Origin of the sequence: Prevotella sp. HCN-7019, assembly GCF_037890215.1 — a bacterium.
Taxonomy (GTDB): Bacteria; Bacteroidota; Bacteroidia; order Bacteroidales; family Bacteroidaceae; genus Prevotella.
On sequence record NZ_JBBKBO010000008.1, the window covers coordinates 1 to 115,343 of the forward strand.

At 35.8% G+C, this 115,343-nt stretch carries 85 protein-coding genes and 1 pseudogene (1 of these 86 running past the window's edge); 57 read left to right on the top strand and 29 right to left on the bottom strand.

What is annotated here, in order from left to right; translation table 11 throughout:
- Positions 1-108 precede the first annotated feature (108 nt).
- Positions 109-2,271, bottom strand: coding sequence for an elongation factor G (locus WKT13_RS10335; RefSeq protein WP_298620880.1), 2,163 nt, complete (start codon positions 2,269-2,271; stop codon positions 109-111).
- A 202-nt stretch (positions 2,272-2,473) separates the two neighbouring features.
- Here WKT13_RS10335 and hemW point away from each other — a divergent pair, with 202 nt between their 5' ends.
- The 4 genes from hemW (at position 2,474) to WKT13_RS10355 (ending at position 6,540) form a co-directional block, all read left to right on the top strand.
- Complete coding sequence (gene hemW / locus WKT13_RS10340) at positions 2,474-3,610, top strand: radical SAM family heme chaperone HemW (protein WP_340323811.1); 1,137 nt, start codon at positions 2,474-2,476, stop codon at positions 3,608-3,610.
- A gap of 6 nt (positions 3,611-3,616) precedes the next feature.
- A complete protein-coding gene (locus WKT13_RS10345; protein WP_340323812.1) occupies positions 3,617-3,970 on the top strand; it encodes a hypothetical protein in 354 nt (117 codons plus the stop codon).
- 166 nt (positions 3,971-4,136) lie between these two features.
- Complete coding sequence (gene yihA, locus WKT13_RS10350; RefSeq protein WP_340323813.1) at positions 4,137-4,754, top strand: ribosome biogenesis GTP-binding protein YihA/YsxC; 618 nt, start codon at positions 4,137-4,139, stop codon at positions 4,752-4,754.
- 13 nt (positions 4,755-4,767) lie between these two features.
- Positions 4,768-6,540: an ABC-F family ATP-binding cassette domain-containing protein gene (locus WKT13_RS10355; RefSeq protein WP_340323814.1), complete on the top strand. Its 1,773-nt coding sequence runs from the start codon at positions 4,768-4,770 to the stop codon at positions 6,538-6,540.
- Between the two features lie 1,408 nt (positions 6,541-7,948).
- Here the strand turns inward: WKT13_RS10355 and WKT13_RS10360 are convergent.
- Genes WKT13_RS10360 through panB form a run of 3 tightly spaced genes read right to left on the bottom strand, consistent with a single transcriptional unit; the run spans position 7,949 to position 10,289 of the window.
- Positions 7,949-8,278, bottom strand: coding sequence for a cupin domain-containing protein (locus tag WKT13_RS10360; protein ID WP_298620890.1), 330 nt, complete (start codon positions 8,276-8,278; stop codon positions 7,949-7,951).
- A 59-nt stretch (positions 8,279-8,337) separates the two neighbouring features.
- Positions 8,338-9,459, bottom strand: a complete 1,122-nt coding sequence (locus tag WKT13_RS10365; RefSeq protein ID WP_340323815.1) for an MFS transporter — start codon at positions 9,457-9,459, stop codon at positions 8,338-8,340.
- Positions 9,460-9,467: 8 nt separating this feature from the next.
- The gene (gene panB, locus WKT13_RS10370) at positions 9,468-10,289 is read right to left on the bottom strand and encodes a 3-methyl-2-oxobutanoate hydroxymethyltransferase (protein WP_340323816.1); all 822 of its coding nucleotides are present in this window, start codon (positions 10,287-10,289) and stop codon (positions 9,468-9,470) included.
- A gap of 288 nt (positions 10,290-10,577) precedes the next feature.
- On the opposite strand from panB, the gene WKT13_RS10375 reads away from it, so the two are divergent.
- From WKT13_RS10375 to WKT13_RS10400, 6 genes are read left to right on the top strand one after another with little or no spacing between them, the layout of a single operon-like run.
- Positions 10,578-11,378: an RsiV family protein gene (locus tag WKT13_RS10375; protein ID WP_340323817.1), complete on the top strand. Its 801-nt coding sequence runs from the start codon at positions 10,578-10,580 to the stop codon at positions 11,376-11,378.
- Between the two features lie 12 nt (positions 11,379-11,390).
- On the top strand, positions 11,391-12,011 hold the full coding sequence (gene rsmG / locus WKT13_RS10380; protein ID WP_340323818.1) for a 16S rRNA (guanine(527)-N(7))-methyltransferase RsmG: 621 nt from the start codon (positions 11,391-11,393) through the stop codon (positions 12,009-12,011).
- Positions 12,008-12,652 (top strand): MBL fold metallo-hydrolase, encoded by a 645-nt coding sequence (locus WKT13_RS10385; protein ID WP_340323819.1) that lies wholly within the window; start codon positions 12,008-12,010, stop codon positions 12,650-12,652. Before rsmG ends, WKT13_RS10385 begins: the two co-directional genes overlap by 4 nt.
- A gap of 3 nt (positions 12,653-12,655) precedes the next feature.
- Positions 12,656-13,219 (top strand): crossover junction endodeoxyribonuclease RuvC, encoded by a 564-nt coding sequence (gene ruvC / locus WKT13_RS10390; protein ID WP_298617950.1) that lies wholly within the window; start codon positions 12,656-12,658, stop codon positions 13,217-13,219.
- Positions 13,204-14,697: an ATP-binding cassette domain-containing protein gene (locus tag WKT13_RS10395; RefSeq protein ID WP_298617947.1), complete on the top strand. Its 1,494-nt coding sequence runs from the start codon at positions 13,204-13,206 to the stop codon at positions 14,695-14,697. Before ruvC ends, WKT13_RS10395 begins: the two co-directional genes overlap by 16 nt.
- A 36-nt stretch (positions 14,698-14,733) precedes the next feature.
- Positions 14,734-15,201 (top strand): hypothetical protein, encoded by a 468-nt coding sequence (locus WKT13_RS10400; RefSeq protein ID WP_298617945.1) that lies wholly within the window; start codon positions 14,734-14,736, stop codon positions 15,199-15,201.
- Here WKT13_RS10400 and WKT13_RS10405 read toward each other — a convergent pair.
- The 6 genes from WKT13_RS10405 to WKT13_RS10430 all read right to left on the bottom strand — a co-directional run bounded on the left by WKT13_RS10405 (position 15,191) and on the right by WKT13_RS10430 (position 23,576).
- Positions 15,191-16,318, bottom strand: a complete 1,128-nt coding sequence (locus WKT13_RS10405; RefSeq protein ID WP_340323820.1) for a DUF6057 family protein — start codon at positions 16,316-16,318, stop codon at positions 15,191-15,193. The two genes, WKT13_RS10400 and WKT13_RS10405, sit on opposite strands and share 11 nt — an antisense overlap.
- 6 nt (positions 16,319-16,324) lie before the next feature.
- A complete protein-coding gene (locus WKT13_RS10410; RefSeq protein ID WP_340323821.1) occupies positions 16,325-18,373 on the bottom strand; it encodes an alpha amylase C-terminal domain-containing protein in 2,049 nt (682 codons plus the stop codon).
- Positions 18,374-18,397: 24 nt separating this feature from the next.
- A complete protein-coding gene (locus WKT13_RS10415; protein WP_340323822.1) occupies positions 18,398-19,510 on the bottom strand; it encodes a phosphatidylinositol-4-phosphate 5-kinase in 1,113 nt (370 codons plus the stop codon).
- Between the two features lie 901 nt (positions 19,511-20,411).
- Entirely contained in the window at positions 20,412-21,767 is a 1,356-nt protein-coding gene (gene tilS / locus WKT13_RS10420; RefSeq protein ID WP_340323823.1) for a tRNA lysidine(34) synthetase TilS, read from the bottom strand.
- Positions 21,757-22,941: a class I SAM-dependent rRNA methyltransferase gene (locus WKT13_RS10425; RefSeq protein ID WP_340323824.1), complete on the bottom strand. Its 1,185-nt coding sequence runs from the start codon at positions 22,939-22,941 to the stop codon at positions 21,757-21,759. The genes tilS and WKT13_RS10425 overlap by 11 nt, the downstream gene beginning before the upstream one ends.
- 11 nt (positions 22,942-22,952) lie before the next feature.
- Positions 22,953-23,576, bottom strand: a complete 624-nt coding sequence (locus WKT13_RS10430; RefSeq protein ID WP_298617930.1) for a 3'-5' exonuclease — start codon at positions 23,574-23,576, stop codon at positions 22,953-22,955.
- Between the two features lie 104 nt (positions 23,577-23,680).
- On the opposite strand from WKT13_RS10430, the gene WKT13_RS10435 reads away from it, so the two are divergent.
- The 9 genes from WKT13_RS10435 to WKT13_RS10475 all read left to right on the top strand — a co-directional run bounded on the left by WKT13_RS10435 (position 23,681) and on the right by WKT13_RS10475 (position 40,672).
- Positions 23,681-26,167, top strand: coding sequence for an FtsK/SpoIIIE family DNA translocase (locus WKT13_RS10435; protein ID WP_340323825.1), 2,487 nt, complete (start codon positions 23,681-23,683; stop codon positions 26,165-26,167).
- 5 nt (positions 26,168-26,172) lie between these two features.
- On the top strand, positions 26,173-26,778 hold the full coding sequence (locus WKT13_RS10440) for a LolA-like putative outer membrane lipoprotein chaperone (RefSeq protein WP_340323826.1): 606 nt from the start codon (positions 26,173-26,175) through the stop codon (positions 26,776-26,778).
- Positions 26,779-26,788: 10 nt separating this feature from the next.
- Complete coding sequence (locus WKT13_RS10445; protein ID WP_340323827.1) at positions 26,789-28,303, top strand: DUF5687 family protein; 1,515 nt, start codon at positions 26,789-26,791, stop codon at positions 28,301-28,303.
- A 5-nt stretch (positions 28,304-28,308) separates the two neighbouring features.
- Complete coding sequence (locus WKT13_RS10450) at positions 28,309-31,554, top strand: UvrD-helicase domain-containing protein (RefSeq protein WP_340323828.1); 3,246 nt, start codon at positions 28,309-28,311, stop codon at positions 31,552-31,554.
- Entirely contained in the window at positions 31,551-34,436 is a 2,886-nt protein-coding gene (locus WKT13_RS10455; RefSeq protein WP_340323829.1) for a PD-(D/E)XK nuclease family protein, read from the top strand. Before WKT13_RS10450 ends, WKT13_RS10455 begins: the two co-directional genes overlap by 4 nt.
- Positions 34,437-34,461: 25 nt before the next feature.
- A complete protein-coding gene (locus WKT13_RS10460; RefSeq protein WP_340323830.1) occupies positions 34,462-35,127 on the top strand; it encodes an MgtC/SapB family protein in 666 nt (221 codons plus the stop codon).
- Between the two features lie 886 nt (positions 35,128-36,013).
- Complete coding sequence (locus WKT13_RS10465) at positions 36,014-36,901, top strand: ATPase (protein ID WP_340323831.1); 888 nt, start codon at positions 36,014-36,016, stop codon at positions 36,899-36,901.
- A 232-nt stretch (positions 36,902-37,133) separates the two neighbouring features.
- Positions 37,134-39,854, top strand: coding sequence for a pyruvate, phosphate dikinase (gene ppdK / locus WKT13_RS10470; protein ID WP_340323832.1), 2,721 nt, complete (start codon positions 37,134-37,136; stop codon positions 39,852-39,854).
- A gap of 191 nt (positions 39,855-40,045) precedes the next feature.
- Positions 40,046-40,672: a DUF3256 family protein gene (locus tag WKT13_RS10475; protein WP_340323833.1), complete on the top strand. Its 627-nt coding sequence runs from the start codon at positions 40,046-40,048 to the stop codon at positions 40,670-40,672.
- Positions 40,673-40,855: 183 nt separating this feature from the next.
- On the opposite strand, the gene WKT13_RS10480 is transcribed toward WKT13_RS10475, so the two are convergent.
- Complete coding sequence (locus WKT13_RS10480; protein ID WP_340323834.1) at positions 40,856-41,746, bottom strand: RluA family pseudouridine synthase; 891 nt, start codon at positions 41,744-41,746, stop codon at positions 40,856-40,858.
- Positions 41,747-41,955: 209 nt separating this feature from the next.
- Here WKT13_RS10480 and WKT13_RS10485 point away from each other — a divergent pair, with 209 nt between their 5' ends.
- From WKT13_RS10485 to WKT13_RS10535, 11 genes are all read left to right on the top strand, one after another.
- Complete coding sequence (locus WKT13_RS10485; RefSeq protein ID WP_340323835.1) at positions 41,956-43,572, top strand: ABC-F family ATP-binding cassette domain-containing protein; 1,617 nt, start codon at positions 41,956-41,958, stop codon at positions 43,570-43,572.
- A gap of 54 nt (positions 43,573-43,626) precedes the next feature.
- Positions 43,627-44,214 carry a nucleotide exchange factor GrpE gene (locus WKT13_RS10490; RefSeq protein WP_340323836.1) on the top strand — a complete coding sequence of 196 codons (588 nt, stop codon included), beginning with the start codon at positions 43,627-43,629 and terminating at the stop codon, positions 44,212-44,214.
- 2 nt (positions 44,215-44,216) lie between these two features.
- Positions 44,217-45,362, top strand: coding sequence for a molecular chaperone DnaJ (dnaJ, locus tag WKT13_RS10495; RefSeq protein WP_340323837.1), 1,146 nt, complete (start codon positions 44,217-44,219; stop codon positions 45,360-45,362).
- A 41-nt stretch (positions 45,363-45,403) separates the two neighbouring features.
- Entirely contained in the window at positions 45,404-46,702 is a 1,299-nt protein-coding gene (locus WKT13_RS10500; RefSeq protein ID WP_340323838.1) for a bifunctional folylpolyglutamate synthase/dihydrofolate synthase, read from the top strand.
- 131 nt (positions 46,703-46,833) lie between these two features.
- Positions 46,834-47,925, top strand: a complete 1,092-nt coding sequence (locus WKT13_RS10505) for an aldose epimerase family protein (protein WP_298617894.1) — start codon at positions 46,834-46,836, stop codon at positions 47,923-47,925.
- Positions 47,926-47,972: 47 nt separating this feature from the next.
- Positions 47,973-49,307, top strand: a complete 1,335-nt coding sequence (locus WKT13_RS10510) for an MFS transporter (protein ID WP_340323839.1) — start codon at positions 47,973-47,975, stop codon at positions 49,305-49,307.
- A gap of 98 nt (positions 49,308-49,405) precedes the next feature.
- A complete protein-coding gene (gene galK / locus WKT13_RS10515) occupies positions 49,406-50,566 on the top strand; it encodes a galactokinase (RefSeq protein WP_298617888.1) in 1,161 nt (386 codons plus the stop codon).
- A gap of 45 nt (positions 50,567-50,611) precedes the next feature.
- Entirely contained in the window at positions 50,612-51,772 is a 1,161-nt protein-coding gene (locus WKT13_RS10520; RefSeq protein ID WP_298617885.1) for an aldose epimerase family protein, read from the top strand.
- A gap of 1,048 nt (positions 51,773-52,820) precedes the next feature.
- Positions 52,821-54,842 carry a transketolase family protein gene (locus WKT13_RS10525; RefSeq protein WP_340323840.1) on the top strand — a complete coding sequence of 674 codons (2,022 nt, stop codon included), beginning with the start codon at positions 52,821-52,823 and terminating at the stop codon, positions 54,840-54,842.
- Positions 54,843-54,854: 12 nt separating this feature from the next.
- Positions 54,855-55,295 carry an RpiB/LacA/LacB family sugar-phosphate isomerase gene (locus tag WKT13_RS10530; protein WP_298617879.1) on the top strand — a complete coding sequence of 147 codons (441 nt, stop codon included), beginning with the start codon at positions 54,855-54,857 and terminating at the stop codon, positions 55,293-55,295.
- A 184-nt stretch (positions 55,296-55,479) separates the two neighbouring features.
- Complete coding sequence (locus WKT13_RS10535; protein WP_340323891.1) at positions 55,480-58,101, top strand: transglutaminase-like domain-containing protein; 2,622 nt, start codon at positions 55,480-55,482, stop codon at positions 58,099-58,101.
- Positions 58,102-58,307: 206 nt separating this feature from the next.
- Here WKT13_RS10535 and WKT13_RS10540 read toward each other — a convergent pair whose 3' ends face one another.
- Positions 58,308-58,802, bottom strand: coding sequence for a 3'-5' exonuclease (locus WKT13_RS10540; protein ID WP_340323841.1), 495 nt, complete (start codon positions 58,800-58,802; stop codon positions 58,308-58,310).
- Positions 58,803-59,060: 258 nt separating this feature from the next.
- Between WKT13_RS10540 and WKT13_RS10550 the strand changes: the two are divergent.
- Positions 59,061-59,966: pseudogene (locus tag WKT13_RS10550) on the top strand (IS982 family transposase).
- 108 nt (positions 59,967-60,074) lie between these two features.
- Here WKT13_RS10550 and WKT13_RS10555 read toward each other — a convergent pair.
- Genes WKT13_RS10555 through WKT13_RS10565 form a run of 3 tightly spaced genes read right to left on the bottom strand, consistent with a single transcriptional unit; the run spans position 60,075 to position 64,811 of the window.
- Positions 60,075-60,686: an ABC transporter substrate-binding protein gene (locus WKT13_RS10555; RefSeq protein WP_340323843.1), complete on the bottom strand. Its 612-nt coding sequence runs from the start codon at positions 60,684-60,686 to the stop codon at positions 60,075-60,077.
- A gap of 19 nt (positions 60,687-60,705) precedes the next feature.
- Positions 60,706-61,431 carry a DUF5932 domain-containing protein gene (locus WKT13_RS10560; RefSeq protein WP_340323845.1) on the bottom strand — a complete coding sequence of 242 codons (726 nt, stop codon included), beginning with the start codon at positions 61,429-61,431 and terminating at the stop codon, positions 60,706-60,708.
- Positions 61,410-64,811 (bottom strand): sensor histidine kinase, encoded by a 3,402-nt coding sequence (locus tag WKT13_RS10565; RefSeq protein WP_340323846.1) that lies wholly within the window; start codon positions 64,809-64,811, stop codon positions 61,410-61,412. The genes WKT13_RS10560 and WKT13_RS10565 overlap by 22 nt, the downstream gene beginning before the upstream one ends.
- A gap of 279 nt (positions 64,812-65,090) precedes the next feature.
- On the opposite strand from WKT13_RS10565, the gene WKT13_RS10570 reads away from it, so the two are divergent.
- From WKT13_RS10570 to rlmH, 14 genes are all read left to right on the top strand, one after another.
- Entirely contained in the window at positions 65,091-66,155 is a 1,065-nt protein-coding gene (locus tag WKT13_RS10570; RefSeq protein WP_298617970.1) for a LacI family DNA-binding transcriptional regulator, read from the top strand.
- 5 nt (positions 66,156-66,160) lie between these two features.
- Complete coding sequence (locus tag WKT13_RS10575; RefSeq protein WP_340323847.1) at positions 66,161-67,447, top strand: Na+/H+ antiporter NhaC family protein; 1,287 nt, start codon at positions 66,161-66,163, stop codon at positions 67,445-67,447.
- A gap of 2 nt (positions 67,448-67,449) precedes the next feature.
- Positions 67,450-68,268: a hypothetical protein gene (locus tag WKT13_RS10580; RefSeq protein ID WP_298617863.1), complete on the top strand. Its 819-nt coding sequence runs from the start codon at positions 67,450-67,452 to the stop codon at positions 68,266-68,268.
- A 70-nt stretch (positions 68,269-68,338) separates the two neighbouring features.
- A complete protein-coding gene (locus tag WKT13_RS10585; RefSeq protein ID WP_340323848.1) occupies positions 68,339-69,052 on the top strand; it encodes a glycoside hydrolase family 25 protein in 714 nt (237 codons plus the stop codon).
- A 12-nt stretch (positions 69,053-69,064) separates the two neighbouring features.
- Positions 69,065-70,162, top strand: a complete 1,098-nt coding sequence (locus WKT13_RS10590; RefSeq protein ID WP_340323849.1) for a zinc ribbon domain-containing protein — start codon at positions 69,065-69,067, stop codon at positions 70,160-70,162.
- 163 nt (positions 70,163-70,325) lie between these two features.
- On the top strand, positions 70,326-72,266 hold the full coding sequence (locus WKT13_RS10595; protein WP_340323850.1) for an ABC-F family ATP-binding cassette domain-containing protein: 1,941 nt from the start codon (positions 70,326-70,328) through the stop codon (positions 72,264-72,266).
- 79 nt (positions 72,267-72,345) lie between these two features.
- Positions 72,346-74,385, top strand: coding sequence for a M13 family metallopeptidase (locus WKT13_RS10600; protein ID WP_340323851.1), 2,040 nt, complete (start codon positions 72,346-72,348; stop codon positions 74,383-74,385).
- A gap of 320 nt (positions 74,386-74,705) precedes the next feature.
- A complete protein-coding gene (gene rplU / locus WKT13_RS10605; RefSeq protein ID WP_021993310.1) occupies positions 74,706-75,023 on the top strand; it encodes a 50S ribosomal protein L21 in 318 nt (105 codons plus the stop codon).
- 19 nt (positions 75,024-75,042) lie between these two features.
- Positions 75,043-75,306 carry a 50S ribosomal protein L27 gene (gene rpmA, locus WKT13_RS10610; protein WP_298617848.1) on the top strand — a complete coding sequence of 88 codons (264 nt, stop codon included), beginning with the start codon at positions 75,043-75,045 and terminating at the stop codon, positions 75,304-75,306.
- A 1,238-nt stretch (positions 75,307-76,544) separates the two neighbouring features.
- Positions 76,545-77,834 carry a serine--tRNA ligase gene (gene serS, locus WKT13_RS10615; RefSeq protein WP_340323852.1) on the top strand — a complete coding sequence of 430 codons (1,290 nt, stop codon included), beginning with the start codon at positions 76,545-76,547 and terminating at the stop codon, positions 77,832-77,834.
- 137 nt (positions 77,835-77,971) lie between these two features.
- The gene (locus WKT13_RS10620) at positions 77,972-80,323 is read left to right on the top strand and encodes a bifunctional dihydroorotate dehydrogenase B NAD binding subunit/NADPH-dependent glutamate synthase (protein WP_340323853.1); all 2,352 of its coding nucleotides are present in this window, start codon (positions 77,972-77,974) and stop codon (positions 80,321-80,323) included.
- Positions 80,324-80,419: 96 nt separating this feature from the next.
- A complete protein-coding gene (locus WKT13_RS10625) occupies positions 80,420-82,432 on the top strand; it encodes a ComEA family DNA-binding protein (RefSeq protein ID WP_340323854.1) in 2,013 nt (670 codons plus the stop codon).
- A gap of 136 nt (positions 82,433-82,568) precedes the next feature.
- A complete protein-coding gene (locus WKT13_RS10630) occupies positions 82,569-82,874 on the top strand; it encodes a DUF4491 family protein (RefSeq protein WP_340323855.1) in 306 nt (101 codons plus the stop codon).
- Positions 82,864-83,334, top strand: a complete 471-nt coding sequence (rlmH, locus tag WKT13_RS10635; RefSeq protein ID WP_340323856.1) for a 23S rRNA (pseudouridine(1915)-N(3))-methyltransferase RlmH — start codon at positions 82,864-82,866, stop codon at positions 83,332-83,334. Before WKT13_RS10630 ends, rlmH begins: the two co-directional genes overlap by 11 nt.
- A 72-nt stretch (positions 83,335-83,406) precedes the next feature.
- Here the strand turns inward: rlmH and nqrF are convergent, their stop codons facing one another.
- The 6 genes from nqrF to WKT13_RS10665 are packed head-to-tail and all read right to left on the bottom strand — an operon-like array spanning position 83,407 to position 89,251.
- Positions 83,407-84,675 carry an NADH:ubiquinone reductase (Na(+)-transporting) subunit F gene (gene nqrF / locus WKT13_RS10640; protein WP_340323857.1) on the bottom strand — a complete coding sequence of 423 codons (1,269 nt, stop codon included), beginning with the start codon at positions 84,673-84,675 and terminating at the stop codon, positions 83,407-83,409.
- Positions 84,676-84,686: 11 nt separating this feature from the next.
- Positions 84,687-85,313, bottom strand: a complete 627-nt coding sequence (gene nqrE, locus WKT13_RS10645) for an NADH:ubiquinone reductase (Na(+)-transporting) subunit E (protein ID WP_298617832.1) — start codon at positions 85,311-85,313, stop codon at positions 84,687-84,689.
- Positions 85,314-85,360: 47 nt separating this feature from the next.
- The gene (locus tag WKT13_RS10650) at positions 85,361-85,999 is read right to left on the bottom strand and encodes an NADH:ubiquinone reductase (Na(+)-transporting) subunit D (RefSeq protein ID WP_340323858.1); all 639 of its coding nucleotides are present in this window, start codon (positions 85,997-85,999) and stop codon (positions 85,361-85,363) included.
- 9 nt (positions 86,000-86,008) lie between these two features.
- Positions 86,009-86,686, bottom strand: a complete 678-nt coding sequence (locus tag WKT13_RS10655; RefSeq protein ID WP_340323859.1) for a Na(+)-translocating NADH-quinone reductase subunit C — start codon at positions 86,684-86,686, stop codon at positions 86,009-86,011.
- Positions 86,687-86,701: 15 nt separating this feature from the next.
- On the bottom strand, positions 86,702-87,880 hold the full coding sequence (locus WKT13_RS10660) for an NADH:ubiquinone reductase (Na(+)-transporting) subunit B (RefSeq protein WP_298617825.1): 1,179 nt from the start codon (positions 87,878-87,880) through the stop codon (positions 86,702-86,704).
- A gap of 18 nt (positions 87,881-87,898) precedes the next feature.
- Positions 87,899-89,251, bottom strand: coding sequence for a Na(+)-translocating NADH-quinone reductase subunit A (locus WKT13_RS10665; protein ID WP_340323893.1), 1,353 nt, complete (start codon positions 89,249-89,251; stop codon positions 87,899-87,901).
- Positions 89,252-89,448: 197 nt separating this feature from the next.
- Between WKT13_RS10665 and WKT13_RS10670 the strand changes: the two genes are divergently transcribed.
- On the top strand, positions 89,449-93,822 hold the full coding sequence (locus WKT13_RS10670) for a translocation/assembly module TamB domain-containing protein (protein WP_340323860.1): 4,374 nt from the start codon (positions 89,449-89,451) through the stop codon (positions 93,820-93,822).
- A gap of 42 nt (positions 93,823-93,864) precedes the next feature.
- Positions 93,865-94,605, top strand: coding sequence for an SDR family NAD(P)-dependent oxidoreductase (locus WKT13_RS10675; RefSeq protein WP_340323861.1), 741 nt, complete (start codon positions 93,865-93,867; stop codon positions 94,603-94,605).
- A 74-nt stretch (positions 94,606-94,679) separates the two neighbouring features.
- On the opposite strand, the gene WKT13_RS10680 is transcribed toward WKT13_RS10675, so the two are convergent.
- From WKT13_RS10680 to WKT13_RS10710, 7 genes are all read right to left on the bottom strand, one after another.
- The gene (locus tag WKT13_RS10680; RefSeq protein ID WP_340323862.1) at positions 94,680-95,357 is read right to left on the bottom strand and encodes a tetratricopeptide repeat protein; all 678 of its coding nucleotides are present in this window, start codon (positions 95,355-95,357) and stop codon (positions 94,680-94,682) included.
- Between the two features lie 31 nt (positions 95,358-95,388).
- Positions 95,389-96,450, bottom strand: a complete 1,062-nt coding sequence (gene leuB / locus WKT13_RS10685) for a 3-isopropylmalate dehydrogenase (protein WP_340323863.1) — start codon at positions 96,448-96,450, stop codon at positions 95,389-95,391.
- Between the two features lie 17 nt (positions 96,451-96,467).
- Complete coding sequence (locus WKT13_RS10690) at positions 96,468-98,036, bottom strand: alpha-isopropylmalate synthase regulatory domain-containing protein (RefSeq protein WP_340323864.1); 1,569 nt, start codon at positions 98,034-98,036, stop codon at positions 96,468-96,470.
- Positions 98,018-98,605, bottom strand: a complete 588-nt coding sequence (leuD, locus tag WKT13_RS10695; RefSeq protein WP_298617815.1) for a 3-isopropylmalate dehydratase small subunit — start codon at positions 98,603-98,605, stop codon at positions 98,018-98,020. Before leuD ends, WKT13_RS10690 begins: the two co-directional genes overlap by 19 nt.
- Before the next feature lie 16 nt (positions 98,606-98,621).
- Complete coding sequence (gene leuC / locus WKT13_RS10700; RefSeq protein ID WP_340323865.1) at positions 98,622-100,016, bottom strand: 3-isopropylmalate dehydratase large subunit; 1,395 nt, start codon at positions 100,014-100,016, stop codon at positions 98,622-98,624.
- 3 nt (positions 100,017-100,019) lie between these two features.
- The gene (locus tag WKT13_RS10705; protein WP_340323866.1) at positions 100,020-101,516 is read right to left on the bottom strand and encodes a 2-isopropylmalate synthase; all 1,497 of its coding nucleotides are present in this window, start codon (positions 101,514-101,516) and stop codon (positions 100,020-100,022) included.
- Positions 101,517-101,955: 439 nt separating this feature from the next.
- Entirely contained in the window at positions 101,956-102,957 is a 1,002-nt protein-coding gene (locus tag WKT13_RS10710; protein ID WP_340323867.1) for an esterase-like activity of phytase family protein, read from the bottom strand.
- A 197-nt stretch (positions 102,958-103,154) separates the two neighbouring features.
- Here WKT13_RS10710 and feoB point away from each other — a divergent pair, with 197 nt between their 5' ends.
- Together feoB and WKT13_RS10720 are read left to right on the top strand one after the other, a co-directional pair.
- Entirely contained in the window at positions 103,155-105,701 is a 2,547-nt protein-coding gene (gene feoB / locus WKT13_RS10715) for a ferrous iron transport protein B (RefSeq protein WP_298617804.1), read from the top strand.
- Between the two features lie 278 nt (positions 105,702-105,979).
- Positions 105,980-106,345: a hypothetical protein gene (locus tag WKT13_RS10720; protein ID WP_298617802.1), complete on the top strand. Its 366-nt coding sequence runs from the start codon at positions 105,980-105,982 to the stop codon at positions 106,343-106,345.
- A 974-nt stretch (positions 106,346-107,319) separates the two neighbouring features.
- Here the strand turns inward: WKT13_RS10720 and WKT13_RS10725 are convergent.
- On the bottom strand, positions 107,320-108,123 hold the full coding sequence (locus WKT13_RS10725) for a DUF5715 family protein (protein WP_298617800.1): 804 nt from the start codon (positions 108,121-108,123) through the stop codon (positions 107,320-107,322).
- Between the two features lie 306 nt (positions 108,124-108,429).
- On the opposite strand from WKT13_RS10725, the gene WKT13_RS10730 reads away from it, so the two are divergent.
- The 8 genes from WKT13_RS10730 to lpxD form a co-directional block, all read left to right on the top strand.
- The gene (locus WKT13_RS10730) at positions 108,430-109,395 is read left to right on the top strand and encodes a PhoH family protein (protein WP_298617798.1); all 966 of its coding nucleotides are present in this window, start codon (positions 108,430-108,432) and stop codon (positions 109,393-109,395) included.
- 13 nt (positions 109,396-109,408) lie between these two features.
- Positions 109,409-110,359, top strand: coding sequence for a phosphoribosylaminoimidazolesuccinocarboxamide synthase (locus WKT13_RS10735; protein WP_298617795.1), 951 nt, complete (start codon positions 109,409-109,411; stop codon positions 110,357-110,359).
- A 42-nt stretch (positions 110,360-110,401) separates the two neighbouring features.
- Positions 110,402-111,139: a bifunctional demethylmenaquinone methyltransferase/2-methoxy-6-polyprenyl-1,4-benzoquinol methylase UbiE gene (gene ubiE, locus WKT13_RS10740; RefSeq protein WP_340323868.1), complete on the top strand. Its 738-nt coding sequence runs from the start codon at positions 110,402-110,404 to the stop codon at positions 111,137-111,139.
- A 13-nt stretch (positions 111,140-111,152) separates the two neighbouring features.
- On the top strand, positions 111,153-111,899 hold the full coding sequence (locus tag WKT13_RS10745; RefSeq protein WP_340323869.1) for a shikimate dehydrogenase family protein: 747 nt from the start codon (positions 111,153-111,155) through the stop codon (positions 111,897-111,899).
- 14 nt (positions 111,900-111,913) lie between these two features.
- A complete protein-coding gene (locus WKT13_RS10750; protein WP_340323870.1) occupies positions 111,914-113,083 on the top strand; it encodes an AIR synthase related protein in 1,170 nt (389 codons plus the stop codon).
- Positions 113,084-113,094: 11 nt separating this feature from the next.
- On the top strand, positions 113,095-114,207 hold the full coding sequence (gene prfA, locus WKT13_RS10755) for a peptide chain release factor 1 (protein WP_340323871.1): 1,113 nt from the start codon (positions 113,095-113,097) through the stop codon (positions 114,205-114,207).
- 7 nt (positions 114,208-114,214) lie between these two features.
- Positions 114,215-115,045 (top strand): orotidine-5'-phosphate decarboxylase, encoded by an 831-nt coding sequence (gene pyrF / locus WKT13_RS10760; protein ID WP_340323872.1) that lies wholly within the window; start codon positions 114,215-114,217, stop codon positions 115,043-115,045.
- Positions 115,046-115,140: 95 nt separating this feature from the next.
- A protein-coding gene (gene lpxD, locus WKT13_RS10765) for a UDP-3-O-(3-hydroxymyristoyl)glucosamine N-acyltransferase (protein WP_340323873.1) crosses the window boundary here: on the top strand, positions 115,141-115,343 show its 5' portion. Its footprint extends 829 nt past the window's final position; 203 of the gene's 1,032 nt are visible here — the first part of the coding sequence; the start codon lies at positions 115,141-115,143; its stop codon lies beyond the right edge, outside the window.

Here is a 115,343-nt window from a genome sequence, read left to right on the forward strand (position 1 = left end):
AATAATAAATCCAAGAATACTATTAAATGTATTCTTGGATTTATTTTAGTTTTTGTGGATAATTACAATGAATTAAGTCATGTGTTATTTGAAGATAGCGTACACATATTATTCATTTTCTGCATCCAATTCTTTTTCATGTTCTGCAATCAAAGTCTGCTGCATCTCATTTGGAACAAGCTCATAACTAGCAAACTTTGTATTGAAAGATGCACGGCCACCGGTTATACTGCTTAGTGATATTGAATAGCTGCTGAGTTCTTTCAATGGAATTTTAGCTTGAAGTTTCTGATAACCAGCTTCACTATCCATGCCCATTATAAGAGCTCTGCGACTCTGCAAATCACTCATAACATCACCCATGTAATCAGATGGCACATATACTTCCAAGTCATAAATCGGCTCCAAAATCTTAGGACCGGCATCCTTAAACGCAAGTGAGAATGCATTACGCGCAGCCAGCATGAATGATAACTCGTTTGAATCAACAGGGTGCATCTTTCCGTCATATACTATAACTCTTACGTCGCGTGCATAACTTCCTGTAAGCGGTCCATGTTCCATCCTTTCCATTATGCCCTTAAGAATCGCTGGCATGAAGCGTGAGTCTATTGCTCCTCCAACAACAGAATTGATGAAAACAAGTTTTCCGCCCCATTCAAGATCAATTTCCTCACGGCCTTTTATATTTATTTTAAGTTCCTGGCCATTTATCTTATATGAAACAGGATCTGGCATTCCTTCTGCGTATGGTTCAACGATTAAGTGTACTTCACCAAATTGTCCAGCTCCTCCTGATTGTTTTTTATGTCTATAATCGGCACGGGCTGTTTTCGTTATGGTTTCTCTATAAGGAATTTTGGGCTCTTCAAATTTTACTGAAATTTTTTCATTATTCTCCAAACGCCATTTCAGTGTGCGTAAATGGAATTCTCCTTGCCCATGGACAATTGTTTGTCTTAGTTCCTTGCTTTGTTCTATCACCCATGTTGGATCTTCTTGACGCATTCTTAACATTGCCGCCATCAGTTTCTCGGTATCTGCCGAATTAACAGCTTTTATTGCACGTGAATACTTGGAATTTGGATAACTGATAAAGTCAAATTTCCATTCGCAATCTTTTCCATTAAGAGTGTTTCCTGTTTTCACGTCTTTTAATTTCACAGTACAGCCTATATCACCGGCATTAAGTTGTTCTACAGGAATTCGGTTTGCGCCAGCACATGCGTAAATCTGTCCAATTCTTTCTTTTGAGCCGCGATCTGAATTAGTAAGATCATCTCCTGGTTTAACACAACCGCTCATCACCTTAAAATAGCTCACATCACCTATATGTGGTTCAACACCAGTTTTAAAGAAATATATTGATTCTGGACCATTAGTATCAGGAGTGATTTCTTCACCGCGGGTGTTATGGAGTTTGGGCATTTCACTAACAAAAGGAACTACATTTCCAAGGAATTCCATCAAACGTCTTACTCCCATGTCTTTGCCTGCGCATACGCAGAAAACGGGGAATATAGAACGGGTTACGAGGCCTTTACGTATGCCTTCTCTCATTTCATCCTCTGTCAATGTTTCTTCTTCAAAGAATTTCTCCATAAGACTCTCGTCATTTTCAGCAGCGGCTTCAACGAGAATTTTATGTAGTTCCATCGCCTTTTCTTTTTCTTCTTCTGGAATATCTTCGATGATAGGCATTCCTCCGTCAGGATTCCATGAATATTTTTTCATTAACAATACGTCAATAAGTGCATTGAACTCATTTCCTGTACTTATAGGATATTGTATCTGTACACACTTAGAACCGTATATACTTTTCATGTTCGACATAATATTGTCAAAATCACATTTGTCGGAATCAAGCTGGTTGATTAGGAAGATAACCGGTTTTTTCAGTTTTTCTGTATATCTGAAGTTATTTTGTGTTCCAACTTCCGGTCCATATTGACCGTTTATGAGAATCACGGCCTGATCAGTAACGTTAAGTGCTGTAATTGCGCCTCCAATAAAATCATCAGATCCAGGGCAATCAATTATATTAAGTTTTTTGTTATTCCATTCTACATGAAAAACGGTCGGGAAAACCGAATAACCGTATTCTTGTTCAACAGGGAAATAATCACTTACTGTATTTTTTGCTTCAATAGTACCGCGGCGTTTGATAATTCCGCTTCCATAAAGCATAGACTCGGCAAGAGTTGTCTTGCCGGAACCCGCACTGCCAAGTAATGCAATGTTTTTGATTTCGTTAGTTTGATATACTCTCATATCAAAAGATTTAAAGTGTTAATATTTTTGTCTAAGGTAATAAAGGATAAAACCTTTACGGCCGACTAAGTTAAATAAATTTGTAACAACTACAAAAGAAAATCCTTGAAAAATATCAGCGTTTTAAAACATATTAGTATTTTTGCATTGAATTTATGTTTGAATTGAACATATTCATTCTGATAAACTTAATAAGTTTAAGATGGCCGGACTGTATATACATATCCCTTTCTGCGCGAAGCGTTGTTCATATTGTGGCTTTTATAGTACGACGAGATTAAATATGCAGAACGAATATGTAGATAGTATTTGCCAAGAAATATTTCTGCGTAAGAATTACTTGTCATCCCTCGGGTCTGTAAATGGTGCAGACAACATCGTTCGTACTATATATATAGGTGGTGGCACACCATCGCAATTATCAAGTTTAAACTTTGAAAGAATATTCGATGCCATACACGAAAATTTTGAGTGTTCAGAAGATGAGGTTACTGTAGAAGTGAACCCCGACGATGTAACTAATGAACTCGCTGCCTTATTTTCCATGTTGCATGTAAATCGGGTCAGTATGGGAGCTCAGACATTTGATGACAATCTGTTAAGATTTTTAAATCGACGGCATAAATCATGTCAGGTAGATAATGCTGTAGATATACTGCGTAAACATGGAATATTGAATATTAGTATTGATCTTATGTTTGGATTTCCGAATCAAACTATGGATACATGGATCAAAGATATCACGCATGCAATAAAGCTAGGTGTGCAACACATTTCTGCATACAGTCTTATGTATGAGGAAGGTACTTTACTTTATAAAATGCTGCAGGAGAATAAAATAAGGGAAATTGATGAAAACTTAAGTTTAAGCATGTATAATAAACTTATGGATATGATGTCTAATGCTGGATACGAACATTACGAAATAAGCAATTTTGCCAAAAAGGGATATCGTGCACTGCATAATAGTTCTTATTGGCATGATGTTCCTTACATCGGAATAGGGGCTGCTGCACATTCATACAACAAACAAACAAGGCAATGGAATGTTTCTGATATTGATAAATATATTGAATCTATAAGACAAGACACAGTACCTTTTACATTTGAAGACATTGATGAAGATACACATTATAATGACATTGTCACAACCGTTTTGCGTACGGCTGAAGGCATAGATTTGACATTGTTAGACAGTAAATATGCCAAATATATTGTGCAACAATCAGCAAAACATATAGAAGAAAAGAATGTTGAAATAATAAATAATCACTTAAAGCTTACGCGTGAAGGAATATATATAAGCGATTTGATAATGAGTGACTTAATGATAGTTTGATGATATATGGAAAGTCTGGAATTTGAGAAATATTGGGAAGAGAATCGTGAAAAAATCCTGAATTCCAACAGTGAATACATTAAAGCAAGAGATAGCTACAAGTCTATGTCTGGAGCAGATTATTTGCTTTATGCCATTCCGGTTGTTGCTGGTATAGTTTTTATGGACTATTGTAAATTTATTGAGCAGGAACTTCTGAAATGGTTTGCTGGAGCAGTTGTCGTTATTATTTGTTTTGTATTATGCGTATGGATAAAGGTACTTAGTTCCGGTAGTAATACTCCATTGGAAATTGAGAAGAAAATAAAGTTGCAATTAAGAGATAAATTATTAAAAGAAAGAAATAGTAAAGATTTATAAAATAATTGGCTATCTTTGCTATGCGTTTTAGACTACAGCCACAGCTTTTGTAAATAAATCTCTATTCAACAAAATGTATATAAATGCAGAAGCTTGTTCATATGCTAATATCGTATAACGCATATTTTCTTATTTGCAGTTACAACAATAATATTGACAAAAATAAATGGAAATAAAAAGTTCTGAATTTGTAATCTCTGCGCCGAGTGTAAATCAATGTCCCAAAGACGTAAAAGCCGAGTATGCCTTTATTGGCAGATCAAATGTCGGTAAGTCAAGTCTGATAAATATGTTATGTAATCATAAAGGGCTTGCAAAGACATCCTCTACACCGGGAAAGACATTATTAATAAATCATTTCATAATAAACAAAGAATGGTATCTTGTGGATCTGCCAGGGTATGGATTTGCCAAACGTTCTAAGACCGTACAACAGAAACTTCAGAACATGATATCTTCGTACATTCTACAACGTGAACAGCTTGTCAATACTTTTGTACTTGTAGACATTCGTCATGCACCAATGGCAATTGATGTGGATTTTATAAACTGGCTGGGGCAAAGTAGTGTGCCTTTTGCTGTTGTTTTTACAAAAGCCGATAAACTGACACCATCAAAAGCCAAACAAAGTGCCGAGGCTTGGATGAACAAGCTCAAAGATAGTTGGGAAGAACTTCCACCCTATTTCATTACAAGTTCAGAAAAAAGAATTGGACGTGATGAAATACTTAATTATATTGAAGGTATAAACAAGTCTCTAACGGAAGATTCTTCCAAAGTATAATTTAAAGTGTAAAATGGTTCCATATATAGATGTGCAAAATCTTTCCAAATCATTTGGTGCACATGTTCTTTTTGAGAATATTTCATTTTCTATTTCAGAAGGGCAGCACGTTGGATTGATAGCGAAAAATGGTACTGGTAAAAGTACTTTGTTATCGATACTTTCAGGAAAAGAAGGTTATGATTCTGGAAATATCATATTCAAACGTGATCTTAAGGTAGGAATACTGGAACAGAATCCGTTTTTTGATCCTAAAGAATCTGTACTCGATGCTTGTTTTAATCATCACGGTGAAGCAGAGAAGGTGTTGCGTGCCAAACAGATACTTACTCAGCTGAAAATAAAAGATCTCAATCAGCCGATGGGTGAACTAAGCGGTGGCCAGCAAAAACGTATTACATTGGCTAATGTTCTGATTACTGAGCCTGACTTACTTATACTTGACGAGCCGACCAACCATCTTGATCTTGAAATGATTGTGTGGCTTGAAGGTTATCTTTCACGAGGCAATAAGACTTTGTTTATGGTTACTCATGACCGTTACTTTCTTGACAAGGTCTGTAATATAATATTAGAATTAGATAACAAAACCATTTATACCTATCGTGGTAATTACGAATATTATATAGAAAAACGTCAAGAGCGTATCGATACTGCCATGGCTGAAATAGCAAGGGCGAACAATCTTTATCGGCGTGAACTTGAATGGATGCGCCGGATGCCACAAGCACGAGGTCATAAGGCGCGTTTCAGGGAAGATGCCTTCTATGAACTTGAGGCAAAAGCAAAGCAACGTATTGAGGAAAGACAGATGCGTCTGAAGTCGCGAAATGTTTATATCGGTTCCAAAATATTTGAATGCCAATATGTGTCAAAAGCTTGGTCAGACGAAAAAGTTATACTTAAGGACTTTTACTATAACTTCAGTCGTTTTGAAAAGATGGGTATCATTGGTAACAATGGTAGTGGAAAATCGACATTTATAAAACTGCTTTTAGGTATAATACAACCTGACAGTGGAAAGTTTGATATTGGTGACACTGTACGATTCGGATATTTCTCGCAGGATGGACTTAAATTCAATGAGGATCAGAGGGTAATTGACGTCATCTCAGAAATAGCCGATTATATCGACTATGGAGGAGGCAAACATATAACAGCATCACAGTTGTTGCAACATTTTCTTTTTACTCCCGAGCAACAATATGACTACGTGTACAAATTGAGTGGCGGGGAACGCCGCAAACTCTATTTGTGTACTGTACTAATGCACAATCCCAATTTTCTGGTACTTGATGAACCTACAAATGATTTGGATATTCCAACACTGCAAGTACTTGAGGAATATTTGCAAGACTTCCCAGGATGTGTCATTATAGTTAGTCATGACAGATACTTCATGGATAAGATAGTAGATCATCTTCTTGTTTTTCAGGGCAATGGAGTGATAAAAGATTTCCCTGGAAATTATACGCAATATCGTGAATGGAACTCTCTGAGACCTAAAGAAGAGAAGTCTAAGAGTCAATCCTCAGAGAAAAAGGAAAGAAGAGTTCCGAATAATACGGGACTCAGAAAAAAAACTTACAAAGAAAAATGTGAGTTTGAACAATTGGAGAAAGATATTGCTGCATTAGAGGATGAGCAGAAAAACATAGAAGAAGCGCTGTGCAGTGGAAATCTTTCTATAGATGAACTTACAGAAAAGAGTAAGCGTCTTCCGGTGTTAAAAGACGAACTTGACGAAAAAAGTATGAGATGGTTAGAGTTGTCGGAACTTGCCTGATACAATAAATATAAAAATTTCATCGGCATAATAGTGCCGATGAAAAACATATATAATGTATCTGCCTATAAGGCTTATATATTCGTTAATTATCAGTTTTAGATGCAGCACTATTATATATAATATTTAATCAAAATATCACTTTAATGTTTTTTGTTTAAGATGATGTAAATCAGATGATTCGTTGTGTAACAAGTCTTTCTTATATACGATGAAATGGGCTATAAATGAGGTTGCCTGGTCTGTTTCATGGTACCGTAAAGTTTTATAAACAGCATGAAATGGAGGTTCTTGATATACGCAATGAGGAGCTGTAGAAATTAAGTGAGGATAGGTTTTATATATGAAGTTCCATGGAATGAAGAAAACGTCCGGACAAAGTGAACTGTATGAACAGCAGCTGCACATCCTACGCGTGATAATAAATCCACGTTGCATCAACCGATAAATCCAAAGCGCAAGAATGATGCATGTTTTTGGAGTGTTATCTTGGCAGTCATGTCAGTGTTTCTCAAGAAAACTTAACCGCCTTACTTACAGATTTTCTTGACTTTATTTTGACAAAATAAAATTGCAAAATAGATGTAAGGAAATGTTTAATACACCATTAGAAAAGCCTGTTCTGTCTTTATAGCTTTATCGTATATATCCTGTTGTGCAATCCCCGATAATCCACATCACATTCCGTTTCTACCCGTTTTAGGGTCTGATTACGCCCGTATCATGGTGTGATATTGTACGTTTTAGCCTCTGAAACGGGCCATATCACTTGCCCAAACGGTGTATTTCGTGTAATTGGAAAATCACCTCTAAATATAAGTTGTTGATATACAACTTCTTGTGTGATGTCATTATTTCTCGCGCATTTGCATCTGAAGGAAAGTCTGATTGCAAATTCTCGCTTAATTTTTGGGGTATAACAGAAAACTCAGATGGAAAAATCGCATTACACTGAAAATTTGTAACTGCCCGATATCTTCGCTTATACTGAAAACAACTACGGTGATACGCGATTTATATCACTTTTTTTGAAACTACTCCAACGGAATTTCTACAGAGCCAAGTAAAGTTAGATGAACTGGTATGATATGTATAATCTGTAGATCAAAACTTCGTCTTTTATAGCTTGTGTGTTTCTAAAATAAGAAAAGTTATTAAGTTGATATGGACGTAATTTTAGCTTAACATTTGTAAAAGAATTGTTTGCGATGAAATCATATAATTTTTGTTGTTGTATGCGGACTCTAATGGATTATTTTCCGATGGAATCGCATATTTTTATTCAACCAAACCTCTTCTTTGAACATGTACTATTATGTAAATATGGACTGGATGGAGAATAATAGCCGGTTGCATGGTAAATATAAATATTTTATGCAACCGGGGATATATTATAATTAATGAATTTCTAGAATTGTGGAACGATAGCTAGATATTCTATATCAAAGTTATTTGTGTTCTCAAGGCAATGAGTATGTCCTTTAGGACAATAGTGTACTTTTCCTTCGTTTACAATCTCTATATTACCATCATAAGTAGCTTTGGCTGTACCTTTAATCATATAAATAATTTCGCAACTATCATTGTGGCAATGCATACCTATGGAAGCACCAGCTTTAAGTGTGTGATGCATGATTTTGCAATTGCTGTCAGTATGGCTTTGCATTACCAGTTCCCCTTTGCCCCCTTTGAATCCATCAAGGAGATTCTTCTCAATTTCATTAAAATCTATAATCATATCTAATGTTGTTTGGTAATTATTTATCAGTTGTTTTTATTGCTTCGTGTTGTGGTATATTAGAGCGATTGTAGAAGATCATGCATCTGAGTTATATATGGATTGTCGAAAAACATATAACTTATACATATTCCACCAGCCAGCCCACCCTCGCAGGCAAGGAAATATGAACTTATAGCTGTACTACGTTCACAATGTATACTGGCATTTATATATTTGTGTAACATGTAAGAACCAATGTATCCGGTTGAACATCCCAAAAACAGAGGTACCATATATTCCGCGTATGGATTGCTTTTATATAAAGCTATGGATAAAAAGGTAACAACCATGAAAATTAATCCAATAATGACGGAAATCTTCTTTGTACTTCTTACAAAATAATGGCCGGTGATCATCGCTACGACGAAGCCGCCTAGCAACATACCGTAGAACATTACGGAACGTTCAAGGCTTATTATCAATCCGATGATAATATATATCACGGCAAGTGCAAGAAAATATTTTATTCCGTGTGAATAAAAGAATCTATCTGTGGAGATAATATTTACATTATCATCAGGTGTCTTGAACGGAAATCGAACCATACATACCAATATAATTGCAAATATTATGCACGAGTTTGCAATTATGTCAGTATCAACACTATTGGTCATGGTCATGGCAACAACTGCTATGGCCGGTCCTGCAGATAAAGAAAAACGCGAGATCCAAGACGCTGCGACGTTTGCATCTGTACGATTATAAGATTCACATTTGTCTATCATAAGCACACCTGTAAGTGTTCTTTTTGACAAACTGTAAAAACATCCAAACAGAAAGCACGATATGTAAAGTAATATATTAAATGTAGAGTCGGTTGTACGGCTTTCATAATCAAGCATGGATATGAAGAGCAGAACAAGTAACATTCCGACGGTAGAGAGTATATAGACTTTGTTTCGTCTGTAATGTTGTATCAGCCAGTTGGTGAAAGGTCCTATTGCAAATAGACCAATTCCAAATAGGCCGACAGCGATACCTAATTCCTTGTGTATGAGCCATGTTGTGTCTATATATCTTTGCAGAAACAGAGGAATCTGCATATATACGGACGTTGTAATCATTAGTTCGGCAATAATTAGGGCAATAAAATCCCTATGCCACAAGTTCTTATGCAAAGGTGTGTTCTGCGAGTCCATTTTTTGAATCAGTAGCTCTCGGATTCATTAGGGAAAGATGATGATTTCACGTCACCGACATAATTACCAATAGCATCTGTCATTATACTGTGTAAATCGGCATACTGACGGAGAAATTTTGGTTTGAAACCTTTATTCATGCCGAGCATGTCCGCATAAACAAGTACCTGGCCGTCTGTACCATTGCCTGCACCAATACCTATTGTCGCACAATTTACCTTTTGGGTTATTTTTGCAGCAAGTTCAGCAGGTACTTTTTCAAGAACAATTGCAAAACATCCGGCTTTATCGAGTGCTTCAGCATCAGCAATAAGCTTTTCTGCTTCCGCCTGTTCTTTAGCCCGAAGTCCATAACCACCGAACTTATGTACACTTTGTGGTGTGAGACCAAGATGTCCACATACGGGAATTCCGGCATCAATAATAGCTTTTACAGTTTCGATGATTTCAATACCTCCTTCAAGTTTTACTGCGTCTACCCCACTTTCTTTCATTATTTTTATGGCATTGCGTACACCATCTTCTCTTGAAATTTGATAACTACCGAAAGGCATGTCGCAGAGGATTAGTGCACGTTGTGCAGCACGGACAACCGCACGTGCATGATAAATCATCTGGTCTACTGTGATTGGTATTGTATTTTCATTTCCTGCCATAACGTTCGATGCAGAATCACCTATCAGTATACAATCAACTCCGGCTTCATCTATTATTGCAGCTGTATTGTAATCATAAGCTGTAAGCATCGCTATTTTTTCTCCAGCTTGCTTCATCTTAATAAAAGTCGGAGCAGTAATCTTCCTTTTGTTTGTACTTAAATATTCTGACATATCTGAATTTTTTAATTGGCATGCAAAATTACAATAAATAGCCAAACTGGCAAAACAAAAATATCATTATATGAATGATCTATGTTTGGTATGAATTAAATATAAAAATGTCAGCACCGGTTTGATTTATTATTCGTATCTTTGCAAAATATTGTGTTATATAATTATGTGCTTATAGCACGGATTTTATACGTAATCTCAATATAAAATAAATTTTTGAAGCGGTCGTTTGGGACGTTTCATACTAATTTTATTATTAAGGTCAACTATTGTAATATGATATAAGGTATGAAAAAAATAATAGCAGGAACTTTTATTGTGACGTTATTATTCTCTTGTCATCAGGAAAATGCTCTTGAAAGGAGAGATATAAATACCGATAGTATTGTGGCTGATTCATCTGTAAAACTTACTGATGAATTAAATACTCCAATATGTTCAGTTCATTTGAGTGTAAAGTATGTTAAAGGTAAAGGTGCGAATATGCTTAACACGGCTTTTCTGAGAAATGGAATAATGCTGCCTGATTATATGGAATATTCCAATGGAGATGGAATACGTGAGTCTGTGGATTCGTTTGTTGTGCGGTATCTTGCTGATTATGTTGATTTTTACAGAAAGATATATAAAAATGACAAATCTCATCCAGAACTTTACAACAACAGATACTCATTAAATACTAGTATCTTGTCTGAGAAAGAAAACATAATTACTTATCTTGCAAATATATCATCTTATGGGGGAGGATTATATGATACGAAACAGACATTGGCCCGGAATTTTGATGCAGAGAATGGACGACTTATTACGTTAAATGATATTTTAATGCATGGTTATGAGAAAATGTTAAAAGACATCATATTAAATAAATTATTTGAGAAGTATGACGTTGATGATGTTGAGGGCTTGAAGAAAAAATATATATTTGCAGATGGATATATATATATTCCGGATAATTTTATTATTGGAAGAGATAATATAACTTTTATATATTGCGAAGATGAAATAGCACCGCATGAGGAAGGTGAAATAAGGATTAAAATAAATAATTCGGATTTAAATGATTTGAAAAAGCCAGACATTAAATAATCATTTTTCATTATGAATGAGATTCTTGAATATTTTCCACATATTACTGACGAACAGCGTATACGCTTGGAAAAATTGAAACCTTTATATTCTGAGTGGAACAGTAAAATAAATGTAATATCCCGTAAGGATATTGATAATATATATTCGCATCATGTACTACATTCTTTAGCAATAGCTAAGGAGATAAATTTCTCTGATGGAAGTAACATTCTTGACTTTGGAACAGGAGGTGGTTTCCCTGGTATTCCACTTGCGATAATGTTTCCAAATTGTCAGTTCAAGTTGATAGACAGAACTGGTAAAAAGATTAAAGTTGTGAACGAAGTGGCTGTTTCTCTTGGATTAAGAAATGTAGAGGCGGCCCAAATATCTGGAGAAGAAGAGAAAGGAAAGTATGATTTTGTTGTCAGTCGTGCTGTGATGCCATTACCGGATTTGATGAAAATTGTAAAGAAAAATATATCCGGTAAACAGAGAAATGCATTGCCTAATGGAGTGCTATGTCTAAAAGGTGGAAATATAGATTCTGAAATTCACAATTACAGACACATTGTTCAGAAGACAGATATTGGTAAAATATTTAGTGATGAATGGTTTAGGAATAAATATATAATTTACGTACCAATATGATAAAGACAGAATGTTTTGTATGCAATATGTTACAGGAGAACTGCTATGTTGTGAGTGATGATACTAAAGAATGTGTCATTATTGATTGTGGCGCATTTTATGATCCGGAACGTAAAGCTATAATAGAATATATTAAAGGAAATGGATTGAAGCCTGTGCATCTGCTTGCAACCCACGGTCACTTTGATCATAATATTGGAAATAATACAGTATATGATGAATTCGGCCTAACTCCAGAAGTGTCTTGTGCAGATGAAAGTCTTATTGCCAGTATTGATAAACAGGCAGAAGCATTATGCCAGATACGAATTGATTACAAGTCGCCACTTCCTGATCATTTTTTGAAACGAAATGAAATTATTCGTTTTGGAGAACACGAAATGATGGTAATAGAAACACCCGGTCATTCACCAGGGTCTGTTACATTTTATTGCGCAAAAGAGGAAATAGCGTTTACTGGTGACACTTTATTTAGGCATTCTATAGGACGAACAGATTTTGCAGGAGGGAATATGATGCAGATAATACAAAGTCTCCGGATGCTTGCACAATTACCCGATGAAACAGTGATATTACCTGGTCACGGTGATAAAACAACAATAGGTGAAGAGTTGGCACACAATCCTTATATGGAAAGATAAAAGGTGAAAGAAAAACTTATATTAGGTATTGATCCCGGCACTAACATAATGGGATATGGCTTGTTGCGTGTTAATGGTAATAAAGCAAAACTTGAAAACATGGGAGCCTGGGACATGCGTAAAATGAAAGATCCGTATTTGCGTTTAGGTTACATATTTGAACAAGTGACGGATGTAATATGTAAATATTTTCCAGATGAGATGGCTATTGAAGCTCCTTTTTTTGGTAAGAATGTACAATCCATGCTTAAATTAGGCCGCTCTCAAGGAGTAGCTATAGCAGCTGCAATACATAACAAACTTCCTATTTATGAATATGCTCCACTGAAAATAAAGATGGCTATAACTGGTCAAGGGCAAGCGTCAAAAGAACAAGTTGCAGATATGCTGAAACGTCTATTAAAAATTACAGATGAGCAGATGCCACATTTCATGGATGCAACAGATGCTTTAGGAGTTGCATATTGTCATTTCATGCAGAAAGGTAATGTTGTAACAGATGTTCACTACAAAAGTTGGAAAGATTTCGTGAAAAAAAATCAGGAGCGTATATGCAAAAAATCATAGAAATAAGAGAAGGTGTGACCCGAAAACCGGAATGGCGTATGAAAACTCCGGTGAATTTTGAATTACTTTATGGAGAGCAACTGGCTATTGTTGGAAATAACGCCAGTGGTAAATCTATGTTTATAGATATTCTTACAGGAAGACATCCTCTCTTATCAGATAATAGCTTGCAATATGATTTTTCACCAAGTAAAAAAGAGTATGCATCCGACAATATCAAATATATAAGATTCAAAGATTCGTACGGTACAGATACAGACCGCAACTATTATATGCAACAACGATGGAATCAAGGCGAAATCGGGAATTCATCAGTTACAGTAGCGGATAAGTTGAAAACGGAGTTGGGAAACTTTGAGAAAAAGCTTGTGAGTGATGATACATATAGAAAATTATATGATATGTTATCCATTGACACAATCATAGAGAAGAGAATCATTTCATTATCAAGCGGTGAACTTCGTAGGCTGATTTTAGCATTATCAATATTTACCCAACCGCGTGTTCTTATTATAGATAATCCGTTTATAGGTTTAGATTCACAAACACGTGAGATGTTAAAAGCGCTTTTGGAGACACTATGTAAAGTTCAGACAGTACAACTAATATTAGTTCTCAATGATGAAAAGGAGATTCCAAAATTTGTGACACATGTTGTTGAGGTTTGTGATATGAATGTAAAAAATAAACAAACAGTAAATGATTATATAAGAACTCATCGTAAAGAAAGATCGGAAGAAATTCCTTTGGAAAAATCCAAAATGCAGAAGATTCTTTGTTTACCATATAGTGATAATGGAAACTCTCATTCTTATGAGTATGCAATACGTATGCACGATGTTTCAATTAACTACGGACAAAATATAATTTTAAATAAAATAAATTGGTGTGTAAAAAATGGTGAACATTGGGCTGTTACAGGAAGAAATGGAAGTGGTAAATCAACATTATTGAGTATAGTTTGTGCAGACAATCCTCAAAGTTATGCTTGTGATGTCACATTATTTGATAAACAAAGAGGCACTGGAGAAAGTATCTGGGAGATAAAAAAACATATAGGATATGTTTCACCTGAGATGCATAGAGCATTTAAACATAATATACCGGCAATAGATATTGTTCATAGTGGTTTTAGTAACTCTAATGGACAAAATGTACGAATGTCAGAAGAGAGTTCCAACGTTTGTCATTTTTGGATGAATATGTTTGGCATAGAATCGCTGGCAGAACGTACATTCTTAAATCTTTCAAGCGGAGAACAGCGCTTGGTACTGTTAGCACGCGCTTTTGTAAAAGATCCAGACCTGATAATATTGGACGAACCTCTACATGGGTTGGACCATCATAATAAAACACTTGTAAATAGTATTATAGATACATTTTGTAAACGTAAAAATAAAACATTAATAATTGTAACTCATTACAAAGATGAGTTGCCCAAATGTATTGATAGAGAATTTGAGATAATAAAAGCATAAAAACAATTAAGTATTTAAATACAATAATTATCTATTATGAAAAAATTATTATTACTTGTATTCGCGTGTTTTATGACATTGAATGTATCATCACAGGATATATTTAATGAAGTAAAAAAACTAAAAGCCAATGCTGAAGCATTGATGAATGATGTGACAAAAGATCTTGAAACAAGAAAAATAGCATGTTTCAAAAACGATGCATTGTATTATCTAATGGGAAAGGCTGCAACCGAGGATACTTTTACAGAGTATGAATTAGGTGTTCAAGCTAATGCTATGATAGATTTTGTAAATTTATATCTAAAGCGCCTAGGCAATGAAAAGAAAAAGAAAGACCGTGATATTATTATGGCAAAATTCAAGAACGCGACCATACAAAATACATTGTTTAATGATACGGATAAAGAACTTGTATATGCTTATGTTGATAATGATAAATATATAACACAATTCTCATTGGATACAGATTGGACAAAAGCATTGGAGGCTGTTAGGAAATAGCATATTGGTAATAATACCAATATGTATTTCCATAAGTTTCGCAGAGTTTATTTTTCCGTTCTGTATTATCGAGAATTTCGCGTTCCATTTTCTGGTAATCTTGAAAATCAGCATCCATAATACTGTTTTTAAATATTACTTTAGGGTCTGTGTGTGAATGAACATATAATGTAAGTGCTTCACGATAGTGTTTGGGTAATAAGTCATTGATATCATAGTATCTTGTTATATCCTCAACAAAAGCATCCAAATTTTTGTCCATAAGATAGCCGCATAAAATATAATCTGCAATTTGTTTATTCATTCGACAATTGTGCTTAATATATTCTATATTATTAGAAATATGATTATGTGGAACATCTAAACCTAAATGATGATATATTTCATTAAGATTTATTTTTTTCATTATTATATAGTCCGGCAATAATGCCGCAGATCCTCCTTTTAAAGGATATTCAAATAATTTTTCTGCTAAAACATTCTGTTTTGATAATGTATATATGGTAAGTGCAGTGAGGTGTGTGTCTGTTATATTCACCTTACGAACAGAAGAAAGCGCATCATTATACTTTTTTTCGTAAATACACTGTAACATATGTGCTCTTGCATGAACAAGTTTATTATTATTGCTAAACGTACATATATATAATAACAACACGGTAATACCTAATAGATTTATCCATAAAATATTTATGAATGAATGATTCAGTATAATCTGGTTATTTTTCTTATCCGTTTTCAGGATTAATCTTGAAAACAAAACATAAAGAACTATTACAACTATGGATATAATTGCTATGAAACTAAATGATATGTTAAGTTCTTCAGTCAGTTGTCCTCCTGTAATAAAAGTTAAAAGTATTGCTGAGGGAAAGAATGTCCATGCTGGAAATATTAAATGTTGTTTCCATATTTTGGAAATAATAAAGTTAATTGATAAAATAAGGAGAGCTATTAAAATAGCTCCCCATAAATGGTTGTAGTGTGTATGGCCATTTGAATACGTATATTGCATTAGTGATAGGATATCTGACTGGTAAAAATACAGATAACAGAAACAAAACAATACAAATACGATATTACATAATATATATGTCTGAGAGTACCTCTTATCCATATTTTGTCAATTCTTCTTTAGTACAACAGCCGAGCGCGCAGGAATGTATAGTTTCAGCCATTCTTTGCGTTCGTTTACATATGCTTCATCATAGTTAGTCAGATGAGAAATTGTATCATCGGCAAAACCATTTCCTCCAAATTCCTTAGAGTCTGTATTCAATACGACATCGTAAGAACCGGTGGGAACAAGGAATCCATAATCTGTAAATGAACGTGTAGGATTGAAGTTAAATACAAAAATCAAATCTCCTCGCATATATGCTAAAATCTGGTCACCATCGTTATGCCAAATCTCTGTAACCGGGGTCTTCTGTATACTCTTTATACTTTTCAGCACTTTTATCATCTGACGATCAAAATCTCCAAGGTAATGATAGTCAAGCTCATTATTATCTACAAGATTCCATTGCCTTCGTGCGTATCTATAGCTCCATCCATTTCCTTCACGTGGAAAATCAATCCATTCTGGGTGTCCGAACTCATTACCCATGAAATTCAAATAACCACCATTTATGGTTGAAGCCGTAACAAGGCGTATCATCTTATGTAAGGCTATTCCACGATTTACAGTTCCAGTTTCATCACCTTTTTTAAAATGCCAATACATGTCGGCATCTATCAGACGAAATATTATAGTTTTATCTCCAACTAAGGCTTGGTCATGGCTTTCACAGTAACTGATCGTTTTTTCATCACGACGTCTGTTGGTTGTCTCCCAGAATATGGAACTAGGCTTCCATGCCTCATCTGGCAATTCCTTTATTGTTTTTATCCAATAATCTGGTATGTTCATTGCCATGCGATAATCAAAACCGTAACCACCATCGGTGAATTTTGCAGCAAGCCCTGGCATACCACTGACTTCTTCTGCTATTGTAATGGCATTCGGATTAACCTGATGTATGAGAATATTAGCCAATGTAAGATAGCATATTGCATTATCGTCCTCATGCCCATTGAAATAATCCCCATATCCGCAAAATGCTTCTCCTAATCCATGACTATAATAAAGCATTGAAGTTACACCATCAAATCTAAATCCGTCAAAATGAAATTCTTCAAGCCAATATTTGCAGTTTGATAACAGGAAGTGAATAACTTCGTCCTTTCCATAGTCAAAGCAAAGACTGTCCCATGCCGGATGTTCATGCCGATCGCCGGGATAAAAATATTGATTAGGATCACCGGCTAGATTACCTAGTCCTTCACATTCGTTCTTTACTGCATGGCTGTGTACTATATCCATAATTACAGCAATTCCGTTCTGGTGGGCTGTGTCTATTAGCATTTTCAACTCTTCTGGAGTTCCAAAACGGCTTGATGCGGCAAAGAAGCTACTGACGTGATATCCGAATGATCCATAATAAGGATGTTCCTGTATGGCCATGATTTGGATACAGTTATATCCGTCTTTTATGATGCGAGGCAGGACATCGACTCTGAATTCGTTGTATGTTCCAACTTTTTCAGCATCCTGCGACATGCCGATATGGCATTCGTAGATCAATAAAGGAGACGTATTCGGTTTGAATTTCGTTTTTTTCCATTTATATGGTTCCTCAGGATTCCATACTTGAGCGGAAAAGATTTTAGTATTATTATCCTGTACGACTCTCTGACACCATGCTGGGATTCGTTCGCCACAACCACCATTCCAATATACATGCATCTTGTAGAGGTCTCCATGCTTTATAGCTTTCTCACTCAGTTTCAACTCCCAGTTTCCGTAAGCATCAAGACGTTTTGCCTCATATCTTTCCGTTTCCTGCCAATTGTTGAAGTCACCTACAAGATATAATTTTGTGGCATTAGGAGCCCACTCACGGAAGACCCACCCCCGTGATAGTTTATGTAGTCCATAATATTTATGTCCATTTGCGAAATCCGTTAATGTCTGCTTCCCATTGTTGGTCAATGCTGAAAGTTTCCATAGAGCATGTTCGTGTCTTCCACGAATGGCATTCTCATAATCCTTCAAATAAGGATCATTTTTTATTAGTGCAAGCTGTTTATTGTTTGCAGAACCTGTTGTTTTTTTAGTTTTTGCTGCCATGGTGATAAATTTAACTATTTAATGTTAGTCCTCATATCTTAAACCAGATTCGTAATAACCTTGTTTGATTATATTGCCATTACGGTCCTTTTCTATAAATTTTCCATCGCGAAGATCATCCACATACGAACCCTCAAAACGGATGCCATCCTTGTTTTCCTCTATAGCATTACCGTTTCGCATACCATTCTTGTATATTCCCTTAAAACGGCTGCCGTCTGCATAATGGATTATTATTTCTCCGTCAACTTTTCCATTTTTGAATGTTCCTTCAAAGATGTCACCATTTTTCTTTACAAGTTTCCCCTTGCCATTTTGCATGTCGTTTTGCCATTGTCCGGTATATGAATCGCCATTCTGCCATACGTATGTGCCTTGGCCATCTTTATCACCTTCTTTAAACATTCCTGTATATTTGTCCCCATTTACATATTTGAATATTCCGGTTCCGGTTCTTTCGCCCTGCACGTAATCGCCTTCATACACATCTCCATTTTGGAATTTGTATATACCTTTTCCATTTTGTATGTCATTAAGCCATTCTCCAATATAAACATCACCGTCGGCATATCTGTTGGTTCCTTTGCCTGAACGTTGGTTGTTTATCCACATTCCGTCGTACGTAGTGCCATCACCCCAATCGAAAAATCCTTTTCCGTTTTTCTGGTCATCCTTCCATTCGCCTTCATAATATGCTCCACCGGCGAAAGTGTATTTACCTTTACCTTGACGTTTGTCTTTTTGCCAGTTTCCTTCATATTTGTCGCCGTTATAGTAATACATAACACCATATCCTTGTTGATAATCGCGAAACCATAGGCCTACGTATTTGTTATTATTCATGAAATAGTAGGTTCCGTAACCATGCTGCTGATCCTGAAACCATTCTCCTTCATATTTCTCACCATCAGAGAAAGAATATATTCCTTTTCCTTGGCGTTTACCTTTTACATACTCTCCTTCGTACGTATCTCCGTTTTTGAATGTGGTTATTCCTTTACCGTTAGGCTTGCCGGACTGCATCTCGCCTTTATATAATCCGTTATCACGTGTAACACATGAACCTAATGTTATTTTTTGGGCTGAAATGACAGATGGTATGAAAAATAAAAATATGGATAATAAACGAGTCTTCACTTTTCTGATTTTTGATATGTTTATGCCAAAAGTATGAAAATTACACGATATCTCAAAAATAATTTAGTTTTTTTTGAAAAAATAAGTATTAGATATTTACCAGTTTATGGCATTCATTGCAATAATAGAATTATTGTATTTATATATTCCCAATATAACATTTTACTAGATATGCAAGACTATAAAGGATTATCTATGTCAGATTTAATCATCTCGATTTAGCCATTATGACTTCATTGTATATTTATTCATTTCAAAGACGAATAAAATATCAACGTAATTTTATAAAAAATAAGGATTAACAGAGATCATAAAGTTAACCTAATATGATTACTTGTTTTTTATAATATGTCGAAACCGTATTTTTGTATTTCCAAAAGAAGCTGTTTCATGATATGAAATATACTTTTTTGCTTGCTCATAAAGACCTTTTTATCACGTAAAACAGCCTTTATTGTGATGCAATGTGGCCTTTCTTGTAAAGGTTGGATATATAATAATAACAGTAGTTATAAACTATTGACAATCAAATGAATATATAAAATTATTTAATCTATTTATTTACCATAAAGTGTTGTGGGGAGATGACAAATAGTCGTAATGCGGAGATTTTTGCTGTAAAATATACAGATCTCATGTGACTATTGAAATTTTATGCAATACGCATGTTTGTTGATTTAATGTAAGTTTTATAAAAGTCATGAATTTGCAAGAACAAGATTACGTTATCTCCTGTTGTAGCATCCAGATCACAAACACAGAAAATGTAATAGATCAAATATGTTATTTGCAGAATAACATATTTGATCTATTGGTATCTTATAGAATTACCAGATTTTCTTTCTATTGTTTGATGATAAATTCTTTTGGCTTCAAAAATTATTAGTTAGAAATGAAGATATTAACTTGTGTGTCGGGATATTTTTAATACGTTTTTTGTTTCATTTGTTATTTTATAGCGATTGTCCGGTCGTTCACTTACAAGCCATAGTATATCCCCGCTAGCATCTGTGATGACAAGTTGTTTGTCTTTTTCAAAACTTGTTTTTTTTATATCTGTCATATAATCGCTTATAAGTTTTGATCCCTTCATACCTAAAGGACAAAATCGGTCCCCTCTTGACGCATTCCTTATTGTTAAAGGAAAATCTATCTTGTCTGCATCCAGACACGCACAATCTGCAGATTTATCAATCTGATAGGCCGTATTTTTAATTTCATGGCGAAATGTAAATTTTGTTTTTTCGTCGTAAACGTATATTCCTGTTTCTGCCACCTTCATGACCTTATCCTTGGTATTTTTATCACGCTTTCTTATTATGAGTGTTCCCCTATCCAATAATAAATCATAATTATCAGAGCTCCATTTTCTGCCACTTGTACCGTCCAACCTCTCATATATATGTTTTATGGTTGTTGGACTGAAATTGTATTCCTTAAGGATGTGAAAAAGAGTATATTCTGGTGATGGTTGTAATTTCAGCTTTGCTATATCAATTTGCCCTGCACACAGCACATCGTTCACAGATTGACTGATTGACGAATCAAAGACTTTGATTGACTCTGATACATTCAATGAAGTATTGAATATATTTTTTCTCACGCTTGGATTAATGGTTTCCAATAAAGGTATAACATTCAGTCTTATCTTATTACGCATGACATCATCTATAAAATTTGTACTGTCTGTGACGTAATCTTGATTAAGAGAATGCAGAAAAGCCTCAATATCTTTTCTGCCAACGCATAATAACGGTCTTATTATATGTCCGTTGACAGGTTGTATGCCCTTCAGACCGTTTATGCCTGTGCCACGGATAAGGTTCAACAATACTGTTTCAACACTGTCATCCTGATGGTGAGCCACACAAATGGCTTCCGCGTCCATGTCTTTTCTTAGTTGTTCAAAATAGCTGTATCTCAAGTCTCTTGCAGCCATCTCAATGCTTATCTTCTTGTATGTCGCGTATGAACGCGTATCAAAATGACAACGATGGAGTTTTATGTCAAGGCTTTCGCATAAATCCACACAGAACTTCTCGTCTCTGTCAGATTCTTCACCTCGCAGATGGAAATTGCATGTAACAGCATCTGTATCTATTCCCATCTTTTTCATCACCAACAAAAGGGCTACGCTGTCCGCTCCACCGGACAGCGCAACCAAATATTTGCGGTTTGCTCTGAATAAGTCATATCTTTTAGAAAAGTCTATGACTGTTTCTACGAAACGATACTCTATATTCTTCTCATTCAACATATAATACAAGTCCCTTCAAGTATTCTCCTTCCGGATGGTATATGTTTATGGGATGATCTGCAGGCTGGTGCAATTGATGTAGAATCTTAACTTTACGATTGGCTTGCACTGCTGCTGTAAACACTGCATTCCTGAAATTATCTTTTGTAATTATCTGTGAACAACTGAAAGTGAACAATATACCGCCTGATTTTATATGTTGAAGTCCTTTTTGATTTAGGCGTGTATATCCTTTTAATGCATTATGAATAGCATTGCGGTGTTTTGCAAATGCCGGAGGATCCAATATGACAAGATCATATTTTTCCTGACACTTGTGATCAAGATATTTGAATGCATCTTCACAGAATGCAGAATGACGTTTGTCATCAGGGAAGTTCAATGCGATATTCTGGTTTGTCAGTTCTATGGCTTTTGAACTGCTGTCAACAGAATGTACTATTTTAGCACCTCCACGCATGGCATATACAGAAAACCCGCCTGTATAACAGAACATATTTAAAACGCTCTTGTCTTTTGAGTACATTTCAAGCAATTTGCGATTTTCACGTTGATCTACAAAAAAACCGGTCTTCTGTCCCTTCAGCCAATCCACATGGAACTTAAGACCGTTTTCCAATGTGACATCACTGTTCATCTTACCATAAATGAAACCATTGCAACTGTCTATATCCGCTTTGTAAGGCAATGTCGTTTCACTCTTGTAGTATATGTTTCTGATTCTGTCGCCCATGACAGTGATTATTGCCTTACATATCTCATTTCTGAACATGTGTATTCCTACATTGTGTGCCTGCATTACTGCAGTATCACCGTAGCAGTCTATTATCAATCCGGGAATATTGTCACCCTCTCCATGGAACAGTCTGAATGTTGTATTATAATCATTGTTTATTATTCCAAGGGCTTTTCTCATATTGTATGCAGCTAAAATACGTTGCTGCCAGTATTCGTCGTTGATTTCAATGTCTGAGAACGAAAGCACTCTTATTGCTATTGTGCCTATTTGAAAAAATCCGATTGCAATAAAGGCATTGTCATTGGTAAAAACTTTTACAATGTCTCCGTCTTCTATATTTTCATCCATAGAATTAATTGCACCGGAAAATATCCATGGATGAAATCTTTTGAGACTTTCTTCTTTTCCTCGTTTTAAATATACAGATTTATACATTTGCAATAGATTTATTTATTATTGTCTTTTATTATCAAAGAATAATCACCGCTTTCTTTTAAAGAAATAATTTCCTTATATAATCGTATGCAAGCCCATGCATCAGTTGCAGCATAGCTCATTTGCTTTTCACTTAAAACATCCGCATCCCAATTTGTCAAACGTTGTCTTTTACTTATTTTTTGCTTAAAAAGATTAGCGTATAGTTTCTGTAGGCTTTTGTCTTCTATGCCTATCTCCCCTATTATATCTTGTATATCAATAAACAATCCTGGCTTGAATTCTTGACGTTTTTGTAATGCCGCCAAATCGTCATGCCAAGACAAACCTATCATTGGTACTTCTATATTGCTAAGCAATGAGACTACAGACGGTACCATTCCTATATAATTGAGACGGAATAAAAAGCATATATCTTCTGTTGCAACCTGCAATAATGAGACTTTGTGTTGTTGACCTTTTTTGAATGAAGGCCTTGTTTCTGTATCAACGCCTAAAATCTCTGTTGACAACAAAAACGCAACCGCCTTATCCGCTTCACGTTCACTATTCACGGTTATAATCTTTCCGGGAAAGCTTGCTAACGGCAAATCCTTTATATCGTCTTTATTTAACTTGTTGTATATTGTCTTCATTGTTTGCATTTAAAACAATTTGCAAAATTAGAAAAAAGTTGCGAATTTATGGTCGTTTCCGACTTTTTTACGCTATTTTTGCACATAAATAATTGAACAAAGAAATGGTCAAGAAGAAATCCGAGCGTAAACCGAAAAACATAATGGAAGCAGTGGGCTTTCAGAATATATTTAACAGTGAGAAAACAGATTTTTTATTAGGACTTATAATATTAATCATTGCAACATATATTATCATCGCAATGGTTTCTTTTTTAAATACAGGGCAGGCCGACCAGAGTATACTTGAAGATTTAAGACCGGGGGAATGGCTGAATACCAATCATGTATTCAAGAATTATTGTGGAAGTATTGGAAGTATCATCGCATATACATTAATAACAGTGAATTTTGGCTTACCGGCATTTATCATACCTGTTTTTTTTATAATTGTCGGGTTGAAAATGATGAAAATATGTACGGTAAACCTTTGGAAATGGTTTATGTGTCTTACAATAGTGATGATTTGGACATCTGTATCATTTGCCAAATTTCTAGCACCTTTAATGGAGAACAGCATATTTAATCCTGGGGGAAATCATGGATTGTTTTGTGTTCAGAACATGGAGAATGTTATAGGTGCTCCGGGCTTGACTGCAGTTCTTATTTTTGTAGCAATTGCCTTTTTGACATATTTGAGTGCAGAAACTATAAATATTGTAAGAAAGGTACTTAATCCGGTTGGATACCTTACACGGAAGGTAAAATTTACTGTTATAAGTAATACAAACCACGATTCTTCAGATATGCAAATTGTAGAAAATGAAGATAAGAAGGAAATGGCAGGTATGAATGATTCTGTAATAAAAGATAAAATACCGGATGATTCAGAAACAATTCACACTCCGACAGTTATTGATCTTACAGAAGACCTCTCAGAGAAGGGCAATAAAAAGAAAATATCTGACGAAAAAGAACCGGCTAAAGATTCAAATAATGAACTCGTTGTTGAAATATCGAAAAATCCGGAACGTCCAGACGCTGATAGTAACAAAAAGGTTGTGAATGACGATGTTCTCAATTCGCCGATAAATCCTAAGGAACCATTTACAAAATACAAGTATCCAACAATAGATTTACTTAAAAAATATGACAATGATGGTAAACCGTTCGTTGATATGGATGAAATCAGGGCAAACAATGAGCAGATTGTAAAAGTTCTGAAAAGTTTTGGAGTAGATATCAGTGAAATAAAAGCTACAGTTGGGCCGACAATAACCCTTTATGAGATAACACCAGCACCAGGTGTTCGTATATCAAAAATAAGAAATCTTGAAGATGATATAGCACTTAGTCTTTCTGCTCTAGGAATAAGAATTATTGCTCCTATTCCTGGAAAAGGAACAATCGGCATTGAGGTTCCAAACCGCAAAGCTAACATTGTATCTATGGAGAGCATTATCAATTCAAAAAAATTCATAGATTCAAACATGGAGTTACCAATAGCATTGGGTAAAACAATTTCAAATGATGTGCTTATTGTGGATTTGGCAAAAATACCACATTTGCTTGTAGCAGGTGCTACTGGTCAAGGTAAATCAGTTGGATTAAATGCTATAATTACATCATTGTTGTATAAAAAACATCCGAATGAATTAAAATTTGTGCTTATAGATCCCAAAAAAGTAGAATTTAGCGTTTATTCTCCTATTGCTGATCATTTCATGGCAACATTACCTGAAAATGATGAAGAACCGATTATAACTGATGTGTCAAAAGTTGTGCGTACATTAAACAGTCTATGCACACTGATGGAACATCGTTATGATATGTTGAAGCAGGCGAAGGTTAGGAATATAAAGGAATATAATCATAAGTATGTAAATCATGAGCTTGATCTGACAAAAGGCCATGAGTATATGCCATATATTGTTGTTATTATCGATGAGTTCGGTGATTTGATAATGACTGCAGGCAAAGAAATTGAAATGCCTATTGCACGCATTGCTCAACTTGCACGTGCTGTTGGTATTCATATGGTCATTGCCACACAACGCCCTACAACAAATATTATAACGGGTACTATAAAGGCGAACTTTCCGGGCAGAATCGCGTTCAAAGTTACTTCGATGATAGATTCACGCACTATTCTTGATCAACCCGGTGCCAACCAACTTGTAGGACGTGGTGATATGCTTATTCTTGATGGACGGACCCCGAATCCAGTTCGTGTACAATGTGCATTCGTTGATACCCCTGAAGTAAAAAATATAAATGAATATATAGAATCACAACCAGGCCCAGTAGAACCCATGGAGCTACCTGAACCAGAAACAAAATCAGATGGTTCTTCGGAAGGTTCTATGAATAATGAAATTTCGAATCTTGATCCCTACTTCGAAGAAGCTGCAAATCATATTGTTACAACACAACAAGGAAGTACAAGTATGATACAACGACGTTTCTCTATTGGTTATAATCGTGCAGGACGACTTATGGATCAGTTGGAAAAGGCAGGAATTGTCGGAGCAGCTCATGGGAGCAAACCTAGGGAAGTTCTTGTGTCAGATATAAATCAGTTAAATGTTATATTAAAACAAATCAAAAATTAACTTATATGAAAAAAATTAATATTATAATCATATTATTGATAATTATTACCACGGGTGTATACGCACAAAATACCACACAGGCTCGTTCTGTTCTTGATAAGACAGCAGGTATTTTAAATAGAAAAGGAGGACTGAGTATAAATTTTTCTATGACTAGTTCAAAAACAGAAACTATTTCTGGTATAATTGCAATAAAGGGTAAGAAATATAATGTACGTACTTCTCAAGCCATAGTCTGGTTTAATGGAAAAACGCAATGGACGTATATGAAGAATACCAATGAGGTAAATATAACGACTCCTTCTCAAGCACAACAGCAAATGATGAATCCGTATGCATTTATAAATATATATCGTAGCGGATACAATCTATCAATGAAAACACAGGGAAAAAATTATGTTGTACATATGACTGCTCAAAATAAAAGTATACAAGAAATATATGTGACAATTAATAAATCAACATATATTCCTTCTGCTGTAAAGATACGTCAAGGTTCAGTATGGACTTCTATATCAATCAGCAACTTTATAACAAAAAATCAGTCTGATAATATTTTCACATTCCGCTCGAAAGATTACCCAAATGCGGAAATTGTCGATTTAAGATAATACAATATTGATGAAAGCCTGTGATTTATTCAAGGAACTGCACCGTCATCGTAAATATGCCGGAATACGTAATGTGAACTTTACAAGAAACCGTACTGCGAAATATGTAATATATTCATTATTCGCATTTGTTATCGTATATTTGATAATAATTGCTATGGGGTTAGCGTTTATCGTCAATGACAATGATAATAACGAAATATCATCAGTAGAATGTATTTCGGCATTGTTTCCATTTATTCTTATGATTGATTTTCTCTGTCGTTTTATTATGCAGCAAACCCCTTCACAAATAATAAAACCTTATACATTATTACCAATAAAGCGTTCATCTTGTATTAAAAATTTCATTTTAACATCATTATTCTCTCCAGGCAACTTCGTATGGTTCGCACTGATATTGCCATACTCACTAATGTCTGTAGTTTTCAATTATGGATTTTCTGTAACAATTATACTTTTAGTGTATTCTTGGATTCTTATAATGGCGAACAACCAATGGTATCTGATTGTGCGAACATTAATAAATGATACCGTTATATATTGGTTGATACCAATACTCGTTTATGCGTTAGTTTTCTCTCCTTCTTTTGTTGGTAGAAATAGTAATATAGAACAGATGTTATATTTCTATTCGGAAATAGGAGCAATGCTGCAAAATAACAATATATTGCCAATTGTTATTGCTCTAATAATACTTGGTGTCCTTGTATTCATAAATCAGAAAGTACAACTTTCATACATTAAAAGGGAAATTTCATCATCCAAAAATCCTGCAAAGCACCAAATAAGTACATTCTCATTTTTAGAAAAATATGGAGAATGCGGATTATATCTACAGCTCGAGATTAAGACAATATTACGCAATAAAAATCCACGTAAAGCTCTGATTTATTCTACTCTTCTAGTTATATTTTTCAGTTGTATTATTAGTTATACGACTGTTTATGATTCCAGATATATGACAAATTTCTGGTGTCTTTATAACTTAGTGATTTATGGTTCAACAATGCTTATTAAGATAATGGGCTACGAAGGTAATTATTTTGATTTCCTAATAACAAGACGAGAAAATATATTATCCTTACTACGTGCCAAATATATATTGTATTCTTTAATGCTTCTATTCCCTTTTATATTGATGCTTCCTATAGTGATTATTGGAAAATGGTCTTTAATAATGTTGGTTTCATTTACTATTTTCACAGCAGGGTTCCAATATTTTATACTTTTTCAAATGGCGGTATACAATCAACAGACAATACCACTAAATACAAAATTTATCGGAAAAAATAGTATGAACGACAACAATTTCCAGATATTGGCAAGTATTGTATGTATGTTATTTCCTGTGCTATTCGTTTCAATATTGCAACTGATGTTTGAAGAAATAATATCATATATAATAATATTAATTATAGGCCTTACATTTATACTGACTTATCCATTATGGCTTCGCAACATATATAAACGTTTTATGAAACGACGTTATATAAAAATGGAGGCCTTTCGTGCGACACGCTGATGTATATGCATTTAACAGAAAATAAACCGCTAACTGTATACAAAGCCAGTGCCGGAAGCGGAAAAACATATACGTTATCAATAGAATATATAAAACTATTGATAACGCAACCTCAATGTTATAGAAAAATTCTAGCAGTTACATTTACGAATAAGGCTACAGAGGAGATGAAAATACGTATCCTTAGTCAGCTTTATGGTATATGGAAACAGTTGCCGGACTCTAAACACTATATTGACAGGGTTACGAGTGACCTGTCTGTCTCAGAGGCGTTTGCTTCTAAACAGGCCGGAATAGCCCTGCATAGCATTATACACGATTACAACTATTTCAGAATAGAAACCATTGATTCTTTTTTTCAGAGCGTATTGAATAATCTCGCAAGAGAGTTAGATCTTACTGCGAATCTCAGAGTTGAATTGAATGATTATCAAATAGAGCAACACGCTGTTGATAAACTCATTGAAGAACTTGGTAAGAAAGATGATCTGTTAAAATGGATTCTTTCATATATTAAGGAAAATATTGAAGACAATAAAAATTGGAATGTAATAAGTCAGATAAAGAAATTTGGAGAAAATATATTCCGTGATTTTTATAAAGCTAATTGTACCTGCCTTAATGAAGTACTTCAAGATAAAATAAAACTACAAAGTTTTACGAAATCTTTGAAAGAAATAATACTTCGTATGAAGATTGGTATGAAAAAACAATGTGAACGTTTCAATTCCATATTGTCTGCATCAGAACTTGAGATTAATGATTTTGCTTATGGAAAAGCCGGAGCATGCGGTTATTTCCTTAAATTATCAGAAAATCAATATGACGGCAGTATACTTACCAAACGTATTCAGTCTGTAATTGAAAGTCCGGATAAGTGGTTGAGAAAAGGTGAAAAAGACAAACACAAGCGAGCAATGCTTGAAAATGTCGTAAATGAAAGTCTGTGGCCTCTACTTGTCGAAACGGAGCAATTACGCTCAAATATGTGGAAGTTTTACAAATCTGCAGAACTTACTTTGCAGCATATCAATCAATTACGCCTGCTTAATAGTATAGAAAATAAAGTCAGAGAATTAAATGCTGACGCAAATCGTTTTCTTTTAAGCGATACACAATATCTATTGCATTCACTGATAAATGACTCAGATTCTCCATTTATATTCGAAAAAATCGGAACACAACTTGAATATGTGATGATAGACGAGTTTCAAGATACTAGCACAATACAATGGAGTAATTTTAAGATTCTACTTGAAGAATGCATGAGCCACAGTACAGAAGGAAATCTGATTGTTGGTGATGTCAAACAAAGTATATACAGATGGCGTTCCGGTGACTGGCGGTTATTGAATAATATAGAGTCACAATTTGCTGATACAGGTAAAAATTTGTCCGTTAAAACACTTGATACCAATTATCGTTCAAGTCGTAAAATAATAGAGTTTAATAATGTATTCTTTAGTACGGCGGCAAAAATTGAATATGAAAAGCAATATAACGAATCACATGATGATCAATTAGCTCGACAGCTCGCATTAGCTTATAGTGATGTTATTCAGAAAATACCAGACACGAAACCGGATAACGGTTTCGTGGATATAGAACTGTTACCACAAAATAATTATCAAGAAAATACGCTTCAACGCATAAGAGAAATTATAGATGAGTTGATAAGCAAAGGCATTCCACAAAATCACATAGCAATAATAGTACGTTCAAACACAAATGCACAACTTATAGCAGAACATTTTTCACAGACTGCAGATTATATAAATATTGTATCGGAAGATGCATTCAAGATTGAAAGTTCTGTAGCCGTAAATATTATTATTAATGCAATACGACTGTTGCTCAATCCAGAGAACAATATAGCAAAAGCATATCTTGTAAAAGCCTACCGCAATAAGATTCTTCATAAGAATGTATCGGATGATGTATATGCCGAAGGGACAGACTTGTCGGGTAACGATTCTCTGCCGAAAGGTTTTATGGACCAGCGTATGCACATGCTTACAAAATCCCTTTATGATATTGTCGAAAACATATTCATGTTATTTCATCTGCATGAAATCAAGGAAGAATGCGCATATATATGTACATTCTATGATCTTTTATGCAAATTTATAAAAGACAACACTCCCGATCTTGATGCATTTATCGAAGAATGGGACAACAGTATACACGATAAAACTATACAAGCAAATGAAATTGATGGCATACGCTTAATAACCATTCACAAGAGTAAAGGTCTTGAGTTTGATAACGTTATTGTTCCTTTTTGCGACTGGAAAGTAAATGATTCTGGAACTATTTGGTGTTATCCACAAGAAGCACCATTTAATACTCTGCCTATCATTCCAATTGATTACAGGCCTAAGCAGATGAAAGGTACAATATATGAAAAGGATTATTTGAATGAATATCTGCAAAATACAGTAGACAATCTTAATTTACTATATGTTGCTTTTACAAGAGCGGCCAACAATCTGTTTGTTATAGGGAAGCGCAATAACTCACAATTACGTTCTGATCTTATTGAGAAAAGCCTACCTATTGTAAATGAGCAACTCAAAGGTTCCGAATATGAACGTAACGAAGATCTCTCAATTCCAATAACGTTCAGTTATGGTAACATATATATTCCACAGAAAGAAAACAATGACGAAACGTCACATAACGTCTTCATGCAACCTGTTTCACAGATAGAAACAAACATACACACATATGTTTGTAAGGCAGATTTCCGTCAAAGTAATAAAAGTCGCGATTTTATCGAAGGTGACAGTGAGGATAAACAGAAACGATACATTCGGCTTGGTTCTGTTCTTCATAAACTGTTTTCATCTATACATACGGTAGACGATATAGATGACGCCCTGCACAAATTGGAATATGAAGGTATTATTTATGATTGTGGTATGACACCTGAAGAAATACGCAGAATGTTGTCACAACGACTTTCCAGACCACAAGTAGCAGAATGGTTTTCTGATAGATGGAAGCTTTTCAATGAATGTGCCATTCTTTCTTACGATAAAGAAAAACAAATGACCGTAACTCATCGTCCTGACCGTGTTATGACAGACGGGCGACAGATGATAATAGTAGATTTTAAATTCGGCAATCCCAAACGCGAATACTATCAGCAAGTAAGGGAATATATGGCGCTTGTCTCCCAAATGGGATACAAAGAAGTAAAAGGGTATTTGTGGTTTGTTTATTCAAATGAAATTGTTGAAGTAAGATGAAAAGTTTCCTAGAGTATGTGTCAGAAGACATAATAAATAAGTTTGGATACGATATGTCACGCACAGCGGTAGTTTTTCCTAACAAGAGAGCCGCCCTTTTCATGAACGAGTGTTTGGTAAGAATCGCTGATAAACCAGTATGGAGTCCGGTTTACATAACCATCAGTGATCTGTTCTGCAAACACTCCAACTTGACTGTGGCAGATCCGATAAAGCTAATATGTGAGTTGCATAAATCATTTATCAAATATTCCGGTACAAACGAGAGCTTGGATCATTTCTACGGGTGGGGACAACTGTTACTTTCCGATTTTGATGATATCGACAAAAATATGGCTGACGCTCATAAAGTGTTTGCAAATCTCAAAAATATTCACGAACTTGATGATATATCATATCTTACTGAAGAACAGAAGGATATACTAAAAAGGTTTTTTATTAACTTTAATGATAACAGCCAAACAGAACTGAAGAAAAGATTTTTAAGTCTTTGGCAACACTTCGGCAATATATATGACGACTTCAACAATCGTCTTATTAATATGGGTATTGCATACGAAGGTGCCCTATATCGCAGAGTTGCGACAGACGACAATCAGTCTTATGAATATGACAGATATATCTTTGTAGGATTTAATATGCTGCATAAGGTGGAACGAATCATGTTCGACCGTCTGAAGAAACAAGGCAAAGCGTTTTTTTATTGGGACTTTGACAAATACTATATGCCAAGAAAAGACATTGCATATAACGAGGCCGGACATTACATATCGCAATATTTGAAATATTTTCCAAATGAATTAGACTGTTTCGATTCGGAAATATATGACAACCTCAGCAAGAAAAAAAATATAAAATATATCAATGCCTCTACAGAGACTATACAGGCACGGTATGTAAGTGACTGGCTGCGAACAGATGGACGAATGACTGATGGTGCACGAACGGCTGTAATCATGTGTGATGAAAACATGCTGCAAAGTATACTTTACAGCCTTCCTCCGGAAATAGGGAATGCTAATATCACAACAGGATATCCATTGGCCCTGTCACCAGTGGCATCATTTGTCATGCATCTGTTAGAATTACAGCTCAATGGACATAAGGGAAACTCGGACAGATTCTATCTTAAATATGTTTTAAGAGTATTAAAGCATCCATATATATGTTTCATTTCGGATAAGGCTGAAGAGTTGGTCACCCAACTAAGTACACATAAGATTTACTATCCGCAACGCAACATGTTGTCGAAAGATGAAAATCTCAAGACAATGTTCTGTGACATAAATATCAGTGAAAAATACAACCAATCTTCTGCACTATCAAATCTTTGTCTACTAAAATGGATGATGGATATAATAAGTATAGTTGGAATGAATTGTAAAGAGTCTACAGATGTACTCATAAAGGAATCTGTCTTCAGAATGTATACGGTGTTAAGCCGACTAGCTGCACTTACAGAATCTGGCGACCTATCTGTGGATACAAATACATTGAGACGCCTCATAAAACAACTTATCGATTCTACATCTATACCTTTTCATGGTGAGCCGGCTGTGGGAGTGCAGATAATGGGAATACTTGAAACACGTAATCTGGATTTCGATCATGTACTACTGTTATCTTGCAATGACGGAAAAATGCCCAAAGGAGTAAACGATGCCTCGTTCATACCCTACTCCATCAGAAAGGCCTATGGCTTAACTACAATAGATAACAAGATCTCCATATATTCATATTATTTTCATAGTATAATACAACGTGCTACGGACATAACAATGATTTACAATAGTTCAGCAGAAAATGGACGTGGAGAAATGAGCCGTTTCATGCTTCAGCTAATGATAGAAAGTCCACATAAAATAGTCTGTGAGAACCTGCAAGCCGGATGCACATCGGCACAATCTGTGCCAAACTGTATCGACAAGAGCGATGCTGTTATGAATGTATTGGACGGAATACAGAGAATATCACCATCTGCAATAAACCAATACAAACGTTGTCAACTCCAGTTTTTTTATAACCATATAGCAAAAATAAAAGAGCCAGACAATGTTGATGATGACACTATGGATAACAGAATATTTGGTAATATATTCCATAAGACAGCGTTTTATATATACAATGACATGGCAGGACATGATGGCCTGATCAGAAGTGATGATATTGACCGTTTTCTTAAAGATCCGAAAATTGTAGAATCTGTTGTCGACAAAGTGTTCAATGAAGAACTGTTCAAGTCCGACTGTATTCAATCTGCCCCTGAATATAACGGTCTGCAGCTTATCAATAGAGAAGTAATAATCGGTTATATCCGTCAGTTGATGAAACTGGACCGCGAAATGACTCCTTTCAAAATACTCGGACTTGAAACGCCAGCTTATACCAATGTCTGCTTCTCAACTGGACATGGACAACGTAATATCGAAATAGGAGGTATAATAGACCGCATAGATCTGACCGGAAATGATTTGGAAAAGATAAGAATCGTGGACTATAAAACCGGACGTCAGCCAATAAAAAAGATAAATTCTTTGGAAGAGGTTTTCTCTAGCGATAGTATAGAGGACAAACATGGCGACTATTTCTTTCAGGTAATGCTCTATTCACTTATCATAACAACATCACAGGAGTACTGCAGAAGCGGTAAGAAGGTTAGTCCTGCTCTGTTTTTCATAAGACACAGCATGCAAGATGGATACGATCCGATATTAGCTATTGCAGACGAGCCAATAGACGACATACGCAAATATGGTAAAGATTTCACAGAAAATTTGAAACATATTTTGAGTGAAATATTTGATCCACGGATAGCTTTTGTCCCTACAGATAATAAGATGCGGTGTTTGTCATGTCCATACAGATCGATATGTAGGATATAAAATACAACAATAAATATCAATCATTATGTCATACGATTTCATAATAAGAATATTGGCGGCAGCCGTTATCGGTGGGGCTATTGGAATTGAACGTGAATATCGGGCCAAAGAAGCTGGATTCCGCACACATTTCCTCGTAGCCTTGGGTAGTGCACTATTTATGGTTGTATCACAGTTTGGGTTTGAACAAACAGGCTTAAATATGAACAACATCTCGTTAGATCCATCAAGAGTTGCATCACAAGTGGTAACAGGTATCGGTTTCATTGGGGCCGGCATAATAATATTTCAGAAACATGCTGTCCGTGGCCTTACTACGGCTGCTGGCCTGTGGGTTACATCGGCAATTGGCCTGGCGTGTGGTTCCGGATTGTATTTTCTCGCCTTTGTTACAATGATATTGGTACTCATATGTTTGGAAGTGTTGTATTTCATAGTAAGAGGCGTTGAATCGAAACGTATCACGGTAACATTCTCTCCCCTGTCCAAAGACATGGTTGCCGGCGTAATAGACACCCTCAGAAATGAAGGAATAGACGTTAAGTCATATCATATAAAACATTGCTATGACAACATTGCGCCACATTATATAATGAATGTCTACATCAACGTAAGAGGAAATAACTTTGAAGACACTATAAAAAAGATTTTGACAGATTTCGATGGAGTATCCATAGAGGAAATAGAATAAGTGGATATCAATAAGTAAAGATATGTACTGTCTGATCTATGAAGAATACATCAATTATAAATCAGATATTCTCATTTTGTGACGTTATGTAATATGAAGATTTTAGAAATAATACAAATAGAATAATTAAAAATACGATTTTAAAAGTATACCATAAAATAATTGTCATATAGCAGATTCGTTATGACATATGCACAACTAGTGTCCAATATGGGCTCTTTTATGCTGTGAAATAGGCTTTTTTATACAACGAAACAGTCTTTATCACACAGTGAAAAAGAGCTTTTAGTGATGTAAAATAGCCATTTATACGAGCTCAACTTATACAAATAATATCTAATATCTTCACAATGTGTTTCTTGATGAAGAACAACGTTATATATATTTAAAGAATATCATGATAACCCATGAAAACGTGCTACTCTCATTTATGTCTATAAGAAAATAGTTTGCAATAAACAAAACTGCATAGTGGCTTATCCCTCAGCAAAAAATCATGCACGAATATGAAATTCAAGCATCTTTATTTTATTTGATAATATATTTATCAAATCCATACATAAGTATTTCCTACATATATATGTAATGACTGAAAAAACAGAAAATACAGAATGTAGGTAAAAAAAAAAGTGTAATTTTGCCACATAATATATACATATAGTCATTTAATAAAAAACAATGAATTCAAACTTTGAATACTACATTTACTGTATTTTAGCTGTAATTGCAGCTTTCTTTATTTTTAAAAAGGTAGCAGGATGTCTTATAAAAATAGTCATAATTGCTGCAATTATTGGTGTCATGCTGTTATTATATTATTACAAATTTCAGTAAAAACACCAAATATATACTATAATAATATCTTTATATTTATACACAAACGCAAATGATAATAGTGGCTGATGCCGGTAGTACAAAGACAGACTGGCGGATATTGAGTGATTGTAAGGATATAATCATCAAAACAAATGGCATCAACCCAGCAGTAATGCCGCAAAAACAAATTTACGATATTCTGCAAAACGAGTTGTACTCACAATTAATACAGAATGGTATTATCGATAAAATAAATTCTGAAAAAGTATTAACAGGTTTTACTGAGATACATTATTATGGAGCCGGATGTACTGTACCAAATATTCCGAAAATGAGAATCCTGCTACAGGAGATTTTCGGTCCAAAATCAAAAATAGAAGTCGAAAGCGACTTGACAGCTGCCGCGCGTGCACTTTTTGGACACGGTGAAGGTATTGCATGTATATTAGGAACAGGTTCAAATTCTGGACTTTACGACGGACGTAATATAATATGCAAGATTCCGGCCATGGGATATATTCTCGGAGATGAAGGCAGTGGCGCTGTTTTAGGGCGTCTGTTTCTTAATGCACTTTATAAAGGTCGCTTGCCCAAGGCTTTGCTTAAAGAATTTGAAACACAATTCTCAATGACACTCGATGATATTATCGGTAACGTATATCATGGAAATGCCCCCAGCAAATTTCTGGCATCAACTTCTATATTCATAGCCAAACATTTGGACATAGACAAGGTTACAGACATTGTTGTTGAGAATTTTCGGGCATTCTTTAAGAACAATATAAAACAATATGAGCGTCCGGAACTTAAAATCGGTATAGTAGGAAGTTTAGCTGCTATATATCACGAGCAGTTGATGACGGCAGCTCGCATGGAAAACGTGAAAATTGGTGTTATACTCAAAAGCCCGTCAGAAAAACTTATTGATTACCACAGAATGAAGATAGATAATATATAATGATACAAATATCTCCATTTGATACGTCCACAATATACTGCATCAAACGAATGTGTATAAAATGCAAACCAGACATTACATTTTTCAATAAAAAATTTTGCATTTTATAATAATAAAACTTATCTTTGCAGAAAACAATCTTACTGTAAAAATAGAGACGACACGTTGATTTTATCAAAATGTTACTACAATAAAATTCAAGATTAAAATATTATATAATATCTGATTAACTATGAGTGAAAAAAGAGTTTACACTTTTGGTAATGGAAAAGCTGAAGGAAAAGCAGATATGAGAAACCTGCTTGGAGGAAAAGGTGCCAATCTGGCGGAGATGAATCTCATTGGAGTGCCCGTACCTCCTGGATTTACTATTACTACAGACGTATGCAATGAGTATTTTGAAAAAGGTAAGGACGAAGTTGTTTCCTTACTGAAAGAAGATGTTGAGAAATCAGTAAAACACATAGAATCACTGATGAACTGCAAGTTTGGAGACGCATCAAATCCGTTACTTGTATCAGTAAGATCAGGTGCACGTGCATCAATGCCAGGAATGATGGACACGATTCTCAATCTCGGACTTAACGATGAAGTTGTTGCTGGCCTCTCTCATAAAACAGGCAACGAACGTTTTGCTTACGATAGCTACCGTCGCTTCGTACAAATGTATGGCGATGTGGTTATGGGAATGAAACCTGTTAATAAAGAGGATATCGACCCGTTTGAGGCAATAATACAAAAAGTTAAGTCACAACGTGGTATATCACTCGACAACGAAATGAATGTTGACGAACTGAAACAGCTTGTAACACTTTTCAAAGAAGCAATAAAAGAGCAGACTGGCCGTGACTTCCCTAACGATCCTATGGAGCAGCTTTGGGGAGCTATATGTGCCGTATTTGACAGTTGGATGAACGAACGCGCCATACTCTATCGTAAGATGGAAGGAATCCCAGCAGAATGGGGAACTGCAGTCAATGTGATGGCGATGGTTTTCGGAAATATGGGCAATACATCCGCAACAGGCGTTTGTTTCAGTCGTGATGCCGCAACAGGAGAGAATATTTTCAATGGCGAATACCTTGTGAATGCACAGGGCGAAGATGTTGTTGCCGGTATCAGAACTCCGCAACAGATAACAAAAGAAGGATCACGCCGTTGGGCTGCATTACAAGGCATTTCTGAAGAGGAACGCGCGGAGAAATATCCTTCCATGGAAGAAGCAATGCCAGAGATATATAAAGAACTGGATATGCTGCAGAACAAGCTTGAAGAGCATTACAAGGACATGCAGGATATGGAATTTACTGTACAGGAAGGTAAATTGTGGTTCCTGCAGACACGTAATGGCAAACGCACAGGAACAGCTATGGTAAAGATAGCAATGGATCTTGTTAAGGAAGGTAAGATTGATGAGAAAACAGCTTTGATGAGATGCGAACCACAGAAGTTGGATGAATTGTTGCATCCTATTTTTGATAAAGACGCTTTGAAGAGAGCAAAAGTCATCACCCAAGGCCTTCCTGCCTCACCTGGTGCTGCATGTGGACAGATTGTTTTCCATGCAGACGATGCACAAAAATGGCATGAGGACGGTCATCGTGTTGTGATGGTTCGTATTGAGACATCACCAGAAGATCTAGCAGGAATGTCTGCTGCAGAGGGTATTCTCACGGCAAGAGGTGGTATGACATCACACGCAGCCGTTGTTGCCCGTGGAATGGGAAAATGCTGTGTTTCTGGAGCTGGTGCAATAAATGTAAACTACAAAAATAAAACTGTAGAAATAGAGGGTGTAGTATATAAAGAAGGTGACTATATTTCACTTAACGGTTCCACAGGACAGGTCTATGCCGGAGAGATTCCTACCAAAGCAGCAGAATTGTCAGGTGACTTTAAAGAGCTGATGGACCTTTGTGATAAATATACAAAACTACAGGTTCGCACCAATGCAGACACCCCACACGATGCACGGATTGCACGCGCTTTTGGTGCAAAGGGTATCGGACTGACACGTACGGAGCACATGTTCTTTGAAGACAAGAAGATTGTTGCTATGCGTGAAATGATTCTTGCTGACTCTGTTGAAGGACGTGAAAAAGCACTTGCAAAACTTCTTCCTTATCAAAAAGCAGATTTTAAAGGTATTCTTGAAGCGATGGATGGTTGTCCTGTAAATATAAGACTACTCGATCCGCCTCTCCACGAATTTGTTCCTCACGATCTGAAAGGCCAGCAGGTTATGGCTGATGAAATGGGAGTAAGTGTTGAGGAAATACAGAAGCGTGTTGCCAGTCTGGCAGAGAACAACCCGATGCTCGGACACCGTGGTTGTCGACTTGGAATCACATTCCCGGAAATAACTGCAATGCAGACGCGTGCAATACTTACTGCTGCATGTGAATTGAAAAAAGAGGGTAAAGATCCGAGACCAGAAATCATGGTTCCACTTATCGGTATATTATACGAGTTCAAACAGCAAAAAGACGTTATCCTCAAGACTGCTAAAGAAGTATTCGAGAAAGAAGGCATCGAAGTGAAGTTTGAAATAGGTACAATGATTGAAGTTCCGCGTGCTGCACTGACAGCAGACAAGATTGCATCCGAGGCAGAATATTTCTCTTTTGGAACCAATGACCTTACTCAGATGACATTTGGCTATTCACGAGATGACATTGCAAGTTTCTTGCCAGTATATCTGGAGAAGAAGATTCTTAGTGTAGATCCATTCCAGGTTCTCGATCAAAATGGCGTGGGACAGCTTATAAAGATGGCCGTAGAAAAAGGACGTGCAGTACGTCCTGGTATGCGCACTGGTATATGCGGTGAACATGGCGGTGAACCTTCTTCAGTAAAATTCTGTGCAAAGGTTGGCATGAATTATGCATCATGCTCACCATTCCGTGTACCAATTGCACGTCTTGCAGCGGCTCAAGCTGCAATAGAAGAATAAAATTTCTATTTAATAAATACAAAAGCGGAAGGTATTGTTTGAGCAAGCCTTCCGCTTTTTAATATATCATTTTATTTACTTTTTAAGTATATAAAAGGTTATAAACTCAAATCTTTTCGGTAATTTTGCATGTGTGACATATTATCACAATCTAACAAATAAGATTTATAACATCTCATAAATATCCATAAATGAAAAAGATAAAAAAGCAAGTGTTATCAGTACTGATTCTTTTATGCCTTATGGTTAATACAAATGTATACGCAAAGTCAATTAAAGAAATATGGACATCTTTGCCAGACTCAATGCTTGTTTATCTTGATAAAAATATAAGAACAGAATGTATTAATCTTATGGAAACTGGAATGAAACCTGAAGTTACAAATAAACTGGGGGGAAAGACAAAAATAGACACTCTAACTTCAAATTTCATATCTGTAACACTCACTAAGGCATCAACTTTACAGATAAAACTTATGCCGACACAAAATGATACTATTTTATGTGTTGTGCATACATTCAATGCTCCGGTTGCAGAAAGCAGCATTATGCTATATACACAAGAATGGGAAAAAATATCAGATATAACATTTAATATAGATAGTCTTATATTTAAGCCAGATACAATGGAACAATATGAGTATGAAAAACTCAAATTGTATATGGATCCATATTTGATTAAGGCTGAGTTATCTCCAAAATCAGAATATCTTATCGTAAGTGCTTCAATAGCTAATATTGCAAGCGAAGATAGAGATAAGATAAATGCGATATTAATGCAAAGAAAATTTAAATGGAATGGCTATAGTTTTAATTAATGTTATACATAAAATTAATAACATTGATTATTTTGCCATTTTACATAAAAAGAATATCTTTGCATTGTGTTTTTCATGGTATTAGATTATTAAGGTTAAGAGAGATTGGTTGTCGTGAGACAATCAATTTTTTATTTTATATTCATCCTATTCTAGGATATATATATTTGGTAGTATAAATTACTATTTGAATATTTTTCTAAATGATACTGGTATGGGTGTCTCAAACTCCATGCACTCACCTGTGATTGGATGATAAAAACAAAGCATGTAAGCATGCAGACAGAGACGCTGTAAAGGATTATCACCATTTCCGTATTTAATGTCACCACATACAGGATGGCCGATATCTGCAGAATGAACACGAATTTGATTCTTTCGTCCAGTTTCAAGTTTAAACTCGACAAGCGAATACTCAGTTGTTCTTGCAAGAACATTAAAATGCGTTACAGCAAACTTTCCTCCATTATCTATCTGAGAAGAATATGTAATATACGCTTTATTGTCTTTTAACCAACTTGATATAGTACCGCCGTCTTCTACAATCTCCCCACTGACTACAGCAACATAACGGCGGTCGTAAACTATATTATGCCAGTTATGTTCTAATATTTGTTCTGTTTCATAATCTTTGGCATATATCATAAGGCCGCTTGTATCTCGATCAAGTCGATGTACTACATGAACGGAGCAATTCTGCCTGCTTTTATGCAAATAATCATCTAATACGGTTTTGACATTCAATGATGAATGCCCGGCTGCCATGGAAAGTATCCCACAATTCTTTTCTATGACAATAATCCAACGATCCTCATAGATAATTTTTATATATTTACTTTTAAATGTATTATTCTCTTTCCGTTGGCTCACGGAAATCTTCATTCCTACTTTTAAAGGAAAATTATACTGTGTTACAACTTTACCGTTCACTTTTATTCCCCTCCCCTGCAGGATTGCTTTTATCTTTGTTCTACTATCGTTCAAATTCTCGATAAGATATTCAAGCAACGGAGCATCATTATTTACAGTATAATGTACATAATCATTGCAAGCATTATATAAATTGGATTTCATATATTCTTAAATTAAGATTTGACAAAGATAATGTAAATCAGTCTTACTGCAAAATAATTAAGTTCTTATCTTTAATAGAAAGATAACAAAAGAACATATAACATCATATATATCAAATATATACAAAAGATTATTTTATTTTTGGAGATTCACAGTATTTGCACTAACTTTGCACATTCAAATAACATATAAAACAATAAACATAAAGAATGATTACTGTAACAAATCTTGCAATCCAATTCGGAAAACGAGTATTATACAAAGACGTAAACATTAAATTTACTCCAGGAAATATTTATGGAGTCATTGGTGCCAATGGTGCAGGAAAATCTACGCTTTTAAGAGCAATTAGTGGAGAACTTGAACCAAATAAAGGTAGTGTTGAATTAGGTCCTGGAGAACGTCTGTCTGTATTGGAACAGGATCACTTTAAATATGATGAATATAATGTTCTTGACACTGTCCTTATGGGGCACGGACCGTTATGGGAAAACATGAAAGAACGTGAAGCTCTGTATGCAAAACCAGAAATGTCTGAGGACGATGGAAACCGTGCAGCTGAACTTGAAGAGAAATTCGCAGAAATGGGCGGTTGGGAATCAGAAAGTAACGCAGCACAAATGTTATCAAATCTCGGCATCAAAGAGGACCTCCATTACAAACAGATGAACGAGCTTTCCAATAATGAGAAAGTACGTGTAATGCTTGCAAAGGCTTTATTTGGAAATCCAGACAATCTATTGTTGGATGAGCCGACAAATGATCTTGACTTGGATACAGTGCAATGGCTTGAGGAATATTTAAGTAACGTAGAACAAACAGTCCTAGTTGTAAGTCACGACCGTCACTTTCTTGACGCCGTTAGTACGCAAACTGTAGATATTGATTTTGGAAAAGTAACAGTATTTGCTGGAAACTATTCATTCTGGTACGAAAGTTCCCAGCTCGCACTTAGACAAGCTCAGAATCAACGTCAAAAAGCAGAAGAAAAACGCAAGGAACTTGAGGAATTCATACGTCGTTTTTCTGCTAATGTTGCCAAAAGCAAACAGACGACCAGTCGTAAGAAAATGCTGGAAAAACTCAATGTTGAGGAAATTCGGCCTTCAAGTAGAAAGTATCCTGGAATTATTTTCCAAATGGAACGTGAGCCAGGAAATCAGATCCTTGAAGTGGAAGGTTTAAAAGCGACTGATACAGATGGAACAGTATTGTTTGACAATGTTAGCTTTAATATAGAAAAAGGTGAGAAAGTCGTATTTTTGAGTCATTCTCCAAAAGCGATGACTGCACTGTTTGAAATCATAAACGGAAACAGAGAGCCTGATGCTGGAACTTACAAATGGGGAGTAACTATTACAACTGCTTATCTGCCACTAGATAATACGGAATTCTTCAATAGTGATAAGAACTTGGTAGAATGGCTCAGTCAATATGGCCCGGGAAATGAAGTTGCCATGAAAGGTTACTTGGGAAGAATGCTTTTCTCTGGAGAAGAAGTTATGAAAAAAGTTAATGTACTATCTGGTGGTGAAAAAATGAGATGCATGATAGCACGTATGCAACTCAAAAATGCTAATTGCTTAATATTAGACACCCCCACAAACCATCTTGATCTGGAAAGTATACAAGCGTTCAATAATAATCTTATTGGCTTTAAAGGCAATATCCTATTTGCCAGTCATGACCATGAGTTCATACAGACTGTAGCCAATAGAATAATAGAACTAACTCCATCTGGAACAATTGATAAATTGATGGATTACGATGATTATATATACAACGAACAGATAAAGGAGCAAAAGGCAAGAATGTATAATGCCTGATTATTATGAATAATTGGCATTTTTTTTGCTATATAAATAAAAACTGTCAAGATTATGAATACAGAAGATATAAACATCGAGAAAAAGGCAGAAAATATAGAAGAAGATATAAATCAATCTGCCATAAAGGATGATGAGACACAGACAATGTCAGAAAATGACAATAATGAAAATAATCAGGATTTAAATTCTGAGGCAGAAAAGTTAAACGTTGTTGAAGAGGAGTTAAAACAACTAAAAGATAATTATATCCGTAAAGTAGCAGAATTTGAAAATTACAAGAAAAGAACATTAAAAGAAAAAACAGAACTCATTCTGAATGGAAGTGAGAAAACAGTAATTGCAATATTACCAATTCTTGACGATTTTGAACGTGCCATATCAGACAAAAGTGATGACCCCAAAGCCATCAAAGAAGGTATGCAACTCATTTTCAACAAATTCAATAAGATACTTGAAAGTATTGGTGTAAATAAGATTGAAACAGAAGGCAAAGACTTTGACGTTGATTATCATGAGGCAGTAGCAATGCTTCCCACTTCAGATGATGATAAAAAGGGAAAAGTTATAGATTGTGTTCAAACAGGATATACACTAAATAACAAGGTTATTCGTCACGCAAAAGTTGCAGTAGGACAATAGAAATGGCAAAAAGAGATTATTACGAAGTATTAGGCGTAGGTAAAAACGCCACAGAAGATGAAATAAAAAAGGCATACAGAAAGATTGCCATTAAATATCATCCAGATAGGAATCCTGGGAATAAAGAAGCAGAGGAAAAATTCAAAGAAGCTGCAGAAGCATATGATGTACTGCATGACCCACAAAAGCGTCAGCAATATGATCAGTTTGGCTTTGAAACGCCTAATAGTGGGTTCGGCGGCTTTGGAGGAGGCGGAAACTTCTCTATGGATGATATTTTCTCTATGTTTGGAGATATTTTTGGAAATTTTGGTGGTACAGGTAGCGGTGGACAAAGAAGGAGACCGCAATATAGAGGAACTGACCTTAGAATGAAAATATCTCTTACTTTACAGGAAATATCTACAGGAATAACAAAAAAATTTAAAGTAAAAAAAGATATTATATGCCCACATTGCAATGGTAGTGGTGCTGAATCTGGAAGCCATGCAGAAACTTGTCCAGAATGTCATGGATGTGGTATAGTAATGCGATCTGTAAGAACAGGATTTGGCATTATGCAAACACAAACAGAATGTCCTACTTGTCATGGTGAAGGAACTATAATAAAAAATAAATGTCATAAGTGTAACGGTACGGGGGTAATAAAAGGCGATGAAGTTGTTGAGATAAAAATACCCGCAGGTGTTGCAGATGGTATGATTGTTAACATTCCAGGAAAAGGAAACGCTGGCCCACATAATGGTATTAATGGAGATATACAAGTATACATTTCTGAACTACCGGATAAAATATTTATTAGGGATGGAAATGATCTTATATATAACTTATTACTTGATATTCCTACAGCGATTTTAGGAGACACCGTTGAAATCCCGACAATAGATGGTACTAAAGTTAAAATCAAAATAGAACCCGGTACACAGCCTGGAAAGACTTTAAGGATTAGAGGGAAAGGTCTACCCGCCGTACAAGGTTATGGAAATGGTATCGGTGATATTGTTGTAAATATTAGTATTTACATACCGAAAACATTAAATAAAAACGAAAAAAAGATAATAGAAGAATTGAAAGAAAGTGATAATTTTAAAGGTGATGAAACAATAAAGAAATCAATCTTTGAGAAATTCAGGAACTATTTCAATTAAACATTTCGATTTTAATTAGAAACTTATAATATTAAGGAATAATGAATTATCTTGAAACGATAAATTATTTATTCAATATAGCACCGGTGTTTGAACACATCGGTGCTTCAGCTTATAAAGAGGGGCTAGAAAATACAAATATTCTAGATAAGCATTTTGGATTTCCCCATCGAAAATTTAAAAGTATACACGTTGCAGGGACTAACGGTAAAGGATCATGTTCGCACACATTGGCTGCTATCTTACAAAAAGAAGGCTATAAAGTTGGATTGTACACTTCACCGCATATTATTGACTTTAGAGAAAGAATAAAAATCAATGGTATATGTGTTAGTGAAAAATATGTAATTGATTTTGTTCAACAAGAAAAAGAATTTTTCGAAAAGCTCCATCCTTCTTTTTTTGAACTTACAACAGCTATGGCTTTTAAATATTTTGCAGAACAAAATGTTGATTATGCTGTAATTGAAGTTGGTCTTGGAGGTCGATTAGATTGCACAAATATAATTACTCCAATACTTTCTATAATAACAAATATAAGTTTTGATCATACAAACTTTCTAGGCAATACACTCGAAAAAATAGCAGAAGAAAAAGCAGGGATAATAAAAAAGAATATACCTGTAATTGTTGGGGAAACTACAGATGAGACATTTCCTGTATTTAAAGCAAGAGCAGAACTTATGTGCTCAAATATTGTATTTGCAGACGCAAATAACGAAATTGAATCTTTTATTATAGAAAAAAAGGGTATTACATACAATACACGGAATTTTGGGAAAGTATATGGAGAACTAAGCGGAATTTACCAGAAAAAAAATACAAACACCATATTGCATGCAGTAAAATTCTTATGCGATAAGCATATTATTAAAAACTTAAGCTCCATACAAGAAGGCTTCTCGCATGTGTGTAAGCTTACTGGATTGATGGGAAGATGGCAACAAGTCGGTACCGAGCCTACAGTTATTTGTGATACAGGTCACAATGTTGGAGGATGGCGTTATATTAGCCAGCAATTGAAATTTCAAAATTATAACAAGTTACATATCGTATTTGGAATGGTCGATGACAAAGATATTGATGGGGTAATGAATTTATTACCACAAAATGCACATTACTACTTTACAAGAGCACAATCTAAAAGGGCTATTCCTGAAGAAACTGTACAAAAAAAAGCCTTTGAACATAATTTATATGGAGAATGTTATGATAATGTTCCTAAAGCATATGAATCAGCCTATAAGCAAGCTTCACCAAATGATTTGATATTTATTGGAGGTAGCAGTTATATCGTTTCCGATTTATTACTTTATTTGCATCAACAGCACGTAATATAACCCCAATATATATAATAAGCTTAACGGTTTTTAACATGAGGCTGAGCGCATTTTTAAATATTTCTTTTGCCGAATTCGTTTTTTTTCAGTTACTTTGCATTAATAAGACATAACTAAAAACTTATTACGGTATGAGCATTAAAGAAGCAGAGAACATCTGTGGTCTGAAACATAAAGATTTTCAGACTACAATAAATGGGAAAAAAACTGACTTATATATCCTTCGAAATGAACAGGGTAACGAAGTCGCCATAACAAATTACGGAGGAGCTATAGTGGCAATCATGGTTCCTGATAAAACGGGGAAAATGGGAAATGTTATTCAAGGTCATGATAACATTGTTGATGTTATTAACTCACCGGAACCGTACTTATCTACTTTAATTGGAAGATATGGAAACAGAATCTGTAAAGGACAATTCCAATTAAATGGTAAGAGATATAATCTACCTATAAACAATGGTCCCAACTCTCTGCATGGAGGAAAATATGGATTTAATGCAAAGGTTTGGGATGCATTACAGATGAATTCACATACCTTGGTATTAAAATATGTAAGTCCTTATGGTGAGGAAGGTTTTTCTGGAGAAGTTAAAGTAACTGTTGTGTATACATTTAATGATGAGAATGAGCTTATTATTGACTACATGGCCACAACAAACAAGAAGACCATTATAAATCTAACCAGCCATGGTTTCTTTTCACTAGCAGGAATCAATAATCCAACACCTACGATAGAAAATCTAATATGTGAAATTAATGCCGATTATTATTTACCAATAGATGAAACATCCATACCTACTGGTGAGATAAGGTTTGTAAAGAACACTCCATTTGATTTCAGAAACCCAAAGACAATTGGACAAGACATCGATGCGGATGACGAACAGATCAGGAATGGTGCCGGATATGATCATTGTTTTGTACTAAACAAGAAAGAAGAAGGCGAATTGAGTTTCGCTGCAAAAATAACAGAAGAAGAAAGTGGTCGAACAATGGAAGTATACACAACAGAACCAGGAATGCAACTGTATACAGATAATTGGGCTGACGGATACAAAGGACAACACGGTGCAACATTTCCACGTAGAAGCGCAATCTGTTTCGAAGCACAACATTTTCCTGATACACCAAACCATCCTTATTTTCCATCTGTTGTATTAAATCCTGACGAACGATATACCCAAAAAACAATATATAAATTTGGAATAGTTAATAAATAAGTGCAATTATATTTTAAACAATAATAACAAAAACATCAAAAAGAAAAATGGAAAATTCAAAGAAACAACAGAGTAGCATCATTGCTATTATTACAATGATGTTTCTCTTTGCAATGATTTCATTCGTAACAAATCTTGCTGCTCCTTTCGGCTTAATTTGGGGTAACCAATATTCTTGGGCAGGAATGATGGGTAATATGATGAACTTCCTCGCTTACCTCTTCATGGGAATTCCTGCTGGTATGATGCTCGAAAGAATTGGTTACAAAAAAACATCTATCTTAGCAATGGCGGTAGGTTTCATCGGACTTGCCGTACAGTATCTTTCTAGTATTGTAGGAGCAGATACAGCAGTCTTTACAGTAAACGGCCAACCGGTAATGTTTAATTTCATTATTTACATGCTGGGAGCATTTATCTGTGGTTTCTGTGTATGTATGCTCAATACTGTTGTAAACCCCATGTTGAATCTACTTGGTGGTGGTGGTAACAGAGGTAATCAGCTGATTCAAACTGGTGGCTCGTTAAATTCTCTTACTGCAACATTAACTCCTCTTTTCGTAGGTGTTCTGATTGGACAAGTAACAGATAAAACAGCCATGAGCGACGTATCTCCCCTCTTGTTCATTGCAATGGCTGTATTTGCTGTGTCAATAGTTGTTATTTCATTTGCAACAATACCAGAGCCACACCTCAGAAAGAAAGGTGAAAACAAGAAAGAAAAGATGGAGCATTCCCCATTGGCTTTCCGTCACACATTATTAGGTGTTATCGCCATTTTCTTTTATGTTGGTATTGAGGTAGGAATCCCATCACAGCTTACATTTTATTTAGCAAATCCTGTAAGTGAAGGAGGTATTGGAATTGAAAATGGTGCAGCTATAGGTGGAGCAATTGCCGCTATATATTGGATGTTGATGCTTGTAGGTCGATTCTCAAGTAGCTTTATCAGCAGTTATGTTTCTACAAGAACTCAAATTATAACTGTTGCATCAACAGCTATAATATTATTAATGATTGCAATATTCTTGCCCAGCAACTTACAAATGTCAATGCCAGGATATAGTGCTGCCGCTGGTTTCGCAATGTTTGAAGTACCAGTAAAGTGTCTGTTCATTGTTCTTTGTGGTCTCTGCACATCCGTTATGTGGGGTGGAATTTTCAACCTTGCAGTTGAAGGACTCGGTAAATACACTGCTGCTGCGTCAGGTATATTCATGACCATGGTTGTCGGTGGAGGTATTATGCCTTTAATCCAGAATCTGATTGCCTCATCTGCCGGCTATATTACAAGTTATTGGCTTGTAATAGCAATGCTTGCCTACATCCTATATTATGGAATAAGCGGATGCAAAAATGTAAATAAGGATATACCAGTATAAAAATAAATTAGAAAGGTTTTGTGTTCATTCTATGCAGGAACACAAAACCTTTCTATACATTACCAATAACAACACTATAAATTTAAAAAATTACTATTATGGATATTGAATTTGTAAGAAGTCGCTTTATTAAGCATTTTGATGGTAAAACAGGAAATATATACACATCGCCAGGACGTATCAATCTTATTGGTGAACATACAGATTATAATGGTGGATATGTTTTTCCTGGAGCCGTAGACAAAGGTATTATGGCAGAAATACGCCCGAATGGTCTTGATACAATTATGTGCTATTCCATAGATCTTAAAGATCGTGTGGAATTTAAGGTTGACGATCCTCAGGGACCACGCGCAAGTTGGGCTCGCTATATCTATGGAATTGTACAGGAAATGAGAAAACTAGGCGTTGACGTTAAAGGTTTCAATACTGCATTTGCCGGTGATGTTCCTTTAGGAGCAGGCATGTCTTCTTCTGCGGCTCTTGAGAGTTGTTTTGCCTTTGCGCTTAATGATCTTTTCGGTGACAATAAAGTAAGTAAATGGGATATGGTTCTTGCTGGTCAGGCAACAGAACATAACTATTGCGGTGTAAATTGTGGCATTATGGATCAGTTTGCAAGTGTTTTCGGTAAGGAAGGATGTCTTATGCGCCTAGATTGCCGTAGTCGCGAATTTGAATACTTCCCATTCAAACCTGTTGGCTATAAACTCGTATTGATTAATTCATGTGTTAAACATGAACTTGCCGGCTCTCCGTATAATGACAGACGCAACAGCTGTGAAAATGTGGTTAAGCATATTGCAGCAAAACATCCGGAAGGAAAATATGAAACACTCCGTGACTGTACATGGGAACAATTAGATGAAGTAAAAGCCGAAATTAGCGAAGAAGATTACAAACGTGCACATTTTGTCTTAGGTGAGAAAGACCGTGTTCTTGCTGTATGTGATGCATTAAACGCTGGTGATTATGAAACTGTAGGACAAAAAATGTATGAAACACACTACGGACTCAGTAAAGAATATGAGGTATCTTGTGAAGAGCTTGATTTCCTGAATGATATTGCAAAAGAAAATGGAGTAACAGGAAGCCGCATAATGGGTGGAGGTTTCGGTGGTTGCACCATTAACCTTGTTAAAGAGGAACTTTATGATAAGTTTATTGCAGACGCAAAAGAAAAGTATTTTGCAAAATATGGAAAAGAACCAAAAGTATACGATGTTGTCATTGGTGATGGTTCTCGTAAAGTCTGCTAAAAAACAATTGGATATCTAATAATTATTTATTATAATAAAAGTAATATGAAAAATATAAAAAATCTTTTATTAGGATTAGGTTCTGTAGTTGCATTAATGTCATCTTGTGCTGGAGGTAACGGTAATCTTACAGAATCTGGACTTGATCCTGCAAAATTCGACACGATAATAAATAACAAGAAAGTACAATTATACGTACTTAAAAATGAGAAAGCTGAAGTATGTGTAACCAACTTTGGAGCACGCGTTGTTTCTATATGTGTTCCAAATAAAAATAATGCTCCAACAGACGTTGTTTTAGGTTTTGACAACATCGCACAATATGCAGACTCTGTAAATAGCCCAAGTGACTTTGGCGCAGCTATAGGCAGATATGCCAACCGTATAAATAAAGGACAGCTTACTGTTGGTGGCAATAAGATACAGCTTCCACAAAACAATTATGGTCACTGCTTACACGGAGGACCTTCTGGTTGGCAATATCAGGTATATGAAGGAGAACAACTTAATGATACAACTTTAAGATTGGTACTCACCTCACCGGACGGAGACAACAACTTCCCGGGTAATGTTACAGCAACTGTTACATATACATTGATGAGTGATAATACTTTGGATATGCAGTTTGAGGCAACTACTGATAAGGAAACTGTTGTGAACATGACAAACCACTCTTATTTCAATCTTTCCGGAGATCCATCTAAGGCTGGAACAAATATGGTTTTATATGTAAACGCAGATAAATATACTCCATCAGACAGCACATTTATGACAACCGGCGAGATCAGAGACGTATACGGTACACCGATGGACTTCACCAAACGTCACGCTTTATTCGAAACTATTGGAGATACATCGTTTGAACAGATTAAGAACGCTAAAGGTTATGACCACAACTGGTGTCTAAACACATACAAGGACGGAAAGGGAGATGACAAGAAAGTCGCAGCATCTCTTTACTCACCAGAAAGCGGAATTTTTATGGAGGTCTTCACAAATGAACCAGGTATTCAGGTTTATACAGGAAACTTCCTTGACGGTACGATAAAAGGTAAAAAAGGAATTGCTTACCCCAAGCAGTCTGCAGTATGTCTTGAAACTCAGAAATATCCAGACTCACCTAATAAAAAAGATTGGCCATCTCCTTATCTGAAACCTGGTGAGAAATATTACAGTCATGTAGCATATAAGTTCAGCGTACGATAAAAAAGCTATTATATATACAATTAACAAATAAGAGAGAGTGCTTAACATGCATTCTCTCTTATTTGTTTATATGAATAATTACATTCAAGCATAATCACCAAACGATAATTAACAGGTCCATAGCAACAGATAAGTTAATATGGTTATTTAGAAATTTCGTGGGGATTGGTTACAATAAAAACAGTGGCATAATTGTGTATTGTCATTGTTGTCAGCTGAAAATCTGTAACTGTTATAGTTACAGATTTTCTGTATAATGCGGTTTTCCGTCTGAGTTTTCTACTCTACCCCAAAAATAAGCGAGATTTTGCAGTCAGACTTTCCTTCGAACGCAAATGCGCGAGAAATAATAAAATCACACAAAAAATTGTATATCAATAATTTATATTTAGGGGTAATTCTCCAGTTACACGAAATACACCGTATGGGCACGTGATATGGCCCGTTTCAGAGGCTAAAACGTGCGATATCACATCATGATACGGGCGTAATCAGAGCCTAGAATGGGCATAAACGGAATGTAATATGGATTATCGGGTATCACGCAACATGGTATACGATAAGGTTATAAAGACATAACGGGCTTTTCTGATGATGTATTAAACATTTCCTTACATCTCTTTTGCGATTTTATTTTGTCAAAATAAAGTCAAGAAATTCTGTAAGTACGGCGTCCGAGTTTTCTCGAGAAACGCTGACATGACAGCTGAGGATACACACTGGAAACATGTATCTTTCTTGCGCTTTGGATATATCGGTTGATACAACGTGGATTTATTGTCACACGGGGGATGCGTTGCTATTGTTCATACAGTTCTGCATAGTCCGGAAGTTTTTCTTCATTACGTATGCTTCATGTATAAAACCAATCCACACTGAATTTCTACAGAGCCGTTAATATACAAATAAAGCATGATATTTATGTGTAATTACGAAAAACCATTACTAAAGTGGCACATTTATAATGTGAATATGTGTTTAAATAAAACATTTTCCCTATATTTGCATTAGAAATCCATAAAGATCACATTTCAAACTAAAATCAATAATGAACAATAAGAATTTAATGAATCATGCAGCAGACAACATCAGGATTCTTGCTGTATCGATGGTAGAGAAAGCAAAGTCTGGTCATCCAGGAGGTGCGATGGGAGGAGCTGATTTCATTAATGTACTTTTCTCAGAGTTCTTGGTATACGATCCAAATAATCCGGAATGGGAAGGTCGCGACAGATTCTATCTTGATCCAGGCCATATGTCTCCAATGTTGTATTCTGCTTTGGCAATGCAAGGAAGATATACAATAGAAGAACTGAAGCAGTTCAGACAGTGGGGATCTGTAACACCTGGTCACCCGGAACGCGATATTAAACATGGAATAGAAAATACATCCGGTCCATTAGGTCAGGGACACACATATGCTGTAGGCGCTGCCATTGCTGAAAAGTTTCTTGAGGCTCGCCTAAGTCACACAATGATGCAGCATAAGATTTATGCCTATATATCAGATGGTGGTATTCAGGAAGAAATATCACAAGGAGCCGGGCGTGTTGCAGGTCTGTTACATCTGAACAATCTTATAATGTTCTATGATGCAAACGAAATACAGCTATCTACGGAATGTGCTACCGTAATGAATGAAAACACGAAGATGAAATATCAATCGTGGGGATGGAATGTATTAGAAATAAACGGCAACGATCCTGATGAAATACGTGAGGCTCTTATAAACGCAAATAACGAAAAGACACGCCCTACCCTTATTATAGGACACACAATAATGGGAAAAGGAGCCCTCAAAGGTGACGGAACAAGCTATGAAAGAAATGTCAATACACATGGAGCACCATTGGGACAAGAATCTTATGTCAATACGGTCAAGAATCTGGGTGGCAACGTTGAACAGCCATTTGTCATATTCGATGACGTGAAAGAACTTTATGAAAACAGAAAAAATGAACTTCTGAATATTGTAGAACAGCGTCATCGCGAAGAAAAACTGTGGAGAGAAGCAAACCCGGAAACAGCAAAACTCATGGATGAGTGGTTTTCGGGAAATGCACCAAAAGTAGACTGGAGTTCCGTGATACAGAAAAGGGATGTTGCTACACGTGTTGCGTCATCAACTTGTCTTGGAATATTGGGAGAACAAGTACACAATATGGTATGCTCTTCTGCAGATTTATGTAACTCCGATAAAACAGACGGATTCCTTAAAAAAACGCATGAATTCAAGGCAGATGATTTTAGTGGAGCATTTTTCCAAGCCGGAGTAAGCGAACTTACAATGGCTTGCATCTGCATAGGAATGTACCTTCACGGTGGTGTGATCCCGGCCTGCGGTACTTTCTTTGTATTCTCGGACTATATGAAACCAGCCATCAGAATGGCTGCTCTCATGCAGGTTCCAATAAAATTCATATGGTCGCACGACGCATTCCGTGTTGGTGAGGACGGACCTACACATGAACCGGTAGAACAAGAGGCCCAGATACGTCTTATGGAGAAACTTAAAAACCATAAAGGTCTGGACTCAGTACGGGTATTCCGCCCCGCAGATGCAGATGAAACAACAATCTGCTGGCAAATGGCGGTTGAAAATATGGATACTCCGACAGCATTGATTTTCTCTAGACAACCAGTCAATAGTCTTCCTGAAGGTACTGACTATGAACAAGTACGTAAAGGCGCTTATATTGTAAAAGGCTCTGATGAAGATTATGATGTTATTCTTCTTGCTTCCGGATCTGAAGTTGCAACACTTCTTGCAGGTGCAGAGTTATTACGTAAAGACGGTATCAAACTGCGTATTGTTAGTGTTCCTTCAGAAGGATTATTCAGATGCCAGAGTAAAGAATATCAAGAGAGTATACTTCCAAATGGTGCTAAGATCTTCGGCCTCACAGCTGGCTTGTCAGTAACTTTGGAAGGATTGGTCGGTTCCAATGGTATGGTATACGGCATGAACTCATTTGGTTATTCTGCACCTTATAAGGTTCTTGATGAAAAATTAGGATTTACTGCTGAAAATATATATAAGCAGGTCAAAATGTTTATCTCTAATAAATAAAAACGTAAGGCTATGGAAATAAAGACAGTCGGAATAGCATGCGACCACGCAGGCTACGCATTGAAGAAGTTCGTAGTGCAATATCTGGAAGAGCACAATATCCCTTACAAGGATTATGGCACATACAGTGACCTGAGTTGCGACTACCCCGATTTTGGGCATGCACTTGCTAACGGTATTGCACAAGGTGAAGTATATCCAGGAATCGGAATATGCGGAAGTGGTGAAGGAATGTGTATGACACTCAACCGGCATAAAGGCGTAAGAGCAGGACTTGCATGGATACCAGAAATAGCTCATATGATCAGACAGCATAATGATGCCAATGTTCTTGTTATGCCAGGAAGGTTTATTGATAATAAAACATCGGAAAAAATAATGAACGAATTCTTCAATACAACATTTGAAGGTGGACGTCATCAAAACCGAATCAACAAGATAGACCAACTGTAGAAAAGACAGACAAAATAAAAACAAATCCGTAAGGGTAAGACAAAATGCATACAGCATTTTCTGGTTTTAAAATTAACTATATAATTCTCAGAACAATAATAAATATAAATTTGTTCTGTATATGAGAAAACCAGAGTATCTCTGTACTGCTTTTGTCTTACCCTTTATTAATCTCATTAATATTATGAAAAAACTTTGTATTCTGTTGCTACTATGCGTCATAATAAATAATATGACAATAAATGCCATAAACAACCACAAGGCAGATAATCCACAACAAGGAAACACAAGAACCGAAATGGTATTTGATAAACGAATGGATGTCATAGGAAAGCAATTTTTTAACTTAAACGGACTGAATGTGACTCCCGAAGAGAAAAACATGCTTGAATTCCTTTATGCCTACATGCCTCTTGCAGATATCACAGACTACTCTACTTCATTTTTCTTAAACAACATAAGATACTCATTTAAGGCTAAAAAAGAAATGACCTGGGGAACAAAGGTACCTGATATTCTATTCAAACATTTTGTGATCCCTATAAGAGTGAACAATGAAGCTCTTGACTCATCAAGAATTGTATTCTACCATGAACTTAAGGAGCGGGTAAACGGAAAAAGCATGTATGATGCCATTCTTGAAGTGAATCATTGGTGCCATGAAAAGGTAACATATCAACCCTCAGACGCAAGAACATCATCACCGCTGGCTACTGTAAAAACAGCAACTGGACGTTGCGGCGAACAAAGTACATTCACGGTTGCAGCATTGCGTTCTGTTGGTATACCGGCACGACAAGTTTACACTCCGCGTTGGGCCCATACAGACGATAACCATGCATGGGTCGAAGCTTGGGCTGATGGCAAGTGGTATTTTCTCGGAGCATGTGAACCAGAGCCCGTACTTAATCTCGGATGGTTTAATGCTCCTGCGTCCAGAGCACTGCTTATGCATACACGGGTTTTCGGAGACTACCAAGGACCAGAAGAAGTAATCTTGCGCTCATCCAATTTCACAGAGATAAATGTAACGGACAATTATGCCGACACTTCCCCACTAAAAATAACAATTACTGACAAAAACGGCAAACCATTAAGTGACGCAAGAGTTGACTTTAAAATATACAACTATGCAGAATTTTGTACCGTAGCAACAAAATATACCGACAAGAATGGAACAACCAGTCTTACTGCTGGAAAAGGCGACATGCTGATCTGGGCATCAAAAGAAAATTGCTATGCATGGCGCAAAGTATCTTTTGGTAAAGATCGTGCTATAACCATTGCCATTGATAATAAAACAACAAATTTTGATAGCACTCAAATAATTGAAGATACCATAACGATTGTCCCTCCAGCAGAGAAGGCAATAATACCAGATCTCAGCGAAGAACAAATAAAAACCAATCAGAAAAGATTTGCATATGAAGATTCATTAAGAAAAGCATACACATCAACATTTTTAACAAAAGAGCAAGCTGACAAAATAGCCGATTATGCCTCTGAATATATTGTAAAATCAAGAGGTAACCACAAAACTATCGTCGATTATATCAACCGCCATAAAGATAATCCACAACGCACCGTAGCATTGCTTGCTACACTCAGTGATAAAGATTTGCGCGATATAACAACAGAAATTCTTGAAGACAACTTCACGGCTCAGAGTGATCAGATCTCGCCAAGAGTTGAGGATGAAATGATAATCACTCCATTCAAGCATTATCTTGCTTCAACATTCAGCAAAAAAGACGCCGACAAATTCCGTAAAGACCCAGCAGAACTGGCTGCGTGGATCAGCAAAAATATCAGAATCGATACCGACAGCCTTGCTTTACAAATTGCCCAAACACCTGTTGGAGCAATGCGTTCTCGCATAACTACCCCACGCTCAAGAGATATTCTGTTTGTAGATGCAGCAAGGAGCCTTGGTATTGAAGCAAGAAAAGACGCAGTAACATCAAAGGTACAATATCGTTCTGGTAATGAGTGGATTGACATTCGATTTGATGAAAAAGATATCAAAAAGCAGAGTGCTAAAGGAAAACTAATTCTGTCATACACTCCAGAAAAGCATCTTGAAGATCCATTATATTATAGTCATTTCACCATCAGTAAGATTGAGAATGGATGTACTCAGCTACTCAATATGGAAGAAGGCCAATCTGATATGGGTAATGGCACAACATGGAGTAATACTTTCAAGAATGGTGTGACACTTGATACAGGAACCTATATGCTGACTACCGGAACACGTCTGGCCAATGGTAATGTGTTAGCATCTAACAAGATATTCAATATTGTTGCAGACAAAACAACGACATTGTCATTGGATATGCGACAAAGCACATCTGAAGTAAGTGTAATAGGCTCATTCAACAGCGAATCCGTTTTCATTAAGGAGAACAAAGAAGTTTCTATTCTATCACAGACAGGCCGTGGATACTATGTATTAGGAGTCATAAACAGTGGTCAGGAGCCAACCAATCATACCCTACACGACATAGAAAAGATAAAGAAACAATTTGAGCAATGGGGACGTCCGCTCGTATTACTTTTCGAAAACAGTGACGGTTTGAAGAAATTTAACACGGAGGAGTTCTCCTCCTTACCATCCGGAACCATTTTTGGCACAGATAAGAATGGAGAAATTCTTCAGCAACTCGTCCAACAGATGAAAATCAACGACAAACGACAATTGCCAATATTCATCATTGCCGATACCTTCAACAGAGTTGTATTCGTTTCACAAGGATATACAATAGGTATTGGCGAGCAGATGCTGAATGTAATAAAGAAGCTGTAATCAGAAAAATAATAATATCGGACGTACTTGTCAGAAATTATTTTATTACTCAATCATCTTCATACGAGTAATTTATAAGATATGATTTTAAACAATATGTCCGATATTATTATCAATTGTAAATACAGAAAATATGGGGATTATATATCAATGTAAAATCATGCGTACAACTATATATCATTTGCCCAACAGTCTAGTAATATATACTATAACAGTCTCAATGCAATAACCGCACAAGCCTCGGCATCGGCAAGGGCATGATGATGATTCTTTAGGTCATAACCACAATGTTCTGCAACCGTGTGCAGTTGATAATTAGGCAATATACCACGAAACCTGTGCCGAGCGGCTTTACATGTACAATAAAACTTATAGTCCGGATAATCCATACCGTATTCGCCAAAAACAGCTTTCAGACATCCCTCATCAAACGAACTGTTATGAGCAACCAAAGGAAGCCCTTCTATCAATGGAGCAATATCTGCCCATATTTCCGGAAATAATGATGCGTCTGCAGTGTCTTCCAATGTCAATCCATGTACTTTAGTAGTCCAATACGTGTAGAAATTCGGAACAGGCCGAATCAACCGGTATATTTTATTTACAATTTTACCTTCTCGCACAATAACAACTCCGACACTGCACACACTTGAACGTCTGTTATTGGCTGTCTCAAAATCTATAGCAGCAAAATTATCCATATTAGCACACAATCATTATATTACATGATATGTAAACAAAAATTGATGGTACCTACCATTTGACATGCAAAGATAACAAACAAATTTCACTTTTAAATACAAATTAATTATTCAATAAAATACATACTAAAATAGGAACAGAAATCCTTAATATAACGTGAGTTCGATGAATTATAAGTACTTGTAAAATTGGTGATTAGCGAAAATTGCTGTATCTTTATAGTGCTGAATTACAAAGAATTACAAACAATAATCGCTATGATCACCGAAAGCAAAGTTATAGAATTATTTTGTATGGCAGATGAATTCTGCAAGTTTTTTGATGCCATGATGACGAAATATACGCTTAAACCGGCAACAAAACGCAAATATCACCGTGATTCCACCATGTCCAAGGCGGAAATCATGCTCATCTTGATTCTTTTTCATGATTCGTGATACCGTTGTCTGAAGCATTTCTATCTGGAAAAGGTCTGCAAGTATATGCGGCATCTTTTTCCAAATGTTGTTTCTTATAATCGTTTTGTTGAACTGGAAAAAGAGGTGGCTATCCCTCTGGCTCTGTTTATCAAGAAGGTGCTTTTGGGCAAGTGCACAGGCATCAGTTTCGTTGACAGTCCCCCCTTACGGGTATGCAAGAACCAGAGAATCCATATCCATAAAACGTTCAAGGGAATAGCACAAAGAGGAAAATGTTCCATGGGCTGGTTCTTCGGACTCAAACTGCATCTGATATGCAATGAGCGTGGAGAGCTTCTGAACTTCATGATTACTCCCGGAAATGTGGATGACCGTAAATCTCTTGAATACAAGTCTTTTGTGGAATTTATTTATGGGAAGCTTGTTGGTGATAAAGGATACATCGGCAAGAATCTATTTGAAAGACTATTCGTTGACGGCATACAACTTATAACCAAACTGAAAAGCAATATGAAAGGATCATTGATGCCAATTTCAGACAAACTACTCCTCAGGAAACGAGCTATTATCGAAACCGTCAATGACGAACTCAAAAATATAGCACAAATGGAACATTCAAGGCATAGAGCCTTTGATAACTTTATCGTCAACCTTCTTTCTGGTATTGCTGCATATTGTTGCTTTCCAAAGAAGCCGTGTATCAATGTTTCACGAACGGTTGACACACAGATTGCATTGTTCTGAATTCGTCGAACTCACGTTAATTTATATTTGAATATAATCAAACATATGATATACACAATAAGATCTTTTCATGATTACACAATAACCAGTTCCACGCATGTCATCACATCACAACATGAATACAAAACATACAGAATGATAGAGACAGGAAATGAGTAGGTATAGTACAAAAAGCGGAGCTGCCACGGATATACCGAAAGTAAGCAATCCGAACATCTCGCTTAGGGAAAAACCGTTTACAACAACATTATGATATGTCACAGCAAATACACATAATGCAAACGACAATAATGCCACAAATCCCATTGAAAAACTGCCAGGATAAAGATTTCCTGCAACATTCAACAGTACAGCATGAGGCACACACGTTAGTAAAAATAGTATTATTAGAAACAAGACCAACTCAACAAATACAAATTGCAAAGCAAGACGTTCACGAAATCCAAGATTTCTCAGGCGTCTTATCGTTTGGAGTAGCCCACTTCGTTTCACAGCCCCTAATGATATAGAAAGCAACAGAATCCAGACCAGAACAAAATTAGTCTGATTGTTCACATAACCTCCAATAAACCATCTCTGACCTTCTCCGCTAAGCAAAGAACGTACATCAAGATCTGGATTTGTCGCCGTGATAATCCATGACAATACAAAAAGTAAAATCTGCAATAACAGTACCAACAATGCCGTCACAGAGAATATCCGATTTGCTTTATCTCTCATTCCTGTCATCATTTATTCGTCAGTCATCATCTGGCATGAGATTGTCCAAATCGATAATTCGCAGTTCCAATGCCTTTACGACAAGACGTGTCGCATTTACAGCCACCCCACCATTCCCATTTGGAAAAAGTTTCTGTATAAGTTCGTTCTGACGTTTTTCTAGACTTTTCACTCCGAATGGCATATTCTTAAGACCCGCAATCTGGTCTTTTGTATAACCAAGAGCAAGATGGCGCAGAAAACGTTCGTCATATTCATCTATCTCATATCTTATGAGAGACTCCTGTCTGAATATTTGATTATTTATTGTGTCTTTGAAACGCTCTACAATTTTATCAAGTATCGGTTGATTGAACACCATTCTCTTGCCGTGCATCACACTTGCAACATCACTACGTGTCAACAACTCACCACTTTTCAGAATGATACCATCACATCCTGCATCAAGCGCGTCTACCCAAAGACGTTCATTCAATATTTCTCCAGTAAATATAAGTACCTTAACCTCAGGATACCTGTCTTTCAACTGACGGCAAATCTCAACCCCCACAGTGGTAGAACCACCAAGACCGAGATCAAGTAACACAAGATCCGGCAGTTTCAGTTTTATAAGTTGCCAGAAATGATGTTCATTATCAGCAGTTCCAATTATTTCCGCCTCAGGGATTTCATTACGGAATATACCTTCCGTACCTTTTAATTCCAAGGGTACGTCTTCGACTATTATAACTTTAAATTTCTCCATATCGATTTGGTAAGTATTATTTCAATGATTGTACTTTCTTCTTGTCCTTCAACAGCTTGTATACCACAGGCACGTGCATTGGTAACCTCTCCCACTTCACGTACAATTTGTTTACACAATAAGAAACGAATATCGCACGTAAGTGGAGAAAACAAATCCATACGTTGACTCTTTGTAAGTTTTATTAACGGCATGAAAACCCTTATTATTACATATTGGACATTATAATCATCTTCTGTCATGTCCGGCCTTACACCGCCGTTAAGCTTTTTCAATATATCAAACATATAGATAATGAGCTGATAGTCTATTCTGTTTTTCACATCAATCTGACGCAATGCCTGTGCACTCAATATTGTATATAGTTCCTTATAATAACATATTGTTTCGTTTATTGCATTCAGATTGCGGTCTGTTCCGTCTATAAGCTGTTTTATTCTTGACGGATAGTACATCGTCTCATGCTTTAGTGTTGACAGACAATTGTCAAGTACACTGTTACTTATATGCATTTTATCGTTCTCGAGCTCAGTTCGTTGCAGTTCGTCTTCAGCATATTCAAGACATGTATATTTCTCCGAAATAAGATTTATCTTTTGGCGTAAAGCCTGTTTAATCTGGTTAACCACATCCTCAAGCACCTGAAGGCGTGTGTTGACAAGAGAAAATCTGTCACATTTGCTCCAGATGTCATTTATCTGGTCTAACTTAGTTTCTGGCATTTCATCGGACAATAGAACTTTGTTTATGGACACGATACTTTCAACATAAAGATTATAATACATTCTGTGACGATAATACAGAAAATAATATGCCGGAAATATCATTACAAACAAAAATGATAACATGATGATGGCTACATTCTTATTGTTTCTGGATTCTTGCATCGCATGTACATAATCCGAGATTGTACTGTCTGCACTTCTCTCCCGAAAAAGTTTTGTATATGCGTTGTTGTTGTACTCATAAAGATCCCATTCATGTAGTCCAATAGCAGCAATAGCACATTCATTTCTGATATTCAGTATAACATCATAATCTGTACGCAGACTGTCATAAAACCAAACAAGCTCTGCAGGAAGAGACGTTGTATCTGAATACACCTTCATGACATTCTGGCTACCACGTTTTTGTTCCAAATAGTACATGTTCAGATACTTGATACTGCTATCTGCATAAACAAGTGTACGTCTATATTCTTCATTTTGATTTGCACTATGTGCACTGTCTGAAAAAATAGAAGCTCTGCGTAATTCTGAATTTTCCATTGAGAACGAACATATTGAGCATGACAAAGTCAAAAGAATTGTTATGCAGCGCATTATTCCCTTAGGAAGTCTGAAATAGAAACGACTTCCTTTGCCGGGCTCACTTTCCGCTGCTATTGTGCAGACACGAAAAAGTGAACTTATTTTTTTATATTTATCTATTATACCTTTACAATTCATAAGTCCAAATCCATGCGGGTGTAAATCCGCATCGGATCTGAAATTATCGTCCCTATTACTTTCACGTATATTATGACTGAAGATATGTTCTAGTTTATCATGTTCGATCCCGCATCCTGTATCTACGACTCCTATCTCCACATAATCATCTCCTGGCCGACTGCTTATAACAACACGTCCTCCAGCAGGAGTAAAACGTCTTGCATTTTCAGCAATAGTATTTATCATAAACAGTGTAAGGACTTTATCCGCCTTAACCACATCTTTCGTCGGCTCCACCTGAAAATCAATACCTTGCAGTTTGTATTCCATACGACTTCTTGAGACGATATCAAATACCTTTTGGAGTTCAAAGCTTTCAATGTGTAGACTCAGTTCACCTCGATGCATCTGTATCCAACGAGTTAATACATCATTATATTCATTTATCTTATCTGTTATTTCCAACAGATATTCGTAGCGTTCTTTTCTCACACTCTCATTTTCATCCATAGTTATGAGCCGTTTCACCTCATGTTCCATTCTATTTATCAGAGGCAATATTCCGTTAGCCAATGATATCTTAGCACGTTGTTCAAGATTACGCTTCTTATTCGACAATAACTGCTGTTTTACGATTCCTGTTTGCTCTTCGATTTCGTCAAAACGTTCATTAAATTTCAGTTCCTGCAATTCGTCCTGACTTTTCCATTCTTCCAATGGATGCAAGAAATCACTAATAGAATATCTTTTTTCATTTTTGCGACGTAGATGATTGAATATAAACAGCAAAAGAATCACAAGAATAATCATCAAGACTACTGCTACAATCATAATATTGAGTTGTCTAGACGATTCACTTAACTGCTCTGCTCTAGCCTCAAGCTGCCGATCCTGACGAGTTTTCTCTTGCATCTCCAAATATATACGGCGATTTAGAAAACTCTTGTTCTTATCTCCAATTGCAGCATATATCAAAGACAATTGCTCTCTGATAGAAGCCACAAGATCTGGAGCATCATTTATTGCTCTGTTTTTGTTAAGAGCGTCATTCAAGCAAATCAATGCAGAAGCATAATCATTGATGCCCAAATAACATTCACCCAAAGTTCTATAAGCTCCCGCTGTCTGATACACATCACCATAGCGTTCAAACAAATGCAATGAACGTCTTGCAATGTTACCAGCCAAGAGAGAGTCTGGCATTTTATCCACATTTACAAAATCTATTTCTTGCGGATTATTTTTTATTATGTAAGCTCTATTATTCTTATCTAATAGATGCTCACTTATCGCTTGAAGTGAGTTTGCTTCCCAATATGGATAATTATACTGTCGCGACAAAAGATAGCATCTCATTAAATAGTTAAATTCAGCCTGACAAATACTTTCTTTTGTGCTACTTTTTATTATACCTCCAGCTCCGACGTTATAATAATAATTCAGGAGTTGCGCAGTATCTTCAACAATATCACCATTTGGATCTATGGTTTCAATCGCACTTACCGACAAATCCGTAAGACCGATATAGAACAAATAAGTAGACAATACAATTGAATATTCTGTTTGGGCATAAACATAACGTTGATGCTCACGTTCGCTCAAAGTTGCATGTTCTTCTTCTATACGCTTCATTCTTGAGATTGCACTCTCACGATAGAAATAAAAATCCTTATTTCGTGATTGTCTCTGGCATAATCTCATAAATTGTACATCTGCAACCAGTAGTTCTATTTGATTATCAGTCTGTTTCTGAGCTTCATTCAATAGTTTATAAGCCTTATCATAATCCATTTTTGCCATATACACAAAAGCTAAATTATTGAGGGCTTCGGCTCTTCCTGCACTATAATCATATGATTTTGACATGTCATATGCACGTTCTGCGTATATCAACGAACTGTCAAGATTACGATAATGATATTCATAAGAAACTTTATTCAACCAATCCACCAAATTCCGCCTTTCTGGCCTGGAACATGCAAAAAGGATGAAACCGCATACAATCAAGAATAACAGACAGCGTATTGTGTCATTTCTCATAAACCGCATTAATATAAAAATGCAACTAAGTTTTCGATATTAAGCAAAGGTAAACAAAATGTGTCAATATCAAAAAATTATTTGATAAAAACAACATATAATGTAGAATATTTTGAATAAATAATATACACAATGACATTTGAATCATTTTTTATTATTATTTTTGCAATGTATTTCCAGTCATATTACATGAGTGAAAAAATTACAATAAAAGATATCGCTGAAATTGCGGGAGTGTCCGTAGGAACAGTAGACAGAGTGTTGCATAATCGTGCAAACGTATCACAATTTGCAAGAGAGAAAGTAGAGAAGGCTCTGAAAAATATGAATTATCATCCCAATGTATACGCAAGTGCATTGGCGTACAACAAATCATACACCTTTTTTCTGCTGATGCCGATTCATGAATCAGAAGCATATTGGGAGGAGATAGAACAAGGTGCCCAAAAAGCAATAGAAACAAGGCGTGATTTTCATATTGATGTGAAAATCATGTATTATGAACGTTTCAACAACGATTCATTTATAGAACAATATACCAAATGTCTGGAATTAAATCCAGACGGTGTGATAATTGTACCTGTTGAACTTGATGTAACAAAAGTATTCACGGACTCACTTCACCACAAACAAATACCGTTTATATTATTGGATTCATACATGCCGGATCTCAAGCCCCTGTCTTTTTGGGGTCAAGACTCTTTTTGTAGCGGATATTTTGCAGCAAAGATGTTGATGCTTATTGCATCTAATGAAAAACAGATAATGCTTCTGAAACAAGTTAAAGACGGTCAAGTAACTAGTAAACAGCAACGCAACAGGGAAGTTGGTTTCAGACATTATATGAAAGATCATTTCCCTAATATTGATATAGTAGAATTGCAGGTTCCTTTCAAAAGCACCAAAAGAAAATATGACGTTATCTTGAAAGAATTCTTTGATAAAAATCCACAAATACATCATTGTATTACATTAAATTCAAAGGCTCATATTGTTGGAGAATATTTATTGCGGAACAATATACGCAATATACAGATTATGGGATATGACATGGTGGCAAAAAACGCTAAATGTTTAAGAGAGGGAAGTATTTCTTTTCTTATTGCACAACACGGCTACCAACAAGGATTTAACTGCGTTGATACATTATTTAAAGCTGTTGTTTTAAAAGAAAAAGTACAACCAATAAACTATATGCCAATAGAGCTATTGACAAAAGAAAATATGGAATTCTACCGCAGAACACAATTATAGAATATATGAAAAATAAAAACGGTATCATTGCTCTGAGTCCACTGATTGTTTTTATATTACTATATCTAGTCACATCTATAATCGCTCAGGATTTCTATAAAATTCCAATAAGTGTTGCTTTCCTTATCTCCGGAATATATGCAATAATGTCATCATCTCATGGTAATTTGGCAGAACGCATACGTACATTTAGTAGAGGTGCCAGTACAGAAAATATAATGTTGATGATATGGATCTTTATGCTAGCTGGAGCATTTGCCAATACAGCAAAAGATATTGGATGTGTGGACGCGACTGTAAATTTCATGTTATCAGTATTACCAGATAACATGGTTCTTGCCGGACTGTTCATTTCAACATGTTTTATAAGTCTGTCAATAGGCACAAGTGTTGGAGCAATCGTTGCATTAGCTCCAATTGCTATAGGATTGGCACAAACAACCGGTACTAATTTGCCAATGATGCTTGCAATTGTTGTTGGTGGTGCTTTCTTCGGAGATAACTTGTCATTCATCTCTGATACCACAGTTGCTGCTACAAGTTCCCAAGGATGCAACATGAAAGATAAATTCAAAACGAATTCATACATAGTATTCCCAGTTGCATTCATAATATTGGTATTATATATTATTTTAGGATTTGACATAAATACTCCTCAAAACATTCCTGAAACAGAATTCTCAAAGATTCTTCCTTACCTAGCCGTTTTCATAACAGCATTATTGGGGGTCAATGTAATGATTGTACTTACTGTAGGACTGATATTGACAGCTGCGATAGGTATTATTAACGGTTCTTATGACATATTTGGCTGGTTTACATCAATGGGGACAGGCCTTCAATCAATGAGCGAATTAATCATTATTACAATGATCGCTGGTGGGCTTTTTGAAATTGTATGTAAAAATGGAGGTATCGAATATATTATAACTAAAATAACATCTCATATCCACAGTAAACGTGGCGCAGAATTAGTAATAGGTATGATGGTTGCTGCAGTAAATATATGTACAGCAAATAATACAGTCGCTATTATAACAGTGGGAGGAATCGCTCGCAAAATAAGCCACAAATATGGCGTCGACAATCGAAAAACAGCTAGCATTCTTGACACATTTTCATGCTGTATGCAAGGTATCATTCCATATGGAGCACAAATATTAACTGTTTCAAATCTGGCAAAGATAAATCCAATAGATATAATGCCATATCTTTATTATCCATATGCACTTGGAGTATTTGCTTTATTGTGCATATACTTCAAGTTCCCTGCGTCTTATTATAAGAAATAAAAATGGATATAATAAAAAGGAATTTTCTACGTGCCCTACGCTCCGGGGCGTTTAATGATATTGAGCCATTTGAACCTATGTCTATATTCAAATGGAATAAATTCTTAAATATGATAATAACGCAGAATGTAATTTCTGTAACAATTAAAGGAATGAAGAATTGTCAATATGAAAATATTCCATATAAAACCATTCGATCCTTCTTCCAAAACTACGACATCAATATTAATGATGTGCAAAATGAAAGAATATGCATACCTCAATCAGAACTTAATAACAGATTATTAAACAAGAGACTGGATAGTATACGTTACAAAGAATTACATTCCATTGACACTTCCATTGAAACACTGGATCTGCTGAATATCATAATCTATAATACAAATAAAATTCTGACACACGGAATTGCATATAATAATTTATTAATTATAGGTAAATATTTAAGAAATAAGGGAGACAAAGTAGATTTTGTCAAATTAGAGCACTGGTTACAGTGCCTAAAGCTACAATCAATTGCACAATATGAAGGAAGTATTCTTATCACAACCCTGAATTTTGATCAACAAGAAATACCATTCGTACACCATATTGATAATATTGCAACCATGAGAGCCTTAGATGCATTAAATAATATAATAAAACAAGATTCAATACACGAATGGCATTTTAGACAAAGTAAAAGTGGTTTCCTACATAATAATTCGACACTATTACGTAATAACATATGGCACTCTATGAAATATCTTAAATATGCCCCCCTTGAAACAATAAGCAATCTAATCAATAGAATTGCCAATAGTTTATCAGAAATAGAAGAATAAAGGTATTAATATTTGTAAAATTAAATTGACAAAAACAAAACTGTATTCTCTTTTTATTAACTTTGCAGATATGAAGACTATATATTCTTTTTTATCAATCATACTTATATATATTATATATCCGACAACAACATTTGCTCAGGAGATTTATCCAGAGGATATTCAATGCGAAGATACATGCACTCATATACATGGTATTGATATGAGCCATTACCAGGGGGAGGTTTTTTGGGACGCAATTGGCAATAATAAAAAGATGGCGTATGTCTACCTTAAGGCTACTGAGGGAGGCGATAATATAGATGAAAAATATGAATATAATATTGAGCTTGCCCAAAAGCATGGAATAAAAGTCGGTTCATATCATTTTTTTCGTCCTAAAACAGATTTGACAAAACAATTGGCAAATTTTATGGCTCAGTGCAGACCGAAAGATCAAGATCTAATACCAATGATAGACATTGAAACCAAAAGTGGTCTTTCAACAAAAGAATTTTGTGATTCTCTATTCAAATTTCTTGAAATGGTTGAAACTGTATACAAACAAAAACCACTATTGTACACATTTACCAACTTTTATAATAACTACCTGTCGGGAAAGATTAATGATTATAAAATAATGATAGCTCAATATACAGAAAGGGAACCTGTCCTTAAAGACGAACGGGACATCACAATGTGGCAATATACAGGAAAGGGACATATTGATGGTGTAAACGGATATGTAGACAAAAGCCGTTTTATGGGTAAGCACAGTTTGAGAGAAATCAGATATAAACACTAAAAATATATAAAAATGGCAATAATTAAATGTCCTGAATGTGGTCATGACGTAAGTGACAAAGCACCACGTTGCCCTTCTTGTGGTGTTGAAATATTAGGCAACCTGACAATCTGCCCTCAATGCGGCACAAAATATCTTTTGAGTCAGAAGAGTTGTCCGAAATGTAATCATCAAAATACACCAAATAGTTTACAGATTCCCCAACAGACAACATCAGGTTCTGGCAAGAACAATAAATTATATATTACTATAATCATTGGTGTTTTCGTATTAATAGCAATAGCCATAACAGGAATCTACGTATATAAGAGCCAGAATAACATTAATAGAGAAAAAGACGAATACGAATTCGCATTATCTAGTAATGATGTTGCTGTCTTACAAAAGTATATAGACACTTATAATGAGACAAACGCTCCTGTGGAACATATACAAATGATCAAATCTCGTATGAGTGAATTACAGGAGGCTAATATGGCATGGACAAATGCCGTCGTAAGTAATTCAAAAAGTGCACTTGAACAATATCTCAAAGATTATCCTAACTCACAATACAAAAACATTGCTATTCACAAAATAGATTCCATAGACTGGACAACAGCAAAAGAATCAAATACAATTGAAGCATACGAAACATACCTTCATAACCAACCGAATGGTGAATACTTTGATGAGGCGTCTGATTGCATAAGAAATATAAGGACACAAACTGTACAGCCAGAAGAAGAAATTATGATTGATATGATATTCAGAAATTTCTTTCAAAGTATTAATAGTAAGGATGAGACTGCACTTTCAAATTCTGTCAATCCTGTATTGACGTCATTTCTTGGCAAACAAGATGCAACGCGTATGGATGTGATATCATTTATGAATAAAATCTATAAGAATAATGTATCACGCATGGATTGGCATACCAATGGAGACTATAAAATATCGAAAAAAGAAATTGGTGAACAACAATATGAATATACAGTAGAATTCAATGCGACTCAAGATGTGGAATATTCTGACGCAACAACACACCGTCAAAATTTCAAGATAATATCTAAAGTTAGCCCAGATGGAAAGATACAAGAATTTAATATGAAAAAGATTATTGAACAATAATATAATTACAAAATATCGCCTGGTCATTTTATTAAGATCAGGCGATATTTATATTAGTATTCACTTTTATTTTCTTATGTCTTGCAAATTTAACTTATATAATATAACTTGTCCATAAATATGAAATTGCTTAACTTTGCAGGCATAAATACAAAAAGATAATATGATTTCTGTAGAAAAATTAAAAGTTGAATTTGGAATAAAACCCCTTTTTCAGGATGCTAACTTCGTAATAAACGATCACGACAAAGTTGCACTTGTTGGAAAAAACGGAGCAGGTAAATCCACTCTTTTGAAGATATTATGTGGCAAACAAATGCCAACAGATGGGAAAATTTCAAATTCATCCGATATGACAATCGGATATCTTCCGCAAGTAATGATATTGCAAGATGATACAACCGTTAAGGATGAAGCAAGAAAAGCATTCTCAAATATTATAAATATGAAAGAAAGAATCGATGCGATGAATAAAGAACTTGCTGAACGTACAGACTACGAAAACGACAGCTACATTGCATTGGTTGATAAATATACCCAAGAGCACGAGAGATACCTTATGCTGGGAGGTGAAAACTACGAAGCAGAAATCGAAAGAATACTCACAGGTCTTGGTTTTTACAGATCAGACTTTGAACGTCCTACAGCTGAATTCAGTGGAGGTTGGCGTATGCGAATCGAATTAGCTAAAATATTATTGAGTAAGCCCGACTGTCTACTTCTTGACGAACCAACCAACCATCTTGATATTGAAAGCATACAATGGCTGGAACGTTTTTTACAGCAAAGCACAAAAGCCGTAATACTTGTCAGTCATGATAAAGCATTCATAAATAATGTGACAAACAGAACTCTTGAGATTTCGTGTGGTAAAATTATTGATTATAAGGTAAAGTATGATGAGTATATCAAGTTACGTGCTGAAAGACGAGAACAACAGCTTCGAGCATACGAAAATCAGCAAAAAGAAATAGCTGATATCAAGGATTTTATTGAACGATTTCGATACAAGGCAACAAAAGCAGTACAGGTCCAAAGTCGTATAAAACAATTGGAAAAAATCGTACCCATCGAAATAGACGAAGTGGACAAATCTGCTATGCACCTAAAATTTCCCCCATGTCTTCGAAGTGGCGATTATCCAATAATCTGTGATGAAGTAAAAAAACAATACGGTGAACATATTGTTTTCGAGAATGTTACACTCACAATTAAACGGGGTGAAAAAGTTGCTTTTGTAGGTCGAAACGGTTCTGGAAAATCTACGTTGATAAAATGTATCATGAACGAAATCCCTTATTCAGGAAATCTTAAAATCGGACATAATGTACAGATAGGATATTTCGCACAAAATCAAGCACAATTACTCGACGAAAATCTCTCTGTCTTTGAGACAATTGATAATGTCGCAAAGGGAGAAATCAGATTAAAAATAAATAATATACTTGGAGCATTCATGTTTGGTGGCGAAGCTTCAGAAAAAAAAGTAAAAATGCTTAGCGGTGGAGAACGTAGTCGCCTTGCAATGATTAGACTGTTATTAGAACCTGTCAATCTGCTCATTCTTGACGAACCAACCAACCATCTTGATATGCAATCAAAAGAGGTATTGAAAAATGCCATTAATGCATTTGATGGTACTGCTATAATAGTCAGTCACGATCGTGATTTTCTAGACGGACTTGTTTCCAAAGTGTATGAATTTCACGACGGCAGTGTGACTGAACACTTGGGCGGAATTTATGATTACCTTAATAGAAGAAACATAGAAACTCCAGATGACCTTCCTACAATAAAAAAAGATTCAACTGTAAACAAGACAGCCTTTCAAACTCTTACAATCCCCCAAAAGAACAACTATGCTGAACACAAAGAATTACAGAAAAAAATACGTAAAACAGAAAAATCAATAAAAGAATCTGAAGAACGAATTGAGACACTTGAAAGCAAACTAAAAGCACTTAATGACAAATTGTGCACACCAGAAGGTGCCGCGGACATGACTCTTATTGCAGAATACACTTCTGTAAAGAATATGATTTCAGAGGAAGAAGAAATATGGACATCTCTTTCAGAAGAACTTGAAAAACTACAGAATATATAATATTAAAGAAATGAAATAATATTCACAAACAAAAAAACGTTGTTATTATAAATAACATAAACATTATAAATCAAATAATATGAAAATGAGAAATATTATTCCAATCATGGCTATTGTAAGTTTGCCGATTGGGGGAATTGCCCAGGACCAATTAAAATCAGGCATTAATTTGGATAATTTAGACCAGACGGCCAATCCTGGAGAAAGTTTTTATCAGTTTGCATGTGGAGGTTGGATTAAAAATACACCATTGCCTGCAGCATATTCCAGATTCGGAAGCTTTGACCAATTGGCCCAAGCTAACAATGAGCGTGTAAACACTATTCTCGCGGAATTGTCATCAAAAACGTATACTCCTGGTAGTACAGAACAGAAACTGAGTGATTTCTACAAACAGGCCATGGATTCTGTTCGTCGCAACAAAGAGGGCGTCAAACCGGTTATGCCGTTACTAAATGAGATAGAAAAGGCAAAAACAATATCTGCATTACATCAGATTCAATTAAAATATGCCACATTTGGATATGGAATCCCATTGGGAATAGGTTTCGGAGCCGATGAGAAAAACTCAAAAATGAACATTCTCAACATATATCAGGGTGGACTGTTCCTCGGACAGAAAGAATATTATCTAGACAACGATGACGCAACAGCAAAGATACGTGAGGCGTACAAAAAACACATTGTTCGTATGTTCCAATTGTTTGGCTTCAACAAACAGATAGCCACAAAGAAAATGGAGAACATAATGAATATAGAAACTGCTCTCGCCAAGGTTTCCAAATCACGTACTGAACTGAGAGACGTTGCCGCCAACTACAATAAAATGACGATAGAGGATTTTGAAAGCAGTTATCCCGACATAAAGCTGACAACCTATATGAATAAGTTAGGCGTTAGTACATCATGCTTTAAAGAACTTGTCGTAGGCCAACCGGCATTTGTCAATGGCGCAAACAAGATCATCGCATCTATGACAGCAGATGAACTCAAGGCGTATATGGAATGGGATGTTATTCTGTCAGCAGTAGATTATCTTAGCGATGATGTCATTGCTGCAAATTTTGACTTTTTCGGAAAGACGATGTCTGGGCGCAAAGAAAACTATCCACGTTGGAAACGTGCAACCAGTCAAGTCGAAAGCCAGATGGGCGAAGCTCTCGGCAAAATGTATGTAGAGCGTTATTTCCCAGCAGCAGCTAAAGAGAGAATGGAGAAGTTGGTAAAAAATCTTCAAATATCACTGGCACAACGTATAAAAGAACAAGATTGGATGAGCGCAGCTACAAAAGAAGCCGCACTTGACAAATTAAACTCATTCTATGTCAAGATTGGATACCCAGACAAATGGAAAGACATATCAAGCCTAACCATTGATCCTAAACTTTCATACTATGAGAATGTGCAGAATTGTAAAAGCTTTTGGAGAAAATGGGATATTGATTATCGTGCCGGAAAACCTGTAGATAAGGACGAATGGTTCATGACTCCACAGACTGTGAATGCATACTATAACCCGACAACAAACGAAATATGCTTCCCCGCAGGAATCCTTCAGAAACCATTCTTTGATATGAACGCAGACGACGCTTTCAATTATGGAGCAATAGGAGTTGTTATCGGTCATGAGATGACACACGGTTTTGATGATCAAGGCCGCCATTACGATAAAAACGGTAATATGTCAGACTGGTGGACTACTGAGGATGCAGCCAACTTCAACAAACGTGCTGAACTTTGCGAAAACTTCTTCTCTGCAATAAAGGTTCTTCCGGATCTGAATGCCAACGGTAAACTGACATTAGGTGAGAACCTTGCCGACCACGGTGGACTTATGGTTTCATTCAATGCATTCAAGAATGCAACGAAAGACAAAAATCTGCCTACAATCGATGGGTTTACTCCAGAACAACGTTTCTTCCTTGCATACGCTGGTGTTTGGGCGGCCAATATAACCACTGAGGAAATACGCAACCGTACAAAAAGCGACCCACACTCTCTAGGATGCTGGCGTGTTGACGGTGCCCTACCCCATATCGATGCATGGTATGATGCATTCAATATCAAATCTACCGACAAGATGTTCATTCCCAAAGAACAACGTTTGAATCTTTGGTAATTGCTCATAACAGTAAAAATCAACAGATATCAGCCTGCAGCTATCTGCAGGCTGTATCTTTTTTATATTAAATATATTATTGAAAAACATTATGTTCAAAATATTATGAATATCATTACATAAATAGACTCATACAATATACTCAGAAATAATAAAACATCCATCACTATTGTTAATGTCTATTAAAAACATTCAATATAAATATTTTATATAAAGTTTTATTGTTAACTTTGCATCCGATTTAGTCCGTTGAGGCTAGAACAAGCATTGGCTAAAGCCGATCGCCTCGCGGAAAAACCCGTTTAATATTTAATAAATTAATGTACGCAATTGTAGAAATTAACGGTCAGCAGTTCAAGGCAGAACAGGGAAAGAAACTGTTCGTGAACCACATCAAAGATGCAAAGGAAGGCCAGGCTGTTGAATTCGACAAGGTACTGCTTGTCGACAAAGATGGTTCAGTACAGGTGGGTGCACCTACCGTAGATGGTGCAAAAGTTGTATGTGAAGTTGTAAATCCGCTTGTAAAGGGTGACAAAGTCATCGTTTTCAAGATGAAGCGCAGAAAAGACTATCGTAAAAAGAATGGTCACCGTTCACATTTCACAGAGGTAACAATCAAAGAAGTAATCGCTTAAAATTCAGGAGGACACAGAAATGGCACATAAAAAAGGTGTAGGTAGTTCGAAGAACGGACGTGAGTCAGCTTCACAAAGATTAGGCGTTAAAATTTGGGGCGGTCAGAAAGTTATTGCCGGAAACATTATCGTTCGTCAGCGTGGTACAAAGCACAATCCTGGCAAGAACGTTGGTATCGGTAAGGACGACACTCTCTATGCTCTGACAGACGGAATTGTGAATTTCCACAGAGGTCGTCAGAACAGAAGTTTCGTTTCAGTACTGCCAGAAACAGAGGCTTAAATAAATTTACAATAAAACTATTCCAAACAACAATAATCCCGACTTTCGCTGAAAGTCGGGATTATTGCGTTTTTAGAAACACAATGCATTAGAAAGAAGATATTTATCATTTTAGATATTTACATATTAACTAAAGTAACTGACAATATCAACTTGATTGCTTTGCCCTAATATCATAGAGTGTATATATAAACTAAAAACGTATGCAAATAACGAAAAGGCCGAACTGTAGATCTCTAGGATCTAATAGAAATTCTATGAAGATAAGGTTTATTCATAAAATACAATATTCAAGACAATGCTATATGACATTGGTAGTGCTTCATTTTCTGATGCTAGAATCACAACCTGTAAATCATCGCCTCAAAGACCAACACATATTTTCTGGTTTTGCTCACACCTCATTTCATTGTTTTTGAAAAAAATCCAGACAGAAGACTTTCAAATTTTCTTGACATTTTTTGACAAAAGAAAATCGTGCAAGAAATGTAAAGAAACATTAAATCCGACATCAGAAAGGCTTATTCAGGCATTACAGTCTTGTCATATACCCTGCTGTGGAGTGTCTGTTAGTTCATTCTGCGTTCCGTTTTGGTATATTTCATCCTCTGGTTATGCCCATATTGAGGTGTGATATGGTGCATTTCAGACCCTAAAACGGGCCATAACATGTACTCAAATAGTACTTTTCGTGTGATGAAGAAATTGGTCTTGAATATAAATTCCTGATGCCCAGCATCATGCGTAAATCTCTCATTTTTGCGTATTTACGACCGAAGGAGAGTCTGCTCGCAAATACTCGTTTATTTAGGGGTAGAACTGAAAACTTAGACAAAAAATACGCAAGATACTGAAGAACTGGAAGTATCCAAATCGCTTACCTTTCAGCAAAATCATTCAAGACTGATATCTCCATATTTTCATAGAATAACATCCACACAGAATTTCCACCAAGATAAAAATAGTCAGTATTGAATATACAGTCAAACAATCAGTCTCTGAAGATATATTACATAATAAAACATAAATATAATATGTAATTGAACTCATATAAAAATTGTAATTCCCAAACATATCCTATACTTACATTGGTAAGCGATATTGACAACAAATAACCGGCTACTCATATTTGTCATATCTACCTTCTGTTAATATCATATAATTATATACGGCATGAAAATATTTTTTGTATTTTTGTATGTTGTTAATAAGTATTTGACTTTTAAAATTTACAGCACATGCTTACACTAAAACTCATAAACGAGGAAACAGAACGTGTTATTAAAGGACTAAAGAAAAAACACTTTGAGAATGCAGAAGAGGCTATCGCTAAGGTCATTGAAACAGACAAACAGCGCCGTGAAGCCCAACAAAAACTGGACAGCAATCTTTCTGAAACAAAAAAATTGTCTGCACGTATCGGACTGCTCATGAAAGAGGGCAACAAAGATGAGGCAGAAAATATAAAGAAGGATGTCACTGCCCTTAAAGAAATCAGCAAGCAACTGGAGGCAGAGAAAGCTCAGTGTGAGAAAGATCTCATATCACAACTCTGCTCCATACCAAATATACCAAATGACGATGTACCAGAGGGCCGTGATGCAAGTGATAATGTCGTGGTAAAAGAAGGTGGCCATATGCCGGAATTACCAGAAGACGCATTGTGCCATTGGGATCTTTGCAAAAAATTCAACCTCATAGATTTTGATCTTGGTGTAAAGATAACAGGAGCTGGTTTTCCGGTATACATTGGCAAAATGGCTCGTTTCCAAAGAGCACTCGAAGCATTTTTCCTTGAGGAAGCACGCAAGAGCGGATATTTGGAGGTACAACCGCCATATGTTGTGAATGAGGCATCCGGATATGGCACAGGTCAATTGCCTGATAAAGAAGGTCAGATGTACCACTGCAATCTTGACAATCTTTATCTTATTCCCACAGCAGAAGTACCTGTAACAAATATATTCCGCGACGAAATACTTGATGAAAAAGATCTGCCTATTAAAAGGTGTGCATATTCTGCATGCTTCCGTCGTGAGGCTGGGTCTTACGGTAAAGACGTAAGAGGGTTGAATCGCCTGCATCAGTTCGATAAGGTTGAGATAGTACGCATAGATACACCTGAACACTCATACCAATCACTTGACGAAATGCTTACTCATGTTGAAGGCTTATGCCAAAAACTCGAACTCCCCTATCACATTCTACGTCTTTGTGGAGGCGACATGAGCTTTACTTCAGCTATATGCTATGATTTTGAAGTTTGGAGTGCTGCCCAGAAAAAATGGCTTGAAGTGTCATCTGTATCAAATTTCGAAAGCTATCAGGCAAATCGATTGCATTGCAGATACCGTAAGGCTGATACTAAGAAGATTGAACTCTGCCACACACTTAATGGTTCTGCCCTTGCTCTGCCACGTATTGTTGCCACAATACTAGAAAACAATCAGACACCAGACGGTATCAGAGTTCCCAAGGCACTGGTACCTTATTGTGGTTTCGACATGATCGACGACAAAAATTTCTAATAGAAATTATTCTCACACATTATATGCGTATATTGCAAATTCATAACAATTTGCAATATACGTAATATTTCTGACCGGCAGTCTGCACCAAAATCAGATGTGCCTAACCACAACAAATCAATAACACATTACACTGTATGAACAAAATTATCCGTAAAGAACAATTTTCAGAAAATGTATATTTGTTTGAAATAGAGGCACCTTTGATTGCCAAAAGTAGAAAGGCCGGCAATTTCATAATAATAAGAGTTAACAAAAACGGTGAACGAATACCTCTTACTATTGCAGATGCCGATACCGTAAAAGGAACCATTACCATTGTGGTACAACGTGTCGGATTATCATCTTTCAAATTATGTTCACTCAATGAAGGGGATGTAATTGCAGATGTTGTCGGACCTCTTGGCAATCCGACACACATAGAAAATTTCGGAACAGTTGTATGTGCTGGTGGTGGCGTTGGTGTTGCTCCTATGCTGCCAATAATAAAAGCATTGAAAACTGCAGGAAACCGGGTTCTGTCTGTTATTGCAGGAAGAAACAAAGACCTTATCATACTTGAAGATGAGGTAAGAGCAAGTAGCGATGAACTGATAATCATGACAGATGATGGGTCTTATGGAGAGAAAGGTGTTGTAACTGTTGGCATTGAGAAACTTATAAATCAGGAACATGTAGACAAAGTCTTTGCCATCGGTCCTCCAATTATGATGAAGTTTTGTTGTTTATTGACACAGAAATACAAAATTCCTACAGACGTTTCACTAAACACAATCATGGTTGATGGCACAGGTATGTGTGGTGCATGTAGACTGACAATCGGAGGAAAGACAAAGTTTGTTTGTATTGACGGACCAGAATTTGACGGTGCACTCGTTGATTGGGACGAAATGCTCAAACGCATGGGAACGTTCAAAAAGGCCGAAAAGGAAGAAATGGAACACTATGAAGAACATCTCCAAAATATACTTCCTGACATCCACGCAAATACAACAAATATAAGCATGGATGTTGAGCCTACTACAGAGACAATAGATCAACTGACAGATCGCAACTCTCAGTGGAGAAAAGACTTACGTACTGCAATTAAAGCTAAAGAACGCACAGCTATACCAAGAGTTGTTATGCCTGAACTGGATGCAGAATACCGTTCTCATACCCGCACGGAAGAAGTCAACATTGGCCTTACAAAAGAAATGGCATTAACTGAAGCACGCCGGTGTCTTGACTGCGCAAAACCATCTTGTATAGAAGGATGCCCTGTAAACATTAACATTCCTTCTTTCATTAAAAATATCGAGCGTGGACAATTCATAGCAGCAGCCAAAGTTCTAAAAGACACATCGTCACTGCCTGCCGTATGTGGCCGTGTCTGTCCACAGGAAAAACAATGCGAGAGTAAATGCATACACCTGAAAATGGGCGAGCAAGCTGTAGCGATAGGATACTTAGAGCGCTTTGCAGCCGATTATGAAAGAGAAAGTGGAAATATAGTACTACCGGAAATAAAATCAAGCAATGGAATTAAGGTTGCGGTGGTTGGTTCCGGACCTGCCGGATTGAGTTTTGCCGGTGACATGGCCAAAAAGGGATATAGCGTAACTGTATTTGAAGCACTACATGAGATTGGTGGTGTTTTGAAATATGGAATTCCAGAATTTCGACTGCCCAACAAGATTGTAGATGTTGAGATTGAGAATCTTAAAAAGTTAGGAGTTACATTTATTACCGACTGCATAATCGGCAAAACAATCAGTATAGAACAGCTTGAAAATGATGGCTTCAAAGGTGTATTCATTGCATCTGGCGCAGGTCTTCCCAACTTTATGGGTATACCTGGAGAAAATTCTATTAATATAATGTCATCCAATGAATATCTCACACGAGTAAATCTTATGGATGCAGCCAATCCCACGACAGATACACCAATCAATATCGGACATAATGTACTTGTTGTTGGAGGGGGAAATACAGCAATGGATTCCTGCCGTACAGCAAGACGATTAGGAGGAAATGTTACATTGGTATACAGACGCTCTGAAAAAGAAATGCCTGCTAGAGCAGAAGAAGTTAAACATGCAAAGGAAGAAGGAATAAATTTCCTGACACTGCATAATCCGCTAGAATATATAGCAGATGAAAACGGCGCTGTAAAGCAAGTAAAACTTCAAGAGATGAGACTTGGTGAGCCTGATGAGAGTGGACGCCGCAGCCCAGAGCCGATACCAGGTGCTGTTAAAACTCTAGATATTGATCAGGTAATTGTGGCCGTTGGAGTTTCCCCTAACCCACTTGTGCCAAAATCCATCGAAGGTCTGGAGCTTGGTCGAAAGAATACGATTGTTGTAAATGCAAATATGCAGAGTTCACGTACTGAAATATATGCCGGAGGCGACATTGTAAGAGGTGGAGCCACCGTCATACTAGCCATGGGGGACGGACGGCGCGCTGCAGAAAACATGGACAAACAACTTTCTGCAATAAAATAATATCTTCAATATCTTTGCCAGGAATAGAACATTATCTTGGCAAAGATATTCTCCCACTAGCCATCTACATAACCAGAAAAACACAATATCGTTGCCATGAAGTTAATAATAAAATTAAAAATAACATTGGTTGTATTCATATCTTACATGTGCTATTCATCAGCAAATGCACAGAATGATAACATACATCCATGGGAGAAATATTACAAACAACTTCTTGACATCGAAGACATAAATGATGAAGATATTGAAAACACCTATGAGATACTTCAGTCTCTATCAGAAAATAAAATAAACATTAATAAAGCTACCCGAGAAGAACTCGAACAGATAATATTTCTGACACCAAATCAAATTGAAGAAATCTCTGAATATATTTACAAATATGGCCCTATACGCACAATGGGTGAATTAGCAATGATAGAATCCCTAGATGCAATCAAAAGACAACTTTTATCATATTTCGTATATATTGAAAATGAAGAGAATACAGACTTTCCTGCTATCAAGAACATTCTAAAATATGGAAAAAATGATATTCTTGTAACAGCAAAAATTCCTTTTTATGAACGTAAAGGTGATAAGAACGGTTATCTGGGCTACAAATACAAACACTGGTTCAGATACACATTCAAATATGGGCAATATTTACAAGCTGGTATTACCGGCTCACAAGATCCAGGAGAACCATTTTTTGCCAATAAAAACAGTTTTGGATATGATTATTATTCATTCTATTTGTTAATCCGTAAACTTGGAAAAATCAAATCATTTGCAGCTGGAAGATACCGCTTAAAATTGGGAATGGGTCTGATTATGAATAACGACTTCTCCTTCGGGAAAACAGCCTCAATTTCTGCATATAGTTCAAATAATATCATAAGAGCACATTCATCACGCTCTGCAGCAAATTATCTACAAGGAGTAGCGGCAACTTATAATATAATAAAAGGTCTTGATATAACAGCCTTTGCATCATACAGAAAAATTGATGCAACTCCAGGAAAAGATTTAAACACTATATCTACAATACTTGAGTCTGGATACCATCGTACTCCAACAGAAATGGAACATAAAAACAATACAAGCCAATCTCTATTCGGAGGGAATATGCGATTTTTCAAAAATGGTTTCCATATAGGAATGACTTCTATTTATACATGTCTTGACAAAAAACTACAACCAAATATTGCACAAATCTACAGAAAATACTATCCGACTGGAAAAGATTTCACAAATACAAGTATAGACTATGGATACACTGGACACAAGTTGTCTATTGATGGTGAATCTGCAATCGATGGCGGGAATTCACTTGCAACAATTAACCGTATAACTTACCAGCCCATAACTGAACTTTCATTAACATTGTTGCAACGCTTCTATTCATATAAATTTGAAACTCTATTTGGGCAATGTTTTAATGACGGAGGGCGTATACAAAATGAAAGTGGAATATATATGGGAGCAAATTGGACACCATCTTCAAACTTCTCACTAATATATTATTTTGACTATGCTTACTTTCCATGGGCAAAATATCAAATAAGTAAATCTTCACACTCTATTGATAATTCCATATCTGGCACATTAAGAAAAAATTACTTTTACATAAGTTCACGCTATAGGATTAGGCTTAGACAAAAGGATAATAGCAATAAAACTGCTCTTATAACCAAAACAGAACAAAGAGGACGTGTCACATGTGGATATGAAGATAATAAATGGCAACTTGAAATACAATACGACATGGCTAACAGTAAAACTGAAAATAATAGTTTCGGTTGGATGATCTCTCAGAACATTGGTTATAAACATAAAATCATTAATGCAAATATATCTTTGGGATATTTTGATACAGATAACTATGACAGTAGAATATATTGTTACGAGAAAGGATTATTATATAGCTTCAGCTTTCCTACTTATTATGGAAATGGCATACGATACTCTATAAACATTCGAGCCGATATACGAAAAAATATAATGATGATATGTAAATTTGGATCAACAAAATATTTTGACAGAAATAAAATTTCATCCTCATATCAAGAAATTGAGGGTTCATCCATGAGCGACTTTGAGGCACAATTAAGATGGAAATTCTGATATAAGCTGTAATTTATAGGCCAGTCTGTAAATATAAGTAATTATTTACATTTATTATAACATATAAGAACTTGTTCTAGTGTTTTTTGCTTTAATTTTGTACAGACATAAAATACAATATCAAAGCTACTTAAGTATGAAATTACATTTTGCAGGCATAATTATAGCCATATGTACATTCTTAATTATCGGTTTGTTTCATCCCATTGTAATAAAAATAGAATACTACTATGGTACCAAACCATGGTGGATTTTTCTACTAATTGGTATTATAAGTATCGTATTAGCACTTTTTATTGAAAATATACTTTTATCATCTGTTTTAGGGGTATTTGGTGCATCGTCGTTATGGAGTATCGGTGAACTTTTTGAACAGCGAAAAAGAGTAAAAAAAGGATGGTTCCCTATGAATCCTAAAAGAACAACCGAATATGAAAATTAAATTAATAATGATTGGTAAAACCACAGGAAAATTATATGTGGACGCAATAAATGACTACATAAGTCGTATAGGACATTATAATAATTTCACTATTCACATAATACCAGGACTTAAAAATACAAAAAAATTAAGTCAGGAGCAGCAAAAACAAAATGAAGGAGAACTAATACAAAAAGAATTAAATCCTTCGGATAAAGTTATACTTTTAGACGAGAGAGGAACCGAATTCAGAAGTATTGAATTTGCTAAATGGCTAGAACACAAGCAACGAACTACACAAAGACTAGTCTTTGTAATAGGTGGACCTTACGGGTTTTCTGATAATATATACCAGAGGTCTGATGAAAAAATATCATTATCAAAGATGACATTCTCTCATCAAATGGTTAGGTTAATCTTTATAGAACAATTATACCGAGCTTGTACAATTATAAAAGGCGAATCTTATCATCACGAATAATTAAAAACAACAAAGGCTTTTGGAATTATATTTTAATATCCAAAAGCCTTTTTATATAAAGTTTTACAAACTTTATCCTCCAAAGTTATCATACATGATTGATTCCGGATCCACTCCAAGCCCATCAAGCATATTTACAACAGCCTTACTCATTGGGCCAGGACCACACATATAATATTCTATATCTTCAGGAGCTTCATGATTTTTCAAATACGTATCATACATTACTTGGTGAACAAATCCTGCAGTATATTTTACACCAGCTGCATCTGCTGCCGGATCCGGACGATCCAAAGCAAGATGAAAATGGAAATTTGAGAAAGTCTTCTCTAATTCAAGGAAATCGTTCAAATAAAAGACCTCATTTAACGCACGAGCACCGTAGAAATAATGCATTTCTCTGTCATGTGTTACCAAAGTCTTTGTCATATGCATGATCTGTGCTCTCAGGGGAGCCATACCGGCTCCACCACCAACCCAAATCATCTCTTTCTTTGAATCGAAATGAGGATGGAAATCTCCATATGGTCCACTCATCAGAACTTTATCACCAGGTTTCAATGTAAATATATATGAAGACGCTATACCTGGATTAACATCCATAAATCCACTACGGTCGGGTTTAAAAGGAGGCGTTGCAATTCTAACTGTCAACATAAATACATCTCCTTCAGCAGGATAGTTTGCCATAGAATAAGCTCTAATTGTCGGTTCTGGATTTACACATTTTAATGAGAATAATCCAAATTTTTCCCACGCCGGTAAATATTCATCCCCTATCAGAGATTTATCTATATCATTATCATATGACATTGAGAATGCAGGTATTTTTATCTGCGCATATGAACCTGGAATGAAATCCATATGAGCCCCCTCTGGAAGCTTAACTTTAAATTCTTTAATAAAAGTAGCGACATTCTTATTTGAGATAACGGTACATTCATATTCTTTTACGCCAAGAACGCTTTCATTCACTTTAATCTTCATATCATTCTTGACTTTTACCTGACAGCCCAATCTCCAATGATCCTTCTGTTGTTTTCTACTGAAGTGTGGAATTTCAGACGGAAGAATCTCACCGCCTCCTTCCAACACTTGACATTTGCATTGACCACAAGAACCCTTTCCTCCACATGCAGAAGATAAATATATTCCATTATCAGAAAGAGTATTTAATAATGTAGAACCAGAATTTACCTCTACAACTTTATCATCATTGATAGTTATTTTAACTTTACCGGATGAAACTAAAAAGTTCTTTGCAACAAGTAAAATAATTACAAGTGATAGAACAACTATAAGGAATACAGCAATACTTGCCAATATCATATTTATATCCATTGTCATTCAATTTAAATATTCAAACCCGAGAAACACATAAAAGCCATGGCCATAAGACCAACGACGATAAATGTTATACCTAATCCTCTAAGAGGGGCAGGAACATTTGAATAGGCCATTTTTTCACGCACTGCAGCAAGACCAACAATAGCAAGTAGCCAACCTAATCCAGAACCCAACGCATAAGATATCGCATCGCCAATATTACCTATCATTTTAGGATCACTTTCACTTAATGTTATTCTCTGCTGCATAAAAAGTGATGCTCCCATAATAGCACAATTCACAGCAATTAATGGAAGGAATATACCCAATGATGCATAAAGTGAAGGACTAAAACGTTCTACAACCATTTCTACTAACTGAACAATTGCTGCAATCACCGCAATAAATAAGATAAAACTCAAGAAACTCAGATCAACCCCTTCTATAATTGCGTTTGCAGCAAGGACTTTTGTTTGTAAAAGATAGTTTACCGGTAGTGTCACAACCAAAACGAACACAACTGCGACACCTAACCCCAAAGCCGTTTTTACATTCTTTGAGACAGCTAAATATGAGCACATTCCCAGAAAGAATGCAAATATCATATTATCCACAAATATAGAGCGGACGAATAAACTTAATAAATGTTCCATTATAATTGGATTTATTTATATTAAACAAACTTTTATTTAAATCATTATCAATTATTCTGAAGTTCTTTATTTCGCGCACGCTGATACCATATAATACATGCACATATTATAAGAGCCATTGGTGGCATAAGCATCAGACCATTATTAACATATCCAATATTTTTTATACAATCATAATTCAATATATTAAAACCCAACAATGTTCCAGACCCAAACAGTTCGCGGAAGAATGCAACAATTATAAGTATTTTTGCATACCCAAGTCCATTTCCGAGTCCATCAAGACAAGATTCCCAAGGACCATTCTGCATAGCGAATGCCTCAAGACGTCCCATCAAAATGCAGTTTGTTATAATTAATCCTACATAAACAGAAAGTTGTACACTGACATCGTATGCAAAAGCTTTCAATATTTCACTTACAATTGTAACCAACGCTGCAACTACAACAAGTTGTACTATAATACGTATTCGATTCGGAATAGTCTTACGCAATAATGATATCACCACATTGGAAAACATTGTTATTATTGTTACAGAAAGGCCCATTACTATAGCCGGTTCAAGTTTTGCAGTAACAGCCAATGCCGAACATATTCCTAAAACCTGTACGGTAACAGGATTATTTATCCCTAAAGGTGTAAATAAGACATCTTTATTTTTCTGCGATAATAATTGCTGTTTCATATTACCTTTTTATCTTTTTATTAAAAAGTTCTTATAATTATTCAAACATTTCTTCAACATCTGATTTACACCTTCAGAAGTAATTGTTCCACCAGAGATACCATCAACTTGATACTCAGGATTATTAACTTTTCCGTTTTTCACGACCCCTAGCGCAATTTTACCATTGTCTAAGGTCTTCTTTCCGGCGAATAAATCTTGAAAATTCTCAGTTGCTATTTCAGCACCAAGTCCTGGGGTTTCACTTGCATGAGAAAAATATACACCATAAACTGTATTTTTATCACTATTTAATGCTATATAACCCCATATCGCACCCCACAATCCTGTACCATAAACAGGAAATATATATTTTGTATCTCCATCTTTCTCTGCAACAAAGACATGAAAGCGATTATTTTCTTTTACTTCTTTTTCATATGCTGTAGAAAAGACATCGGTATTCTCAGACAAAGTACCATCTGATTGCATTAACATGTCCTGCTTTACATACTTATTATACTCACTTTCAACATCTTCCACATTTCTAACATTTAATGCAGAAAGAATCTGTTTTTTGGTATCAAGTTCCACATTCTTATTTTGTCTATCACGCAAAGAAGAACTTACAAATGCAAGCATAAACGCAACGATAATAACCATTATCGCAGCATATATAATGGTATAACTATTACTATTCGTCTTCATTTATTTCTTATTTTATTATTTTGAACAAATGGCACGTTTCTCACGATGTTTGATATTTTGCTGTACGACAAAATAGTCAATTAATGGAGCAAATATATTCATAAATAATATGGCAAGCATCATTCCCTCTGGGTATCCAGGATTAAGCACCCTAATGATTATTGCCATTACTCCAATCATGAAACCATATATGTATTTTCCTGTTTCTGTTCTTGCCGCAGTAACAGGATCTGTCGCCATAAATACTGCTCCAAAACAAAAACCACCAAGTACAAGATGTTCATACCACGGCATCTGAGCCATTGAAGTATCAGGGCCTACCGTATTAAATACAAAAGCCATAAAAGCACCACCAATAAACACAGAAGACATTATCTTCCAACTTGCTATACCAGTCCAAAGCAATAGTATTGCCCCCAAAGCAATCGCAATCACACTTGTCTCACCTACAGACCCTGGAATAAGTCCGTATATCATATCCATTGAAAAATCAGGTACAATTCCTGTCGTTGCAGTAGAGCCAAGAGGTGTAGCTACGGTAAGTCCATCTATATTTTGGCCTATTCCCAATATTGAATCTCCAGATACCCAAACTGCATCTCCGGACATTTTGGTTGGATACCCAAAGAACATAAATACACGTGCCGCCAATGCAACATTAAAAATGTTCATACCTGTTCCACCAAACACCTCTTTTACAAAGATCACAGAAAATGCGACAGCTATTGCTAAAATCCATAATGGACAATCAACAGGAATTATCATTGGAATTAAAATACCCGAAACAAGGAAGCCTTCTTGTATTTCTTCCTTTTTCCACTGTGCAACAATGAATTCAATTCCTAAACCAACAATATATGATACTAGTATCTTAGGTAATACGGCCATAAGACCATATGCAAACATTTGTATAAATGATGCTGAAGCAAATACACCATCTCCTGCTGCTTTGAAATGTTGATAACCAACATTATACATACCAAACAACAGAGCTGGCATTAAAGCAATAACGACAATTGACATAATTCTTTTACTGTCAATTGCATCATGAATCATAGTTCCATTTTTAGATGTTGTATTAGGAACATATAAGAATGTTTCAAAACCATCAAAGACAGATCTAAAAGCATGGAACTTACCACCTTCTTCAAAATTAGGTTTTATCTTATTTAGATAGTTTCTTAAAGCTTTCATCTTAAATAATTTATTATACTACTCCATTTCTTTACGCAACATATCCAGTCCTTTTCTAACAATATGCTGCAACTCCAACTTAGAAGAATCAACAAATTCAGCCACTGCAAAATCTTCTGGAGAAACCTCATATATACCGAGAGCTTCCATTTTGTCTATATCTCCACAAATTATTGCCTTGATAAGATACTCAGGATAAATATCCATAGGGAACACCTTATCATATTCACCACTCATGATCATATTTCGCCGTCCCCCCTTTATACGGGCATCCAATACATATTCCTTTTTCTTTCCTTGAAGCCATGAGAAATAACTATGACTAACGGAAAAATCTTTAATACGTGGCATTATCCATCCCAACATTTCATTTGTATCATCACCCTCCGGAATAGCTGTGACTTCTGAAACATGAGCGCCAAGAAAATCATCTATACAGCTTTTTCTTCCAACAAGAGGATTACCATTTATCAATCTGACATGATCAGTTCTATTTAATCTGCCTTCTAATATCGTGGATAGCTTTTGACCAACTTTTACATCAGCATAGGCAGGACGATCTATTTCACTTCCAGCAATAGCAATTGTATGGATAAGATCAACATGTCCTGTATTAAAAAGACGACCAAAAAATATAACTGCTGTTGGATCAACTGTCCATACTACTTCACCTTTATTTACCGGTGAGATATGGTTTATTTGAACACCAACGTTTCCTGCAGGACATGGACCATCAAAAATATTAACTTCTACATTCTTTGCTTTTCTAAGCACATCCGATGTCTGATTTATTCCAATACCAAGATAAGTTTTAGATATTTTCGATAAAGCTGTCAATCCGGTCTGAAAATCAACCTCATTACCTTTCACCTCATACTCAAAGTCTGCAGCAAGCGGCATATCCCTAAGAGCACTGACAAAAATGGCTTTTGGTTTAGTATCTGGAACAGCAGATATCGCATAAGGTAATTTATTAATATAACCAAATAATCCAGATTCAAGCAATGAGTTCATAACGTCCGAACCTTCTAAAGAGTCAATATTCTTACAGCCAAAGTCCACATATTCCTGCTTTTCATCAGCCTTTATTTTTACACATAATACTTTTCTGCGCTCTCCACGTATTATTGAAGAAACAACACCACTGACCGGTGAAGAAAAACGGACTTCTGTACAATTTTTATTCACAAACAATGCATCGCCTGCCTTTACATGATCGCCCTCGTGAACAACCACCTTAGGAGTAACTCCGACAAAATAATCCGGAACGAGTCCATACTCAGAACATTCGGCCACTGAAATTTTTTGTTTGGCGGCCTTTCCCTTCAAATTAATGTCTAAGCCCTTTCGTAACTTAATCACATTCATAATAATATTTTTATTATATAAGATAATTTCAAAAAGACTGTGAAAACTCTCTTTTTAACCTATTTTTTCACTATGATATTATCGATGCAAAATTAGCAAAAATAAGTCATAAAGAAAAGAAAAAACAACCTTTTATTTTTGTACAAAAAGAAAAATGATGTAATTTTGAAATCTCTTATTAATAAAGATTGAGTATCAGTGTGTTAAAACGGATAATAAATATAATTGTATGGGTTGCGATCAGCCTTTACCTTTTTCTTGTAATACTTCTACATCTACCTTATATTCAAGGAATTATTGGTTCTTGGACAGCCGATGCCTTGTCTAAAAAATTCGGTACTACAGTATCAATCGGACAGATAGACTTGGGTTTTGTCAATCGACTCATTGTTGACGATATTTGTATTTTTGACCAGAATAGGAAGAAAATGTTGAAGGTTTCAAGAGCATCTATAAAGATCAACATTATTCCACTAATTGAGAACCGAGTATCTATATCATCCATTCAATTTTTTGGAATGGAGGCCAATCTTTATAAAAAAAATAACAAAACTAAAACCAACTATCAATTTTTCATAGACTCCCTATCTAATAAAAAAAATAACGATAATAAATCTATTGATTTACAAATCAACTCTATTATTATAAGACATGGAGCAATTAGATATCGTTGTTTATCAGAAATCAACGAAAAAAATAGTTTTTCCTTAAATAACATTAATATAAAAAATATAAGCGGACATATAATTTTAGACAAATTCAGTAATGATTCTATAAATATTAAAGTAAAAAAACTATCATTAGAGGAACATTCTGGTATAAAACTAAAGAAGTTATCTTTCAAAGTTGCTGCAAATAAAACACATTTGGCATTAAATACTTTCAATCTAGAATTACCTTCCTCAAGAGTACATATAGACTCTATCGATGCTTCATACACATTAAAAAATGGTAGTATATACTTTCCTGCATTAAAGTTCAGAGGGAATATATCAGACTCGTACATAAGCCTTTCTGATTTTTCTTTTTATTTCCCAAAGATGAAGGGTTTCAAATATAAGATATTATGCCGTGCAGACATTTACGGCGTAGGAAAAAGTATATATATTAATAATCTATTGATAAATGAAAGTACAAATCTTTTCAATTTAAGTTCAACGATACGTGTTAATTTTTCATCCTGGTATATTGACAGATTTATATTTAAAACAAACAGCGATAATATAAAAACAATATGCAAGAAATTTCCTGATATTAAAATACCGAAAATGATCTCCAAACTAGGTAATATTAAGATTGTCGGAAAATCACAGTATAGAAATCATAATAAAGAAATTTCATTTTCTGGATGTATAAATACAGACATAGGTACAACAAACATTAGTTTAATACGTAATAAAAATACAACGAATGGAAAAATAACAACAAAAAATCTTAATATAAGAGAACTTACAGACGACACCAAATTCGGTGTCGTCAATACGCAATTATACTTTAATTCGTCACAAACATCACAAATAAAATTCAATGGGACCATTTCTTCCATTGATTATAACCAATATACATATCATGCATTAAAACTTAATGGCATATATGAGAACGACAAAATTACCGGAAAAGTAGAGATTAACGACCCAAATGCAAAAATAAAGTTAACCGGAAATGCCAGTTGTAGAAAAGGATATAATATATGTTATTTAAATGCTGATATAAAACACTTGTCACCTTCAGCTTTGCATTTGTCCGATAAATGGCCACATACCAGATTCAATTTGAATCTAACTGCCCACATAGAAGGAAATAATATTTCAAATGCAACTGGACAGATTCGTATATCTGATTTTTCCATGGTCTCTCCACAGGTAATCTACAAAATAGATTCCCTCTCCTTAAATGTAGATAAAACAGATAAATATAAAAATATTATTGTTACCAGTGATTTTGGTAACATATTCATGTATGGCGATATTAATTATAGCACTATTCCACACAGCATCATAGGATTAATCCACAGCAAACTTCCAACCATACCGTTATATACTAATATAAAAACAAAGCGGAACAACGATTTTAAGATAGAGGCCAACATAAACGATTCCAAATGGATTAATTTTTTGTTAGGAATTCCTATCGAGCTTCAAGCTCCGATAACTATAAACGGCGAAATATGTGATAAAAAAAATGAATTACAATTAGATTGCCAAATTCCTTCTTTTATTTACGATAATAAAAAATATAAAGATGTTAGACTTAGAGTAAATACTATAGATGGAATATTGAAGACATCCGTTATGGTAAAAAAAATATCAGACAAAGGAAATATCTTATCACTAGGTATAAAAGCTTCTGCTGTCAATAATGAACTTGATACGGAAATAAACATAAATGAAAATGAAAAACATCCGTTACAAGGAAAAATAAAAGCAAATACCTTTTTTTATAATAATGTTGAAGGAAAAGCCACAGCTAATATAAATATTAAAGAATCTGACATTCTTATAGAAGATACGGTATGGCATATCAAACCTTCAAATATTATCTACAACAAAAACTATATTGAAATAAATAATTTTTCTGTAGAACATGATAAACAATATATTTCCATCGCAGGCAAGACAACCAAAGAATTATCAGATTCCATATGCATGGACTTTAAAGATATCAATATAAATTATATTCTGGATATGGTAGATTTCCATTCAGTAGAGTTTGATGGTCTCGCATCTGGCAAGGCTTATATTAAAGGTGTATCCGGAAAGAAACCAGAGATTTATACTGACCTTATAGTTAAAGATTTCCTTTTTGAAAAAGGTCGGATGGGAACACTGTATGCAAAAGCCCAATATAACAACATTGAAGAAAAGATTGACATAAACGCTATAGCAAAAGACAAATCTGACAGTAAAACCATAATCATTGGATACATATCTCCCAAACAAAACTTTATTGATTTAGATTTAACAGCCCATAATACAAGAATTGAATTTATGGAAAGTTTCTGCAGTAGTTTCATGAAAGATGTCAATGCATATACCAATGGAACAGTAAAGCTTTCCGGACCTTTAAACAATATTAATATGACAGGCATGCTTATTGTAGATGGAACACTTGGAATAAGCAGTCTAAACACATATTATACTCTCAGCAACGATACAATCAGATTTATTCCAAATGAAATAGAATTCAAAAACGATAGTATATTTGACAGTAATGGTAATTATGGCCTTATCGAAGGAGGTGTGCATCACAAACATTTAACAAATCTGAGCTACGATTTATCCATAAAAGCCAACAATCTATTGTCATTCAATACAAATGGGAATAATGGTGATTCTTTCTATGGGACAGTATATGCCACTGGTAATTGTAAGATCAAAGGACGTAGCGGAGAAGTAACCATGGATATCAATGTCACTCCAGAAAGAAACAGTACGATTGTATATGACGTAAGTAGTATGAATAACATATCAACCAATGAATTCATACAATGGAAATCATCCTCCAGGGACAATATCACATCCATTGTTGATACATACGATACTGTCAAAGATACTGTTGAGAACATACAGACCACTTCTGATATGCGCCTTAATTTTCTAATTGATTGCAATCCTAATATAAACATAAAGATTTTGATGGATAAACAATCAGGAGACCATATAGCCCTAAATGGTAACGGTACACTCAGAGCAACATATTATAATAAGGGAACATTTGATATGTTCGGTAACTACATTGTTGATCATGGCATATATAAACTAACAATAAGAGATATAATAAAAAAAGAATTTACCTTTAGAAAAGGTGGAACTATAAAATTTGTAGGAGACCCATTTAATGCATCACTTGATCTTAATGCAATTTATGTTCTAAATGGAGTAAGCTTATCAGATTTAAATATTGGAAATTCTTTTTCAAACAACAACGTGAGAGTAAACTGTTTAATGAATATTACAGGAACTCCCAACAATCCAAAAGTATCTTTTGATTTAGATATGCCAACATTAAGCCATGACGCAAAACAGATGGTTTCTAGTGTCATAAATGCTGAAGAAGAAATGAATCAACAAGTATTGTATTTGCTTACAGTTGGACGTTTTTATAATCAAAACAGTAATAACAACTCTACCAGTGAAGGAACGACATATAGCCAGGCTTCACTTGCCATGCAAAGTATACTTAGCGGAACCATAAGTCAACAATTAAATAATATCCTTGGCAATATTATTAATAGTAATGATTGGAACTTTGGTGCTAACATCTCTACAGGAACCGAAGGTTTTAATGATGCAGAATACGAAGGAATTCTGTCTGGCAAACTATTAAATAATAGACTACTAATAAATGGACAATTCGGCTATAGAGACAATGCCAATGCAACAACAAGCGTCATTGGCGATTTTGACCTAAGATACCTACTTTTTCCTAATGGAAATCTTTCCATCAATGTTTACAATAAGACTAATGACCGTTATTTCACAAAGAACAGCCTTAATACACAAGGTATTGGTATCATTATGAAAAAAGATTTTAATGGAATAAGAGATTTATTCAAAAAAAGAAGAAAGAAATAGACATTTTAAATCAGAATATATTTAAATCTCGTATAAATCCAAATGGAAACAAAGCGTGCAATTATAGTAGGCGCAACCTCAGGTATAGGTTATGCAACAACAATGCTACTGATATCCAAAGGATGGACAGTTGGAATAGCAGGTCGAAAAGAAGATGTTCTCATATCAATGAAAAAACAACATCCTGGGATTATTGCTATACAACGTATAGACATAACATCAGACGATGCTACAGCATATCTAATGCAACTTATAGAAAAAACAGGTGGAATGGATCTATATATTCACAGTTCTGGTATTGGTTTTCAAAATATGTCATTAGATGCAGATAAAGAACTATCAACAATATCAACAAATGTTACAGGACTCACACGAATGATTAATTTTGTTTTCAAATACTTCTGCAACCATCCTAATAAAAAAGGTTTAATTGCAGTAATAAGCAGTATAGCTGGCACAAAAGGCCTTGGTGTTGCACCTGCATATTCAGCAAGTAAGAGATATATAAATACTTATCTGGAAAGCCTTACGCAATTGTGCACAATAAGAAACATAAAGAATATACACATTCTTGACATACGACCTGGATTTGTCAATACACCATTATTGAGAGACAGTCAATATCCTATGCAACTTGATGTAAACTTTGTAGCAAAGAAAATAATAAGAGCTATAGAAAATCGTAATTCTATAACTACTATAGACTGGAGATACCGTATTATTGTGTTTCTATGGAAACTTATTCCACGATGTATTTGGGTGAAAATGAAAATACACATATAAATTATATGTGAGTTTGATATAATTAATATGTCAGAACATTATGAGTAGATAAATGTTCTGACATATATAAAATACTATTTACATTTTTGGTAATATTCCATTAAATTTGCACGTGGTATACCTTGTTTTACCAAAAAATCCAAATCTTCACATGCTTCATCTTTTCTCTTTAAATTAATACGTATATTTGCTCTATTCAAACGATAATCTATATTAGATGGATCTAATGCTATCGCTTTGCTATAATCAAATTCTGCCGGTTCTAACATTTTACGATCTAATTCCATTCCTGCACGTGCCGCATATGCAACAGCACTGTCTGGATATAACTCAACAAGTTTATTTATTTGATCCATAGCTTCTGTGAAATGACGATCTTTATGATTAAGTAATGCAAGTCCAAGCCTTGCCTCAAAATGAAGAGGAACTATATTTATAAGACTTTCATAATCTAGACGTGCAAAATTATATCTATTTTGTTTTTCATTCACATATGCTCTATAAAACAATGCTGCAATATTATTCGGATCATGCCTTAAAACATAATCATACTCCTCTTGTGCATATTGCCATTGCTCTAATAATATGTTCCAACTTGCCTTTTTCAAACGAAGATCCAAAGAATCAGGTTTATAACTCAGAGCTTCCGTCGCTGCAGAAAGACTATCACGCAAAACTTGATAACTTTGTGCGGCAACTATTTTGAATATACATAATATGAATATTATCAGACAGAATACTTTCTTTTTCATGCCTGTATTTTTTATTCTATAAATAATCCTTTTATTTATTCTTAATATAACTTACAATCCATTCTCCGACTTCTCTTGTACCATAATGTGTTCCGCCATCAATCTGAATTTCCGGAGTTCGAATATTTGATTCCAAAGATTCATCTACAGCATCACGTATTAATTTACCTTCTTCCAGCATATTAAAATGTTCAAGCAACATAGCTACAGAAAGAATTTCCGCTAAAGGATTTGCTATATTTTTTCCAGTTGCTTGTGGCCATGATCCATGTACTGGTTCAAACACCGGAGTTCCACTACCAATAGAAGCAGATGGTAATAAACCCATTGAACCTGATATACAACTGCCTTCATCTGTAAGAATATCTCCAAAAGTATTTTCTGTTACCATTACATCGAAAAAAGACGGCTCTACAATCATTCTCATTGATGCATTATCCACAAACATATAATCCACATTTACTTCTGGGTACATCGGTTCCATCTCATGTGCTATCTGTCGCCACAAACGTGATGATGCAAGAACATTGGCTTTATCAACAACCGTAAGATGTTTTTTTCGTTTCATTGCATAGTCAAAACCAACCTTTAATATACGCTCTATTTCCGGTCTAGTATAATAATTAGTATCGTAGGCTTTATCATCATCTTGATATTTATCTCCAAAATACATACCACCTGTAAGCTCACGTATACAAATAAAATCAGCATCACGCACAAGCTCTTCTTTTAATGGTGACATATGAAGTAAACATCTGAAAGTTTGTATAGGGCGAATATTTGCATAAAGTCCAAGTTTCTTACGCATTGCAAGCAATCCTTGTTCTGGACGAATCTTTGCTGTAGGATCATTATCAAATTTCGGATGTCCAACAGCCGCAAACAATACGGCATCAGCATCTTTACATATCTGATAAGTTGTTTCAGGAAAAGGGTCTCCCACTTTATCTATTGCATCCGCACCACAAATAGCCTCATAATATGTAAATTCATGTCCGAATTTTTCCGCAATCGCATCCATTACAGCTATACCCTGTTTCATTATCTCTGGACCAATGCCGTCACCAGAAAGTACTGCAATATTCAATTTCATATTCTTACATTTTTCGATTAATTATTATATTCCTGTTCTTCAAACATATTAAGCATTTTTATTGTTGCTTTTATAGCAGCTTCAGTTTGGTCTGCATCAAGACCTCGTGTCCGTATCATTTTATCACCGAAACGCCATGTTATAACCGTCTGTACAAGAGCATCAGTACGACCTCCAGGAGGGATTGTAACAGCGTAATTCTCTAGAAGCGGAAATGTACGACCAAGCTTCTCCTTATATATCTTCCTTAACGACTTTACAAAAGCGTCATACTGACCGTCTCCTGTAGAATCCGCTTCATAAAGATTCCCATTTATCGCAACCTTTACACTTGCAAGAGGTTTCAAACCATATGCAAGGGAGACCATATAGCTTACCAATTTTATCTTATTTTCCGGGGCTGAATGTTTTAACACATCACTAACGATAAACGGTAAATCATCTTGAGTAACAATCTCTTTACGATCCCCCAGTTCTGTTATACGCTTTGTCACTTTTTTTGTCTGTTCTATGGTAAGCTCCAATCCTAGTTCTTTTAGATTTCGTGCGATATTAGCCTTACCACTATTTTTACCCAATGCATATTCACGTTTACGTCCGAAACGCTCTGGAATAAGATCATTGCAATACAGATTATCCTTGTTATCACCATCTGCATGTACACCAGCGACCTGTGTGAATACATTTTCACCCACAATAGGTTGATTCGGGGCAATAGCTATACCAGAATATCCTACAACAAGCCGACTTATATCATTTAACCGACTTTCTTTAATGTTTGTCTTGGCATGAAATTGATCTTTTAATATAGCCTGCACACTTGCAAGAGGTGCATTACCACAACGTTCACCTAATCCGTTAACCGTCACATGTAAACCTTTTGCACCACTAAGTACTGCTGCAAGAGAGTTGCTTACCGCTAAATCATAATCATTATGTGCATGAAAATCAAAATGAACAAACGGATAGCGTTTTATCATTTTTCTAAAAAACTCTATCACCTGAAGAGGATTAAGAACACCCAATGTATCAGGCAACATAAATCTCTTTATATTTGTATCTTTTAAAGCATCCATGATATGGTAAACATATTCTGGCGAATTTTTCATACCATTGCTCCAATCTTCTAAATAAAGATTCACGTCAATGCCTTTTCCTGCTGCATATTTCAAAGATCTCTTTATATCATCAATATGTTCTTGGGGAGTTTTATGCAATTGATGTGTACAATGTTTCAATGATCCTTTTGCAAGTAGATTTATCACCTTACATCCACAATCGCATATCCAATCTATAGACAGATTACCATCTACAAACCCTAAGACCTCCACCTTATTTAACATATCTATCTGATCAGCATAACGGCATATCATTTTTACAGCGTCTTTTTCTCCCTCAGAAACACGTGCAGAAGCAACTTCTATACGATCTACATTGATATCCTTAAGAAGCATTCTGGCCATCATCAACTTTTCATGTGGCAGAAAAGAAACCCCGCTTGTCTGTTCACCGTCTCTCAAAGTACAATCCATTATTTCAATAAATGGAGGTATTCTCTGAAAGGTTTTCACACTTGCCTCTCCCATTTTTCTATTTTGTCTTTATTTTGTAAAAGATAATCGATATCGTCAAGCCCATTCATAAGGCAATGTTTCTTATATGCATTTATTTCAAATATCTCATATCTGCCAGTAGCCGTATTAGTAACCTTCTGATTCGGAAGATCAACCTCTACTTCCATATTTGGATTTTTGTCTATTTCCTCAAAAAGTTCCTTTAGAAAGGAGTCTGAGACAACTACTGGAAGGACAAAATTATTAAGTTCATTCTGCTTGTGTATATCTGCAAAAAAACTACTAATCACAACTCTGAATCCATATCCTGCTATTGCCCACGCAGCATGCTCACGACTACTACCCGAACCAAAATTTTTTCCTGCTACCAATATACATCCCTTGTATTTCGAATCGTTTAATACAAAATCTTCTTTTAGAGAACCGTCCTTATTATATCTCCAATCTCTGAAAAGATTCTCTCCAAATCCTCTTTTGTCTGTAGCTTTGAGAAAACGAGCTGGTATTATCTGATCGGTATCAACATTTTCGAGTGGAAGCGGTACACAAGTACTTGTTATTATATTGAATTTCTGTTTCATATTTTGTTATCATTTTTCACATCAAACTTCTTGGATCTGTAATAATACCAGTAATTGCAGCTGCAGCAGCTACCAAAGGACTTGCCAATATTGTACGAGCTCCAGGGCCCTGCCGGCCCTCAAAATTACGATTACTAGTAGAAACTGCATATTTACCAGCAGGTATCTTATCATCGTTCATTGCAAGACATGCAGAACAACCTGGCTGGCGAATTGCAAAACCAGCATCTTCTAGAATTTTATCCAATCCCTCTTCCTTTATCTGTCTATCTACCGCCCATGATCCTGGGACCAACCAAGCTGTAATATTATCAGCTTTCTTCTTTCCTTTTACCATAGACGCAAATGCCCGGAAATCCTCAATTCTTCCGTTAGTACATGCCCCAAGGAAAACATAATCCACCTTATGGCCAATCAATTTCTGTCCGGGTTTAAATCCCATGTAGTCTAGAGATTTGAGGAAAGACATCCTTCCTGCATCATCTATTTCGTCTATACAAGGAATTGTTTCACTTATACCGATTCCCATTCCAGGGTTTGTTCCGTATGTTATACGTGGCTCTATATCTTCCGCGTCAAAATATAATTCTTTATCAAACACTGCATCATCGCCACTTTTTAATGTTTTCCAATAAGCAACAGCCCTATCCCAGTCTTCACCACTTGGAGCATACTCACGCCCTTTAATATATCTAAACGTAATATCATCCGGAGCGACAAGACCTCCACGTGCTCCCATTTCAATCGAAAGATTACATAGAGTAAGACGACCTTCCATTGACATGTTCTCTACAACAGGACCAGAATATTCCACAAAATATCCAGTTGCACCTGAGGTGGTAAGTTTTGACATCAGATATAGAGCTACGTCTTTTGCAGTAACACCCGTTGCCAACACACCATTTATATTAATTCTCATTGATTTCGGCTTCTGCTGTAATATACACTGTGACGCCATTACCATCTCGACTTCACTTGTTCCAATACCAAATGCAACAGCCCCCATTGCACCATGAGTAGATGTATGAGAATCTCCACATACAATAGTCATGCCTGGTAATGATAAACCTTTCTCTGGTCCTACCACATGTATTATACCATTATCCTTCGACATCATTCCAAAATGTGTCAATCCAAAATCCTTGGCATTTCTTGCTAAAGTATCCACTTGTTTTCTTGAGATCGGATCCTCTATTTCCTTATCTTGATCATGCGTTGGTGTATTATGATCTGGCATACAGAATATCTGCTTTGGTCTGAAACATTTTAAACCACGTTCCCTTAATCCTTCAAAAGCTTGAGGACTTGTCACCTCATGGCAATATAATCTATCTATATATAATTGTGTCGTTCCATCTTCCAAAAGTTGTACGACATGTTTGTCCCATATCTTATCAAACAATGTATTCATATATTATCTTTTAAATTTATTTATACAATCAATATAAGCCTCTACCGAAGCCGTCACGATATCAGTATTTGCTCCAAATCCATAATAAACATGTCCATTATATTCAACCTGCATATGAACCTTTCCTATATCATCAGAGCCTTTACTTATAGCCTGAATAGTAAATTCCTTTAATGTCATATGCTTCTGTATAATTTTCTTCAACGCACAAATTGCAGCATCAACCGGTCCATTACCAGTGGAAGCTTCCTCAAATTTTTGTCCGGAAATATCAAGTCCAATACTAGCAACACTTCTTACACCCATTCCAGTAGTAACCTGAAGAAAATCAAGTTTTACAGCACGGGTTTCTGCAATGTCAGCTCCAGCCAGCATAAGAATATCATCATCATTTACCTCTTTTTTCTGATCTGCCAATCTGAGAAATTTCTGATAGATTTTGTCAACTTTCTCATCATCGTCAACCTCCACTCCAAGAACGCTCAATCTGTATTTTAAAGCAGCTCTTCCTGAGCGGGCTGTCAGTACAATGGAATTGTCATCAAGTCCCACATCCTTTGGATTCATAATCTCATACGTTGACACATTTTTAAGAACACCATCCTGATGTATACCACTTGAGTGTGCAAACGCGTTTCTTCCAACAATAGCCTTGTTTGGCTGGACTGGCATATTCATCAAACTGGACACCATACGACTTGTTGGATATATTTTCGCTGTATTTATATTAGTCTCTATCTCAAGTTTATGACATTTCAATATCATTGATATCTCTTCCAAAGAAGTATTACCAGCCCTTTCTCCTATTCCATTTATGGTAACTTCAACCTGTCTTGCACCATTCAACACTCCACTGAGTGTATTTGCCGTAGCAAGTCCAAGATCATTGTGACAATGTGTCGAAATAATAGCCTTATCGATACAATCGACATGCTCCATCAGATATTTTATTTTATTTCCATATTCTTCCGGCAAGCAATAACCTGTCGTGTCAGGAATATTAACGACAGTTGCGCCTGCCCTTATTACAGCCTCAACCACTTTGGCAAGATATTCATTATCTGTACGTCCAGCATCTTCCGCATAAAATTCCACATCATCCACATAGCGTTTTGCATATTTAACAGCTGCGACTGCGCGCTCAAGTATTTCGTCTCTATTAGACTGAAACTTATATTTAATATGAGAATCTGACGTTCCTATTCCAGTATGAATTCTTTTATGTTTTGCATATTTCAATGATTCCGCTGCCACATCAATATCTTTTTCCACCGCTCTCGTCAAAGCACATATGACTGGCCATGTCACAGCTTTTGAGATTTCAATAACAGAATTAAAATCTCCAGGACTAGAAATGGGAAAACCAGCTTCAATAACATCAACACCAAGTTGTTCAAGCTGTTTGGCCACTTGTATTTTTTCTACCGTATTCAACTGACATCCGGGAACTTGTTCACCGTCACGAAGCGTTGTATCAAAAATGAATAATCGATCTGTCATATGTCAATGTATTATTAATTGTGATTATATTTTTTCAAAATCGCATATAAAACAAAAACCTTCCACACTTGGGTAAGTGAGAAAGGCTTGTTATTTACTTTACATACATATTCTTTCAGCAACATCCTACGACCTACCCTCTTCAACCAAATCTATTAGCTGAATAATAATTGTATGTAGAATATTCTGATATACTGTCATTGTACCTTATTTTTAATTGATTGCAAAGATAATCATATTATTTACAACAACAAACAATTTACCACTTTTTTAATCGAAAAAATTTCATTTTGCAATAAAACCAAATATTTTATATTAAATTTTGTTTGTATTGATTTATTTTCACCATTTAACAATCACAAAACACAATATACAAATAATAAAGCTTGTCTTATTCCTTTCATATCAAATATTTTGTAGTTTGAATAAATTAATCGTATCATTTTATGATAATTGTACGAAACCAATCACGCAATATTCCCCCAGATCTGTTTTGAGAATCAGAAATCATTATTATAGTCTGCGAACCATTTGACAATTTTGGGCCAAGACACATCCCTTCATAATTTGCCAATGAATGATTGAAAAGTGATAACTTTGTTGTCCACTTACACAACAGCGTCTTATGTAGTTCCGTTCCATAAAACAATTCTTTATTCTCTGTCAAATTTGTATTTTGGGGATCGACCAGATATAATTTACACAGAACATAAGCACCAATCATACTTTTCGGCACTCGAAATTCACGTTCTAATACAATAAGGGAACCATCATCAAGAGCTAAAAGTTCACTTACACCGTGAGCATAATATTTGCCAATATTATCAGACAAGGGCTTATCCAATCTATATAAGTATGTTGAAACAGGATATAAATCAGTATTAAATGCTTTAAGCCTGACTACAACCATTGTATCATTTGCCAATATAGCATACGCATCCGAATAAATATTTTCTGTGCATGTCCATAACAATCCAGTGTTCTCATTATATGTCAAAGACTCATATCCATAAGTTTTTGACTCCTTTTCCAACAGCAACTCCCTTCCTGTGAATGTCCCAACAGAGTCATATTCCATTATTCTCCCATCACGTTCTCCGACAATCAAAACAGTCTTACGTTCAGGAATATACGCGATACCTTCCGCATCACGGTTCGACACAGCTGAAGCGACAAATCCTTCATTCTCAACATTCACAATATTACCGTTTATAGAGTCTATATAAATCCTGAAAATAAAAAAACCATCCAATTCTGATTTATCACTAACAACAGCATACAAATCATCCTTCAAACGAGTTATTCCACTATAGTTTCCTGGCGGAATTTTCTTGCTGAACGATATTTGATCATTTATCTTTACACTTATTTGAGCAGACAAGCTGGGTGTCATAAGAAAAATAAACAAACTGATACATATTATTTTACAATAAATCTTCATTTCTAACCATCACTTTTTAGTGATACAAACTTACACAAATAATATCATACAACAATACCAATTTGTGAGTATTAATTTAATTTCACCGGATTTACAATAACCATTTGTTGGTAATATACCACAATCTGTTAACTAATGTTTTCTTAACTCAATTATTATAAGTACTTTTGTGTCACAAATAGAATAACCATCATAATATGAGACTTTCTGAATTGAAAACCGGAGAACGCGGTGTTATTGTAAAAGTAATCGGACACGGAGGCTTTCGCAAACGCATTGTAGAAATGGGATTTATAAAGGGCAAGGTTGTAGATGTACTTCAAAATGCACCTCTCCAAGATCCCGTGAAATACAAGGTTATGGGTTATGAAATCTCATTACGCCGTTCTGAGGCCAGCATGATTGAGATAATATCTGTCGAAGAAGCCAGACAATGGATTGATCAATATCCAAATTCTCAAGAACTTGGCATTGCAGATAAGTATGAAGACGAACAAGTAACATTAAGCGACAAACAATTGCATGATGCCGCACTAAAAAAACGCCGCATCATAAATGTAGCACTTATAGGCAATCCTAACTGTGGCAAGACTTCGCTGTTCAATTTTGCATCCGGTGCCCATGAGAAAGTCGGAAACTATTCAGGAGTGACGGTTGACGCCAAAGAAGGCCATGCAACATTTGAAGGTTATGAGTTCAACATAATCGATCTGCCCGGCACTTACTCACTATCGGCCTATTCTCCTGAAGAACTCTACGTGCGTAGGCAACTCATAGAAAAAACTCCTGATGTCGTGATAAATGTAATAGATACAAGCAATCTGGAGCGTAACCTTTATCTCACGACACAACTCATTGACATGCATCTCCGTATGGTATGCGCACTCAATATGTTTGACGAAGCAGAAAAAAGAGGAGACCATGTTGATTACACAAGACTAGGGCAACTTTTCGGAGTCCCAATGATACCAACAACATTTACATCTGGGCGTGGCGTGGAGCTTTTGTTCCACATTATAATAAATATGTATGAAGGACTTGATTTCCTTGACAACAAAGGAAATCTTAATCCGGAAGTTGCAGAAGAAATAAGACAGTGGCATCTACAATACGACAAAGAAAACAGTAATGACCATGAAGAAGATTTTGCAAGTGGTATTAAACCACGCAACAATGTGTTTCGACATATACACATAAATCATGGTACATATATTGAAGAGGGAATAGCTGACATACAAAAAGAACTGAAAAAGCCAGGAAATCCACGCCACCTTTATTCCACAAGATATTTAGCCATAAAACTTCTTGAAGGAGACAAGGAGGCTGAAAAATTACTGACCCCATACCACAATGTAGGAAAAATTCTCGAAGTGAGAGACAACGCTGTGGAAAACGTGAAATATTATACAAAAGAAGATTGTGAAACTGCCATAATGAATGCTAAATACGGTTTCATACATGGTGCGCTTCATGAAGCAAACTACGAAACCGGGAACAAAAAAGACACATACCAAACAACTCATATTATTGACAATATAATAACGAACCGTTATGTAGGTTTTCCTATATTCATCATACTTTTATGGATAATGTTTGAAGCAACATTCTCGCTCGGACAATATCCTATGGATTGGATTGAAGCTGGAGTGTCATGGATTGGTGAAACCGTAAAGACATATATGGCAGACGGACCTGTAAAAGATTTGATATGCGATGGTATAATTGGAGGTGTCGGGTCTGTTATTGTATTTCTTCCTCAGATCCTCATTCTGTATCTTTTTATATCTTATATGGAAGACTGTGGATACATGGCACGCGCAGCATTCATAATGGACAAACTAATGCATAAAATAGGCTTGCACGGCAAATCATTCATACCGCTTATAATGGGATTCGGATGCAATGTGCCGGCTGTCATGGCCACACGCACCATAGAAAGTCGCCGGTGTCGCTTCATCACAATGCTAATAACACCACTGATGAGCTGTTCTGCCAGACTCCCTATCTATATTATGATAACAGGCATTATGTTTCCGCATGCCTATCAGTCTGCCATAATGATGGCTCTGTACTTAACAGGCATTGTTATGGCTATTATAATGAGTCGCCTGTTCAGTCGTTTTCTTATAAAAGATGAAGACACGCCATTCGTAATGGAACTTCCTCCCTATCGTTTCCCTACCGGAAAGGCCATTGCCAGACACACATGGGAGAAAGGCAAACAATACCTGAAGAAGATGGGAGGTATAATTCTTGTGGCAAGTATTATTGTATGGGCGTTAAGCTATTTTCCACACGACGAAAGTCTCAACAGACAACAACAAGTGGAGCACAGCTATATTGGACAAATAGGAAAATCCATCGAGCCCATATTCCGGCCTCAAGGATTTGACTGGAAGCTTGACGTAGCAATCATATCTGGTGTAGGCGCGAAAGAAATCGTTGCATCAACAATCAACATATTATATTCATCAGGCATTGACACCAGCACCCCAGAAGAACCTGAAAACTCGGAATACGGACTCCTCAGACAGCAAATGATTGCTGATAACATTACCCCTCTCACAGCCATAAGCTTTCTAGTGTTCATCCTACTCTATTTCCCTTGTATAGCGACAATCGCTGCTATTAAAGGTGAAACAGGCTCGTGGAAATGGACAACCTTCGCAATGTTATACACAACAGCTCTTGCATGGATCACATCTGCGGCTGTATTCCAGATAGGTAAACTTTTCGGAATATGACAACAATGATTTTAACATAAAAGAAAAGACCATTATAAACAGACTGCATAAAATAATATTCCATAACAAGTATGCGATGCAATCCAAAAATAATATCTCTACTCATTTGTGGACTGATATATACAAATAACATATACGCCCAGAATCCTGTAGCCAACAGAGTGAAAGCTGCAGCGGAGAATCTGCCGGAAGGATGTGCTGTTGTAGCAAAATATACCGACAGTAAATACCACTGTCTTTTTTATACGATGCACAACCGTTTGTACAAATATGATGTAATGACCAATAGAAACACAGATGTCAACTTCACGCCATTTGCCTATTCATCCATATCTGCAACATACATAGCGCCCAAAGGAAAATATATATTCATCTGCATTGAGAGGAGTCCATTTTCTAAAACCTCACCGGAAAACAATCATGAGCTATGGAGAATAAGTCCGGACGGAAAAGAAAGTACAAAAATAGATGAAGGTCTGAATATACTTAAACGTAAAGGATGCTTTATTATAAAAAAAATCTCTCGTCTAAGAAAAATAAAAAATAAAAACGGAATAAAACAGCAATGGATGATGAGAGACCATTATTACGATTTAGACGGACACATCATATGGGCAAAGGATGAATATGAATATAGGAAATAGCAATCGCAAACGGTTTTCCACTAACACAATCTTTTTATAGTTGCATATATGCAATTATAAATATACATAACCTGCAACATCCTCATGCCATAATATTTTGAAACCAGATGAAAACATTTATGTACATATCAAAAAAATATAGGCTCTGTAGAAATTCAATGAGGATTGGTTTTATACATAAGGCATCACGTAATGAAGAAATACTTCCGATTATGCGGAGCCTGTATGAACAATGCTGTGCATCCTACGCGTAACGATAAATCAGTATTGCCACAACCGATAAATCCAAAGCACAAGAAGGACGCATGTTTCCGGTGTGTATCCTCAGCTGTCATGTCTACGTTTTTCGAGAAAACTCGGACGCCGTACTTACAGATTTTCTTGACTTTATTTTGACAAAATAAAGTCAAGAAAGAGATGTAAGGAAATGTTTAATACATCATAAGAAAAACCCGTTATGTCTTTATAACCTTATCGTATACCATGTTGCGTGATACCCGATAATCCATATTACATTCCGTTTATGCCCATTCTAGGCTCTGATTACGCCCGTATCATGGTGTGATATCGCACGTTTTAGCCTCTGAAACGGGCCATATCACGTACCCGAACGGTGCATTCCGTGTGACAAAAAATCGTCCATAAATATAAGTTATTGGTATACAACTTTTTGTGTGATATCATTATTTCTCGCGCATTTGCATCAAAAGGAAAGTCAAATTGCGAATTCTCGCTTATTTTTTGGGGTAGAACAGAAAACTCAGACGGAAAAATCGCATTATACTGAAAATTTGTAACAGCCCCGATTACTTTCCTTTCTGCTAATAACAGGTATCAAACATATACATTACAAGATATTTGTCCAAACAAATACCATCAGCTGATATATAGAAACTATTTTACTGTTACCTTACTATACTCTCTATATGTAAACCGTTAAACTAATAATACACCAAAAGAAAATACTTTCTTGTTCAGTTTACGGTAATGTGGAAACAACCCTGTTTCACCTCATACTTCACAAGACATCTTTTCTCGCGACGCAAGTCATTGAGAACTTCACTCAATACCCATTTCAATGTATCGTTTCTCACAACACGGCGTTTGGGGCCAGTCGGATCCTCCACAGTCTTATAGCGGTTGTAACATATATCAAATGTTGTGCCATAAAGATGACAGCTGTTCTCCGTTGCATTGCCATTATGACCACGCAATTTCTTTACATCCTCCTTACTGCGCAACACACTCGTAACAATAATTTTGTGAAGAGGAATACCCTTTATCTGCAAACTATCAAAAAAATTCCGCCCGATATCTTGCAACAGCACTGAAGCTTTCGGTACCAAATATGGTATGCTGCTATACAATTTATCAACATGAAAGTAAGGATTGCTTCCCACATACACAAGTTCCGCCTTCCGTCTTTCCGCATCAGCACGATCAATCACCGCATCGACACCATGTTTTTTTGCAGACAAAAGCTGTACATCATTCTGGTCAGGAAACGTGTTCCCAAAATGTGGAACACTATATATAGGATTTTTGGTAAGAGTACCATCCGATTTGAAAAAACGTGATTTTACGGCAGAAACAGTCCTTACTGTCACCTCTGCCTCAAATTCTTTTGATGGAACCTGCTGTTCATGACTGATACTCGGTGTTTTCATGTTACTGTTTGCTTTCGGTTCAGCTATCGAAGGGAACAGACAACGTATGAATGCGAGAAATATTACTATAAGCCCGAATACCTGTAAATATGTTTTTTTAGAAATCTTCATCGTAAATACAAAATCGCTGCAAAAGTAATATTTTTTCAGAACTTAACACAAATGTGTTACACAAAAAACACATATATTAACAACATAAATACAAAGCTTACATTCAATAGCATTAAAACACACATCTGATAGACCAAATAATCAAGGGAGATATATCATCACTACTACATATAGCATAACACCGCATACATCAGTCATAAAAGCATCTGTATCACAGACTATACCATAAATAAATTTAAATACACTTTTATTTTGTTTTTTATACTATTTAAGCTAACTTTGCATCCGAAACAATAACGAAAAAACTTGATAGAGAAACATATTATATTGGAAGACATCGATCCTGTCGCGTTTTACGGTGTAGGAAACAGTCATCTGCAAATGATAAAATCACTGTTCCCCAAACTGCGAATTGTGGCAAGAGACAATGTCGTAAGAGTACTTGGAGACGACAACGACATCACTTGTTTCCAAGAAAAAATAGAACTGATGCGGAAGCATGTTCTCAAATTCAACTCTATCAACGAAGAAGACATACTGGACATTATTAAGGGCAGACAGACCAAAGGCGATGCTGTAAAAGATGTACTTGTTTATAATATATCCGGAAAACCTATAAAAAGTCGTAGTGCAAATCAGCAAAAACTGATAGACGAATACGAAAAAAAGGATATGATATTTGCTATAGGTCCGGCTGGTACAGGCAAGACATACCTGAGCATAGCACTAGCAGTAAAGTCACTCAAGGAGAAAGCCATCAAAAAAATAATACTAAGCCGTCCTGCTGTAGAGGCCGGTGAGAAACTTGGATTCCTGCCGGGTGACATGAAAGAAAAAATTGATCCATATCTTCAACCTCTTTATGATGCACTCGAAGACATGATACCGCAAGTAAAACTGCAGGACATGATGGAGAAGAATATCATCCAGATTGCCCCACTTGCATTCATGCGAGGACGTACACTGAATGATGCAGTTGTTATTCTCGATGAGGCACAAAACACAACACCTGCGCAAATCAGAATGTTTCTAACACGTATGGGGTGGAACACAAAAATGATAATAACAGGAGATGTCACGCAAATAGATCTGCCCCGAGGACAGAAAAGCGGACTCATCGATGCCATGAACATACTGAAAAATATCGAAGACATATCGTTTGTGAATCTGTCCGGAAAAGATATCGTAAGACACAAACTAGTTACTAAAATAGTAAATGCTTACGATACGCATGACAAAGAACTGTTCACAAACGACAACAAGAATAACTAAAACATATAAAAATATGAAAGCATTAACAGCAACCGACTTCCATTTCGATGGACAGAAAAGTGTTTACCACGGCAAAGTGCGTGATGTATATGACATCAACGATGACATTATCGTAATGATTGCCACAGACAGAATTTCGGCATTCGACGTTATTCTGCCAAAAGGTATCCCTTACAAAGGACAGGTGCTAAACCAGATCGCTTCAAAATTCCTGGATGCAACAACAGATATCTGCCCTAACTGGAAACTTGCTACACCAGATCCAATGGTGACAGTCGGTCTGAAATGCGAAGGTTTCAGAGTGGAAATGATTATCCGCTCAATACTCACCGGATCAGCATGGAGAGCATATAAAAATGGCTGCCGTGAACTTTGCGGAGTAAAACTGCCAGACAACATGAAAGAGAACGAAAGATTTCCAGAGCCTATAATCACACCTACAACAAAAGCAGACGAAGGCCATGATATGGATATATCCAAAGAGGAAATAATCAAGCAAGGCATTGTCAGCGCTGAAGATTATGAGGTTATGGAAAAATACACAAGACAGTTGTTCAAACGTGGTCAGGAAATCGCACAGAAACACGGTCTTATACTCGTAGACACAAAATATGAGTTTGGTAAGCGCGATGGCAAAGTGTATCTCATTGACGAAATACACACTCCAGACAGCAGCCGTTATTTTTATGCAGATGGTTATGAGGAGAAATTAGCCCAGAACCTTCCACAGAAACAACTCTCCAAGGAATTCGTAAGACAGTGGCTCATTGAACACAACTTCATGAACGAACCAGGACAGACAATGCCGGAAATAACGGATGAGTATGCAGACAGTGTCAGCGAAAGGTATATAGAACTTTACGAGCATATCACAGGTGAAAAATTCGTAAAAGCGCAGGATTCTGATGATATTGCAAAAAGAATAGAGGAAAATGTAAAGACTTATCTCGCTACACTCAAATAATATCATACAACCTCTAAACATTGACAGCATTTCATTTACGTAATGGCATATAAACAAGAAGAAATAAAGCCCTACAATCCGAACAGCGATAAAGGAGAACAGATTGCGCACATGTTCAATAATATCGCTCACTCATATGACAAATTAAATCACCGATTGTCTTGGAACATAGATAAATGGTGGAGGAAGACTGCTGTATGTTGTCTGAAAAAGTATAATCCTCAATCTATTCTTGATATAGCGACAGGAACAGGTGATTTTGCCATACAATCAGCACATATGCTCACACCCAAATTGATTGTAGGTGCCGACATAAGTGACGGAATGCTGGAAATAGGAAAAGGTAAAGTGAAAAAACTTGGGCTGGACAGCATCATAACATTCAAAAAGGAAGATTGTATGAATCTTTCTTTTGATGCCAATACCTTTGATGCTGTCACAGCTGCTTTTGGTATAAGAAATTTTGCCGACCTCGACCGTGGCATTAAAGAGATGCACCGAGTTCTTAAAAAGGGAGGCCATCTTAGTATAGTTGAGTTGACTGCTCCAGTAAGCCATCCTATGAAGGAATTGTTCAAGATATATTCCCATACGTTTCTACCACTATATGGAAAACTGATATCACACGACAAAGTGGCTTATTCATATCTTACTGCAACAATAGAGGCTTTTCCACAAGGAGAAAAAATGGTTGATATTCTCAAAAACGCAGGCTTTACTGAAGCTAATTTCAAGCGCCATACATTTGGAATCTGCACCACTTATTTTGCAACAAAATAAAATAACGATGCTTATGGATAAATATGGACTTATAGGATTCCCGTTGGGACATTCATTCTCTATCAGTTATTTTAACGAAAAATTTAAAAGTGAGAATATTAATGCAGAATACATTAATTTCGAAATCCCAGCAATTGATACCTTACCAGAAATATTGGCATCAAACCCTGAACTAAAAGGCCTGAATGTAACGATTCCATATAAAGAGAAAGTTATATCTTATCTGGACTATATTAGTGAAGAAGCTAGAGAAATCGGTGCTGTAAATGTGGTACGAATAACTCATAAAGGAAATAAGACCCAGCTAAAAGGATTCAATAGCGATGTGATTGGATTTACACGTAGTATTGAACCTATGTTGGAAAGCATTCATAAAAAAGCTCTTATTCTCGGAACTGGTGGTGCATCAAAAGCAATAAACTACGGCTTGAAATCGCTGGGGTTGGAAACATTATTTGTAAGTCGTTCTGAGAAAAAAGGGGCAATACCATATAGCGCTGTCACTCCGGAAATCATAAAAGAATATAATGTTATTGTAAACTGTACTCCACTAGGTATGTATCCCAATATTAACAATTGCCCCAACCTACCTTATGAAGCAATGAATAGCAATACAATATTGTATGATTTGATATACAATCCGGATGAAACTCTTTTCTTGAAAAGAGGAGCTGAATATGGAGCTACAACAAAGAACGGTGTAGAAATGCTTTTACTACAAGCATTTGCAAGCTGGGAATTCTGGAATGGAAACGAATAACACAAAAATCGATTATGGACAATTCTAACAGATATATGATGCGTGGCGTAAGCGCCGCTAAAGAAGATGTGCACAACGCCATCAAAAATATTGATAAAGGTTTATATCCACAAGCATTCTGCAAGATAATGCCTGATATACTTGGAGGAGACGAAGAGTATTGCAACATAATGCATGCAGACGGAGCTGGTACAAAATCCTCTCTTGCATACATGTACTGGAAAGAAACAGGTGACACAAATGTATGGAAAGGTGTTGCTCAAGATGCAATTGTTATGAATACAGATGACCTTTTATGTGTCGGAGCAACAGATAATATTTTGGTATCAAGCACAATTGGACGCAATAAGATGTTGATACCAGGGGATGTCATATCCGCCATAATCAATGGAACAGATGAGCTTCTGGCTGAATTAAGAAACATGGGAGTTGGTATATATGCAACAGGTGGTGAGACTGCAGATGTTGGTGATCTTGTGCGTACAATTATCGTTGACTCAACCGTTACTTGCAGAATGAAACGTTCTGATATCATAAATAATGCCAACATACGACCAGGAGATGTGATTGTTGGCTTAGCTTCATTCGGACAAGCTACATATGAAAACAAATACAATGGAGGAATGGGAAGCAATGGTCTGACAAGTGCTCGCCATGATGTATTTGCAAAATATCTCGCAGAAAAATTCCCAGAAAGTTATGATCACAGTGTTCCAGACGAACTTGTTTACAGTGGACATTACAAACTTACTGACGAAATAGAGAAACTTGGAGTTGATGCTGGACAGCTCGTACTTTCACCAACCCGTACGTACGCTCCTGTTATAAAGAAAATTTTAGACGAATTACGACATGAAATCCATGGAATGATACATTGTACAGGTGGTGCTCAAACAAAGATATTACATTTTATAAATGACAATTGCCATGTCATAAAAGACAACATGTTCCCTGTCCCTCCTTTATTCAAAATTATTCGTGAAGAAAGCGAAACAGCTTGGAAAGAAATGTATAAAGTGTTCAATATGGGACACAGAATGGAACTTTATGTAGATAAAATACATGTTGATAGAATAATCGAAATAAGTAAGAGCTTCAACATAGACGCCCAAATTATAGGCCGTGTAGAAGAAGGGGAAAAAGGCCTGACCATTGAATCTGAATTTGGAGTCTTCAAATACTAAAACATGACGCTATGGCCGACCAGAACAATATATTAGAGAAATTAAATGGCTTGGAAAACCGTTATGAAGAAATATCCACATTAATAACGGACCCTAATGTTATAGCAAATCAGGACAGATTCATAAAACTTACCAGAGAATATAAAGAACTGGGAGACATAATGGATGCCCGGAAGAGATACATTTCATGTATAAATTCAATAAAAGAGGCAAAAGATCTATTGGCTAATGAAACTGATGCAGAAATCAAAGAATTAGCACGTGAAGAATTAAATACCAACGAGGATTTATTACCTAAAATTGAAAATGAAATAAAACAAGCTCTCATTCCCAAAGATCCAGAAGATGCTAAAAACATACAAATGGAAATAAGGGCTGGTACTGGTGGAGATGAAGCAGCCTTATTTGCAGGAGATCTTTTCAATATGTACAAAAAATTCTGTGATTCAAAAAAATGGAATCTATCTGTTGTAAGTGTAAGTGAAGGCGCTGTTGGTGGGTTTAAGGAAATAGATTTTGCCGTAAGTGGAGAAAACGTATATGGAACCATGAAATATGAATCCGGTGTACATCGGGTACAACGGGTCCCGGCAACAGAAACTCAAGGCAGAATGCATACAAGCGCAGCAACAGTGGCAGTACTACCTGAAGCAGACAAATTTGAAGTGAATATCAATGAGGGAGAAATAAAATGGGATACATTTAGAAGTAGTGGTGCTGGTGGCCAGAACGTAAATAAAGTAGAATCTGGTGTCAGACTAAGATATATGTGGAAAAATCCCAATACCGGAGAAGAAGAAGAAATCCTCATTGAATGTACAGAAACAAGAGATCAGCCTAAAAATAAAGAACGTGCATTAGCAAGACTTCGTACATTCATATATGACAAAGAACATCAGAAATATATTGATGATATAGCAAATAAGCGGAAAACACTGGTCTCAACTGGAGACAGAAGCGCAAAAATACGCACATACAATTATCCACAAGGCCGAGTAACTGACCATAGAATCGGTTATACAACACATGATCTACAAGGATTCATGAATGGGGATATTCAAGCTATGATAGACGCTCTGACTGTAGCTGAAAACGCTGAAAGAATGAAAGAATCTGAATTATAAAAGTATTATGAATAGACAAGACTTAATTAAAGAAATAAAAATAAAACAATCATTTCTTTGTGTCGGTTTGGATACTGATCTTAAGAAAGTACCTCCACACCTTCTCAAAGATGATGACCCAATATTCAAATTCAATAAAGAAATCATAGATGCCACAGCACCTTACTGCGTCGCATATAAGCCAAATTTGGCATTCTATGAAGCCTTTGGTGTAAAAGGAATGATTGCCTTTGAAAAAACCATAAAATACTTAAAGGATAATTATCCACACCACTTCATAATTGCAGATGCAAAACGTGGCGATATAGGAAACACATCTGCAATGTATGCTAGAACCTTTTTTGAGGAATACAATATCGATGCACTTACAGTAGCTCCATATATGGGAGAAGACAGTATAACTCCATTTCTAACATATAAAGACAAATGGGTTATATTGTTAGCTCTTACTAGTAATAAAGGCTCACATGATTTCCAGATGACAGAAAACAAAAACGGAACCAGACTGTTTGAAGAAGTTTTATATAAATCAAAAGTTTGGGGAAACAAAGAAAACATGATGTATGTTGTCGGTGCGACACAAGGTCAGATGTTTGAAGACATCAGAAAAATTGTACCAGACAGCTTTCTTCTTGTACCTGGAGTTGGTGCTCAAGGAGGATCTTTGAACGAAGTATGCAAATATGGTATGACAAAAGAATGTGGACTATTGGTTAACAGTTCCAGAGGAATCATATATGCAAGTAATGGTGAGGATTTTGCGACAGTAGCAGCTCAAAAAGCACATGAAATACAAATAGAAATGGCAAAAGAGCTCAATACACGTTGTGTATTATAATATAAATGATTATAGCTATCGTAATATTATCACCCCATACATATATTATAAATTAATTTTATTATATTTGCAGATATAATAATTAAAAAAGGACGATGGAATTTACTGCTAAACAGATAGCTGAATTTATTGGAGGAGTTGTTGAAGGAGATTTAAACGCTTCTGTACATACCTTTGCAAAAATTGAGGAAGGTATAGAAGGTGCAATTTCTTTTCTTTCCAATCCTAAATATACTCACTATCTTTATGACACAAACTCATCAATAGTTCTAGTAAATGAAGATGTCAAACTGGACAA

Coding starts and splice junctions, on each gene's coding strand:
- prfA (WP_340323871.1), top strand. CDS start 113,095: ATGGCCGACCAGAACAATATATTAGAGAAATTAAATGGCTTGGAAAAC.
- WKT13_RS10490 (WP_340323836.1), top strand. CDS start 43,627: ATGAATACAGAAGATATAAACATCGAGAAAAAGGCAGAAAATATAGAA.
- WKT13_RS10560 (WP_340323845.1), bottom strand. CDS start 61,431: ATGGAGAAATTTAAAGTTATAATAGTCGAAGACGTACCCTTGGAATTA.
- WKT13_RS10535 (WP_340323891.1), top strand. CDS start 55,480: ATGAAAAAACTTTGTATTCTGTTGCTACTATGCGTCATAATAAATAAT.
- WKT13_RS10395 (WP_298617947.1), top strand. CDS start 13,204: ATGCAAAAAATCATAGAAATAAGAGAAGGTGTGACCCGAAAACCGGAA.
- WKT13_RS10355 (WP_340323814.1), top strand. CDS start 4,768: ATGGTTCCATATATAGATGTGCAAAATCTTTCCAAATCATTTGGTGCA.
- WKT13_RS10570 (WP_298617970.1), top strand. CDS start 65,091: ATGAGTGAAAAAATTACAATAAAAGATATCGCTGAAATTGCGGGAGTG.
- WKT13_RS10680 (WP_340323862.1), bottom strand. CDS start 95,357: ATGAAAAAGAAAGTATTCTGTCTGATAATATTCATATTATGTATATTC.
- WKT13_RS10525 (WP_340323840.1), top strand. CDS start 52,821: ATGAACAATAAGAATTTAATGAATCATGCAGCAGACAACATCAGGATT.
- WKT13_RS10625 (WP_340323854.1), top strand. CDS start 80,420: ATGAAGTTAATAATAAAATTAAAAATAACATTGGTTGTATTCATATCT.
- WKT13_RS10430 (WP_298617930.1), bottom strand. CDS start 23,576: ATGAAGACAATATACAACAAGTTAAATAAAGACGATATAAAGGATTTG.
- WKT13_RS10465 (WP_340323831.1), top strand. CDS start 36,014: ATGATAATAGTGGCTGATGCCGGTAGTACAAAGACAGACTGGCGGATA.
- WKT13_RS10575 (WP_340323847.1), top strand. CDS start 66,161: ATGAAAAATAAAAACGGTATCATTGCTCTGAGTCCACTGATTGTTTTT.
- tilS (WP_340323823.1), bottom strand. CDS start 21,767: ATGTTGAATGAGAAGAATATAGAGTATCGTTTCGTAGAAACAGTCATA.
- WKT13_RS10405 (WP_340323820.1), bottom strand. CDS start 16,318: ATGGATAAGAGGTACTCTCAGACATATATATTATGTAATATCGTATTT.
- WKT13_RS10725 (WP_298617800.1), bottom strand. CDS start 108,123: ATGAAGATTTCTAAAAAAACATATTTACAGGTATTCGGGCTTATAGTA.
- WKT13_RS10480 (WP_340323834.1), bottom strand. CDS start 41,746: ATGAAATCCAATTTATATAATGCTTGCAATGATTATGTACATTATACT.
- yihA (WP_340323813.1), top strand. CDS start 4,137: ATGGAAATAAAAAGTTCTGAATTTGTAATCTCTGCGCCGAGTGTAAAT.
- galK (WP_298617888.1), top strand. CDS start 49,406: ATGGATATTGAATTTGTAAGAAGTCGCTTTATTAAGCATTTTGATGGT.
- WKT13_RS10750 (WP_340323870.1), top strand. CDS start 111,914: ATGGACAATTCTAACAGATATATGATGCGTGGCGTAAGCGCCGCTAAA.
- WKT13_RS10710 (WP_340323867.1), bottom strand. CDS start 102,957: ATGAAGATTTATTGTAAAATAATATGTATCAGTTTGTTTATTTTTCTT.
- WKT13_RS10555 (WP_340323843.1), bottom strand. CDS start 60,686: ATGAGAGATAAAGCAAATCGGATATTCTCTGTGACGGCATTGTTGGTA.
- leuD (WP_298617815.1), bottom strand. CDS start 98,605: ATGAAACAGAAATTCAATATAATAACAAGTACTTGTGTACCGCTTCCA.
- panB (WP_340323816.1), bottom strand. CDS start 10,289: ATGTCAGAATATTTAAGTACAAACAAAAGGAAGATTACTGCTCCGACT.
- WKT13_RS10720 (WP_298617802.1), top strand. CDS start 105,980: ATGACCAATAGAAACACAGATGTCAACTTCACGCCATTTGCCTATTCA.
- pyrF (WP_340323872.1), top strand. CDS start 114,215: ATGAATAGACAAGACTTAATTAAAGAAATAAAAATAAAACAATCATTT.
- WKT13_RS10530 (WP_298617879.1), top strand. CDS start 54,855: ATGGAAATAAAGACAGTCGGAATAGCATGCGACCACGCAGGCTACGCA.
- WKT13_RS10485 (WP_340323835.1), top strand. CDS start 41,956: ATGATTACTGTAACAAATCTTGCAATCCAATTCGGAAAACGAGTATTA.
- hemW (WP_340323811.1), top strand. CDS start 2,474: ATGGCCGGACTGTATATACATATCCCTTTCTGCGCGAAGCGTTGTTCA.
- WKT13_RS10345 (WP_340323812.1), top strand. CDS start 3,617: ATGGAAAGTCTGGAATTTGAGAAATATTGGGAAGAGAATCGTGAAAAA.
- WKT13_RS10375 (WP_340323817.1), top strand. CDS start 10,578: ATGAAAAAAATAATAGCAGGAACTTTTATTGTGACGTTATTATTCTCT.
- WKT13_RS10650 (WP_340323858.1), bottom strand. CDS start 85,999: ATGAAACAGCAATTATTATCGCAGAAAAATAAAGATGTCTTATTTACA.
- WKT13_RS10385 (WP_340323819.1), top strand. CDS start 12,008: ATGATAAAGACAGAATGTTTTGTATGCAATATGTTACAGGAGAACTGC.
- rpmA (WP_298617848.1), top strand. CDS start 75,043: ATGGCACATAAAAAAGGTGTAGGTAGTTCGAAGAACGGACGTGAGTCA.
- nqrE (WP_298617832.1), bottom strand. CDS start 85,313: ATGGAACATTTATTAAGTTTATTCGTCCGCTCTATATTTGTGGATAAT.
- WKT13_RS10505 (WP_298617894.1), top strand. CDS start 46,834: ATGAGCATTAAAGAAGCAGAGAACATCTGTGGTCTGAAACATAAAGAT.
- WKT13_RS10335 (WP_298620880.1), bottom strand. CDS start 2,271: ATGAGAGTATATCAAACTAACGAAATCAAAAACATTGCATTACTTGGC.
- ubiE (WP_340323868.1), top strand. CDS start 110,402: ATGGCATATAAACAAGAAGAAATAAAGCCCTACAATCCGAACAGCGAT.
- WKT13_RS10620 (WP_340323853.1), top strand. CDS start 77,972: ATGAACAAAATTATCCGTAAAGAACAATTTTCAGAAAATGTATATTTG.
- WKT13_RS10365 (WP_340323815.1), bottom strand. CDS start 9,459: ATGGACTCGCAGAACACACCTTTGCATAAGAACTTGTGGCATAGGGAT.
- leuB (WP_340323863.1), bottom strand. CDS start 96,450: ATGAAATTGAATATTGCAGTACTTTCTGGTGACGGCATTGGTCCAGAG.
- WKT13_RS10675 (WP_340323861.1), top strand. CDS start 93,865: ATGGAAACAAAGCGTGCAATTATAGTAGGCGCAACCTCAGGTATAGGT.
- WKT13_RS10600 (WP_340323851.1), top strand. CDS start 72,346: ATGAAAATGAGAAATATTATTCCAATCATGGCTATTGTAAGTTTGCCG.
- rsmG (WP_340323818.1), top strand. CDS start 11,391: ATGAATGAGATTCTTGAATATTTTCCACATATTACTGACGAACAGCGT.
- WKT13_RS10580 (WP_298617863.1), top strand. CDS start 67,450: ATGGATATAATAAAAAGGAATTTTCTACGTGCCCTACGCTCCGGGGCG.
- WKT13_RS10455 (WP_340323829.1), top strand. CDS start 31,551: ATGAAAAGTTTCCTAGAGTATGTGTCAGAAGACATAATAAATAAGTTT.
- WKT13_RS10510 (WP_340323839.1), top strand. CDS start 47,973: ATGGAAAATTCAAAGAAACAACAGAGTAGCATCATTGCTATTATTACA.
- WKT13_RS10475 (WP_340323833.1), top strand. CDS start 40,046: ATGAAAAAGATAAAAAAGCAAGTGTTATCAGTACTGATTCTTTTATGC.
- leuC (WP_340323865.1), bottom strand. CDS start 100,016: ATGAATACATTGTTTGATAAGATATGGGACAAACATGTCGTACAACTT.
- ppdK (WP_340323832.1), top strand. CDS start 37,134: ATGAGTGAAAAAAGAGTTTACACTTTTGGTAATGGAAAAGCTGAAGGA.
- WKT13_RS10435 (WP_340323825.1), top strand. CDS start 23,681: ATGGTCAAGAAGAAATCCGAGCGTAAACCGAAAAACATAATGGAAGCA.
- WKT13_RS10655 (WP_340323859.1), bottom strand. CDS start 86,686: ATGAAGACGAATAGTAATAGTTATACCATTATATATGCTGCGATAATG.
- nqrF (WP_340323857.1), bottom strand. CDS start 84,675: ATGGATATAAATATGATATTGGCAAGTATTGCTGTATTCCTTATAGTT.
- WKT13_RS10425 (WP_340323824.1), bottom strand. CDS start 22,941: ATGTATAAATCTGTATATTTAAAACGAGGAAAAGAAGAAAGTCTCAAA.
- WKT13_RS10400 (WP_298617945.1), top strand. CDS start 14,734: ATGAAAAAATTATTATTACTTGTATTCGCGTGTTTTATGACATTGAAT.
- WKT13_RS10660 (WP_298617825.1), bottom strand. CDS start 87,880: ATGAAAGCTTTAAGAAACTATCTAAATAAGATAAAACCTAATTTTGAA.
- serS (WP_340323852.1), top strand. CDS start 76,545: ATGCTTACACTAAAACTCATAAACGAGGAAACAGAACGTGTTATTAAA.
- WKT13_RS10595 (WP_340323850.1), top strand. CDS start 70,326: ATGATTTCTGTAGAAAAATTAAAAGTTGAATTTGGAATAAAACCCCTT.
- WKT13_RS10445 (WP_340323827.1), top strand. CDS start 26,789: ATGAAAGCCTGTGATTTATTCAAGGAACTGCACCGTCATCGTAAATAT.
- rplU (WP_021993310.1), top strand. CDS start 74,706: ATGTACGCAATTGTAGAAATTAACGGTCAGCAGTTCAAGGCAGAACAG.
- WKT13_RS10690 (WP_340323864.1), bottom strand. CDS start 98,036: ATGGGAGAGGCAAGTGTGAAAACCTTTCAGAGAATACCTCCATTTATT.
- WKT13_RS10520 (WP_298617885.1), top strand. CDS start 50,612: ATGAAAAATATAAAAAATCTTTTATTAGGATTAGGTTCTGTAGTTGCA.
- WKT13_RS10440 (WP_340323826.1), top strand. CDS start 26,173: ATGAAAAAAATTAATATTATAATCATATTATTGATAATTATTACCACG.
- WKT13_RS10360 (WP_298620890.1), bottom strand. CDS start 8,278: ATGATTATAGATTTTAATGAAATTGAGAAGAATCTCCTTGATGGATTC.
- WKT13_RS10630 (WP_340323855.1), top strand. CDS start 82,569: ATGAAATTACATTTTGCAGGCATAATTATAGCCATATGTACATTCTTA.
- WKT13_RS10735 (WP_298617795.1), top strand. CDS start 109,409: ATGAAAGCATTAACAGCAACCGACTTCCATTTCGATGGACAGAAAAGT.
- WKT13_RS10590 (WP_340323849.1), top strand. CDS start 69,065: ATGGCAATAATTAAATGTCCTGAATGTGGTCATGACGTAAGTGACAAA.
- WKT13_RS10705 (WP_340323866.1), bottom strand. CDS start 101,516: ATGACAGATCGATTATTCATTTTTGATACAACGCTTCGTGACGGTGAA.
- WKT13_RS10410 (WP_340323821.1), bottom strand. CDS start 18,373: ATGGCAGCAAAAACTAAAAAAACAACAGGTTCTGCAAACAATAAACAG.
- WKT13_RS10585 (WP_340323848.1), top strand. CDS start 68,339: ATGAAGACTATATATTCTTTTTTATCAATCATACTTATATATATTATA.
- rlmH (WP_340323856.1), top strand. CDS start 82,864: ATGAAAATTAAATTAATAATGATTGGTAAAACCACAGGAAAATTATAT.
- WKT13_RS10745 (WP_340323869.1), top strand. CDS start 111,153: ATGGATAAATATGGACTTATAGGATTCCCGTTGGGACATTCATTCTCT.
- feoB (WP_298617804.1), top strand. CDS start 103,155: ATGAGACTTTCTGAATTGAAAACCGGAGAACGCGGTGTTATTGTAAAA.
- WKT13_RS10500 (WP_340323838.1), top strand. CDS start 45,404: ATGAATTATCTTGAAACGATAAATTATTTATTCAATATAGCACCGGTG.
- WKT13_RS10450 (WP_340323828.1), top strand. CDS start 28,309: ATGCATTTAACAGAAAATAAACCGCTAACTGTATACAAAGCCAGTGCC.
- WKT13_RS10460 (WP_340323830.1), top strand. CDS start 34,462: ATGTCATACGATTTCATAATAAGAATATTGGCGGCAGCCGTTATCGGT.
- dnaJ (WP_340323837.1), top strand. CDS start 44,217: ATGGCAAAAAGAGATTATTACGAAGTATTAGGCGTAGGTAAAAACGCC.
- WKT13_RS10540 (WP_340323841.1), bottom strand. CDS start 58,802: ATGGATAATTTTGCTGCTATAGATTTTGAGACAGCCAATAACAGACGT.